The organism is Clavibacter zhangzhiyongii (assembly GCF_014775655.1).
Lineage (GTDB): Bacteria > Actinomycetota > Actinomycetes > Actinomycetales > Microbacteriaceae > Clavibacter > Clavibacter zhangzhiyongii.
Genome location: NZ_CP061274.1, coordinates 2142706 through 2255661 on the forward strand (window position 1 = coordinate 2142706; position 112956 = coordinate 2255661).

Annotated in this window: 109 protein-coding genes and 1 riboswitch (2 of these 110 cut by a window edge); of the genes, 50 read left to right on the top strand and 59 right to left on the bottom strand. The window is 73.8% G+C overall.

Annotated elements, in window-relative coordinates:
* From H9X71_RS14935 to thyX, 13 genes are all read right to left on the bottom strand, one after another.
* Nucleotides 1-216 carry the 5' portion of a regulatory protein RecX gene (locus H9X71_RS14935; protein WP_244961559.1) on the bottom strand. 837 nt of this gene lie to the left of the window's left edge, so only the first 216 of its 1053 coding nucleotides appear in the window; its start codon is at nt 214-216; the stop codon falls past the left edge of the window.
* 120 nt (nt 217-336) lie between these two features.
* Nucleotides 337-1422: a recombinase RecA gene (gene recA / locus H9X71_RS10170; RefSeq protein ID WP_191146981.1), complete on the bottom strand. Its 1086-nt coding sequence runs from the start codon at nt 1420-1422 to the stop codon at nt 337-339.
* 265 nt (nt 1423-1687) lie between these two features.
* Nucleotides 1688-1912 (bottom strand): DUF3046 domain-containing protein, encoded by a 225-nt coding sequence (locus H9X71_RS10175; RefSeq protein WP_191146982.1) that lies wholly within the window; start codon nt 1910-1912, stop codon nt 1688-1690.
* Nucleotides 1913-2028: 116 nt separating this feature from the next.
* Nucleotides 2029-2337 carry a helix-turn-helix domain-containing protein gene (locus H9X71_RS10180; RefSeq protein WP_012298599.1) on the bottom strand — a complete coding sequence of 103 codons (309 nt, stop codon included), beginning with the start codon at nt 2335-2337 and terminating at the stop codon, nt 2029-2031.
* A gap of 139 nt (nt 2338-2476) precedes the next feature.
* On the bottom strand, nt 2477-2998 hold the full coding sequence (locus H9X71_RS10185) for a CinA family protein (protein WP_191146983.1): 522 nt from the start codon (nt 2996-2998) through the stop codon (nt 2477-2479).
* Entirely contained in the window at nt 2995-3618 is a 624-nt protein-coding gene (gene pgsA, locus H9X71_RS10190; protein ID WP_191146984.1) for a CDP-diacylglycerol--glycerol-3-phosphate 3-phosphatidyltransferase, read from the bottom strand. The genes H9X71_RS10185 and pgsA overlap by 4 nt, the downstream gene beginning before the upstream one ends.
* Nucleotides 3619-3620: 2 nt before the next feature.
* Nucleotides 3621-6473, bottom strand: coding sequence for an FtsK/SpoIIIE family DNA translocase (locus H9X71_RS10195; protein ID WP_191146985.1), 2853 nt, complete (start codon nt 6471-6473; stop codon nt 3621-3623).
* A 77-nt stretch (nt 6474-6550) separates the two neighbouring features.
* On the bottom strand, nt 6551-7783 hold the full coding sequence (locus H9X71_RS10200; RefSeq protein WP_191146986.1) for an ABC transporter permease: 1233 nt from the start codon (nt 7781-7783) through the stop codon (nt 6551-6553).
* Nucleotides 7780-8487: an ABC transporter ATP-binding protein gene (locus tag H9X71_RS10205; protein ID WP_191146987.1), complete on the bottom strand. Its 708-nt coding sequence runs from the start codon at nt 8485-8487 to the stop codon at nt 7780-7782. The genes H9X71_RS10200 and H9X71_RS10205 overlap by 4 nt, the downstream gene beginning before the upstream one ends.
* Nucleotides 8484-9521, bottom strand: a complete 1038-nt coding sequence (locus H9X71_RS10210; protein WP_191146988.1) for an efflux RND transporter periplasmic adaptor subunit — start codon at nt 9519-9521, stop codon at nt 8484-8486. Before H9X71_RS10210 ends, H9X71_RS10205 begins: the two co-directional genes overlap by 4 nt.
* A 269-nt stretch (nt 9522-9790) precedes the next feature.
* Entirely contained in the window at nt 9791-11467 is a 1677-nt protein-coding gene (locus H9X71_RS10215; protein ID WP_191146989.1) for a ribonuclease J, read from the bottom strand.
* Between the two features lie 62 nt (nt 11468-11529).
* Nucleotides 11530-12513 carry a 4-hydroxy-tetrahydrodipicolinate synthase gene (gene dapA, locus H9X71_RS10220; protein WP_191146990.1) on the bottom strand — a complete coding sequence of 328 codons (984 nt, stop codon included), beginning with the start codon at nt 12511-12513 and terminating at the stop codon, nt 11530-11532.
* A gap of 33 nt (nt 12514-12546) precedes the next feature.
* Nucleotides 12547-13296 (bottom strand): FAD-dependent thymidylate synthase, encoded by a 750-nt coding sequence (gene thyX, locus H9X71_RS10225; protein ID WP_213003974.1) that lies wholly within the window; start codon nt 13294-13296, stop codon nt 12547-12549.
* A 140-nt stretch (nt 13297-13436) separates the two neighbouring features.
* On the opposite strand from thyX, the gene H9X71_RS10230 reads away from it, so the two are divergent.
* On the top strand, nt 13437-14357 hold the full coding sequence (locus H9X71_RS10230) for a TIGR01777 family oxidoreductase (RefSeq protein ID WP_191146992.1): 921 nt from the start codon (nt 13437-13439) through the stop codon (nt 14355-14357).
* Nucleotides 14358-14385: 28 nt separating this feature from the next.
* On the opposite strand, the gene H9X71_RS10235 is transcribed toward H9X71_RS10230, so the two are convergent.
* From H9X71_RS10235 to H9X71_RS10265, 7 genes are all read right to left on the bottom strand, one after another.
* Nucleotides 14386-14835, bottom strand: coding sequence for a hypothetical protein (locus tag H9X71_RS10235; protein WP_191146993.1), 450 nt, complete (start codon nt 14833-14835; stop codon nt 14386-14388).
* On the bottom strand, nt 14835-15668 hold the full coding sequence (gene dapB / locus H9X71_RS10240) for a 4-hydroxy-tetrahydrodipicolinate reductase (protein ID WP_191146994.1): 834 nt from the start codon (nt 15666-15668) through the stop codon (nt 14835-14837). Before dapB ends, H9X71_RS10235 begins: the two co-directional genes overlap by 1 nt.
* Before the next feature lie 58 nt (nt 15669-15726).
* The gene (locus H9X71_RS10245) at nt 15727-16329 is read right to left on the bottom strand and encodes a histidine phosphatase family protein (RefSeq protein WP_191146995.1); all 603 of its coding nucleotides are present in this window, start codon (nt 16327-16329) and stop codon (nt 15727-15729) included.
* 8 nt (nt 16330-16337) lie between these two features.
* Nucleotides 16338-17693 (bottom strand): M16 family metallopeptidase, encoded by a 1356-nt coding sequence (locus tag H9X71_RS10250; protein WP_191146996.1) that lies wholly within the window; start codon nt 17691-17693, stop codon nt 16338-16340.
* 61 nt (nt 17694-17754) lie between these two features.
* Nucleotides 17755-18147 (bottom strand): hypothetical protein, encoded by a 393-nt coding sequence (locus H9X71_RS14940; protein ID WP_244961562.1) that lies wholly within the window; start codon nt 18145-18147, stop codon nt 17755-17757.
* Between the two features lie 497 nt (nt 18148-18644).
* Nucleotides 18645-19154 carry a hypothetical protein gene (locus H9X71_RS10260; RefSeq protein ID WP_244961564.1) on the bottom strand — a complete coding sequence of 170 codons (510 nt, stop codon included), beginning with the start codon at nt 19152-19154 and terminating at the stop codon, nt 18645-18647.
* A gap of 209 nt (nt 19155-19363) precedes the next feature.
* Nucleotides 19364-20506, bottom strand: coding sequence for an aldo/keto reductase (locus H9X71_RS10265; protein ID WP_191146999.1), 1143 nt, complete (start codon nt 20504-20506; stop codon nt 19364-19366).
* Between the two features lie 397 nt (nt 20507-20903).
* On the opposite strand from H9X71_RS10265, the gene H9X71_RS10270 reads away from it, so the two are divergent.
* Nucleotides 20904-21434: a YbhB/YbcL family Raf kinase inhibitor-like protein gene (locus H9X71_RS10270; RefSeq protein ID WP_191147000.1), complete on the top strand. Its 531-nt coding sequence runs from the start codon at nt 20904-20906 to the stop codon at nt 21432-21434.
* 22 nt (nt 21435-21456) lie between these two features.
* Nucleotides 21457-21816, top strand: coding sequence for a hypothetical protein (locus H9X71_RS10275; RefSeq protein ID WP_191147001.1), 360 nt, complete (start codon nt 21457-21459; stop codon nt 21814-21816).
* 117 nt (nt 21817-21933) lie between these two features.
* Here the strand turns inward: H9X71_RS10275 and H9X71_RS10280 are convergent, their stop codons facing one another.
* Together H9X71_RS10280 and rpsO are read right to left on the bottom strand one after the other, a co-directional pair.
* Entirely contained in the window at nt 21934-24207 is a 2274-nt protein-coding gene (locus tag H9X71_RS10280; RefSeq protein ID WP_191147002.1) for a polyribonucleotide nucleotidyltransferase, read from the bottom strand.
* Nucleotides 24208-24682: 475 nt separating this feature from the next.
* Complete coding sequence (gene rpsO / locus H9X71_RS10285) at nt 24683-24952, bottom strand: 30S ribosomal protein S15 (RefSeq protein WP_012038735.1); 270 nt, start codon at nt 24950-24952, stop codon at nt 24683-24685.
* 207 nt (nt 24953-25159) lie between these two features.
* On the opposite strand from rpsO, the gene H9X71_RS10290 reads away from it, so the two are divergent.
* The gene (locus tag H9X71_RS10290; protein ID WP_191147003.1) at nt 25160-26512 is read left to right on the top strand and encodes an MFS transporter; all 1353 of its coding nucleotides are present in this window, start codon (nt 25160-25162) and stop codon (nt 26510-26512) included.
* A 32-nt stretch (nt 26513-26544) separates the two neighbouring features.
* Nucleotides 26545-27270, top strand: a complete 726-nt coding sequence (locus tag H9X71_RS10295) for an HNH endonuclease family protein (protein ID WP_244961565.1) — start codon at nt 26545-26547, stop codon at nt 27268-27270.
* Between the two features lie 255 nt (nt 27271-27525).
* Here H9X71_RS10295 and H9X71_RS10300 read toward each other — a convergent pair whose 3' ends face one another.
* The 3 genes from H9X71_RS10300 to H9X71_RS10310 form a co-directional block, all read right to left on the bottom strand.
* Nucleotides 27526-29091 carry a DASS family sodium-coupled anion symporter gene (locus H9X71_RS10300; RefSeq protein ID WP_191147005.1) on the bottom strand — a complete coding sequence of 522 codons (1566 nt, stop codon included), beginning with the start codon at nt 29089-29091 and terminating at the stop codon, nt 27526-27528.
* An 89-nt stretch (nt 29092-29180) separates the two neighbouring features.
* Complete coding sequence (locus H9X71_RS10305) at nt 29181-31454, bottom strand: HelD family protein (RefSeq protein ID WP_191147006.1); 2274 nt, start codon at nt 31452-31454, stop codon at nt 29181-29183.
* Between the two features lie 115 nt (nt 31455-31569).
* Nucleotides 31570-32058, bottom strand: coding sequence for a VanZ family protein (locus tag H9X71_RS10310; RefSeq protein ID WP_191147007.1), 489 nt, complete (start codon nt 32056-32058; stop codon nt 31570-31572).
* Nucleotides 32059-32299: 241 nt separating this feature from the next.
* On the opposite strand from H9X71_RS10310, the gene H9X71_RS10315 reads away from it, so the two are divergent.
* Nucleotides 32300-33559 carry a cobalamin-independent methionine synthase II family protein gene (locus tag H9X71_RS10315; RefSeq protein ID WP_191147008.1) on the top strand — a complete coding sequence of 420 codons (1260 nt, stop codon included), beginning with the start codon at nt 32300-32302 and terminating at the stop codon, nt 33557-33559.
* A gap of 61 nt (nt 33560-33620) precedes the next feature.
* Here H9X71_RS10315 and H9X71_RS10320 read toward each other — a convergent pair whose 3' ends face one another.
* Nucleotides 33621-34148, bottom strand: a complete 528-nt coding sequence (locus tag H9X71_RS10320; protein ID WP_191147009.1) for an adenine phosphoribosyltransferase — start codon at nt 34146-34148, stop codon at nt 33621-33623.
* Between the two features lie 98 nt (nt 34149-34246).
* Here H9X71_RS10320 and H9X71_RS10325 point away from each other — a divergent pair, with 98 nt between their 5' ends.
* On the top strand, nt 34247-34978 hold the full coding sequence (locus H9X71_RS10325; protein ID WP_191147010.1) for a M50 family metallopeptidase: 732 nt from the start codon (nt 34247-34249) through the stop codon (nt 34976-34978).
* A gap of 67 nt (nt 34979-35045) precedes the next feature.
* Here H9X71_RS10325 and H9X71_RS10330 read toward each other — a convergent pair whose 3' ends face one another.
* The 5 genes from H9X71_RS10330 to H9X71_RS10350 are packed head-to-tail and all read right to left on the bottom strand — an operon-like array spanning nt 35046 to nt 38599.
* Nucleotides 35046-35879: an aldo/keto reductase gene (locus tag H9X71_RS10330; protein ID WP_191147011.1), complete on the bottom strand. Its 834-nt coding sequence runs from the start codon at nt 35877-35879 to the stop codon at nt 35046-35048.
* A gap of 22 nt (nt 35880-35901) precedes the next feature.
* Nucleotides 35902-36504 (bottom strand): signal peptidase II, encoded by a 603-nt coding sequence (locus H9X71_RS10335; protein ID WP_191147012.1) that lies wholly within the window; start codon nt 36502-36504, stop codon nt 35902-35904.
* A 9-nt stretch (nt 36505-36513) separates the two neighbouring features.
* Complete coding sequence (locus H9X71_RS10340) at nt 36514-37029, bottom strand: hypothetical protein (RefSeq protein WP_191147013.1); 516 nt, start codon at nt 37027-37029, stop codon at nt 36514-36516.
* Nucleotides 37030-37076: 47 nt separating this feature from the next.
* Nucleotides 37077-37643 carry a type 1 glutamine amidotransferase domain-containing protein gene (locus tag H9X71_RS10345; protein WP_191147014.1) on the bottom strand — a complete coding sequence of 189 codons (567 nt, stop codon included), beginning with the start codon at nt 37641-37643 and terminating at the stop codon, nt 37077-37079.
* Between the two features lie 53 nt (nt 37644-37696).
* Nucleotides 37697-38599, bottom strand: a complete 903-nt coding sequence (locus tag H9X71_RS10350; RefSeq protein WP_191147015.1) for an SMP-30/gluconolactonase/LRE family protein — start codon at nt 38597-38599, stop codon at nt 37697-37699.
* 245 nt (nt 38600-38844) lie between these two features.
* Here H9X71_RS10350 and H9X71_RS10355 point away from each other — a divergent pair, with 245 nt between their 5' ends.
* The 5 genes from H9X71_RS10355 to H9X71_RS10375 all read left to right on the top strand — a co-directional run bounded on the left by H9X71_RS10355 (nt 38845) and on the right by H9X71_RS10375 (nt 42503).
* A complete protein-coding gene (locus H9X71_RS10355; protein ID WP_191147016.1) occupies nt 38845-39405 on the top strand; it encodes a Dps family protein in 561 nt (186 codons plus the stop codon).
* Between the two features lie 115 nt (nt 39406-39520).
* Nucleotides 39521-40318, top strand: a complete 798-nt coding sequence (locus H9X71_RS10360) for an SDR family NAD(P)-dependent oxidoreductase (RefSeq protein WP_191147017.1) — start codon at nt 39521-39523, stop codon at nt 40316-40318.
* Nucleotides 40318-40527 carry a hypervirulence associated TUDOR domain-containing protein gene (locus H9X71_RS10365; RefSeq protein WP_191147018.1) on the top strand — a complete coding sequence of 70 codons (210 nt, stop codon included), beginning with the start codon at nt 40318-40320 and terminating at the stop codon, nt 40525-40527. Before H9X71_RS10360 ends, H9X71_RS10365 begins: the two co-directional genes overlap by 1 nt.
* 81 nt (nt 40528-40608) lie before the next feature.
* The gene (locus tag H9X71_RS10370; RefSeq protein ID WP_191147019.1) at nt 40609-41844 is read left to right on the top strand and encodes a sensor histidine kinase; all 1236 of its coding nucleotides are present in this window, start codon (nt 40609-40611) and stop codon (nt 41842-41844) included.
* The gene (locus H9X71_RS10375) at nt 41841-42503 is read left to right on the top strand and encodes a response regulator (protein WP_191147020.1); all 663 of its coding nucleotides are present in this window, start codon (nt 41841-41843) and stop codon (nt 42501-42503) included. Before H9X71_RS10370 ends, H9X71_RS10375 begins: the two co-directional genes overlap by 4 nt.
* Nucleotides 42504-42542: 39 nt before the next feature.
* On the opposite strand, the gene H9X71_RS10380 is transcribed toward H9X71_RS10375, so the two are convergent.
* The 5 genes from H9X71_RS10380 to H9X71_RS10400 form a co-directional block, all read right to left on the bottom strand.
* Nucleotides 42543-43922, bottom strand: a complete 1380-nt coding sequence (locus H9X71_RS10380) for a D-alanyl-D-alanine carboxypeptidase/D-alanyl-D-alanine-endopeptidase (RefSeq protein ID WP_191147021.1) — start codon at nt 43920-43922, stop codon at nt 42543-42545.
* A gap of 115 nt (nt 43923-44037) precedes the next feature.
* Complete coding sequence (locus H9X71_RS10385; protein WP_191147022.1) at nt 44038-44652, bottom strand: recombinase family protein; 615 nt, start codon at nt 44650-44652, stop codon at nt 44038-44040.
* A 103-nt stretch (nt 44653-44755) separates the two neighbouring features.
* The gene (locus H9X71_RS10390; protein ID WP_043671231.1) at nt 44756-45034 is read right to left on the bottom strand and encodes a DUF3072 domain-containing protein; all 279 of its coding nucleotides are present in this window, start codon (nt 45032-45034) and stop codon (nt 44756-44758) included.
* 89 nt (nt 45035-45123) lie between these two features.
* A complete protein-coding gene (locus tag H9X71_RS10395; RefSeq protein WP_191147023.1) occupies nt 45124-46329 on the bottom strand; it encodes a PrsW family intramembrane metalloprotease in 1206 nt (401 codons plus the stop codon).
* A 103-nt stretch (nt 46330-46432) separates the two neighbouring features.
* A complete protein-coding gene (locus H9X71_RS10400; RefSeq protein WP_191147024.1) occupies nt 46433-47860 on the bottom strand; it encodes an FAD-binding oxidoreductase in 1428 nt (475 codons plus the stop codon).
* 58 nt (nt 47861-47918) lie between these two features.
* Between H9X71_RS10400 and H9X71_RS10405 the strand changes: the two genes are divergently transcribed.
* Complete coding sequence (locus tag H9X71_RS10405) at nt 47919-48893, top strand: DNA-3-methyladenine glycosylase family protein (RefSeq protein WP_191147025.1); 975 nt, start codon at nt 47919-47921, stop codon at nt 48891-48893.
* 3 nt (nt 48894-48896) lie between these two features.
* Here the strand turns inward: H9X71_RS10405 and ku are convergent, their stop codons facing one another.
* A complete protein-coding gene (gene ku, locus H9X71_RS10410) occupies nt 48897-49964 on the bottom strand; it encodes a non-homologous end joining protein Ku (RefSeq protein WP_191147026.1) in 1068 nt (355 codons plus the stop codon).
* Between the two features lie 37 nt (nt 49965-50001).
* Between ku and H9X71_RS10415 the strand changes: the two genes are divergently transcribed.
* The 4 genes from H9X71_RS10415 (at nt 50002) to H9X71_RS10430 (ending at nt 54734) form a co-directional block, all read left to right on the top strand.
* Nucleotides 50002-52509 (top strand): ATP-dependent DNA ligase, encoded by a 2508-nt coding sequence (locus H9X71_RS10415; protein ID WP_191147027.1) that lies wholly within the window; start codon nt 50002-50004, stop codon nt 52507-52509.
* 92 nt (nt 52510-52601) lie between these two features.
* Complete coding sequence (locus tag H9X71_RS10420) at nt 52602-53480, top strand: fumarylacetoacetate hydrolase family protein (protein ID WP_191147028.1); 879 nt, start codon at nt 52602-52604, stop codon at nt 53478-53480.
* A gap of 29 nt (nt 53481-53509) precedes the next feature.
* The gene (locus tag H9X71_RS10425; protein ID WP_191147029.1) at nt 53510-53647 is read left to right on the top strand and encodes a hypothetical protein; all 138 of its coding nucleotides are present in this window, start codon (nt 53510-53512) and stop codon (nt 53645-53647) included.
* Nucleotides 53648-53690: 43 nt separating this feature from the next.
* Entirely contained in the window at nt 53691-54734 is a 1044-nt protein-coding gene (locus H9X71_RS10430) for an apolipoprotein A1/A4/E family protein (protein WP_191147030.1), read from the top strand.
* Between the two features lie 72 nt (nt 54735-54806).
* Here H9X71_RS10430 and H9X71_RS10435 read toward each other — a convergent pair whose 3' ends face one another.
* Nucleotides 54807-56324 (bottom strand): aspartate ammonia-lyase, encoded by a 1518-nt coding sequence (locus H9X71_RS10435; protein ID WP_191147031.1) that lies wholly within the window; start codon nt 56322-56324, stop codon nt 54807-54809.
* Between the two features lie 104 nt (nt 56325-56428).
* Between H9X71_RS10435 and H9X71_RS10440 the strand changes: the two genes are divergently transcribed.
* Entirely contained in the window at nt 56429-57280 is an 852-nt protein-coding gene (locus H9X71_RS10440; RefSeq protein ID WP_191147032.1) for a DUF429 domain-containing protein, read from the top strand.
* A 36-nt stretch (nt 57281-57316) separates the two neighbouring features.
* Here the strand turns inward: H9X71_RS10440 and H9X71_RS10445 are convergent, their stop codons facing one another.
* Nucleotides 57317-58063, bottom strand: a complete 747-nt coding sequence (locus H9X71_RS10445) for a polyprenol monophosphomannose synthase (RefSeq protein ID WP_191147033.1) — start codon at nt 58061-58063, stop codon at nt 57317-57319.
* 197 nt (nt 58064-58260) lie between these two features.
* Between H9X71_RS10445 and H9X71_RS10450 the strand changes: the two genes are divergently transcribed.
* On the top strand, nt 58261-58770 hold the full coding sequence (locus H9X71_RS10450; RefSeq protein WP_191147034.1) for a GtrA family protein: 510 nt from the start codon (nt 58261-58263) through the stop codon (nt 58768-58770).
* A 6-nt stretch (nt 58771-58776) separates the two neighbouring features.
* Here the strand turns inward: H9X71_RS10450 and H9X71_RS10455 are convergent, their stop codons facing one another.
* The 6 genes from H9X71_RS10455 to H9X71_RS10480 form a co-directional block, all read right to left on the bottom strand.
* Nucleotides 58777-60054 (bottom strand): Nramp family divalent metal transporter, encoded by a 1278-nt coding sequence (locus H9X71_RS10455; RefSeq protein WP_191147035.1) that lies wholly within the window; start codon nt 60052-60054, stop codon nt 58777-58779.
* A gap of 95 nt (nt 60055-60149) precedes the next feature.
* Nucleotides 60150-61625, bottom strand: a complete 1476-nt coding sequence (locus H9X71_RS10460) for an NCS2 family permease (RefSeq protein WP_191147036.1) — start codon at nt 61623-61625, stop codon at nt 60150-60152.
* A gap of 170 nt (nt 61626-61795) precedes the next feature.
* Nucleotides 61796-62047 (bottom strand): hypothetical protein, encoded by a 252-nt coding sequence (locus H9X71_RS10465; RefSeq protein WP_191147037.1) that lies wholly within the window; start codon nt 62045-62047, stop codon nt 61796-61798.
* Nucleotides 62044-63225 carry an inorganic phosphate transporter gene (locus H9X71_RS10470; RefSeq protein WP_191147038.1) on the bottom strand — a complete coding sequence of 394 codons (1182 nt, stop codon included), beginning with the start codon at nt 63223-63225 and terminating at the stop codon, nt 62044-62046. The genes H9X71_RS10465 and H9X71_RS10470 overlap by 4 nt, the downstream gene beginning before the upstream one ends.
* Before the next feature lie 117 nt (nt 63226-63342).
* Nucleotides 63343-65076, bottom strand: coding sequence for a carboxylesterase/lipase family protein (locus tag H9X71_RS10475; RefSeq protein WP_191147039.1), 1734 nt, complete (start codon nt 65074-65076; stop codon nt 63343-63345).
* 22 nt (nt 65077-65098) lie between these two features.
* Complete coding sequence (locus H9X71_RS10480; protein ID WP_191147040.1) at nt 65099-66682, bottom strand: CYTH and CHAD domain-containing protein; 1584 nt, start codon at nt 66680-66682, stop codon at nt 65099-65101.
* Nucleotides 66683-66789: 107 nt separating this feature from the next.
* Between H9X71_RS10480 and H9X71_RS10485 the strand changes: the two genes are divergently transcribed.
* Nucleotides 66790-68055 (top strand): YihY/virulence factor BrkB family protein, encoded by a 1266-nt coding sequence (locus tag H9X71_RS10485; RefSeq protein ID WP_244961568.1) that lies wholly within the window; start codon nt 66790-66792, stop codon nt 68053-68055.
* Here H9X71_RS10485 and H9X71_RS10490 read toward each other — a convergent pair.
* From H9X71_RS10490 to H9X71_RS10500, 3 genes are all read right to left on the bottom strand, one after another.
* Nucleotides 68000-69019, bottom strand: a complete 1020-nt coding sequence (locus H9X71_RS10490; protein WP_191147041.1) for an NADP-dependent oxidoreductase — start codon at nt 69017-69019, stop codon at nt 68000-68002. The two genes, H9X71_RS10485 and H9X71_RS10490, sit on opposite strands and share 56 nt — an antisense overlap.
* A gap of 177 nt (nt 69020-69196) precedes the next feature.
* Entirely contained in the window at nt 69197-70150 is a 954-nt protein-coding gene (locus H9X71_RS10495; RefSeq protein ID WP_191147042.1) for an NmrA family NAD(P)-binding protein, read from the bottom strand.
* Nucleotides 70147-70782 (bottom strand): MarR family winged helix-turn-helix transcriptional regulator, encoded by a 636-nt coding sequence (locus tag H9X71_RS10500; RefSeq protein WP_191147043.1) that lies wholly within the window; start codon nt 70780-70782, stop codon nt 70147-70149. The genes H9X71_RS10495 and H9X71_RS10500 overlap by 4 nt, the downstream gene beginning before the upstream one ends.
* A gap of 92 nt (nt 70783-70874) precedes the next feature.
* On the opposite strand from H9X71_RS10500, the gene H9X71_RS10505 reads away from it, so the two are divergent.
* Entirely contained in the window at nt 70875-72044 is a 1170-nt protein-coding gene (locus tag H9X71_RS10505) for an epoxide hydrolase family protein (RefSeq protein WP_191147044.1), read from the top strand.
* Nucleotides 72045-72060: 16 nt separating this feature from the next.
* On the opposite strand, the gene H9X71_RS10510 is transcribed toward H9X71_RS10505, so the two are convergent.
* Nucleotides 72061-72753 (bottom strand): SDR family oxidoreductase, encoded by a 693-nt coding sequence (locus H9X71_RS10510; RefSeq protein ID WP_191147045.1) that lies wholly within the window; start codon nt 72751-72753, stop codon nt 72061-72063.
* A gap of 128 nt (nt 72754-72881) precedes the next feature.
* Between H9X71_RS10510 and H9X71_RS10515 the strand changes: the two genes are divergently transcribed.
* Together H9X71_RS10515 and H9X71_RS10520 are read left to right on the top strand one after the other, a co-directional pair.
* Nucleotides 72882-73232, top strand: a complete 351-nt coding sequence (locus tag H9X71_RS10515) for a hypothetical protein (protein ID WP_053774872.1) — start codon at nt 72882-72884, stop codon at nt 73230-73232.
* 122 nt (nt 73233-73354) lie between these two features.
* Nucleotides 73355-73810 (top strand): Hsp20/alpha crystallin family protein, encoded by a 456-nt coding sequence (locus H9X71_RS10520; RefSeq protein WP_191147046.1) that lies wholly within the window; start codon nt 73355-73357, stop codon nt 73808-73810.
* 105 nt (nt 73811-73915) lie between these two features.
* Here the strand turns inward: H9X71_RS10520 and H9X71_RS10525 are convergent, their stop codons facing one another.
* The 3 genes from H9X71_RS10525 to H9X71_RS10535 are packed head-to-tail and all read right to left on the bottom strand — an operon-like array spanning nt 73916 to nt 79448.
* Complete coding sequence (locus H9X71_RS10525) at nt 73916-76474, bottom strand: GNAT family N-acetyltransferase (RefSeq protein WP_244961570.1); 2559 nt, start codon at nt 76472-76474, stop codon at nt 73916-73918.
* Nucleotides 76471-77841, bottom strand: coding sequence for a lysine N(6)-hydroxylase/L-ornithine N(5)-oxygenase family protein (locus H9X71_RS10530; protein WP_191147047.1), 1371 nt, complete (start codon nt 77839-77841; stop codon nt 76471-76473). The genes H9X71_RS10525 and H9X71_RS10530 overlap by 4 nt, the downstream gene beginning before the upstream one ends.
* Nucleotides 77838-79448, bottom strand: coding sequence for a pyridoxal phosphate-dependent decarboxylase family protein (locus H9X71_RS10535; RefSeq protein ID WP_191147048.1), 1611 nt, complete (start codon nt 79446-79448; stop codon nt 77838-77840). The genes H9X71_RS10530 and H9X71_RS10535 overlap by 4 nt, the downstream gene beginning before the upstream one ends.
* Before the next feature lie 209 nt (nt 79449-79657).
* Here H9X71_RS10535 and H9X71_RS10540 point away from each other — a divergent pair, with 209 nt between their 5' ends.
* From H9X71_RS10540 to H9X71_RS10570, 8 genes are all read left to right on the top strand, one after another.
* Nucleotides 79658-79975, top strand: coding sequence for a hypothetical protein (locus H9X71_RS10540; protein ID WP_191147049.1), 318 nt, complete (start codon nt 79658-79660; stop codon nt 79973-79975).
* 1 nt (nt 79976) lies between these two features.
* Nucleotides 79977-80132 (top strand): hypothetical protein, encoded by a 156-nt coding sequence (locus H9X71_RS10545; protein WP_191147050.1) that lies wholly within the window; start codon nt 79977-79979, stop codon nt 80130-80132.
* A 102-nt stretch (nt 80133-80234) separates the two neighbouring features.
* Nucleotides 80235-80519 (top strand): hypothetical protein, encoded by a 285-nt coding sequence (locus H9X71_RS10550; protein WP_191147051.1) that lies wholly within the window; start codon nt 80235-80237, stop codon nt 80517-80519.
* Between the two features lie 4 nt (nt 80520-80523).
* Complete coding sequence (locus H9X71_RS10555) at nt 80524-80817, top strand: hypothetical protein (RefSeq protein ID WP_191147052.1); 294 nt, start codon at nt 80524-80526, stop codon at nt 80815-80817.
* Between the two features lie 56 nt (nt 80818-80873).
* Nucleotides 80874-81770 carry a glucose 1-dehydrogenase gene (locus tag H9X71_RS10560; protein ID WP_191147053.1) on the top strand — a complete coding sequence of 299 codons (897 nt, stop codon included), beginning with the start codon at nt 80874-80876 and terminating at the stop codon, nt 81768-81770.
* Nucleotides 81771-81914: 144 nt separating this feature from the next.
* On the top strand, nt 81915-82283 hold the full coding sequence (locus H9X71_RS14945) for a hypothetical protein (RefSeq protein ID WP_244961572.1): 369 nt from the start codon (nt 81915-81917) through the stop codon (nt 82281-82283).
* Nucleotides 82280-82645 (top strand): hypothetical protein, encoded by a 366-nt coding sequence (locus H9X71_RS14950; RefSeq protein WP_244961573.1) that lies wholly within the window; start codon nt 82280-82282, stop codon nt 82643-82645. Before H9X71_RS14945 ends, H9X71_RS14950 begins: the two co-directional genes overlap by 4 nt.
* A 121-nt stretch (nt 82646-82766) precedes the next feature.
* Complete coding sequence (locus tag H9X71_RS10570) at nt 82767-83648, top strand: Rieske (2Fe-2S) protein (RefSeq protein ID WP_191147054.1); 882 nt, start codon at nt 82767-82769, stop codon at nt 83646-83648.
* Here H9X71_RS10570 and H9X71_RS10575 read toward each other — a convergent pair.
* From H9X71_RS10575 to H9X71_RS10585, 3 genes are read right to left on the bottom strand one after another with little or no spacing between them, the layout of a single operon-like run.
* Complete coding sequence (locus tag H9X71_RS10575) at nt 83645-84844, bottom strand: MFS transporter (protein WP_191147055.1); 1200 nt, start codon at nt 84842-84844, stop codon at nt 83645-83647. The genes H9X71_RS10570 and H9X71_RS10575 overlap by 4 nt on opposite strands.
* Before the next feature lie 49 nt (nt 84845-84893).
* Nucleotides 84894-86354, bottom strand: a complete 1461-nt coding sequence (locus H9X71_RS10580) for an SPFH domain-containing protein (RefSeq protein ID WP_191147056.1) — start codon at nt 86352-86354, stop codon at nt 84894-84896.
* Nucleotides 86355-86385: 31 nt separating this feature from the next.
* Nucleotides 86386-86874, bottom strand: coding sequence for an NfeD family protein (locus tag H9X71_RS10585; protein ID WP_191147057.1), 489 nt, complete (start codon nt 86872-86874; stop codon nt 86386-86388).
* Between the two features lie 182 nt (nt 86875-87056).
* On the opposite strand from H9X71_RS10585, the gene H9X71_RS10590 reads away from it, so the two are divergent.
* The 12 genes from H9X71_RS10590 to H9X71_RS10645 all read left to right on the top strand — a co-directional run bounded on the left by H9X71_RS10590 (nt 87057) and on the right by H9X71_RS10645 (nt 102981).
* Nucleotides 87057-87317: a zinc ribbon domain-containing protein gene (locus tag H9X71_RS10590; RefSeq protein WP_191147058.1), complete on the top strand. Its 261-nt coding sequence runs from the start codon at nt 87057-87059 to the stop codon at nt 87315-87317.
* Nucleotides 87318-87420: 103 nt separating this feature from the next.
* A complete protein-coding gene (locus H9X71_RS10595; RefSeq protein ID WP_191147059.1) occupies nt 87421-88773 on the top strand; it encodes an ABC transporter substrate-binding protein in 1353 nt (450 codons plus the stop codon).
* Nucleotides 88770-89786: a carbohydrate ABC transporter permease gene (locus H9X71_RS10600; RefSeq protein WP_191147060.1), complete on the top strand. Its 1017-nt coding sequence runs from the start codon at nt 88770-88772 to the stop codon at nt 89784-89786. Before H9X71_RS10595 ends, H9X71_RS10600 begins: the two co-directional genes overlap by 4 nt.
* Nucleotides 89783-90754, top strand: coding sequence for a carbohydrate ABC transporter permease (locus H9X71_RS10605; RefSeq protein WP_191147061.1), 972 nt, complete (start codon nt 89783-89785; stop codon nt 90752-90754). Before H9X71_RS10600 ends, H9X71_RS10605 begins: the two co-directional genes overlap by 4 nt.
* Before the next feature lie 135 nt (nt 90755-90889).
* On the top strand, nt 90890-93958 hold the full coding sequence (locus H9X71_RS10610) for a glycoside hydrolase family 2 TIM barrel-domain containing protein (RefSeq protein ID WP_191147062.1): 3069 nt from the start codon (nt 90890-90892) through the stop codon (nt 93956-93958).
* A 134-nt stretch (nt 93959-94092) separates the two neighbouring features.
* Entirely contained in the window at nt 94093-95379 is a 1287-nt protein-coding gene (locus H9X71_RS10615; protein ID WP_191147063.1) for a D-arabinono-1,4-lactone oxidase, read from the top strand.
* Between the two features lie 112 nt (nt 95380-95491).
* Entirely contained in the window at nt 95492-95761 is a 270-nt protein-coding gene (locus tag H9X71_RS10620; RefSeq protein WP_043582728.1) for a mycoredoxin, read from the top strand.
* A 3-nt stretch (nt 95762-95764) separates the two neighbouring features.
* Nucleotides 95765-97234 (top strand): maltokinase N-terminal cap-like domain-containing protein, encoded by a 1470-nt coding sequence (locus H9X71_RS10625; protein WP_191147064.1) that lies wholly within the window; start codon nt 95765-95767, stop codon nt 97232-97234.
* Nucleotides 97235-97284: 50 nt separating this feature from the next.
* Nucleotides 97285-99450: a S9 family peptidase gene (locus tag H9X71_RS10630; RefSeq protein ID WP_191147065.1), complete on the top strand. Its 2166-nt coding sequence runs from the start codon at nt 97285-97287 to the stop codon at nt 99448-99450.
* 38 nt (nt 99451-99488) lie between these two features.
* The gene (locus tag H9X71_RS10635) at nt 99489-99776 is read left to right on the top strand and encodes a hypothetical protein (protein WP_191147066.1); all 288 of its coding nucleotides are present in this window, start codon (nt 99489-99491) and stop codon (nt 99774-99776) included.
* A 28-nt stretch (nt 99777-99804) separates the two neighbouring features.
* Nucleotides 99805-99896, top strand: a riboswitch (TPP riboswitch).
* The gene (thiM, locus tag H9X71_RS10640) at nt 99887-100714 is read left to right on the top strand and encodes a hydroxyethylthiazole kinase (RefSeq protein WP_191147067.1); all 828 of its coding nucleotides are present in this window, start codon (nt 99887-99889) and stop codon (nt 100712-100714) included. It overlaps the preceding riboswitch by 10 nt.
* Nucleotides 100711-102981, top strand: a complete 2271-nt coding sequence (locus H9X71_RS10645; RefSeq protein WP_191147068.1) for a bifunctional hydroxymethylpyrimidine kinase/phosphomethylpyrimidine kinase — start codon at nt 100711-100713, stop codon at nt 102979-102981. Before thiM ends, H9X71_RS10645 begins: the two co-directional genes overlap by 4 nt.
* A gap of 19 nt (nt 102982-103000) precedes the next feature.
* On the opposite strand, the gene H9X71_RS10650 is transcribed toward H9X71_RS10645, so the two are convergent.
* Nucleotides 103001-103345 (bottom strand): hypothetical protein, encoded by a 345-nt coding sequence (locus H9X71_RS10650; RefSeq protein WP_191147069.1) that lies wholly within the window; start codon nt 103343-103345, stop codon nt 103001-103003.
* Nucleotides 103346-103568: 223 nt separating this feature from the next.
* Here H9X71_RS10650 and H9X71_RS15075 point away from each other — a divergent pair, with 223 nt between their 5' ends.
* From H9X71_RS15075 to H9X71_RS10670, 4 genes are all read left to right on the top strand, one after another.
* Complete coding sequence (locus H9X71_RS15075; protein WP_191147070.1) at nt 103569-104459, top strand: cupin domain-containing protein; 891 nt, start codon at nt 103569-103571, stop codon at nt 104457-104459.
* Between the two features lie 113 nt (nt 104460-104572).
* Nucleotides 104573-105949 carry an MFS transporter gene (locus tag H9X71_RS10660; protein WP_191147071.1) on the top strand — a complete coding sequence of 459 codons (1377 nt, stop codon included), beginning with the start codon at nt 104573-104575 and terminating at the stop codon, nt 105947-105949.
* A 49-nt stretch (nt 105950-105998) separates the two neighbouring features.
* Nucleotides 105999-106175 carry a hypothetical protein gene (locus H9X71_RS10665; RefSeq protein WP_191147072.1) on the top strand — a complete coding sequence of 59 codons (177 nt, stop codon included), beginning with the start codon at nt 105999-106001 and terminating at the stop codon, nt 106173-106175.
* Between the two features lie 54 nt (nt 106176-106229).
* The gene (locus tag H9X71_RS10670; protein ID WP_191147073.1) at nt 106230-106442 is read left to right on the top strand and encodes a hypothetical protein; all 213 of its coding nucleotides are present in this window, start codon (nt 106230-106232) and stop codon (nt 106440-106442) included.
* 69 nt (nt 106443-106511) lie between these two features.
* On the opposite strand, the gene H9X71_RS10675 is transcribed toward H9X71_RS10670, so the two are convergent.
* Nucleotides 106512-108644 (bottom strand): DEAD/DEAH box helicase, encoded by a 2133-nt coding sequence (locus H9X71_RS10675; protein ID WP_191147074.1) that lies wholly within the window; start codon nt 108642-108644, stop codon nt 106512-106514.
* Between the two features lie 291 nt (nt 108645-108935).
* Here H9X71_RS10675 and H9X71_RS10680 point away from each other — a divergent pair, with 291 nt between their 5' ends.
* Nucleotides 108936-110084 (top strand): glutathione S-transferase family protein, encoded by a 1149-nt coding sequence (locus tag H9X71_RS10680; RefSeq protein ID WP_191147075.1) that lies wholly within the window; start codon nt 108936-108938, stop codon nt 110082-110084.
* Nucleotides 110084-110875, top strand: a complete 792-nt coding sequence (locus tag H9X71_RS10685; protein ID WP_191147076.1) for an alpha/beta hydrolase — start codon at nt 110084-110086, stop codon at nt 110873-110875. Before H9X71_RS10680 ends, H9X71_RS10685 begins: the two co-directional genes overlap by 1 nt.
* On the opposite strand, the gene H9X71_RS10690 is transcribed toward H9X71_RS10685, so the two are convergent.
* The gene (locus H9X71_RS10690; RefSeq protein ID WP_191147077.1) at nt 110838-111212 is read right to left on the bottom strand and encodes a DUF6804 family protein; all 375 of its coding nucleotides are present in this window, start codon (nt 111210-111212) and stop codon (nt 110838-110840) included. The genes H9X71_RS10685 and H9X71_RS10690 overlap by 38 nt on opposite strands.
* Before the next feature lie 117 nt (nt 111213-111329).
* Nucleotides 111330-112427, bottom strand: a complete 1098-nt coding sequence (locus tag H9X71_RS10695; protein ID WP_191147078.1) for a phosphate ABC transporter substrate-binding protein PstS — start codon at nt 112425-112427, stop codon at nt 111330-111332.
* A gap of 293 nt (nt 112428-112720) precedes the next feature.
* Here H9X71_RS10695 and H9X71_RS10700 point away from each other — a divergent pair, with 293 nt between their 5' ends.
* Nucleotides 112721-112956, top strand: the 5' portion of a protein-coding gene (locus H9X71_RS10700) for a sensor histidine kinase (protein WP_191147079.1). Its footprint extends 994 nt past the window's final position; 236 of the gene's 1230 nt are visible here — the first part of the coding sequence; it begins with the start codon at nt 112721-112723; the stop codon falls past the right edge of the window.

A 112956-nucleotide genomic window follows, 5' to 3' on the forward strand; every position in this document is an offset into this window, starting at 1 on the left:
GGTGACGATGCCGTCGACCTCGGTGACCGTGCGTCCCCGGGCCGGGTGCGTGGGTTCGGCACGCGGAGCGGCCGGCTCGTCGACCGGAGCCTGCGGCGGCTCCGACGGGCGTGAGGCGGCGCGGCGGGACCGCCGGTCGGCGAGGGACGCGACGGGCGCGACCTCGTCGGGGCCGGGGCCCGTGCCCTGCTCGTCCTCGGAGGGGAATCTGACCATGGTGCTTCCGTCCTCAGGTGGCCGACGCGGATGGCACGGTGCGTGCATCGCGGCGTCGGGCCGGTGTCGTGCGGAGGGCGGGGCGCGTCATCCGACGCGCCCCGCCGGTCGTGCGCCGGGTCAGGCGCTCTTGCGCGCGGACGCCTTGGGCGCCACGGCGGCGACGGGAGCCGGAGCCGCATCGGCCGCGACGGCCTCCGCGTTCGGGTCCTTCACGAGGCCGAGCTTGACCTTGATCTTCTGCTCGATCTCGGCGGCGATCTCCGGGTTGTTGAGGAGGTGCTTGCGCGAGTTCTCCTTGCCCTGGCCCAGCTGGTCGCCGTCGTACGTGTACCAGGCGCCGGACTTGCGGACGATCTCGTGCTCGACGCCGAAGTCGATGAGGCTGCCCTCGCGGCTGATGCCCGTGCCGTAGAGGATGTCGAACTCCGCCTGCTTGAAGGGCGGCGCCATCTTGTTCTTCACGACCTTGACGCGCGTGCGGTTGCCGACCGCATCGGTGCCGTCCTTCAGCGTCTCGATGCGACGGATGTCGAGACGGACCGACGCGTAGAACTTCAGCGCTTTGCCGCCCGCGGTGGTCTCGGGGCTGCCGAAGAAGACGCCGATCTTCTCGCGGAGCTGGTTGATGAAGATCATGGTGGTCTGCGTCTGGTTGAGCCCGCCGGTGAGCTTGCGGAGCGCCTGCGACATGAGCCGGGCCTGGAGGCCGACGTGCGAGTCGCCCATCTCGCCCTCGATCTCGGCGCGCGGCACGAGCGCCGCCACGGAGTCGATGACGACGAGGTCGATGGACCCGGAGCGCACGAGCATGTCGGCGATCTCGAGGGCCTGCTCACCCGTGTCGGGCTGGGAGACGAGGAGCGCGTCGATGTCGACGCCGAGCTTCTTCGCGTACTCCGGGTCGAGCGCGTGCTCTGCGTCGATGAACGCCGCGATGCCGCCGGCGCGCTGCGCGTTGGCGATCGCGTGCAGCGTGAGCGTGGTCTTGCCCGAGGACTCCGGGCCGTAGATCTCGACGATGCGTCCGCGCGGGAGGCCGCCGATGCCGAGCGCGACGTCCAGCGCGACGGAGCCGGTGGGGATGACGGCGACGGGGGCGCGCTCGTCGCTGCCCAGGCGCATGACCGAGCCCTTGCCGAACTGCCGGTCGATCTGTGCGAGCGCGGTCTCGAGGGACTTCTCGCGGTCTGCCGATGATGCCATGGGGTGCTCCTCGTGTCGAAGGTGGGTTGCCTGCAGGCTGTCGCTCCGCTCCCGCTGGCCGCGGGTCCGGCGCCGACAAGGCGACGGGTGATCTCCGCGAGGTGCACGTTATGCGGCGCCGCCGACATCGCTGCCGGAGGGGCCGGACCTGTGCAGTCCGCGCTTCGAATCGCTCCTGTGGGGAGACTACGCGCGTTCGAAGGGATATTCGAACGACGCGCCGCAGAGGGCGACCGGATCCGGGTCGATCAGCGGCGGCCGGGCGTCAGGGACGCGGCTCGGGCACGCCGGCGCCGTTCCAGCGCGACCGCGGCACGTCCTGCGCGCGGCACAGGGCCAGCCACACCTCGCGGGCGGGCGTGCCGTCCTTCAGCGCCTGCGCGCACGTGCGGCCGCCGAGCTCGCCGAGCACGAGGTCCGCGACGAGGACCGGCCCGTAGCCGGCGCCGAACTCGTCGGAGACGGCCCGCTGGAACTCGCTCAGTCGCATGCCCTCACGCTACCCGCTGCGCCGGACGCCTCGCCCCGAGCGCGGGCCCGTGACGACGACGCCCCGCCCGTCACGAGGACGGGCGGGGCGAGGCGGGAGGTCGTGGGCCGGGTGGCTCAGCGCGCGACGAGGTCGCTGTCGAAGCCGGCGACGAGGTCGTCCGGGATGGTGTCGGGGATGGGGTTGAGCCCCTCGATGACGGCGAGCCGGTCGCCGACCTCGCGCATGATGACCGAGATGGGCGTGTCTAGCGCATCGGCGACCGACGCGAGGATCTCGCTCGACGCCTCCTTCTGCCCCCGCTCGACCTCGCTGAGGTAGCCGAGCGCGACGCTGGCCTTGCTGGCGACCTGACGGAGCGTGCGCCCCTTCTGCAGGCGGAAGTCCCGAAGGACGTCGCCGATCTCCTGACGGACTAGAACCACGGGACCCTCCTCGTTGCGCCTGGTGCCTGATCGAACCGGAGGTCCGGGGCTGATGCGTGAGCATCTGGCCGAGGACCCAGGCTAAGCAGGGGCACTGGGCGTTGCTTGTGAACCTGATTACGACAACGCGGGATCCGCGTCAGATGTTCCCGCCGGGATCGAGCGCCTCGACGAGGGCCGCGAGGGCCTCGTGGACGACGCCCGCGCGCACCTGCTGGCGGTCGCCCTCGAGGTGCAGCGCGACCGCGCGCGAGTCGCCGTCGAGCGACAGACCGACGAACGCGGTCCCCGGCTGCTGGCCGTCCTGGGGATCCGGCCCCGCGGCGCCCGTCGTGGACACGCCGACGTCGGCGGGGCGGCCGTCGACCGCGCAGGCCTGACGCACGCCGCGCGCCATCTGCCGCGCGACGTCCGGGTGGACGGCGCCGTGGACCGCGAGGATCGAGGACTCCACTCCGAGGATCGTGCGCTTGAGCGCGGTGTCGTAGGAGACGATGCCGCCCGAGAGCGCCCGCGACGCGCCGGGCACGCCCACGAGGGCGGCCGTGAGGAGCCCGCCGGTCAGCGACTCGGCGACGGCCAGCCGGCGTCCCGTCGCGACGAGCGCCGCGATGACGCGCTCGGCGAGCTGCTCGTCCGTGGGCGCGACGGCGGCGCTCACGACGCGCGCTCCGCCCGAAGCGCCTGCCGCATGTAGTCGAGGCCGGAGAGGACCGTGAGGAGGAACGCGATCGACATGAGCACCGTGTTCACGACGTGCATGCCGTCCCCCACGACGCCCCAGAGCGGGAGCAGGGCCACGCTGATGGCCACCGCCTGCGCGACGGTCTTCGCCTTGCCGCCGCGGGACGCCGCGACGACGCGGTCGCGGAGCACGGCGAAGCGGTACGCCGTGATGCCCAGCTCGCGCACGAGGATCACGATGGTCACCCACCAGGGCAGCTCGCCGAGCACCGACAGCATCACGAGCGCCGCGCCCGTGAGCACCTTGTCGGCGATGGGGTCGAGGAGCTTGCCGAGGTCGGTGACCAGGTTGCGGCTGCGCGCGATGTGCCCGTCCACGCCGTCGGTCGCGATGGCGACGATGAAGAGCACCGCGGCGGCGTAGCGGAGCGGGCCGTCCGCGCCGTCGTCCGCGGCGAGGAGGACGACGAAGACGGGGGCCAGCAGGATCCGCACGATCGTGAGGACGTTCGCGACGTTCCAGGGGCTCGCCGGGGAGTCGCCCGCGCGCCAGACGCGCGGTGCCCCGGTGGCGCCCGATGCGGTGCGATCGGCCATGGTCAGTCCCTGCCCGTCAGGCCCCAGGCGTCGTCGTCGCCCTCGGCCTCCACCTGCTCGTACGCGTCCAGGTCCTTGTGCAGCGGATCCGACGGGTAGCGGTCGCCGTCATCCGGCTCCCCCGCGGCGACGGCGGCGGGAGCAGCGGCGGCCGGCGCAGGAGCGGCGGGCGCGGCCGGCGTCTCCCCGCGCAGCGTCGCCAGGACGCCCGGCAGCTGCTCCGCGGAGACGAGGACGTCGCGGGCCTTGGATCCCTCGGACGGGCCGACGATCTCGCGCGCCTCGAGGAGGTCCATCAGGCGACCGGCCTTAGCGAACCCGACGCGCAGCTTCCGCTGCAGCATCGACGTGGATCCGAACTGCGTGCTCACGACGAGCTCGGCGGCCGCGAGCAGCACCTCGAGGTCGTCGCCGATGTCGGCGTCGATCTCCTTCCTCTCGGCGGCGACCGCGACGTCCTGGCGGTACTCCGGCCGGGCCTGGCGGGTCACGTGCTCGACGACCTTGGCGATCTCCGCCTCCTGCACCCACGCGCCCTGCACGCGGACCGCCTTGTTGGCGCCCATGGGGAGGAAGAGGCCGTCGCCCTGGCCGATGAGCTTGTCGGCGCCGGGCTGGTCGAGGATGACGCGGGAGTCGGTCATGCTCGACACCGCGAACGCGAGTCGGGACGGGACGTTGGCCTTGATGAGGCCCGTGACGACGTCGACCGACGGGCGCTGCGTCGCGAGCACCAGGTGGATGCCGGCGGCGCGCGCGAGCTGGGTGATGCGGACGATCGAGTCCTCGACGTCGCGCGGCGCGACCATCATGAGGTCGGCGAGCTCGTCGACCACCACGAGGAGGTAGGGGTACGGGCGGAGCGTGCGCTCGCTGCCCTCGGGGAGCACGATGGACCCGCTCGTGACGGCCTTGTTGAAGTCGTCGATGTGGCGGAAGCCGAAGCTGGCGAGGTCGTCGTACCTCATGTCCATCTCCTTCACCACCCACTGCAGCGCCTCGGCCGCCTTCTTCGGGTTGGTGATGATGGGCGTGATGAGGTGCGGGACGCCCGCGTAGATGGTGAGCTCCACGCGCTTCGGGTCGATGAGGACCATGCGCACGTCGCTCGGCTTCGCGCGCATGAGGAGCGAGGTGATCATCGAGTTGACGAAGCTCGACTTGCCGGAGCCGGTGGATCCCGCGACCAGGAGGTGGGGCATCTTCGCGAGGTTGGCGATGACGTAGCCGCCCTCGACGTCCTTGCCGACGCCGATGGTCATGGGGTGCGCGCTGTTCGTCGCGGCGGACGACCGGAGCACGTCGCCGAGCGACACGATCTCGCGGTCGGTGTTGGGGATCTCGACGCCGATGGCGCTGCGGCCTGGGATGGGCGAGAGGATGCGGACCTCGTTGGAGGCGACGGCGTAGCTGATGTTCTTCGCGAGCGCGGTGACGCGCTCGACCTTCACGCCGGGCGCGAGCTCGAGCTCGTAGCGCGTGACCGTCGGGCCGCGCGAGAAGCCGGTGACCGTCGCGTCCACCTGGAAGTTGGTGAGCACCTCGGTGAGGGCGCGCACCACCTCGTCGTTGACGGACGAGCGCGACTTGGCGGGCGTGCCGGGCGACAGGGTGCTCGCGGCGGGGAGGCGGTAGGGCGCCTGCGGGGCGTCGGACTCCCCCGAGACGACGGCCGCGTCCGAGCCGTCGTCCTCGAAGCCCGGGAGGACGGCGGGCTCGTCGTCGTCGCGGATGCCCGTGGGGTGCACGGGGACGGAGGGCAGGATCGCGGTGGCCGTGGCGTCGACGGGCTCGGCGAGGTCGATGCGGCGCGTCGCCGCGTCGTCGCCCGCGAAGGCGCCGGGCTCGGGGCGGGAGGCGTCGGGATCCACCGTGCGGTCGATGACCGTGGTGGGCGCCTCGGCGGCGGACCGGGCGGGCACGTCCTCGCGGTCGTCGGATCCCGCGTGCGGGGCGAGCACCGGGCTGTCGAACGCGGGGGCGTCCTCGCGCTGGCTGCGGTTGCGGCGCCACCAGGGGAGGCTGTCGGTGTCGACCGGGCCGTCGTCGTCGAGGCCCTCGAGCTCGACCTGCTCCGTCGCCTGCGCCTTGCGGGCCGCGCGCTCGGCGGCACGCTGCTCCTCGTCCACGAGCGGGGCGCCGAAGAGGTACGAGTACAGCTCGCGCAGGCGCATGCCCACGCGGTTCGGCGGCGTGCGCGTGATGATGAACAGGGAGAGCACGAGCAGGATCCCCGCCACGATGCCCGCACCGATCGGCGTGATGAGCAGGGACAGCGGGGCGGCGAGCACCCAGCCGAGGACGCCGCCGGCGCGGGCGAGCGCGAGCATGCCGTCGCGCGGATCCGGCGCCCCGTTGAAGAGGTGGCAGAGGGCCGCGATGGAGACGAGGAGGAGGCTGACGCCGACGCCGATGCGGCCGTTGTCGCTCACCGACGAGGGGTGGCGGAAGAGCCAGAGGGCGAGCAGCACCATCACGATGGGCAGCGCGAAGGCCACGCGGCCGAAGAGGCCGCCGAACGTGTACGCGTCGAAGGCCATGGCGACGTCATTGAGCGGGTTGAACCACTCCACGACGACCCCCGTGATGGCGAGCACGACGAGCAGGAAGGGGATGCCGTCCCGGCGCTCCTCCTTCGCGAGCCTCTCCGGACCGAGGGCGCGGAACAGGGCGCCGGTGGCGTGCGCGAGGCCCATCCACGCGACGACGAGCGGGCCGCGCCGCTCCGACTGCACGGGGTAGGCGACGGTCTGCTGCTTCGTCTCGGCGGCGCGCCCCTTGCGCGGGGGCGTGGCGCGCGGCGCGGGCGAGGAGGTCTTCCCGGCGCGGCTGGTCGACCTGGTGCTCGTAGCCATGCGACCCACGTTATCCCGCGCCGCCGTCCCGAGCGGTCCGCCTGGCCGGGCGGGACGCGCGCCGCCCGGCCGCGGCATCAGTAGCGGATCGCGTCGATGACGGACACGCGCACGGCGACGAGCGCCGGGAGCAGCCCCGCGACCGCGCCGACGGCGAGCGAGGCGCCGAGCCCGAGGAGCGCCGCCGAGAGCGGGAACGGCGGGAACTCGGTGACGCCCGAGGCGACGAACGAGAGGATCCACGGGTTCTTCACGATCGCGACCGCCGCCATGACGCCGACCACACCCGCGGCGACCGTCGCGACGATGCTCTCCATCATCACGGCGAAGAACACCCGGCCCGCGCTCGCCCCGAAGGCGCGGCGCACTCCTATCTCCCGGATCCGCTGCTTCACCGTCACGAGCGAGATGTTGACGAGGCCCAGTGCGCCCAGGAGGAGCACGAGGCCGGCCACTCCCCCGACGAGGATCTTGATCGCGAGCAGCGGGTCGTAGTCGTACGTCCCCCAGTCACTGCGGGCGACGCTCACCTGCAGCCCCTCGGGCGCGGTCGCCGCCACCTGCGAGGTGATGGACGCGGTGAGCGCGTCGGCCTCGGCCTCGGGCACCCAGAACTCGGCCTGCGGCCCCATCGCGTCGAGCGCGTCGTCGGTCATGAGCCGCTCGGCGTCGGAGGCCTGCAGGTAGATCGTCGGCGGCTCCTCCGCGTACAGCGCGGGCACGGATCCCACGACGACGCCCACGAGGTCCGACCGCTCCCCGTGCAGCACGGAGGAGGGGTGCGACGCGATGTCGGGCGACCCCAGCTCCGCGAGGAACGCGGGGTTCACGACGAGCGCCGGCGCCAGGCGGTCCGCGTCCCGCTCGTCGAACCAGCGGCCGTCCGTCACGTCGACGCGACGCATCTCGCCGTATTCGCGGTCGACGACGACCGTCTGCACCTGGACCTGGCCGCGGGCGAAGTCGACCGGCACCGTCGTGGAGCCGATGATCGTCGACCAGGTGATGCCGTACCGGTCGGCGACGTCCGCGAGGAGCGTGCGCTGCTGGGCGTAGGACAGGCCCTGGCCCGTGGCGGAGTAGGCGGACACCGACAGCGCGGCGGGACGGCCGGACTGCCGCTCCATCTGCTCGGTCTGCGCCTGCTGCACGACGGCGCCGAGGCCGACGACCGACGTGATCGCCGCCACCGCGACCGCGACGCCGACGAGGGACAGCATCACGCGCGTGCGGTGGATCCGGAGCTCGGCCCACGCCTCCACGACCGCGCCCACGAGGCCGGTCGCCGTGCGCGACAGCCAGCCCGTCACGCGAGGGCCCCGCGGGTGAGCGCCTCGGCGGGTGCGAGCACGCCCATCTCGAGCCGGTGGTGCCGGTCGGCGCGTGCGGCGACGGTCGGGTCGTGCGTGATGGTGACGAGCGCCGCGCCGGACGCGTGCGCGACCTCGGCGAGGAGGCTCATCACGGTCGCGCCCGTCTCGATGTCGAGGGCGCCCGTGGGCTCGTCGGCGAGGATCAGGCGCGGTGAGCGGACGAGAGCGCGCGCGATGGCCACGCGCTGCTGCTCGCCGCCGGACATGGTCTCCGGCATGGCGTCGACGCGGTGGCCGAGGCCGACCCGCTCGAGCATGTCGGCCGCGATCGCGGCGCGGCGCCAGAAGGTGCGGCCCGTGGAATAGAGGAGCGGCGTCATCACGTTCTCCCGCGCCGTCCGTCCCTGGAGGAGGGCGAACTGCTGGAAGATGAAGCCGATGTCGCCGCCGCGGGCCCGGTCGCGCCGGGCGCCCGAGACGCGCGCCATGGGCACGTCGTCGAGGAGCACCTCGCCGGTGGTGGGGGTGTCGAGCAGGCCGAGGATGTTGAGCAGGGTCGACTTGCCGGATCCGGAGCGGCCGACGATCGAGACGTGATCGCCCACCGAGACGTCGAGGTCGACGCCGTGCAGGATCGTCAGCGGCTCGTCGTCCGGCCGCAGCACGGTGCGGGTCACCTGCTCGAGGCGGATGAGGCTCATCCGCCGTACCCGCCCTGCATCGTCATGCCCTCCTCCTCCGGGACGGGCGCGCCGGGCACGAACTCGAGCACCATGTCGCCCTCCTGGAGGCCGGAGGTGATCTGCACGACCTTCCCGTCGCTGATGCCGAGGCCGACCGCGCGCTCCTCCGGTGCGCCGGACTCGGAGGGCAGCCACACGTTGCCGGTCTCGGTGAGGCCCTCGACGGCGGTCGTGGGCAGGGTCAGCACGTCGGGCGCCTCGCCCGCGGGGACGGTGATCTCGGCGGCGAGCCCCGGGAACACGCGCGTCCCGACGGGCACGGCGCACGAGACGGTCGCGCCCGTGGACGCGGCGGCGCCGGTGGATCCCTCCCCCGGGCCGCCGGACGCACCGGCGCCCGCGCCGGCACCCGCGCCCTCGGCGGACGACGCGGCGGGCTGGCCGACGCGCAGGTCCGCGCACTCGAACGGGGCGGGACCTGAGGTGATGGCGACCGTCGCGGTCGTCGGCTGCGTCACGAGCCGGTACTGCTCCTCGGCGGTGAGGGGCGCGGTCGCGCGGAAGGTGGGCGGCGCGATGAGGCCGACCGCGTCGCCGACGGACACCTCCTGGCCGACCAGCACGCCGAGCTCGACGAGCGATCCCGCGGCCTTCGCGGTGACCGTCTCGGTGACGACCTTGGGCTTCGACGGGGTGACCGTGCCGTCCGCGGCGACCACCGGATCCACCGGCGTCTCCTGGCGGATGACGAGGATCGGGTCGCCCGCCGCGAGCGTGGCGCCCTGGCCGGCGACGAGCTTGGACACCTTCCCCTGCAGCGTCGCCTTGACGGGCACGTCGGGGTCGGGCTGGATGCTGCCCTTCACGGTCACGTCGTTGACGACGGTCGCGATGGACGCCGCCACCTGCGACTCCACCACGGACCCGGTGGGGACCTGCGCGACCTCCTCCGCCGCCTGGCCGAAGAACGCCATGCGCACGAGCGCGACGGCGATGGCGGCCAGCACGACGAGCCTCGTGATCGGGAGGATCCATCTCCGCCAGACGCCCACAGCCGCTCCTTCCCCGGCGTCCCCCAGCGGTCCGTCCGGTCGCCTCCGACGCTAGGTGCGCGGCCCGGCGCGGCGGGTCGGCCGCGGGGATGACATGCCCACCCCCGACAGGGGGCCGCCCGGAGGAGGCCACCCGGGACGACCGGACGAGCGGGACGACCGGACGAGCGGCGCGGCACCCGAGCGCGTCCGCCGGGGACGACGGAGGGGGCGGGGTCTCCCCCGCCCCCTCGGGACGTGCAGCGCGCCGCCTCCCAGCGGCGTCCGGCCTACGCCTCGATGACCACCGGGATGATCATCGGACGGCGGCGGTGCGACGAGTTGACCCAGCGGCCGACCGTCCGGCGCACGACCTGCGCGTACGCGTGCGTGTCGCGCGTGCCGTTGGCCGCGGCCTCCGCGAGCGCCTTGATGACGAGCGGCTTGACGCTGTCGAACACCTTCGGGTCCTCGGCGAAGCCGCGGGCCTCGATCTCGGGGCCGACGACGACCTTGCCGGTCTGCGCCTCGACGACCGCGATGATCGTGACGAAGCCCTCCTCCGACAGGATGCGGCGGTCCTTGAGGTCGGCCTCCGTGATCTCGCCCACGGTGGAGCCGTCGACGTACACGTAGCCGATGTCGAGCTGGCCGGTGACGCGCACCTTGCCGGCCGTCATGTCGAGGACGGTGCCGTCCTCCGCGAGGAACGTGTTGCGCTCGGGCACGCCGGTCTGGATCGCCAGCTGCTGGTTCGCGACCAGGTGGCGGTACTCGCCGTGCACCGGGAGGACGTTCCGCGGCTTGAGGATGTTGTAGCAGTACAGCAGCTCGCCGGCCGCCGCGTGACCCGAGACGTGGACCTTCGCGTTGGCCTTGTGCACCACGTTGGCGCCGAGCTTCGTGAGCCCGTTGATGATCCGGTACACCGCGTTCTCGTTGCCCGGGATGAGGCTCGACGCGAGGATGACGGTGTCGTCCTGGCCGATCTCGATCTGGTGCTCCGAGTTGACCATCCGGCTCAGCACGGCCATCGGCTCCCCCTGCGACCCCGTGCTCATGTACACGATCTGGTTGTCGGGCAGGTTGACGGCCTTCTTGGAGTCGATGAGGACCCCGTCCGGCACCTTCAGGTAGCCGAGCTCGGCCGCGATGGTCATGTTGCGGATCATCGAGCGGCCGATGAAGGCGACGCGGCGCTTGTTCGCGGCCGCGGCGTCGAGCACCTGCTGCACGCGGTGCACGTGGCTGGAGAAGCTCGCGACGATGACGCGGCGCGGCGCCTTCGAGATGACGGCCTCGAGGACCGGGCCGATGGAGCGCTCGGTGGGCGTGAAGCCGGGGACGTCCGCGTTGGTGGAGTCCGACAGGAAGAGGTCGATGCCGGCCTCGCCGAGGCGCGCGAACGCGCGGAGGTCGGTGATGCGGTCGTCGAGCGGCAGCTGGTCCATCTTGAAGTCGCCGGTGTGCAGGACGTTGCCCGCCTCGGTCTTGATGGCGACGGCCAGCGCGTCCGGGATGGAGTGGTTGACGGCCACGAACTCGAGCTCGAACGGCCCGAGGCGCTCGCGGTCGCCCTCCTTCACCTGGAACGTGTACGGCTTGATCCGGTGCTCCTTGAGCTTCGCCTCGATGAGGGCGAGCGTGAGGCCGGAGCCGATCAGCGGGATGTCCTGCTTCAGCTTGAGGAGGTAGGGCACCGCGCCGATGTGGTCCTCGTGGCCGTGCGTGAGGACGATGCCCACGACGTCGTCGAGGCGGTCCGCGATGGACGAGAAGTCGGGGAGGATCAGGTCGACGCCCGGCTGGTGCTCCTCGGGGAAGAGCACGCCGCAGTCGACGACGAGGATCTTGCCGTCGATCTCGAACGTGGTCATGTTGCGCCCGATCTCGCCCAGGCCGCCGATGGGCGTGATGCGCAGGGTGCCGGGCTTGAGAGCCGGGGGATCGTAGATGGTCTGGGGCATGGGACTCCTATGTTGACGGTGCGGCCCGATGGGGCCGGCGATGGGAAGTGCGTGGGTGCGCGTCAGCGCGTGGTGCCCGCGACCTGGGGCAGTGCTCCGCCGGCGGCGGCGTTGCGGTCGGGGCGGAAGTTGCGGAAGTCGACGCCGGGGACGTCGCGGACGAGGTCGATCTCGTCCTCGATCTGCGCGGCCTCCCACTCCTCCGGCCCCACGAGGGGCAGGCGGACGCGGGGGCTGCCGATGCGGCCGAGGCCGTGGAGGATGTACTTCGCCGCGACCGTGCCGGGCACGTGGGTCATGACCGCGCGGACGAGCGGCTCGAGCTGCTGGTGCGCGTGCGTGGCGGCGCCGAGGTCGCCCGCGTTCACGGCGTCGACCATGGTGCGGTAGGGCGTGGCCGTGATGTTGGCCGTGACCCCGATGAGCCCGGTGCCGCCGATCGCGAGGGTCGGCAGAGCGTTCGCGTCGTCGCCCGCGAAGTACATGAGCCCGGTCTGGTTGAGCACCCGGCTCGCCTGCGCGAGGTCGCCCTTGGCGTCCTTCACCGCGAGGATGTTCGGGTGCTTGGCGGCGCGCAGGATCGTCTCGTACTGGATGGGGATGCCCGTGCGGCCGGGGATGTCGTAGAGGATGACCGGCAGGTCCGTGGCGTCCGCGATCATCCGGAAGTGCGTGAGCACGCCGGCCTGCGTGGGCTTGTTGTAGTACGGCGTGACGATCATGTTGCCGTCGGCGCCGGCCTTCTCGCTCTGCCGCGCCAGCTGCATGGCGTGCGCGGTCTCGTTCGACCCGCCGCCCGTGATGATCTTCGCGCGGCCCCCGCTCACCGAGCGGCCGACCTCGACGAGCTTGATCTTCTCCGGGTCGGTGAGGGTGCTGGTCTCGCCCGTGGTGCCCGTGACGACGATGCCGTCGGCGCCCGCGACGATGACGTCGTCGATGTGCTTCTCGACGCCCGCCCAGTCCACCTCGCCGTCGGCCGTGAAGGGGGTGACGAGCGCCACCAGTACCTGGCCGAAGGGGTTCACTGTGGACACGGCTCCCATCGTATCGGTCGTCGGTCGTCGGATCCGGGCGCCCTACGGCGCGACGCGGCCGTTCGCCTGGAACGCGGCGTGCGTGAGCGGCATGAGGCGCGCGAACTCGACCTCCATGCGCTCCGCGCACATCTCGATCTCGCGCTGCGGGAAGCTCGGGAAGGTCGAGTCCTCGTGCTTGGTGCGCAGCGACAGGAAGTTCATGAGCGCACGCGCGTTGAGCGTCACGTACATCGACGAGTAGATGTTGAGCGGCAGCACGATGCGCGCGACCTCGCGGGCCACGCCCTGCGCGAGCATGCGCTGGTAGGAGGCGTACGCCTCCGCGGAGGTGCGACGGGTCTCGTCCTGCACGAGCGCGGTCTGCTCGGGGCTCCCCGCGAGGAACTCGTACGCGCCGGGCTTGCCGACCTGCACCAGGTTCCGCTCCGGGCCGGGCACGTAGAAGACGGCGTCGAGCTCCTTGTAGCGGCCCGACTCCTCGTTGTAGGAGGCCATGCGGTGGCGCATGAACTCGCGGAACACGAAGATCGGCGCCTGCACGTAGAAGGTCATCGAGTTGTGCTCGAAGGGCGACCCGTGGCGGTCGCGCATGAGGTAGTTGATGAGGCCGCGGTCGCGCTTGGCGCGCTTCTCCTCCGCCTCCGTGTCGACGTCGCCCTCGAGGACGCGGTCCTGGCCGTCGGGCTCGTCGAGCGCGCGCTCCAGGGTCTTCTCGCCGGCGGTGGAGACGCGGGCGGCGAAGATCACGTCGGAGTCGTGGGCGCTCGAGCGGACCAGCTCCACGGTCATGTCGGATCGGAAGGAGATGTTCTCGTGAGGCACGACGTCACTGTACGCGACGGCCGCGGGGCCCCGTCCGCCGGAGACCGCGCCCGGGTCGCGCCGAGGGCCGGGCCATAGGCTGAGGCGCACCGACGAAGGGCTCGACCATGTCCGACAGCACCGCATCCCCCGCCCCGCTCACCGTCCTCATCTCGGGCGCCGGGGGCACCATCGGCACCGAGCTGCAGGCGCAGCTGCGCGCGGCCGGTCACCGGGTCGAGAAGCTGGTGCGGCACGCGCCGTCGTCGCCCGACGAGCACGAGTGGTCGCCCGCGGAGGGCCGGCTGGATCCCGCGGTGCTCGACGGCGTGGACGCGGTCGTCAACCTCTCGGGCGCGTCCATCAGCCGCCTGCCCTGGACGAAGCCGTACCAGGAGGAGATCCGCACGTCGCGCGTCACCGCCACGCGGACCGTCGTGGGCGCCATGGCGACGGCCGCGCATCCGCCGCGGGTGCTGCTGAACGGATCCGCGGTCGGGTTCTACGGCGACCGGCCCGCCGAGCGCCTCACCGAGGACTCGCCGCGCGGCACGGGCTTCCTCGCCGACGTCGTGGAGGCGTGGGAGGCCGAGGCCCTCCAGGCGCCTGCGGACGTGCGGGTCGCGACGCTCCGCACGGGACTCGTGCTGGCGCAGGCCGGGGCGCTCGCTCCCCTGCGGCTGCTGACCGGCCTCGGGCTCGCCGGCAAGCTCGGCACCGGCGGGCAGGTGTGGCCCTGGATCTCGCTCCGCGACGAGGCCGCCGCGATCGTCCACCTGCTGACGTCGTCCGTCTCGGGCCCCGTGAACCTCACCGGACCCGAGCCCGTCATGGCCGACCGGCTGATGCGCCACCTCGCGAAGCGCATGCACCGCCCGTACCTCGTGCCCGCGCCCGAGTCCCTCATCCGCCTGGCGCTGCAGGAGGCCGGGCAGGAGCTGCTGCTCTCGAGCCAGCCCGCGCGTCCGGAGAAGCTCCTCGCCGACGGGTTCGCCTTCCGCGACCCCACGGTGGAGCTCGCGATCGACCGGCTGCTCGCGCGGAGCTGACGCGCCCGCGGAGCCGGGCCGTCGGGGATCAGGCGACGGGCTCGGCGCCCTGCAGCGCGATGGCCCGGCGGATGGCGCCGCGCGCACGGCGGCGGTCGCCGCTCGCGTCGTACGCGAGCCCGAGGCGGAACCACGCGCGCCAGCTGGCCGGATCCTGCTCCACCTCCGCCTGGTAGACGGGGAAGGACGCGTCCGCGGCCTCGCGGACGGGCCGCCCGCTCGCGCGGGTCGGCAGGTCGTCGACGGGCAGGCCGCCCTCCTCGTCGAGGAGGCGGGCGAGGCGCGCGCTCCGCACGCCGAAGGACAGCTCGCGGACGAGGGCCCAGACGCCGATCAGGGGCAGGATCACGAGGCCGAGCCCGAACACGACGCCGACGGGCTCGCCCGAGAGCACGAGGATCACGGCGCGCTGGCCGAGGACGACGAGGTAGAGCACCATGAGCACGGCCATCAGGCCGACGCCGATGCGCGTCGCCATCAGGCGCTCGTGACGGTGGCGGCCTGGCCGCTCGGGCCGCCGTCGTCGACGGGGCCGGCCGTCGCGTCGGACGCGGCGGCCTGGGTCTCCCGCTCGCGCGACCCGTCGAGGTCGATGAGGCGGTCGAGGCCCACGACCACGCCGCGTGCATCGCGGGTGGCGCGCAGGGCGAGCAGGATCCCGGCCTCGTAGGCGCTCGGCGCCAGCGTGTCGTGGCTGATGGTGAGGACCTCGCCGTTGCCGCCGAAGACGACGTCCTGCTTGGCGACGACGCCCTGCATCCGGAGGCTGTGCACGGGGATGCTCGCGACCTGCTGGCCGCGTGCGCGCTGGTCGACGTGCGGCGCCTGCACCGGGCCGCGGGATCCGCGTGCCTGCGCCATCAGCTCGGCCGTGCGGACGGCGGTGCCCGACGGCGAGTCGATCTTCGTCGCGCCGTGGGCCTCGACGATCTCGATGGAGTCGTAGAACCGGGCGGCCATCTGCGCGAACGACGTCGCGAGGACGCTGCCGACGGAGAAGTTCGGGATGATGACGACTCCCACGGCGAGGTTGCCGGTGATCCGCCGCTCGAGCCCCTGGATCCGCTCGCTCGTCCAGCCGCTCGTGCCCACGAGCACGTTCACGCCGTGCGCGACCGCGTACTCGACGACGCCCTGGCTGACCGCGGGCAGCGTCACGTCGACCGCGATGTCGGCGCCGAGCATGTCCGACAGCTCGTCCTTCGAGTCGAGGCTCGCGACGAGCTCGAACTCGGTGCTCGCCTCGACGATCTGCGTGATGAGCTGGCCCATGCGTCCCGTTGCGCCGACGACGGCGACCGTGGTTGTCATCCGCCCAGCGTACCGGCGCGCCCGGCCGCGACGCTGGGCGGCCGTGGCACCGCGACGGCTAGTAGGGCTGCTGCTCCGGCAGGCCGGTGCGCAGCTCGACCGGCAGGTGGCCGAGGTCGTTGTGCACCACGAGCACCGGCGGCTTCGCCGAGCGCACGCGGATGATGGTGAGGCCGCAGTTGGCCTGGTTGATCCCCATCCACCGCCACTCCGGCGCGTCGAACACGTGCCGCACGAACCACGCGATGACGAAGTTGTGGGTGATGAGGAGGTCGTGCCGGTCGCCGCGGGCGGGCGCCAGGAACTCGCTCACCGCGTCGGCCATCTGCGCGCTGCCGGCGTCGATCTCCTCCTCGGTGATGCCGCCGAAGAACGACTCGAACGCGTGCGGCATGTCCGGCACCGGGCCCGAGGGGATGCAGTCGAACAGCAGCGACGACGGCTCCGGCTCGACGGCCGGCATGCGCTGCGCCATGATCGCGGCCGTCTCCTCCGCGCGCGCGAGCGGCGAGTGGCGGACGGACGTAAAGGGCACGCCGCTCAGCCGGTCGGCGATGCAGTGCGCCTGCCGCTTGCCGCGGCCGGAGAGCGGGCCGTCGGGCAGCCCGTGCTCGGCGTCCTGCTGCTCGCCGTGGCGGACGAGGTAGATGTAGTGCGACACGGTTCCTCCTAGAGGAGCGAGGGGGTCTCGAGCAGCGGGGCGAACGCGTCAGCGCCGACGGTGCCCACAGCGGCGATCGAGAGGGGACGGGAGACGAGGTCGGCCGCGAGGGCGCGCACGTCCTCGGGGGTGACGCGGGACAGGCGGGTGAGCGTCTCGTCGAGGTCGACGTACTCCCCCGTCGTGATCTCGGACCGGCCGAGCCGCGACATGCGCGTGTCCGAGTCCTCGAGCGCGAGCGCGGACTGGCCGGAGAGCTGGCCGAACGCGCGCGACAGCTCCTCCGCGGTCACGTGCTCGTCGGCGAGCTTCCGGAACTCCTCGACCATGAGGCGGGAGACCTGCGCGGTCTTCGCGGCCGTGCATCCGGCGTAGAGGCCGAAGACGCCCGCGTCCGAGTAGGAGGCGCCGAAGGAGTAGACGGAGTAGGCGAGGCCGCGCTTCTCGCGCACCTCCTGGAACAGGCGCGACGACATGCCGCCGCCGAGCACCGAGTTGAGCACCGCGAGGGCGGGCCGGCGGTGGTCGGACGCGGCGAGGCCGGGGACGCCGAGCAGGATGTTCGTCTGCTCGATGGGGCGGTCGACCAGGATGAGGTCGCGGCCGCGCGTGATGATCGGGGCGTCGCCCGTGCGGCGCGCGACGGGGCTGGCCGGTATGGAGAGGTCCCAGCCGGCGCGCTCGAGACCCGAGGTGACGCGTGCGACGAGGGCGTCGTGGTCGACCGCGCCGGCGGCCGTGATCACGAGGTCCTGCGGGCGGTAGTTGCGGCGGTAGTGCGCGACGACGGCGTCGCGCTCCGCGGCCTCGATGTCGGTCGGGCTGCCGCCGATGGGGCGCCCGAGCGGGTGATCCCCCAGCACGGCCTCGAAGAAGCGCTCGCTCGCGACGTCGCCCGGGTCGTCGTCCGCCATGGCGAGCTCCTCGAGGATGACCCCGCGCTCGGTCTCGAACTCCTCGGCGTCGATGAGGCTCGAGGTGACCATGTCGGCCAGCACGTCGACGGCCATGCCGAGGTCGCGGTCCTGCACCTTGGCGTAGTAGCAGGTGTACTCCTTGGCCGTGACGGCGTTGTGCTCGCCGCCGACCGCGTCGAACGACACCGCGATGTCGAGGGCCGAGCGCGACGGCGTGCCCTTGAAGAGGAGGTGCTCGAGGAAGTGCGTGGAGCCGAGGTCGCCCGGCTGCTCGTCGCGCGATCCGACGGCCACCCACATGCCGATCGTCGCGCTCCTGCTGCCGGGCACGTCCTCGCTGAGGATGCGCACGCCGGACGGGAGGACCGATCGCCGGACGCGGGCGCCGCCCGCGGACTGCACGGTGAGCTCGGGGAGGTCGAGGGGGAGTTCTACGGCGCGGGACATCAGCGTCACCCTACGCCACGGGACTGACGCGTCCGCGGGTCGACGGGCGCCTCGGCCCGGGTCAGCATCCGGGTCCGGCGTCCCTCGTGCCGCACGCCCCGCCGACCAGCACCGTGGACCCCTGCAGCACGTGGATCGTCACCGGGCCGACCTGCACCGGCAGCGTCCCCGGGATCTGCTGCCACGCGCCCCCGTCGAACCGGTAGCTGGGCGAGTACGCGATCGTGAGGGTGACGTTCCGGTCGCCCATGGTCGGGTAGACGTGGCTCGTGTCCGTCGCCGTGAACTCCGGCTGGTGCAGCTCCCGCCAGGACGCCCCCGGCCCCTGGACCGTCGTCGACGTGCCATCCCCGTGATCCCACGCGAACTCGACCGGCACGAACCGGACCTGCGCCGGGCGGCCGAGCAGGACGCCGTCGGCCACCTGCGTCGTGGCGTCCGTGAGGAGATTCACGGGAGCGCCCACCAGCGCCCACCCGTTGGGCTGCGATCGGATCGATGCAGACCGCGGCACGAACTGCGCCACGTCCTCCAACGATACCCCGGGATCGGCCGGCGCCACGGGGACCGGATCCGCAGGCTTCACGGGAGTCTTCGCCGGCGGGAGGAACGCGTGCTGCCCGTCGAGGCACGCGCCCACCCCCGGAGTGCACGGCGCATCCACGTCCGCAGCGAGACGGACCTGCCGTGGCTCGGGGTGAAGGATCATGGGCGCGGAAGCGTCGTTGGGCATCGGAGGCGGACTTGAAGTCGGGGCGGCGTGTGAGCCCGCAGCTGGATCGGCATCAAGCGCCTGAGCTTGCACGGCGACCGCTCCTTCGCCGATGTGCCCAGACGTGCATGCACTGGAATCGCCGTGGGTCACCAAGCAGCCGCCGCTGGCTGCCTGTGCTGTGGAGACCGGAAGGGCGAGGACGACCAGGACGAGGACGACCGCGGGCGACGCCGCACTCATCCGCATGCGTGCACGTCCTCGTTGCGCACGATGTCGCTGATGCGCCACAGCGCATCCTGGGCTTTGACCGCCTTCACTTGGAGCGACAGCCGCGGATCCCGCTGGGGCGTGATATCGGCGCCGCCCGAGTCGGAGATGCGGGTACCGCTGACATCGAGGCACATCTGGGCCGTCATGTATCGCAAGCCCGCTGGATCAAGCCCTCGCTCTGTGACCTGAAAGCCGGATACGACGTCCTTTCCACTCTTCCGGATTCCCGTTCGACGTGCGTCTGCCAAGCCCGACTTCTCGCCGTCCAGCACTGTCCCTGTCAGCAACTCGGCAAGATCCCTCTCCGTGTCGCTGTTCGCATCCAAGTCCACGTACCGCGTCACCACGTCGTGGAACGACTCGTCGTCCTGCTGCTCCTGGGTCAGCGTCGGCGAGGGCGCCGGTGCGGGAGCTGGCTCCGAGGACGGGGGCGCCGTGCATCCCGCCAGCAGCGAGGAAACGAGGACGACGAGCACGCAACGCGCCGCGACCCGTCCTCGTCGCAGCGGCAGTTCACGCGGTCGCTCGTGCAAGGTCGTCTCCCCCGGGCCGTACGGAACCCACGCGGACGGCGGCGCATCAGCGCCGGGATCGCGGGTGCAGGAAAGCTAGCCGGGGAGGCGGGAGCCGGATCACGTCCCTCCACATCGCGGGCGGGACGATCCGCGCGCCGACCTGGGGAGGACTACTCGGACGCGCGGTCGAGCCGGGCGACGTCGTGACGCGAGAGCTGGACGTGCGCCGCCTGCACCAGGTCGTGCACCTGGTCCGGTCGGCTCGCGCTCGCGACGGGCGCGACGACGCCGGGCTTCGCGAGGAGCCACGCCAGCGCGATCGTGCCGACGCTCACCGAGTGGTGATCGGCGATGTCGTCGAGGGCGGTGAGCACGCGGAGGCCGCGCCTGTTGAGGTACTTGGCGGCCCGCTGCCCCCGGGCGCCTTCGCGGACCGAGTCGCGCGTGCGGTACTTGCCCGTGAGGAACCCGTTCGCCAGCGCGAAGTAGGGCAGCACCGCGAGCTGCTGGCCGCGCACGACGTCGAGGTAGGCCGACTCGTAGGGCGCGCGGTTCACGAGGTTGTAGTGGGTCTGCAGGGCGACGAAGCGGGGCGCGTCGTAGAGGCCGCCCATGATCCGCGCGTGCAGCAGCCGCTCGGCGGCGTAGTTCGACGCCGCCAGGTACCGGACCTTGCCCGACGCGATGAGGCGCCCGGCCGCGGCGAGGCTCTCCTCGAGCGGCACGTCGAGGTCGTCCCAGTGGAAGTAGAGGAGGTCGACGTGGTCGGTGCCGAGGCGGGACAGGCTCGCGTCGACGGCGCGCTCGATGCGGGATCCGCCGAGTCCCGGGAAGTCCTCGCTCTTGCCGATCTTGGTCGCGACGACCATGGAGTCGCGGTTGCGGCGCTCCCGCATCCACGTGCCGATCATGTGCTCGCTGCGGCCGCTGGCGTAGGAGTCCGCGGTGTCGATGAAGTTGCCGCCCGCCTCCTGGTACCGGTCGAGGATCGCGGAGGTGTCCTCGGCGCCGGCGGTCCAGCCGAAGACGTTGCCGCCGAGGGCGAGGGGGAATACCTGCAGGTCGGTGTCCGCGATGGCGCGACGGCGCGCCGGATGCGGGATGCTGCCGCCGCTGCGGAGGCCGGGGGCGATCCCCGCGGCCGCCTCGAGGACGAGCGAGCCGGCCGCCTGGACGGTGCCCTCCAGGAGCGTGGCGGGCTCGACCGCGGGCTCCGGGCGGCGCGTGCGGTGACCGCCGAGGGATCCCCCGCGCCGGCGCCGCGGCTGCGCGCCGGGCGCGGCATCCGAGGTGGTGGGAGGGGACGACGTCACGTGGATCAGCGTACCCGCCAGCACGCGAAAGGTTTGGGTACCAAGGATTGTGCGGCGTGGTCGTTCGTCCGCAGGACAGCCGGACGGACGGACGCAGCACGCGCGCATGGCGGGAGGGCGAGGCCTCGACCTCCGGCACCGTTCCCCGCCGGAAGGGGTGCCGTGGATCCCCCGACCCCGGCACCCCTCGGCGGTCTGCATCCCCCGATGCGTCCCCCGGAGGCGGGCGATCCGTCGGACCTGCCCGCAACGACCACGCTAGCGAGACGGACCCGCTCCGACCCAGCCCCTCTTCGGGGGCCGGTCCCGCGGCAGCCGCTCGTGGAGAGGACGCTCCCGGCCGGCGTCGGGGGCATCGTGCGAGGCTGGGGCGACAGCACCACCGAGAGGAATCCCCGTGCCCAACGATCCGCTGCACCGCCTGCCCGACGCCGCCCCCTTCCACCTCACGAGCCCCGACTTCGCCGACGGGGCGCCGCTGCCCCTCTCGGCGCGCGGCGCGGGGCAGGGCGGCGCCGACCGCTCCCCCGCCCTCGCCTGGACGGGTGCGCCGGCATCCACGCGCAGCTACGTGCTCACCGCGTACGACCCCGACGCCCCCACCGGCAGCGGCTACTGGCACTGGGCCGTGCGGGACATCCCGGCCTCCACGACCTCGCTGCCCGAGGGCGCGGGCGATCCCGCGGCCGGGCTCCTGCCGGAGGGCGCCGTGACCATGCACAACGAGTCTCGCGAGCAGCGCTTCGCCGGGGCGACGCCGCCCGCGGGCCACGGCACCCACCGCTACTTCTTCACCGTGACCGCGCTCGACGTCGAGTCGGTCGAGGTGCCGGAGGGCGCGACGCCCGCGGTCCTCGGCTTCCTGATGCTGCCCCACGTCGTCGGGCGCGCCCAGCTCGTCGGCACCGCCATCACCGTCGCGGACTGAGCGACCGGGCGAGGAGGACGACGTGGTCGGGCCGGGCGACGACCGCCGGAGGGCGGGATCGGGCGACGACGCCCCGGCCCGCCGTGCGCGCATCGCGCTGATCCTCGCCCTGGCGGCGGCGGCCCTCGCGGTCGCCGCCGTCGTGATCGTCGCCGTCGCGCTCTCGCGGCAGGGCGGGGACGTCGCGCCGGCGCCGACCACGAGCGCGCCGAGCGCCCCGCCCGCCGGGACCACCGCGCCGGCGCCGGCGCCGTCGACCGCGCCGGTGCCGGATCCGGCGCCCGCGCCCAGCCCCACCGACAACACGACCCCGTCGCCGTCCCTGTCCGCGCCGCCGCCGCAGGACGTGCCGTACCCCGGGGACCCGGACGACGGCAGGTAGCCCGGCCACGACGGGCCGGACGCGGCACGAGGCGCGCACCATGCGCGCCCGCAGACGACGGATGCCCGCCCCACCGAGGTGGGACGGGCATCCGGTTCGTGCGGGGTGCGTGAGGGACTAGCCCTCCGCGGGGCCCTCGGGGCCGTCGCTCGCGGCGGCGGAGCCCTCCTGATCGGCGGCCTCCTCCATCACGGGAGCGAGGGACAGCTTGCCGCGGTCGTCGATCTTAGTGATCTCCACCAGGATCTTCTGGCCGACGCCGAGCACGTCCTCGACGTTCTCGACGCGCTTGCCGCCGGCGAGCTTGCGGACCTCGCTGATGTGCAGCAGGCCGTCCTTGCCGGGGAGCAGCGAGACGAACGCGCCGAACGTCGCGATCTTGACGACGGTGCCGAGGAAGGACTCACCGACCTCGGGGTTCGTCGGGTTCGCGATGGCGTTGACCTGCGCACGCGCGGCCTCCGCCGACGGGCCGTCGACGGCGCCGATGTAGACGGTGCCGTCCTCCTCGATGGAGATGTCGGCGCCAGTCTCGTCCTGGATGGCGTTGATCGTCTTGCCCTTCGGGCCGATCAGCTCGCCGATCTTGTCGACGGGGATGTTCACCGAGATCACGCGGGGCGCGGTCGGGGCCATCTCGTCGGGGGCGTCGATGGCCTGGTTCAGCACGCCGAGGATGGCCGTGCGGGCCTCCTTCGCCTGCTTGAGCGCACCGTCGAGGACCGACGTGGGGATGCCGTCGAGCTTCGTGTCCAGCTGGATGGCCGTGACGAATTCCGACGTGCCGGCGACCTTGAAGTCCATGTCGCCGAGCGCGTCCTCCGCACCGAGGATGTCGGTGAGGGCCGCGTAGCGGACCTGGCCGTCGACGGTGTCGGAGACGAGGCCCATGGCGATGCCGGCGACGGGCGCGCGCAGCGGCACACCCGCGTTCAGCAGCGACAGGGTCGAGGCGCAGACGGAGCCCATCGACGTGGAGCCGTTGGACCCGAGGGCCTCGGACACCTGGCGGATCGCGTAGGGGAAGTCCTCGCGGCTCGGCAGGACGGGGACGAGGGCGCGCTCGGCGAGGAAGCCGTGCCCGATCTCGCGGCGCTTCGGCGACCCGACGCGACCGGTCTCACCGGTGGAGTAGGGCGGGAAGTTGTAGTGGTGCAGGTAGCGCTTCTTCGTGATGGGCGACAGCGAGTCGATCTGCTGCTCCATCTTGAGCATGTTCAGCGTGGTGACGCCCAGGATCTGGGTCTCGCCGCGCTGGAAGATGGCCGAGCCGTGGACGCGCGGGATGACCTGCACCTCGGCGTCGAGCGGGCGGATGTCGGCGAGGCCGCGCCCGTCCATGCGGATGCCGTCGCGGAGGATCCGGCCGCGGACGACGGTCTTCGTGACGGACTTGTACGCCGCGGAGAACTCGGTGAGCGCCGACTGCGGCAGCTCGCCGGCCTCGACCTTCGCGGCCACGGCCTCCTTGGTGCGGGTCTTGAGCGCGTCGTCGGCGTCCTGGCGCTCGATCTTGTCGGCGACCTGGTACACGGTGCCGAGCTCGTCGAGGGCGAGGGCGGAGACGGCGTCGTAGGTCTCCTGCGCGTACGGCAGGAAGACGGGGTAGTCGACCGTGGGCTTCGCGGCCTGCTGCGCGAGCGAGGCCTGCGCGGCGACGAGCTGCTGGATGAACGGCTTCGCGGCCTCGAGGCCCTGCGCGACGATGGCCTCGTCGGGCTTCGTGGCGCCGGCCTGGATGAGGTCCCAGGCACCCTCGGTGGCCTCGGCCTCGACCATCATGATCGCGACGTCCTCGTTGCCCTCGGAGTCGGTGACGACGCGGCCGGCGACGGTGATGTCGAAGACGGCCTCCTTGAGCTGCGAGTGCTTCGGGAAGACGACCCACTGGTCGCCGATGAGCGCGAGGCGCACACCCGCGATGGGGCCGGAGAACGGGATGCCCGAGAGCATGCTCGAGGCGCTCGCCGCGTTGATGGCGAGGCTGTCGTAGAACTCGTCCGGCGCGATGCTGAGGACGGTGATGACGACCTGGACCTCGTTGCGGAGGCCCGTGATGAACGACGGGCGCAGCGGCCGGTCGATGAGGCGGCAGACGAGGATCGCCTCGGTGGAGGGGCGGCCCTCGCGGCGGAAGAACGAGCCGGGGATCTTGCCCGCGGCGTAGCTGCGCTCCTCGACGTCGATGGTCAGGGGGAAGAAGTCGAAGTTGTCCTTCGGGTGCTTGCCCACCGAGGTGGCGGACAGCAGCATCGTGTCCTCGTCGAGGTACGCGGCGACCGCGCCCTGCGCCTGCTGCGCGAGGCGGCCGGCCTCGAACCGGACCGTGCGCGTTCCGTACTTGCCGTTGTCGAGGACTGCCTCGGCGAACTTGATCTCTGGACCTTCCATTGAGGTCTCTCTCCTTCGTGTTGCGCCTCTCGGCGACGCCCGTCGGGCGCTCGTCCTGCATCCCGTGTGGATGCGGACCTCCTGCGACAGAGGAGGAGCGGGCGAGGCGACACGTCGGATCCCGCCTGATGCGGATCCCGGGTGCACGTGCGCGGCTGGTTCCGCGCGCCGACCGGTGGCCGACGGCGGCGGGCGCATGTCTGGCCATCAGTGGGAATGCTCCGAGCGACTCGGAATACCACCACCAACGACCAGCTCCTGCCGGCCAGCTCCATCTGTCGTGATCGCATCGTGACGCTGGGCGCCCGCTGGATCACTGCCGCCATGGTAGCACCCGGCCCCTCGCGGGCCCCGGAGGACGGGCCGCCCCGGGTGTCGGGCGGGCGAGCTCCTCCTTAACGCGAGACGAGCCGCCACCCCGGAGGGTGACGGCTCGCGCGTTCGTCGTGATGCGATCAGCGACGGGTGGTGCGTGTCAGCGGCGGATGCCCAGGCGCGCGATCAGGGCGCGGTAGCGCTCGATGTCGACGTTGGACAGGTAGCCGAGGAGACGACGACGCTGGCCGACCAGGAGGAGCAGGCCACGACGCGTGTGGTGGTCGTGCTTGTGCTCCTTGAGGTGCTCGGTGAGGCCCGTGATCCGCTTGGTGAGGAGCGCGATCTGCACCTCGGGGGATCCGGTGTCACCGGGGTGGGTCGCGTACTCGTCGATGATCGCCTTCTTGACGTCTGCTTCCAGAGCCATGTGATGATCCCCTCTCGTGTTCGTTGCGCGGCGCCCGTCACAGGATGTGCGAGCTCTCTTGATCCGCGGCCGTTCAGACGGCAACCGCACGAGCATACCAGAGGGGAAGGGCGGTCCCGGCGGGCGGCAGGGCGCCTCGCGCGGGGGCGGCGTCGGTGATCTCGACTAGCGTGGAAATCCACTCTAGAGAGACGACGCAGCGAACACGTGAGCACCCCGCCCGAGACCTCCCCCATCCCCATCCCCGACGAACGGCAGGTCCGCGGCAGCCACTTCGTGGACCTGTCACCGCTGCGGGAGAGCCCGGCGTTCGCCCGGCTCTGGGCGGGCAACGCGATCGCGGGCATCGGCAGCCAGATGACGATCGTGGCGATCGGGCTGCACGTGTACGAGCTGACGGGATCCACCGGAGCCGTCGCGCTCGTGGGCGTGCTGTCACTCGTGCCGATGATCCTCGCGGGGCTCTACGGCGGGATGCTCGCGGACGCGTTCGACCGGCGGAAGGTCGCGCTCATCGCGTCGTGCGCGGCGTGGGGATCCACCATCGCGCTGGCGCTGCTCGCCTGGACGCACGCGGAGACGGTGTGGTCGCTCTACGCGCTGAGCATCCTCAACGCGGTCGCGGCGACCGTGATCGGGACCAGCCGGCAGGCGATCCTCCCCCGCATCCTCCCGCCGCACCTCCTGCCCGCGGCCAGCGCGCTCGGCGGGATCAGCCTCGGGGTCATGGTCACGGTGGGGCCGGCGCTCGCGGGCGTGCTCGTGGCGACCGTCGGGTTCCAGTGGACCTACACGGTCGACGCCGTGCTCTTCCTCGCGGCGTTCACCGGCGTGCTCGCGCTGCCGCGGATCGCGCCCGAGGGCGAGGTGCAGCGGCCGGGGCTCGCGTCGATCAGGTACGGGCTCGGGTTCCTCCGGACGGCGCCGAACATCCGGATGTCCTTCATCGTCGACATCATCGCCATGACGCTCGGGCAGCCCCGCGTGCTCTTCCCCGCGGTGGGCGCCGTGGTGCTCGGCGGCGGACCGGTGACGGTCGGGATCCTCACGGCGGCCGGCGCCGTCGGCAGCCTCGTGAGCAGCGTGCTGAGCGGATCGGTGGGCCGGGTCACGCGGCACGGGCGGGCGATCCGGCTCGCCATCGTCGCGTACGGCCTCTCGACGGCCGGCTTCGGGCTCGTGCTGCTCCTCGCCTCGGAGCCGGGCGTGCTGCACGGGATCGGCTCCCGCATCGAGGACGCGAGCGTGCCCGGCATCGTCGCCGCCTCGGTGCTGCTCGCCTGCACGGGCGCAGCCGACAACATCTCCTCGATCTTCCGGAACACCATGCTGCAGACCGCCGTGCCCGACAACATGCGCGGGCGGCTGCAGGGCATCTTCATCGTGGTCGTGACGGGCGGGCCGCGGCTCGGCGACGCGTACATCGGCATCGTCACGGCGTTCGCGGCGCTGTGGGTGCCGTCGCTCGTGGGCGGGCTGCTCATCGCGGTGGTGGTGTGGATCCTCATCCGCGCGCTGCCGTCCTTCGAGCACTACGACGCGCGGAACCCCACCCCGTGACGCGGCGGCGACGGAGGCGGACGCCCGCGCTCGTGACCCTCGCGGCGCTGGTGCTCGTGATCGTGGCGGCGCTCGTGCAGTGGCGCGGGGATCCCGGCTCCGTGGGCGGCGGCGGCCCCGCGCCCGGATCGGGGCCGGGCGCCGAGCCGGGGGCCGACGGATCCGCGCGCCTCGCCCTCGACTCGCTCGAGGTGCGCGCCGAGGAGCGCGTGCCCGGCTACGACCGGGAGTCCTTCGCGTGGCGCGAGGACGTGGACCGCAACGGCTGCGACACGCGCAACGACGTGCTGCGGCGCGACCTGGCCGACGTGGGGATCCGCGGCGGCACGGACGGCTGCGTCGTGCAGTCGGGCGTGCTGGAGGACCCGTACTCGGGCGCGCGCGTGCGCTTCGACCGGTCGCGGGATCCCGAGGCGGTGCAGATCGACCACGTGGTCTCGCTGTCGGACGCGTGGTCGTCGGGCGCCTGGCGCTGGGACGCGGACTACCGGGCGGCGTTCGCGAACGACCCGCTGGAGCTGGTGGCCGCGTCCGCCGCGGAGAACTCGGCGAAGTCGGACGCGACGGCCGACGCGTGGTTGCCCGCGGAGCCCGCCGACGCGTGCGCGCTCGTCGCCCGGCAGGTGTCGATCAAGGTGCGCACCGAGCTCAGCGTGACGCGGGACGAGCGCGACGCCATGGCGCGTGTGCTCGACGACTGCGGGGACCTCCAGCTGCTGTCGTCCGACGAGGTGCCCTGGCCGGCGCCCGCGCGCTGAGGCGCGAGGCGCGGCCGCTGCTCCGGCGCCCAGGAGGCCGTCATGTCGGCGGCCCATCCGATCGCCCGGGCGCTCCGAAGAGATCGCAATGCTCCGGACCACCAGAGACGCGATGCACCACGGGTCCGGATGTCATGGGGAGAGCGGTCGCACGGACGGCGCACGGAGAGGGGTCTCGGCGCCGGGACCACGACCGCCGGGCCGGCCCGTCATCGGGTCGGCCCATCTCCCTGCTCTCGGGCGGGCGCGCGCGGCTCAGGCCAGGAGGCCCAGGACGCCCATCCACGCCGTGCCGACGACGCCCCAGATGACGATGAGGATCACGGCCATCACGAAGCCGACGCGGAACCACTCCCTCGTCGTGACGTAGCCGGATCCGAAGACCACGCCGGACGGCCCCGACGCGTAGTGCGAGATGCCGCCGAACAGGTTGCCGACGAAGCCGAGCACGAGCGCGGCGAACAGCGGCGGCGTGCCGGTCGCGACCGCGGCGCCGAGGAAGACCGCGTACATCGCGACGATGTGGGCCGTGTTCGACGCGAACAGGTAGTGCGAGGAGAAGTACACGAGCGCGAGCACCGCGAAGGCCCACGGCCAGGGCAGGCCGCCGACGGATCCCGAGACGGCGCCGCCCACGAGGTCGATGACGCCGAGCGCGTCGAGCTGGTCGGCCATCCCGACGAGCACCGCGAAGAAGATGAGCGTCGACCACGCCGATGCGTTCGCCGCGAGGTGCGACCACTTGAGGACGCCCGTCACGAGCAGCACGGCGATGCCCCCGAAGGCCGCGGCGGTCGCGGGGATGCCGAGCAGGGATCCGCCGCACCAGAGCACGAGCAGCAGCACGAACGTGGCCGCCATGATGCGCTCGTGGCCGGACAGCGGCCCCAGGCCGCGCAGCTCCTCGCGCGCGTGGGCCGGCGCCTCCGGCGTGCGGGTGAGCGTGGGCGGGTAGACGCGCGACATCGCCCACGGCACCACCACCAGGCTGAGGAGCCCGGGCACCAGCGCCGCGAGCGCCCAGCCACCCCAGGTGATCTCGATGCCGAGGTCGGCGGCCGCCTTCTGCGCGACCGGGTTGCCGGCCATGGCGGTGACGAACATGGCCGACGTGACCGTGTTGACCTGCACGCTCGTGAGCGCGAGGTACGAGCCGAGGCGGCGGCGCGACGCGTCGGACTCCGGGGTCGACCCCTGCACCCGGCTGAGCGACGCGACGATCGGGTAGACGACCCCGCCGGCCCGCGCGGTGTTCGACGGCGTCGCGGGCGCGAGCACGAGGTCGGTGAGCGCCATGCCGTACGCGAGGCCGAGGCTGGATCCGCCGAGCCGCGCCACGAACGCCAGCGCGATGCGGCGGCCGAGCCCCGTGACGAGGAAGCCGTCCGCGATGAAGAACGACGCGACGATGAGCCAGATGGTGGGGTTCGCGAAGCCGACGAGCGCCTCGCCGTCGGTGGTCATGGTGCCCGTGAGCATCGCGACCGCGAGGCCCGTGAGCGCGACCGGCGCGGTGGGCAGCGGCTGCAGGATGAGCGCGAGGACCGTGCCGACGAAGATCCCGGCCATGTGCATGCCGCGGGGGTCGACGCCGGCGGGCGGCGGGACGAGCGCGATGCCGACCGCGACGGCGACGATGACGACCACCTGGACCAGACGCGCGCGACGCACGCGGCGGGCGGCGTCCGCGGGGTCGCCGGCGACCGTCGCGACGCCGTCGGGGGCGGGGTCGGCCCCGAGCCGGTCAGCTCCGCCGGGCGCCGGATCCGTCCCGGTGCCGGGGGCGGACGAGGGGCCGGGGGCTGCGGGAGGAGGGGTCATGACCGGCCCATCCTCCGCGCGCGCGGGCCCGGGTGCCACTTGTCTTCATAGTGTTCACGAGGTGGCCGCGGCGGGGGCGGCCGGCCGAATCAGGCCGAGAAGCCCGTGGAGGTGACGACGTGCAGGCGCTGCGTCGGACGGGTCATCGCGACGTAGAGGCCGGCGGCGCCGCGCGACGTGCTCGCGAGGATCTCGTCGGGCTCCGCGATGACGACGACGTCGAACTCGAGGCCCTTGGCCTCCTGCGAGCCGAGCACCGCGATGGGCCGGCCGAGGCCGCCCACGCCGATGCCGACCGCGGATCCGAACCGCTCCGCCAGCGCGCGGTGCAGCTCCGCGACGCGGTCGTCGCGCGCGATGACCGCGAGCGTGCCCGCGTCGCCGCCCTCGCGCTCCTCGTCGACCACGTCGACCACGGCGGACACGACCTCGTCGGCCGCGACCTCGACCGTGTCGATGGGGTGCTCGCCCTCGCGGACGGCCCGCGAACGGGTGACCGGGAGGCCGTGCGCGATGGCCATGCGCTCGGCGGCCTCGGCGATCCGCGCGGGCGTGCGGTAGTTGACGGTGAGCTCCTCGAGGCGCCACTCGCGGCCGAGCACCGGGCCGAGGGCGTCCTGCCAGCTGGTGACGCCGACCGCGGAGCTCGCCTGCGCGACGTCGCCCACGATGGTGAACGAGCGCAGCGGGCAGCGGCGGAGGAGCACGCGCCACTGCATGGGGCTGAGCTCCTGCGCCTCGTCGACCACGATGTGGCCGTAGGTCCAGGTGCGGTCCGAGGCGGCGCGCTCGGCCGTCGTGCGGCGCGCGGCCTGCTCGGCGAAGCCCTCCGCGAGGCGCTCGGCCGTGACCATGCCGCCGACGCCCATGTTCTCGATGGCCTGCTCGGCGTTCTCGATGTCGCGGAGGCGCTGCTGCTCGCGCTCGCGGGCGCTCGCGTCGGCCTGCGCGCTGAACTCGCCGAGGAGCTCCGCGGCCTCGTCGAGCAGCGGCACGTCGGCGACGGTGAACGGCGCGTCGCGGTCGCGGCGGAGGAGCGCGCGCTTCTCCGGGCTCCAGCGCGGGGTGAGCGAGGCGAGCCAGTTCGGGCGCGCGTAGAGGTCCTGGACCAGCTTCTCGGGCGTGAGCGGGAGCCAGGCGGTGTTGAGCGCGACCTTCACGTCGTAGGAGGTGCGGAGGTCCTCGCGGAGCATGGCGAGGTCGCTGTCGTCGAGGGCGCTGCCGTTGCGGCGCATCTGCGACGCGAGGACCTGCGCGAGGGATCCGAGCGCCGCCTTGTTGAAGACCACCCGGGCCTCGTTGTGCGGCTTCCTGCTGTCCTGCGCGCGCCGGAGCGCGCCGGCGACGAGCGACGGCTCGAGCACGATGCGCTCGCCGTTCACGTCGAGGGTGACGGCCTCGGTGGGGACGACCTGGCGCGAGCGGACGGCGCGCTGCAGGAGGCCGGCCATCTCGGATCCGCCCTTGACGGCGGCGACCTCGGGCTCGTCCTCCCCGGCGGCGTCGATGCCCGGGAAGAGCTGGCCGACGCTCGCGAGCACGACGCCCGTCTCGCCGAGGGACGGCAGCACGGCCTCGATGTACTGGAGGAACGAGCGGCTGGGCCCGACCACGAGCACGCCCGAGGACGCCAGGCGGTCGCGGTGCGAGTAGAGGAGGTACGCGGCGCGGTGGAGGGCGACGGCGGTCTTGCCCGTGCCCGGGCCGCCCTGCACGACGAGCACGCCGCGGAGGTCGGAGCGGATGATGCGGTCCTGCTCCGCCTGGATGGTGGCGACGATGTCGTTCATCCGGCCGGTGCGGCCCGCGGCGAGCGCGGCGAGCAGCGCGCCCTCGCCCTGGAGGCTGGTGCGGCCCTCGTCGAGGAGCGTGGGATCGAAGACCTCGTCCTCGACGTGCACGACCTCGCGGCCGCGCGTCGTGAGGTGGCGCCGGGCGCGGGCGCCGAGCGGGGTGGCGGCGGTGGCCTGGTAGAAGGCGCTCGCCTGCGGCACGCGCCAGTCGAGGAGGAGCGGCTGGAGGTCGTCGTCGCGGAGGCCGATGCGGCCGATGTAGCGGTAGACCGGATCCCCGTCGCCCGCCGTCCGCGCCGAGGCGTCCCGCGGCTCGTCCTCGGGGAGGTGCCCCGCCTCGAACTCGAGGCGGCCGAACACCAGGCGCTCGTCGACCTCGCGGAGCGCCTGCAGGCGGTCCTCGTAGATGCGGGCGAACGCGTCGCGCTCGGAGCGGTTCTGGTGCGTGCCGCCCGTGGGGCTGTCGCGCACCGCGACCAGCTGATCGCGGGTCTCGGCCCGCACCGCGTCGAGTCGTCCGTAGAGGCGCGTGACGTACGCGCGCTCGCGCTCCAGCTCCGTACCGGCCACCTGCACACCCCTTGGAATCCGGCGTCAATCCTATCGAGCCGGGGAGGCCGTCCCGGACCGCGGGCGGGCCGGCGGACGGGCGCGGGGACGGGCGCGCGGCCCCCGCCTCACGGGCTCAGCGGGAGGTGCCGACGAGGCGCCGCGGCTCGGTCGCGGCGGGCTCCCGGCGCTGGCGGAGCGCGCGGCGGCGGGCGTTCTCGGACCTGGCCGTGAGGATCAGCACGACCACCACGCCGACGAGCGCGCCGAGCCCGTTGTGCAGCAGGTCGCGCACGTCGGAGACGCGCGTCGGCAGGAACGCCTGCGCGAGCTCGATGAGGGCGGACAGCCCGACGCCGAGCGCGATCGCGAGCCACCAGCGGGAGCGGCCGAGCAGCAGCACGAGGAACATGCCGACGGGCACGAACATGGCCACGTTCGCGGCGCCCTCGACGAGGGAGTAGGTGATCCACGCGGTGCCGTCGTGCCGGTGCAGCGCGCCCAGGGCGCGGAAGAGGAAGCCGTCGATGCGGCGGTCGTAGGGCTCCGGCGACAGGGTGATCCACGCGACCAGCCCGAGGTACAGGGCCGTCGCGGTTCCGAGGAGGGGGTGGCGGAGGAGCATCCGTCCATCATCCGGGCATTCCCCTGGGTGCCGGATCCGCCGGAGGTGCCGTTCCCGTGACGCCCTGTTGCGGTCCGCCCCTCCTCGGGGATGACGCCGTGGCACCCTGTGCGTGCAGCGCATCCGCGAAGCCTCGCGTCCCGTCCGCCCCCGCGGCCGGGACACGCCTGCGATCCTCACCCGCTCGCCGCGGGCGGTCGCGTCCGGCCGCCCGACGGCACGAGAGACCCGCGGAGGTCCCATGCTCGACAGCACCGATCGCATCCAGACGTCCCACGCCGGCAGCCTGCCGCGCACGGACGCGCTCATCGCCGCCAACGCGGCCCGCGCCGACGCCCGGAAGGCGGCGCTCTCGGGCGGCGCCGCCGGATCCGCCGAGGCCGGCCGCGTCGACGACGACGGCCTCGACGCCGTCCTCGCCGACGCGGTGGACGGCCTGGTCGCCCGCCAGCGGGCCGCCGGCATCACCGTCCCGGGCGACGGCGAGTACGGCAAGGCCATGTCGAGCGCGATCGACTACGGCGCCTGGTGGTCGTACTCGTTCCAGCGCCTGAGCGGCCTCGAGCTCGTGCCCGGCGGCCCGTTCTCCTCAGAGCCCGTGCGCAGCGCGCCCGGGGACGTGCGGCTGACCACCTTCCCCGACCGCCGCGACTGGACGATCTTCGCCGACGCCTACCGGGATCCGTCGAGCGGCATCACGGTCGGCGACGCCCCCATCGAGTTCCCGAGCGCGACCGGGCCCGTCGCCTACACCGGGCACGCCGCGATCCAGGCGGACATCGCGCACCTGAAGGCCGGGCTGGAGGCGAACGGCTACGAGGAGGGCTTCCTCACCTCCCTCTCCCCCGGCAGCGCCTCGCGCATCGGCAACCTGCACTACGCGACCGAGGAGGAGTTCATCTGGGCGTGCGCCGACGCGATGCGCGAGGAGTACGTCGCGATCATCGACGCGGGGCTCGTGCTGCAGATCGACGACCCGTCCATCGCGGAGAACTGGGACCAGATCAACCCGGAGCCGAGCGTGGAGGACTACCTGGCGTTCACGCGCATCCGCGTCGAGGCGCTCAACCACGCTCTGCGGGGGCTGCCGCAGGAGCGGATCCGCTTCCACCTGTGCTGGGGCTCGTGGCACGGACCGCACACGACCGACATCGAGTTCCGGCACCTTGTGCGCACGATGCTCGAGATCGACGCGGGCGCGTACTCGTTCGAGGGCGCGAACGCGCGGCACGAGCACGAGTGGCGCGTGTGGGAGGACGTGGAGCTGCCCGACGGGAAGCTCATCGTGCCGGGCGTGGTCGGGCACGCGACCAACGTCGTCGAGCACCCCGAGCTCGTGGCCGACCGGATCGCGCGCTACGCGCGGCTCGTGGGGCGGGAGCGCGTGATCGCGTCGACGGACTGCGGGCTCGGCGGGCGGATCCACCCGCAGATCGCGTGGGCGAAGCTGGAGAGCCTGGCGCAGGGCGCGGAGATCGCGACCCGGCGGCTCCGGGGCTGAGCGGATCCGGACGACGGAGGGCCGGGCGCGTCGCGCGTCCGGCCCTCCGTCGCGGCGCGGGTCAGAGCGAGAGGATGGCGTGCACGTCGCGGCCCGCGAGGCGCTCCCGGCCGCCGAGGCCCTCGAGCTCGAGCACCACGCCGATGCCCGCGACCTCGTAGCCGGCGCGCTCCAGCAGGCGGGCGGCCGCCTCGAGGGTGCCGCCGGTCGCGAGGACGTCGTCGAGGAGGAGCACGCGGGATCCGGGCGCGAGCTGCCCCGGGTGCAGCTCGATGGCCGCCTCGCCGTACTCCAGGTCGTAGGCCTCGCGGAGCACCTCGCCCGGGAGCTTGCCGGCCTTGCGCACCGCGAGGGTGCCGACGCCGGACGCGTACGCGGCGGCCGCGGCGAGCAGGAAGCCGCGCGCCTCGACGCCCGCGACCGCGTCGACGGATCCGCCGACGCCCACGAGGTCGTCGACCACGGCGCGGAGGGCGGCGCCGTCGGCGAGCACGGGCGTGAGGTCGCGGAACAGGATCCCGGGCTGCGGGAAGTCGGGGACGGTGAGCAGGAGGGACGCGACGAGGTCGGCGACGGGGGTGTCAGGCACCCGACAACGGTAGTCGGTGCCCGGGCGGCGGTCCGTCAGGCGGATGTGGTGGGCTGGGCGCTCGCCCGCCCGACCCCGCACGCCGCCCCGAGGAGCCCATGGACCCCGTCGAGATCCTGCGCGGCATCGTCGCGCGCGCGACCGCCGTCGAGGCGCCGCTCGAGGCGGGACCCGCGCTCGTCGCCGTCGCGCTGGCCGCGGTGCTCGTCCTCGTCCCGGCGGCCTGGCGGATCACCCGGCACGCCGTGACGATCGTGCACGAGGCCGGCCACGGGCTCGCGGCGACGCTGAGCGGGCGTCGGCTCGCGGGGATCCGGCTGCACTCCGACACGTCGGGCCTCACCGTGAGCGTCGGCCGGCCGCGCGGGCCGGGCATGGTCGTGACGCTGCTCGCGGGCTACCCGGCGCCCGCGCTCGCCGGGCTCGCCGCCGCCTGGCTCGCGGGGCAGGGGCGCTCGGCCGCGGTCCTCTGGCTCTGGCTCGTGCTGCTGGCGCTCGTGGTGATCCAGGTGCGCAACTGGTTCGGGCTGTGGTCGTGCCTCGTCGCGGGCGTCGTGATCGGCGTGGTCGCGGGCGTGGCGCCCCTCGTCGTGCAGGGCGTCGCCGCCCACGCGCTCGCGCTGTTCCTCCTGCTCGGCGCGCTCCGGGCGACGCTCGAGCTGCAGCGCTCGCCGTCCCGCCGCGGCGGCGGCGCGTCCGACGCCGACCAGCTCGGGCGGCTGACGCACCTGCCCGCGGTCCTCTGGGTCGGCGTGCTCGTCCTCGTCGCGGCCGCGTGCCTCGTGGGCGGGGCGCTGCTGCTCGGGATCCCGACGCTCCTCGGCGCCTAGCCGCCGCGCACGCGACGCGGCCGCCGCGCCCCGGGTGGGACGCGACGGCCGCGAGCGGGCGGGTGGCCTACATCTCCTCGTGCGTGTCCGGGTCGCCGTCCCAGAGGCGCGACTGCGGGCCGGAGCCGATGGCGCGCACCTCCTCCTCGGAGAGCTCGAAGCCGAAGACGTCGAGGTTCCGCCGCTGGCGCTCGGGATCCGTCGACCGCGGGATGGGCAGCGCGCCCGACTGGACGTGCCAGCGCAGCACGGCCTGCGCGGGCGTCACGCCATGTGCCTCGGCGGCCCCCACCACGTGCGGGTCCTGCATCAGCTGCTCGCGCGTGCCGAACGGCGACCAGCTCTCGGTGACGATCCCCCGGCGCGCGTGCTCGGCGCGGAGGTCGGCCTGCGTGAACGACGGGTGCAGCTCGACCTGGTTGACGACGGGCAGCACGCCCGTCTCGTCCTCGAGGCGCTGCAGGTGCGCTGGCGTGAAGTTCGAGACGCCGATGGAGCGGACGAGGCCGCGCTCCTTCAGCTCGATGAACGCGCGCCAGCTGTCGACGTACTTCCCCACGCTCGGGTTGGGCCAGTGGATGAGGTAGAGGTCCACGAAGTCGACGCCGAGCGACGCGCGCGACTCCTCGAAGGACGCGAGCGTCTCGTCGTAGCCGTGGTGGCGGCCGGGCAGCTTGGTGGTGAGGAAGAGCTCCTCGCGCGGGACGCCGGAGCGGCGCATGCCCTCGCCCACCGCGGCCTCGTTGCCGTAGTTGAGGGCCGTGTCGAGCAGGCGGTAGCCGGCGCCGATCGCGCCGGACACGAGCTCGGCGCCCGCGTCGTCGTCCAGCCCGTACGTGCCGAGGCCGATGGCGGGGATGCGGTTCCCGTCGGACAGTTCCAGTGTGGGGATCGTGGTCATCCCCTCACGCTACGCCGGGGCGTCAGGCGCGGTCGGTCGGCGCGGATCCGGCGTCGGCGGGGTCCGCGACGGCCGCGTCCGCCTCGTCGTCGTCCGGGTCGGCGGTCGCGTGGTCGCGCCCGAACACGGTGGTGAGGGCCCACGCGATCATGCCGCACACGGTGAGGATGTCGGCCACGTTGAAGACCGCGAACCACTCGACGGCGATGAAGTCGACCACGTGCCCCGACAGCGGCCCGTCCTCCGCGCGCGTGATCCGGTCGAAGAGGTTGCCGAGCGCGCCCGCGAGCACGGCGGAGAGCAGCAGCACCTGGAGGAGCGACGCGCGGTGGCGGATCTGCCAGCCGACCCAGACGGCGAGGCCCAGCGCGAGCGCGATGATCCCGATGGTGAGCACCGGGCCCACCTCGGCGCCCATGCCGAAGGAGACGCCCGGGTTGTAGACGAGCGCGAACCGCACGGTGGGGAAGAGGTCGATCGGCTGGCCCCCGCCGAGGGCGTCCACGGCCCAGCGCTTGCTGAGCTGGTCGAGCACGAAGCCGACGACGACCACGACGACCGCGAGCGCCACGACGACGGGGCGGGAGGTGCGGGGACGGCGTGCGGCGGGGGGTGCGGTGGTCACGCGACGAGCCTAGGCGGTGGCCGCGGTCGGATCCTCCGGGTCGGCGGCGAGGGGCGCGGCGGCGGCGCGGTCGCGGATCCGGGTGGCGGCCTCCCGCGGGAACGTGCTGCGGACCAGGTGGCGCGTGCCGTCGGCCGACTCGATCGCGACGGCGGGACCGGCGTCGAGCAGGATCGCCGCTCCCCCGCCCGGCAGGGACCGCACGCCGATGCCGCCGACGGTCCGCGGGCGGAGGTGGTCGACGACCGTGCAGTCGGCGATGGCGGAGTACGGCACGCGGACGCGCCTCAGCGGCACGAGCGCCACCTCGACGTCGTCCGGGTCGAGGGTGATGCGGATCCGCAGCGAGCCGACGACCGCGCCCGCCACCACGAGCAGCGCCGCGACGACCACGCCGATCACGCCGCCCCCGGTGACGACCAGCACGACGAGGCCCGCCACCGCGATCGCGAGCCCGCCGAGGCGGATCGCGCGCGGGGCGGGCGTGGTCTGGCGGAAGCGCGCGTCGGGTGAGGGCGTGGTCACGCCCTCACCCTAGGTGCGCCGCCGTCCGCGCGGTCGGGCCGGACGGGTCAGGCGTGCTGCTCGTCGTGCTCGCCCTCGGCGATCTCCTCGATCAGCTTCGCGTTGAACGCGGGCAGGTCGCCGGGGTTGCGGCTCGTGACGAAGCCGCTGTCGACCACGACCTCCTCGTCGACCCAGTCGGCGCCGGCGTTGCGGAGGTCCGTCTGCAGGGTCGGGTACGAGGTCATGCGGCGGCCGTCGACCACGCCGGCCTCGATGAGGATCCACGGCGCGTGGCAGATGGACGCGACGGGCTTGCCCGCCGTGAAGAAGGCCTTGGCGAAGGCGACCGAGTCGGCGTCGACGCGGAGGTCGTCCGCGTTCACGACGCCGCCGGGCAGCACGAGGGCGTCGTAGTCGGCCGCGTCCGCGTCCTTCACCTGCACGTCCACGTCGAACGTGTCCGCCTTGTCGATGTGGTCCAGGCCCTGCACCGTGTCCGACTTCGGGGACACGAGGACGGGCTTCCCGCCCGCCTCCTGCACGGCCTTCCACGGCTCCGTCAGCTCGACCTGCTCGAAGCCGTCCGTCAGCAGGAAGGCCACCGTGCGGCCCTGGATGCTCTCTCCGGTCATGTGCGTTCCTCCTCGTGAGAGTGGTGCCGCCCGGTCGGACGGCCCCTTCGACGCTACGCGCGTGCGTCGCCGTCGACCGCCGTGCGGAAGACGTTCACAGGCCGTCCGGAGACGGCCGTGTCGATCGCGAAGACGCCGCCGGAAAGCGGGTGCTCCGCGAGCTGCTCCTCGGTCATGTTCTCCCGCGCGGTGCCGATGACGAGCGTGCGGAGGTCGGGCCCCGCGAAGGCGACGGACGTGACGTTCGGGGCCGGCACCTCGATCTCGAGGTCCTTCGAGCCGTCCGGCGCCCAGCGGACGACCTTGCCCGCGCCGTAGATCCCGTTCCACGCGTAGCCGTCGGCGTCGAGGGTGAGGCCGTCGCTCATCTCGCCGTGGATCCAGTGCTCCAGCTCCCCCAGCTCGCCGTCGGCCGAGTAGGGCGCGCGGTACACGGTCCTCTCGGACGTGTCGGTGAGGACCATGGTGCGGCCGCCGTCGGTCCACTCGAAGCCGTTGGTGATCGCGAAGCCGCCGAGGAGCGTGCGCAGGCTCCCGGTCGCGTCGACGGAGTAGACGGCCGCGTCCGGCTCGCCCTCGGTGACGTCCATGGAGCCGATCACGAAGCGGCCCTCCGGATCGCACTTGCCCTCGTTGAGGCGCATGCCGTCGTGGGCGTGCTGCACCCGGGCGAGCTCGCGGGTGATCCGGCCCGCCGCGTCGACGAGCACGATGCGGTCGCCGAGCCCCGCGACGAACCCGCCGTCGTCGGCGGGCTGGAAGGACGCGAGCGGCGGGGGCAGCTCGAGCACGGTGTCGTCGGATCCGTCGGTCGCGCCCGCCCAGGGGCTGCGGTGGAGGGTGCCCGCGGTGATGTCGTTCCACATCACGTCGCCGGCGGGATCCCACCAGAGGCTCTCGACGAGGATCGCGCGGACGTCGCGCAGTACGCGCAGGTCGGAGGTGATGGCGCTCATGGAACCAGCCAAGCACCCGGACGCCCGGCCGTCCGCGGACCGAAGGGCCGGCGCCCCTTCCTGCACGCCGACTGTGAGCGCACTCACCGTTCGTGCGACACGGAAGCGGCGGGCGTACCGTCGGAGACAGCCCGGACGACGCGCGAACGCGCGCCCGGGTCACGCGGCCACGTCCCACCGGACGCCGCGCCGCACGGATCGGGAGACCCCCGACCCCACGAGAACGAAGGAACGAGGAGTCGCACATGACCACGACCGTCGAACGCCCCACCCGCACCTCCGAGAAGGCCACGCAGCCCGAGGGCTCCAAGCCCACCAAGCGCCAGAACGCCGAGCGCGGCTTCAAGGCCTCCGAGCAGCTGCACGAGAACATGCAGAAGGTCCTCGTCGACCTCATCGAGCTCCACATCCAGGGCAAGCAGGCGCACTGGAACGTCGTCGGCAAGAACTTCCGCGACCTGCACCTCCAGCTCGACGAGATCATCGAGTCGGCGCGCGAGTTCAGCGACGACCTGGCCGAGCGCATGCGCGCCCTGCACGCCACGCCCGACGGCCGCAGCGACACCGTCGCCGAGAACACGACGCTCCCCGAGTACCCGCAGGGCGAGGTGGACACGGCCGAGACCGTGGACCTCGTGACCCAGCGCCTCGAGGCCGCCGTGCACACCATGCGCGAGGTCCACGACGACGTCGACGAGGAGGACCCGACCACCGCGGACCTCCTCCACGGCTTCATCACCGCGCTCGAGCAGTACGCGTGGATGGTCTCCGCGGAGAACCGCCGCGTCGGCTCCGCCGCCGAGTAGCGACACCGCACGAACACGAGGGCCGCGCCACCAGGTGCGGCCCTCGTCGTGTCCCCCGGGCACGACGACGCTCACGCCTCTACCGCCCCGCACGGGGCACAGGAAGGAGACCGGGATGGATCTCGGGATCACAGGGAAGACCGCGCTCGTCACGGGCGCCGACTCGGGGATCGGGTGGGAGACGGCCCGCATCCTCCTCGCGGAGGGCGCGACCGTCGTCCTCAGCGACCTCGACCAGGGGAGGCTCGACGCGGCCGCCGCCCGGCTCGACGGGGGCGACCGCGTGCACGCGTTCGCCGCCGACGTGACGAGCGTCGAGGCGCTCGCCGAGCTGCACGGGAAGGTGCAGGAGGCGGTCGGCGACATCGACATCCTCGTGCAGTCCGCGGGCATCACCGGCGCGCAGGGCCTCTTCCACGAGATCGACGACGCGGGCTGGACGAACACCATCGAGGTCGACCTCCTGGGACCCGTGCGGCTCGTGAAGCAGTTCCTCCCGTCGCTGCGGAAGGGCGGCTGGGGCCGGATCGTGTTCCTCGCCTCCGAGGACGCCGTGCAGCCGTACGACGACGAGCTCCCCTACTGCGCCGCCAAGGCCGGGATCCTCGCGCTGTCGAAGGGCCTCTCGCGCAGCTACGCGAAGGAGGGCCTGCTCGTGAACGCGGTGTCGCCCGCCTTCATCCACACGCCCATGACGGACGCGATGATGGAGAAGCGCGCCGACCAGCTGGGCACCTCGAAGGACGAGGCCATCGACTCCTTCCTCGACGAGGAGCGCCCGTACATGGAGCTCAAGCGCCGCGGCGAGCCGGCCGAGGTCGCGAACGTCGTCGCGTTCCTCTGCTCCGACCTCGCCTCGTTCGTGAACGGATCCAACTACCGCGTCGACTCCGGATCGGTGGCGACGATCTGATGGCGGGATTGAAGAAGGGCGACCACGTCACCTGGAACACGCCCCAGGGCGAGACGCACGGGAAGGTCGTGGAGGAGAAGACGAAGGACTTCCAGCACGACGGGCAGCACTTCCGCGCGTCGGAGGACGAGCCCGCGTACATCGTGCAGAGCGACAAGTCCGGCAAGACCGCGGCCCACAAGGGGTCCGCGCTGACGAAGAAGAAGTAGGGACCACCTCCCCCGCGGGTACCGGCGACCGGTACCCGCGGGGGGCGCCCCGCCCGGAGGCCCGCGCCTAGGCTGTGGCCGATGGACACCGGGACCGCCGAGACGACGCGAGCTCGCGCCCCGCGGCACCGCGACGGCGTCGAGGTCTCCGTCGACGCGGTCGTCGGGATCGTCCTCGCCGGCCTCGCCCTCGCGCCGCCGGTGGACGTGCAGGAGTCCGGCTTCCTCGTGGCGGTGCTCGCGCTCGCCGCGGTCGTCGTCCGGTCGGTGTACCCGAGCGCCGCGCTCGTCCTCGCCTGGAGCATGGCGCTGCTCCAGTGGCAGCAGGGCGGACGACCCGGCTTCGCGGACCTCGCGCTCCTGCTGGTCCTCTACTCGACCGCCCGTCGCGGGTCCCGTGCGACCGCCGTCCTCGGCGCGGCGTCCGCGGTCGTGGGCGGCTCGATGGCCACGGTCTACCTGCTGCACACGGGCGCGCGCTTCTCCCTCCTCATCCAGTCCGGCGGGCTCAGCGCCGTCGTGTTCGTCCTGGCGCCCGTCCTGCTGCTGCTCCTCGCCTGGCTGACCGGCCTCGTCGTGCGCGTGGTGCGCGCCCGCACCTCCGAGTCGCGCCTGCGCGTGCAGGCCGAGGACACGGCCGTGAAGGCCGTCGACCTCGCCCAGGCGGAGACGCTGCGGGCGAGCATGGCGCGCGACGTGCACGACATCGTGGGGCACTCCCTCGCGGTGATCATCGCGCAGGCCGACTCCGTGCAGTTCCTCGACGACGAGGAGCGGATCCGCGGCGTCTCCGCCACCATCGCCGACACCGCCCGCCGCTCGCTCGCCGAGGTGCGCGAGGTGCTGAGCGGCACCAGCCCGGTCGGCGCGGACGAGGGGCCCGAGGACCTCGACGCGGTCGTCGCGCAGGTGCGGGCCGCCGGCGTCGACCTCGCGCACGAGGTGCGCGGCGCGCGGCGGGCGGTGGATCCGGCGCGGCAGGTGGTCATCCGCCGCGTCGCCCAGGAGATGACCACCAACGCCATGCGGCACGGCGAGCCGGGCGGCCCGATCCGCCTCCGCGAGACCTGGCGCGCGGCCGACGTCGTGCTCGAGGTCGAGAACCCGATCGCCGGGCGCGGCGCCGTCCCCGACCGCACCGGCCCGCTCGGCATCGAGTCCCTCCGCGTCGGCACCGGCGTCGAGGGCATGCGCGCCCGCCTGGCCGCCGTCGGCGGCGACCTCGAGGCCGAGCCCGTCGACGACCTCTTCACCGCCCGCGCGCGCATCCCGCTGCCGGGCGCCCATCCCGTCGCCGTGCCAGGAGGCCGCCCGTGATCCGCATCGTGCTCGTCGACGACCAGGAGCTGTTCCGCGGCGGCGTGCGCGTCGCCCTCGACGCCCAGCCCGACCTCGAGGTCGTCGGCGAGGCGGGCGACGGGCGGCAGGGCCTCGCGGTGATCGACGAGGTGCGGCCCGATGTCGTGCTGCTCGACATGCGCATGCCCGTGATGGACGGCCTCGAGACCGTGCGCGCGCTCTTCGACGGGAGCCGGGCGGATCCGCCGCGCGTGATCGTGCTGACGACGTTCGCCCTCGACCGGGCCTCGGCCACCGCGATCCGCGGCGGCGCGAGCGGCTTCCTCCTCAAGGACGCGACGCCGGCGTTCCTGGCGGCGGCGATCCGCGCGGTGCACGCGGGCAGCGCCGTGCTCGCGCCGGACGAGCTCACGCAGCTGTTCACCTCGGACGCGACCGCGGCCCCCGCTCCCCCGGCGCCGCCCGAGTTCCGCTCGCTGAGCGCACGCGAGAAGGACGTCTTCGGCCACGTGGCGCGCGGGCTGTCGAACGCGGAGGTCGCGACGCTGGAGTTCGTGAGCGAGTCGACCGTGAAGACGCACGTGAGCAGCATCCTCGCGAAGCTCGCGCTCCGCGACCGCGTGCAGCTCGTCGTGTACGCGCACGACCACCGGCTCGTGGAGCGGTCGGGGGCGTAGGCGCCCTGTCGCTCCCGGCGCTGGCGCCGCTCCCGCCGCTCAGCCGCCGAGCGCGCCGCCGCAGCGGTGCAGCGCGGTCGCGAGGGCGTCGATCTCGGCGCGCGCGGACTCCGCGGGGACCGACGGGTCGACGTCGTCCGCCCAGATGGTGAAGGCGACCTCGGTGCCGTCCTCCGCGGCGGCGATGCCGGTGAGGCCGTGCATCCGCTCGAGCGTGCCCGTCTTGCCACGGATCCGTCCGGCCGCGGCCGCGGCGTCGCCCGTGAAGCGGCCGTCCTCCGCGAGCGTGCCCGTGCGGCCCGCGACGGCGAGGCCCGCGTCGACGATGGCGAGGTCGCCCGCGTGCTCGGCGACGCGCACCATGAGGCGCGTGAGGAGCGCGGCGGGCACGCGGTTCGCGTCGGCGAGGCCCGAGCCGTCGACGAGGACGATCCCGTCGGTCGGCAGGCCGAGGTCCGCCAGGGCGGCCGGCGTGCCGCGCTGGATGTCCGCGGCCGCGCTGCCCGCGCCCGTCTCGACCGCGACGAGCCGGGCGAGCGTCTCGGCGAGCGTGTCGTCGGAGTGCGTGAGCATGTGGCCGACGAGCTCGCGCACGGGGGCGGACTCGACGGCGCCGAGCACGGGGGATCCGCCCGGCGCGGTCACGAGACCGCCGTCGGCCGCCACCCCGTCGCCGAGGAGCGGCGCGAACGCCTCGGCCGCGCGGGCCACCGCGGCGTCCCCGCGGCGCGAGTACGGGACGGCCGGGTCGTCGCGGTCGCCGTCGACCATGAGCGCCGTGATGTTCGACATGGATCCGCCGCGCCTGGCCTCGAGCGGCCACTCCGGCAGCCATGCGGGCCCGGCGAAGAGGCTGCTGTCGACCTGGAGGCGGCGGATCGGCACGCCGGCGAGGTCGGGATCGAGGCGGCGGGCCGCGAGCACCTGCCGCGCGAGGTCGTCGAGGTGCGGGGCGCCCGGGTAGACGCCGTCGGTGCCGGACGGCAGGCGGCTGAGGGTGGGGTCGCCGCCGCCCACGAGGATCACCGTGTCGGCGCGCGCGCCCTGCACGACGCGCGTGGCGATGCGCCGGTCAGGACCGAGCGCCTCGACGGCGGCCGCCGCGGTGAGGACCTTCATGGTGCTGGCGGTCGCCGCGGGCACGTCGCCGCGCACGTCGACCAACGGCGCGCCCGCGCCGCCGTCGACCTCGGCCGCCGAGAGGTGCAGCGTGCCCGTGGACCAGCCGCCCGTGAGCGCGTCGACCGTGCACGACGCGGGGTCGGCCGACGCGCCGCCGACGGGCGACGGGAGCATCCCGGTGACGAGCCCGGCCGCGACGACCGCGGTCGCGACCACGGCCGCGAGCGCGGCGGACCGGCGGCGGGCGACGCGGGGGCTCGGGCGGCCCGCGATGCGCGCGCGAGGGGATCCGGTCATGTCCCCAGCGTAGGAAACGGAGGCGCCGCCCGCCTCCGCCGCGGGTGCCGGCGGCTCCCCCGCGCGGACGATCCGGCGGGGGCCGCGCCGCGCGGCGCCGGTCGGACGCCCGGGATCAGCGCAGCAGACCGCCCTGCTTCCCCGACTCCGCCCAGGCGAGGGCGCGCGTGACGACGCGCTCGCTCACGTCGAGCACGCGGGCGATCTCCGCGGTGTCGCGGCCCTTGGACCGCTCCTCGACCGCGATCATGAGCTTGCGTCGCGTGATGCCCTTGGGCAGCGACGGGGCCTCAGACGCGGCGGGCGCGGCGGCGGCCTGCGGTGCGGACGCGGACGCGCCGGCCCCGCGGCGGCGTCCCCGCTCGGCCTCGGTCGTCGCGTCGACCGTCGCGAGCGCGAGGGTGACGGCGAAGAGCCCGCGGCCGGCCTCGGTGCCCGCCTCCAGCCCCTCGCGGACGGCGCGGAACGCGATGCCGCGCGCCTCCAGCCGGTTGAGGATCCGCACCACGTCGGCGGAGCCCGGCCCGAGCCGGTCGAGGCTCACGACGAGGAGCTCGTCGTTCTCGCGGAGGTAGTCGAGCGCGTCCTGGAGGCCGGGCCGCGGGGACTTGGGGCCGCCTGCGACGTCGACGAAGATGCGCTCGCAGCCCGCGGCGTCGAGGGCGTCGACCTGGTCCTGGTACGACTCCTCGGCGCGGGCGACGCGCGCGTACCCGACGAGCGTGGTCATGCGGCCTCCCTCACGTCATCCTCCTGCCCGCGTGCGCTCCCCCGTCACGCGACGACGGGCGGGCGCCGGTGGGGCGCCCGCCCGTCCGCTGCCTCGCGGCGGATCAGCTCGCGTCGTCCGACTGCGGAGACGCGGTCTCCTTCTTCTCCTGCAGGCGCTCGATCTGCTCGCTCGCCTCGGCCTTGTTGAGGTCAGCGGGGATCTCCTCGCCGGCCTGGCTGGCCAGGGAGTCGAGGTAGCTGCGCTGCGCGCCCGTCATCGGCTCGTCGCCCGTGACCCAGGTGCTCGGGTCCTTCTCGGCGCTCTGCGGCGGCGTGGGGGTGGAGGAGCCGAGCATCTCCTTGTCGTCGCCGCCGGTGGTGTCCTGGTTCGCATCGCTCATGGTGGTGCCTCCTCGTGGTCGTGGGTCCGACGCTACTCGCGACCGGCGACACCGGACGCGGCACCGGGGGCGCCCCCGACGCTGGGCGGCTAGCGGCGACCGCCGGCCAGGAGCGCCTGGCGGTGGTCGGTGACCGCCTGCAGCAGGCGCCGCTCGTCGTCGAGGTGGCCGGCCTCGGAGCGGCCGGACGCGGCGGGGCGCTCCGAGAGCATCCGCTGCCGGGCGAAGGCGAGCCGCGTGGCGTCGCGCGTGAACAGGGCCATGGCCCGGCCCGCGTCGCCGCCGCGGGTGCGCGCCCAGAGCCGGGCGCGACGGCGGCCCTGCCACGTGCTCAGCATCTCGACCTCGGCGGGGGTGAACCAGCCGACGGCCGCGTACTCGCGGAGGCGGCGGCGCGTGAGGTGGATCTCGTAGCGGCGCAGCAGGATCACGACCACGACGAGGAACGCGAAGATCGGCACCTGGAGCAGCACGTAGAAGGTGAGGAAGTCGCCGGTGATGGTGACGCCCGTGTTCCAGAGCGCGTGCAGGACCATCGCGCCCACCAGCCCGACCGCGCCGAAGCCGAGCGCGGCGCCCGGCCCGCGGCGCGCGCCGTAGCCGATCGCGATGCCGGTGATCATGGTGAAGGTCACGTGCGCGAAGGGCGAGAAGAGCCCGCGCATCACGAACGTGCCGACGAGGGTGCCGGCCGTGCCGGAGACGAGCGGCCCGCCGAAGTAGACGATGTTCTCCGTGAAGGCGAAGCCGGCCGCGATGGTGGCGCCGTAGACGATGCCGTCGACCGGCCCGTCGAAGTGGCGACGGGCGACCCAGAAGATGAGGAGCAGGCCGATGGCCTTCGCCGACTCCTCCACCACGGGCGCCTGCACGGCGAGCTGCAGGAACTCGGTGTAGCGGGTGGGCACGCCCGTGGCGAGCCGCGCGTACTGGGCGACGAGGTCGAACAGGAGCGCGATGGCGACGGACGCGGCGGCGCCCCAGAGCAGCGCGAACAGCAGCGCGAGCCGGGGCTCGGGCTCCCAGCGGTCCACCCAGCGGATGGCGAGGAGCACGAACGCGAGCGGGATGAGGGCGAGGAGCGCGCAGATGGCGACCGCCTCGATCCCGAGGCTCAGCACGAGGTACGCGGCGACGACGAGGCCGACGAGCAGCAGCACGGCGACGCCCACGACGCCGAGCACGGCCGACGCGGTGATGCGCCGCGGCGCATGCGGCGTCGGCAGCTCCATGGCGGGCGGCGGCGAGGCCGGGGAGGGACGGTGGACGGTCACGGGGACGGACGGGTCGGTCACGACGGCCCTCTCTTCGGCGGATCGGCGTCGCCAGCCTACTGGCGGGATCGGCGGGCGTCCGGGGCCGGGTCACGCGCGGACACGGGGGCGGTCAGGCCGCGGATCAGGCCGCCTTGCCGGGGTTGAGGATGCCCTGCGGGTCGAACACGCGGCGGATCCCGGCGGCGAGCCCCATGACGTCCTCGCCGAGCTCCTCGGCGAGCCACCGCCGCTTGAGCAGGCCCACGCCGTGCTCGCCCGTGAGCGTGCCGCCGAGGTCCACGGCCGCGCGGAAGAGGAGGTCGGCCGCGCGCCACACGGCGTCGGGGATGCCGGTCGCGTCGCCGTCGGGCGTCGTCGGGTCCTCCGGGAGGCAGAAGTTCGGGTGCAGGTTGCCGTCGCCCGCGTGCGCCACGGTCGGGATATCCAGGCCCGTCTCGCGCTCGATCTCGCGGATCCGCGTGAGCATCTCCGCCAGGCGCGACCGCGGCACGGCGACGTCCTCGATGAGCACGCGGCCGCGGGCGGCGAGCGCGGGATGGAACGCGCGGCGGACCGCGAGGAGGCGCTCGCCCTCGTCGGCGTCGTCGGTGACCTCGGCCGTGCCGCCGCCGGCGACGACGACCTCGACCACGCGCGCGGCCTCCTCGGCCGCGTCCGGGCCGTCGCAGCGCACGAGGAGGTGGGCGGATCCGCGGGAGGAGTGGTCGGTGCCGAGGAACGCGTCGATGGCCTCGAGCGCGCCGGCGTCGAGGAGCTCCATGGCGGCCGGCCGGATCCGCGCGGCCGTGATCGCCGACGACGCGGCCGCCGCGGAGGCCGAGTCGGGGAAGGACGCCGCGACGGTCGACGGGGTCGCGGTCGGCAGCGGGCGGAGGCGCACGGTCGCGCCGACGATGACGCCCAGCGTGCCCTCCGAGCCGATCATGAGCGCCGTGAGGTCGTAGCCCGTGACGCCCTTCACGGTGCGGTGCCCGGTGTCGATCACGCGGCCGTCGGCGAGCACGACGCGCAGTGCGAGGACGGCCTCGCGCGTCACGCCGTACTTGGCGCACAGGAGGCCGCCCGCGTTGGTGGCGATGTTGCCGCCGATGGTCGAGATGGCCTTGCTCGCGGGGTCCGGCGAGTACCAGAGGCCGAGCGGCGCGAGCGCGGCGTTGAGGTCGTCGTTGAGGACGCCGGGCTCCACGACCGCGAGCTCGTCGGCCTCGCTCACCTCGAGGATCCGGTCCAGGCCGCGCACGGACAGCACGATCTCGCCCGCGGTCGCCGTCGCGCCGCCCGCGAGGCCCGTGCCGGCACCGCGCGTGACGACGGGCGTGCCGGTGGCGCTCGCGATGCGCAGGGTGGCGACGACGTGGGCCACCTCGGTCGCGTTGACGACGGCGATCGGATCCGCGGGGCTGCGGTACCCCGACCGGTCGCTGCGCGCGTCCTCGAGGGACGCCGGGTCGGTGGCGACGATGTCGCCGAGGGCGGCGACGAGCTCCGCGCGGACGGCGTCGGCGGAGGCGGGCGTCGGAGGGGTGCGGACCACGTCGTCGTCGATCATGCGATCCACCCTAGGTCGCGCGCCCGCCGGGGTCGGGGGCGTCGGGCAGGCTGGGCGCATGGACTCCCCCGGCGCCGCCGCGCCCGCCGACGCGCGCGGGCCCGCCGCCGCCGCGCACGTCGCCCGCACCGTGCTCGACGTGCCCGCGCCCTTCGACGGCGGCGGCGTGATCCGCTTCCTCTCCTGGCACGCGGTCGCGGGCGCTGAGGAGGGCGACGCCACGTCGTACACGCAGTCGGCGCGGCTCGCGCACGGCGCGGGGACGGTGACCGTGCGGCTGCTCGACGCGGAGGCGGCGGACGCGCACGCCGCGCCCACGCGCCTGGAGGTGACCACGCGCGTGGAGCACGCGGTCGACGCCGCCGAGCTCCTCGCCGGCACCCGCCGCCTCCTCGGCCTCGACGTGGACGCCGCCCGCATCGACTCCGACCTCGCCCGCGACTCCGCGCTCGCCGCCGTGGTGCGCGCGACGCCGGGGCTCCGCATCCCGGGCACCCTGGATCCGCGCTCCACCCTCTTCCGCACCGTCGTCGGCCAGCAGATCTCCGTCGCCTCCGCCCGCGCCACCCACGGCCGCATGACGGCCGACCTCGGCGAGGACCTGCCCGCGTCGGTGGCGCACGGATCCGTCACGCGCCTCATGCCCTCGGCCGCCCGCATCGCCCGCGACGGCGCCGAGCTCCTGCGCGGGCCGGCGCGGCGGACGGCCACGCTGATCCGCCTGGCCGAGGCCCTCGCGACCGGCGAGCTGGTGATCGAGCACGGCATGCCGCGCGCCGAGCTCCGGTCCGCGCTCGTCGCCTTCCACGGCGTGGGCCCGTGGACCGCCGACTACGTCGCGATGCGCGCCCTCGGATCCCCCGACGTCCTGCTCTCCGGAGACCTCATCGTCCGCCGCGGGGCCGGCGCGCTCGGCCTGCCGGACGAGGCGCGCGCCCTCGACGCGCGCGCGGCCGCCTGGTCGCCGTGGCGCTCGTACGCGACCCTGCACCTCTGGCGCGTGATGACCGACGGGATGCCGGCCGCGGGCTGATCCCTACGCGCTCTTCCTCCGGGCGGCGGGCTCCTTCGCGGCGCCGTCGACCTTCGCGGAGGTCGACTTCGCGGACTTCGACGCCGCCGCCTTCTTCTTCGCCGCCGGGGACTTCGACGTCGCGGACTTCGCCTTCGCCGCCGGCTCCTTCGCGGAGGACCTCGCCGGCGCCCTCTTCCGGCCGCTCGCCTTCGCCGGGGCGTCGTCCGCGTCGTCGTCGTCCGCCCCCGCCTTCCTCGACCCCGCCTTCCTCGCCGGCGCCTTCTTCCCGGATCCCCCGCCCCTGCTCCGCTCGATGCTCCGCTTCAGCGCGTCCATCAGGTCGAGCACCTCGCCGCCCGAGTCCTCCTCGTCGGATTCGCCCTCCCCGAAGGTCGCGTCGGTGTCGAGCGAGTCGCCCTGGGCGAGCTTCGCGTCGATGAGGGTCTTCAGCTGCTCCTGGTACTCGTCGCTGAACTTCGACGGGTCGAAGTCCTCCGCGAACCCCTCCACGAGCTGCGCCGACATCTTCAGCTCCCGCGGCGACACCTTGGGCGCCGCGTCGAGCGACGGGAAGTCGGCCTCGCGCACCTCGTCGTCCCAGAGGAGCGTCTGCAGCATGAGCACGTCGCCGCGCACGCGCAGCGCCGCGAGCCGGGTGCGCTGGCGGAGGGTCACGTGCACGATCGCCGTGCGGTCGGTCTCCTGCAGCGTCCGGCGGAGGAGCGCGTACGACTTGGGGCTCGACGAATCCGGCTCGAGGAAGTAGCTGCGGTCGAGCATCACCGGGTCGATCTGGTCGCTCGGCACGAACTCGACCACGTCGATCTCGCGGCTCCTCTCCTCGGGGAGGGAGGAGAGGTCCTCCTCCGTGATCACGACCGTGCGGTCGCCGTCGTCGAACGCCTTGTCGATGTGCGCGTAGTCGACGACCTTGCCGCACACCTCGCAGCGGCGCTGGTAGCGGATCCGCCCGCCGTCGGCGTCGTGCACCTGGTGCAGCGGCACGTCGTGGTCCTGCGTCGCGCTGTAGACCTTCACGGGCACGTTGACGAGGCCGAAGGTGACGGCGCCCTTCCAGATGGCTCTCATGGGTCAAGTGAACACCGGCCCGGGCCATGCTGGACCGATGGCGGGCGCGAAGCAGCAGGTGGAGGTCGAGGGGCGGCGCATCACGCTGTCGAACCTCGACAAGGTGCTCTACCCGGAGACGGGCACCACCAAGGGCGACGTCATCGCGTACTACGCCGCCATCGCGCCGCACATGATCCCGCACCTCCGCGACCGGCCCGTCACGCGCAAGCGCTGGGTCGACGGCGTCGGCACCGACGAGCACCCGGGGAAGATGTTCTTCCAGAAGGACCTCGACGCGCACACGCCCGAGTGGGTGCTGCGCCGCGCGATCCAGCACCGCGACCACGCCAACGACTACCCGCTCGCGAACGACGTGGCGACGCTCACCTGGCTCGGGCAGATCGCCGCGCTCGAGCTGCACGTGCCCCAGTGGCGCTTCGGCCGCACGGGCGACGTGCGCCGACCCGACCGGCTCGTGCTCGACCTCGACCCCGGACCGGGCGCAGGGCTCCCCGAGTGCGTCGAGGTGGCGACGGCGGCCCGCGCGATCCTCCGCGACATGGGCCTCGAGCCCCACCCCGTGACGAGCGGATCCAAGGGCGTCCACCTCTACGCCGCCCTCGACGGCAGCCACGACGCCGCCGCCATCTCCGAGGTCGCGCACGAGCTCGCCCGCGCGCTAGAGGCCGACCACCCCGACCTCGTGGTGAGCGACATGAAGAAGGCCCTCCGGCAGGGCAAGGTGCTCGTCGACTGGAGCCAGAACAACCCGAACAAGACGACCGTCGCGCCGTACTCGCTCCGCGGCCGATCCCGGCCGACCGTCGCGGTGCCGCGCACCTGGCGCGAGCTCGCGTCGCCGACGCTCCGGCACCTGGAGATGGACGAGGTCATCGCGCGGATGCGGAAGCGCGCGGATCCCCTCGCCCCCGTCGAGGAGGGCCACCGCGAGAGCCTCGAGCCGACGCCCGAGCGGCTGGCGGGCTTCGCCCGGAAGGAGCCGGACGCCGCTGACGACCGCCTCGCGACCTACCGCTCCAAGCGCGACGCGGCGAAGACGAGCGAGCCGGTGCCCGCGGAGCCGCCCGCGCCGTCCGAGGGCCGCTCCTTCGTGATCCAGGAGCACCACGCCCGCGCGCTGCACTGGGACTTCCGGCTGGAGCACGACGGCGTGCTCGTGAGCTGGGCCCTCCCCAAGGGCGTGCCCACCGAGCACGGCACGAACCACCTCGCCGTGCAGACCGAGGACCACCCGGTCGAGTACGGCTCCTTCGAGGGCACGATCCCCGCGGGTGAGTACGGCGGCGGTGAGGTCACCGTCTGGGACGCCGGCACCTACGAGCTCGAGAAGTGGCGCGACGGCAAGGAGGTCATCGCGACGCTGCACGGGCGCGGCGACGGCACCGGGATCGACGGACCGCGCCGCTACGCGCTCATCCACACGGGCGGGCACGGCAAGGCCGACGCGAACTGGCTGATCCACCTGATGGAGCCCGCCGACGCCCCCGCGACGAGCCGCGCGAAGCCGGCGCGGGCCGCGAAGCTGGAGAAGGCGACCGGCCGCACGCGCGTCGGCGCGCGGCGTAGGGGCGGCACCGCGTCCGCCCCCGCGCCCATGCTCGCGACCGCCGCGACCGGCGCCGGTCTCGACCAAGACGAGGAGTGGGCCGTCGAGATGAAGTGGGACGGCTACCGCGCGATCGCCGTCGTCGCGGACGGCCGCGCGACCATCACGAGCCGCAACGGCGTCGACCTCACGCCCGCCTTCCCGGAGCTCGCCGAGCTGCCCGACGCGCTCGACGTCGACGCCGCCGTGCTCGACGGCGAGATCGTCGTGCTGGGCGCGGGCGGCCGCCCCGACTTCGGGCTCCTGCAGACGCGCCTCGGCCTCACGGGCGAGAAGGACGTCGCACGGGCCCGGAAGGCCGCGCCCGTGCACCTCATGCTCTTCGACGCGCTCGCGGTCGGCGACCGCGTCCTCGTCGACGAGCCCTACCGGGAGCGCCGGGATGCGCTGCTCGATGCCGTCACGGCGCCGGACCGCGGCCGGATCCAGGTCCCGCCCGCCTTCGACGGCGACCTCGACGAGGCGCTGGCCACCAGCCGCGAGCTCGGCCTCGAGGGCGTCGTCGCCAAGCGCGTGGACGCGCCCTACGAGTCCGGACGTCGCTCCAGCGCGTGGGTGAAGGTCAAGCACCACCGGGCGCAGGAGGTGGTCGTCGGCGGCTGGCGCCCCGGATCCGGCAGCCGCTCCTCCGGCGTCGGCTCGCTGCTCGTCGGGGTGCCCGGCCCCGACGGCCTCGCGTACGCGGGCCGCGTCGGCACGGGCTTCACCGAGCGCGACCTCGCCGACGCCCTCCGCCGCTTCCGCCCGCTCGCCCGGAAGACGAGCCCGTTCGCGGACGTGCCGGCCGCCGACGCCCGCGACGCGCACTGGATCACCCCGCGCCTCGTCGGCGAGGTCGAGTTCGCCGAGTGGACGGCCACCGGACGCCTCCGCCAGGCGTCGTGGCGGGGCTGGCGGCACGACAAGTCGCCCGACGAGGTCGTGCGGGAGGACTGAGCCGCGGCGCCGCGCGTGCACGCCGGGTGCACGGCCCATGCACGTTATGACCGCAACCGCGCCCGGCCGCGCCCGCCCGATACGGTGGTGGCATGAAGTTCGCCCACCTGCTCGCCGACGACGGCGTGACCCCCCGACTGGCCGCCATCGTCTCCGAGGGCGAGGCGCTCTTCCTCGACGAGGTGCTGGACGACTCCCCCCGCGACCTGCAGGACCTCATCGAGCGCGGCGACGACGAGATGGCCCGCGTCCGCGCGACCGTCGAGCGCGCCGTCGCCACCCGCACCAGCACCACGCCCGTGGACGGCCTCACGCACGCCTCCGCGGTGCTCCGCCCGCCGGCCGTCTACGCCGTGGGCCTCAACTACTCCGCGCACGCCGAGGAGCTCAACATCACGAGCGCCTCCGCCCCCACCGTCTTCGCGCTCTGGCCCAACTCGCTCGCGGGCCACGAGGGCACCACGAGCTGGCCGCGCTCGCTCAGCGAGGAGGTCGACTACGAGGTCGAGCTCGGCGTCATCATCGGCCGCGCCGCGCGCGACGTGTCGGAGGCCGACGCCCTCGACCACGTCTTCGGCTACACGGTCGTCAACGACATCACGGCCCGCAACCTCCAGTTCTCGGAGCAGCAGTGGAGCCGCTGCAAGAGCTTCGACGGCTTCTCCCCCACGGGTCCCGTCGTCGTCACGCGCGACGAGGTGCCGGATCCGCAGGACCTCCGCATCACCACGGTCCTCGACGGCGAGACGGTGCAGGACGGCCGCACGAGCGGCATGGTGCGCACGGTCGCGCGCCTCGTCTCCTACCTCTCCACCTCCTCCACGCTGCAGCCGGGCACGCTCATCTCCACGGGCACGACGAGCGGCGCCGGGTACTCGCGCGACCCGCAGATCTTCCTGAAGGACGGCAGCACGGTCACCGTCACCGTCGAGGGCATCGGCGCGCTGACCACGCACACGCGCATCCTCTGAGCCGCGGACCCGCGCGTAGGCTCGACGCCATGACCGACCAGCCGCAGGACCCGATCCACGACCACTCCATCCCGGAGGACGCCGACCTCTCGGCGCCCGACGCGGCGGATCCCGAGACGGACGAGCTGCACGACGCCACCGGCCGGGAGGACGGCGAGGGCGCCTAGCCCCTCCCGGTCGCCGCACGCCCGCCGCGTCTAGGCTGGGCGGATGATCAACCGTCTCCTCTTCCTGCTCGGCATCGGCACCGGCTACGTCCTCGGCGCGCGCGCCGGACGCGCGCGCTACGAGCGCATCGCCCGCACGTCGCGCACCGTCTGGTCGAGCGAGCCCGTGCAGCGCGGCGTCCGCCAGGCGCAGACCGTGCTCGACGAGAAGGGCCCGGTCGTCGTCGAGCGCACGGTCGAGACCGCCCGCGAGGTCGCGGACTTCGTCGGTCACGCGGTCCAGGGCGCCGCGGTCGCCGTCGGCCGCACCGCCCACACCGTGGGCGAGCGCATCGGCACCACCACGAGCGACGTCGCCGGCCGCGTCGGCAGCACCACCCAGGACATCGCGGGCAAGGTCGGCAGCACCACCCAGGACATCGCGGGCCGCGTCGGCGACACCGCCAAGGACCTCGGCACGCGCACCGCGGACCAGACCAAGCACGTCGTCGACCGCGTCGGCCAGCAGGCCACCGAGATCGGGCACCGCGTCGCGGAGACCGCCGAGGACGTCCGAGGCCGCGTCGTCGAGACCGCCGAGGAGGCGCGCACGCGTGTCCAGGCCACGGCGGAGGACCTGCGCGAGCGCGGCGAGGAGGCCGGCCGTCGCGCCGTCTTCACCGCGGCCGAGGCCCGCGACGAGGCGCTCGCCTCCTTCGACGACGAGGACGAGACCGGCCCCGTCGTCATCCCGGACACCGGCGCCGCCCTCGCCGGCGAGCAGGACGCGTCCGCCGACGGCGCCGAGGACGACGCCGACGAGGACCTCGACACGCTCGGCCCCGACGACCTCGGCGAGCCGGCCGACGCGGACGAGGAGCCCGCCTCCGCGGCGCCCGCTCCCGTGCCCGCCCCGGCGAAGCCGAAGGCCGCCGCGAAGAAGTCCGCGCCGAAGCCGAAGGCGGCCCCGAAGCCGGCCGACGCCGCGCACGTCCCCACGCCGTCCGACATCGCCGGATCCGTGCACCGCGAGGAGCCCGCGCACGCCGCCCCCGCGGACGACGCGACCGGCACCACGCCGGCCCGCACCTCCGGCGACGACGCCTGACCCGCACCACCCCGCACGCGACAGCGCGCCGCAGCCCTCGGGCCGCGGCGCGCTGTCGTCGTCCGGGGCAGGTCAGTCGGCCTGACCGCCCTCCTCGGCCGCGTGCGCCGCGAGCATCTCCGGGGTGATCACGGACATGGCCGCCGTCACGGGCTCGAGCCCCGACAGCCGGTCGGGCGCGAGGATCTTCTCGACCTGCGCCCGCGTCATCAGCCCCGCCTCGACGACGAGGTCGGGGATCGACGCGCTCGTCATGAGCGCCGTCTTCGCGAGGCTGGACGACGCCGCGTAGCCGATGTACGGCGTGAGCGCCGTGACGACGCCCACCGACGACTCCACCTGCGCCGCGAGCCGCTCGGTGTTGGCGGTGATCCCGTCGATGCAGTTCACCCGCAGGGTCCTCGCCGCGTTCCGCAGCCAGCTCAGCGACTGCAGGAGCGAGTGCGCGATCACCGGCTCGAACGCGTTGAGCTGCAGCTGCCCGCCCTCGGCCGCCATGGTCACCGTCACGTCAGCGCCCGCGATGGAGAACGCGACCTGGTTCACGACCTCGGGGATCACGGGGTTCACCTTGCCGGGCATGATGCTCGAGCCGGCCTGCCGCGGCGGCAGGTTGATCTCGCCGAGCCCCGCCTGCGGACCCGACGAGAGCAGCCGCAGGTCGTTGCAGATCTTCGACAGCTTGATGGCGGCGCGCTTGAGGGTCGAGGAGAGCGTCATGAAGACGCCCGCGTCGCTCGTCGCCTCGATGAGGTCGCTCGCGGTCACGAGCGTGTAGCCCGTGATGGCGCTGAGGTGGCCGCGCACGGCCGCCGCGTAGTTCGGATCCGCCGTGATGCCCGTGCCGATCGCCGTCGCGCCGAGGTTGATCTCCGACAGCAGCGGCACGAGCTCGCCGAGCCGCGCGTGGTCCTCCTCGAGCGTGGTCGCGAAGCCGTGGAACTCCTGCCCGAGCGTCATGGGCACGGCGTCCTGGAGCTGCGTGCGGCCGACCTTCAGCACCTGCGAGAACTGCGCGCCCTTGGTGAGGAACGACAGGCGCAGCAGGTCCAGCTCGTCGAGCGTCTGCAGGAGCGAGTGGATGAGCGCGACCTTGAGCGCGGTCGGGTACGTGTCGTTCGTCGACTGGCTGCGGTTCACGTCGTCGAGCGGGTGCATGTGCCGGTAGTCGCCGAGCGCATGGCCGGCCTTCTCGAGGGCGCGGTTCGCGATGACCTCGTTGGTGTTCATGTTGGTGCTCGTGCCGGCGCCGCCCTGGATCACGCCGACCACGAACTGGTCGTGCAGCTCGCCCGCGATGATCTCGGAGCAGACCTCGTCGATCTGCTTCGCCTTCCGCGCGTCGAGCACGCCGATCTGCACGTTCGCGCGGGCCGCGGCCTGCTTCACCTGCGCGAGCGCGACCACGAACTCGGGGTAGACGCTCAACGGCCGCAGGCTGATGGGGAAGTTCTCGAGGGCGCGCGCCGTGTGGATCCCCCAGTAGGCGTCGGCGGGGACGTCGAGGCTCCCCAGGCTGTCGGTCTCGGTGCGGACGGGGTGGCCGTCCGGGTGCGGGATGCGGTCGTCGTTCGGGCTCACTGGTGTCATGGGAGGCTCCATCGTCTCGTCGCTCGTGGCAGGAGGATCCCTCGACACTACTAGCGGCCCGACGCCCGGCCGAGGGCGCCCGGGGCCGTGGATAGGCTCGTCGGATGCGCCGCTTCCTCGGGATCGACCTCGCCTGGGCGGAGGGCACGGCCACCCGTCCGGCCCGCGAGACGGGGCTCGCCTGCATCGACGACGCCGGCCGCGTGCTGGCCCTCGAGACGGCCCGTGGGATCGACGAGGTGGTCGCGTGGGTGGCCCGCTGGGGCGCACCCGGCGCGGTGGCCGCGGTCGACGGCCCGCTCCTGGTCGCGAACGCGACGGGCAGCCGGCTCGCCGAGAAGGAGGTCGCGTCGCGCTACGGGCGGCTCGGGATCTCCGCGTACCCGTCGAACGCCCGCATGCCCGCGCAGGGCGCCGTCGCGCTCCGGCGCCGGCTGGAGGACGCGGGCTGGACCTACGACGACGGATCCGGCGTCGCCCGCGACGACGACGCCCGCACCATGGTCGAGTGCTACCCCTACACGACGCTCGTGGGCGCGCCCGAGCTCGGCTTCGACGGTATGAAGCCGCGGTACAAGCGACTCGCGCCGCTGCTCCCGACCGCGGAGCGGCGACCGCACCGCGCGGCCGAGTTCCGCGTCGTGCTCGACGCCGTCGCGGGGCTCGCGCACGCGGATCCGCCGCTCGACGTCACCACGCACGCGCGCGCCGCCGCCCTCGTCGCCGACGGCCCGGCCGTCGTCGAGCGGCAGCACAAGCACCTCGAGGACCTGCTCGACGGCCTCATCTGCGCGTGGACCGCCGCGTACTGGGCTCGCCATGGCACCGCGCGCTCGCAGGTCCTCGGCGCGACCGACCCGGTGGTCGACGAGCTCGGGCGGCGCGGCACGATCATCGCCCCGGCGCGGCCGCACCAGCGCGCGCCGCACGATCCGCTGCACGCCCCGAGGGCCTGAGCGGCGACGAGGACGCCCGCGGCCGGTCCCGGCGGCTCAGTCCCGGCGGCGCCCGAAGCGCAGGCGCAGCACGAGCAGCAGGTTCGTCACGAGGGTGTCGCTCGGGATCTTCGACTCGCCCTCGGCCCGGTCCATGAACACGATGGCGACCTCGGTGGGCCGCGTCGCGTGGCGGAGCGCCCGCTGCTTCATCTCGATCTGGAAGCCGTAGCCGGTGGTCGTGATGGTCGACGGCGTGATCCGCCGCAGCAGCCCCGTCTCGTAGAGGTTGAAGCCGCCCGTGTAGTCGGTGATGCGCGAGCCGAGGAACAGCCGCGTGTAGAGGTTGCCGCCCACGCTGAGGAAGCGCCGCTTGAGGTCCCAGTCCGGCGTCGCGCCGCCGCGGATGTAGCGGGAGGCGACCACGAGGTCGGCACCGGCGCGCACCCGGCGGAGCATCTCGGTGATGTAGGCGGGGTCGTGCGAGAGGTCGGCGTCCATCTGGAGGATGTGGGTGGGCGGCTCGTCCGCGCCGAGCAGCAGCTCGAAGGCCCAGATGTACGCGGCGCCGAGGCCGGCCTTCTCCTCGCGGGTCTCGACGCGCACCGAGAAGGTGTCCGTCTCGACGGTCGGTGCGAGGGAGCGGGCGAGGTCGGCGGTGCCGTCGGGCGAGGAGTCGTCGACGATCATGGCCGTGATCCGGAAGTCGGCGTTCTCCGCCGCCATGGCCGCGAGCCGGGGCAGCAGCTCGCCGACGTTGCGCGCCTCCTCGTAGGTGGGGATCACGATCGTGAGGCTGCTCAAGCTGGCGGTTCCGTCTCCGGGTCGGGGGGCGACCCGGATGCGGGCCCTGACGAGTCTAGCCAGCGAGCGACCGCTCGACCGCCTGCCCGGGCCGCGGGCCGTTATCGGCTTGTTACACTGTCGTCGGCCCGGCGCCCTGACGCCGTGCGCACCCGCCGCACCGGACGGCGGCCGCGCCGGGTGCCGGGAGGATCAGCGTGACCAAGCTCCTCGCCGACCGCCGCGTCCGCTTCCTCATCGCCGGGCTCCTCAACACGGGCCTCGACTTCGTGCTGCTGAACCTGCTGATCCTGGGCGCCGCCATGCCGGTGATCGGGGCGAACCTCGTCTCGGTGACCGTGGGCATCACCATCTCCTACTTCCTCAACCACTTCTTCGTCTTCCGGCACGGCGAGGCCGTGACGCTCGGCCGGTTCCTCAAGTTCTTCGCGGTCACGGGCTTCAGCTCGCTGCTGCTGCAGAGCGGCGTGATCTGGCTGTTCGAGCGCGGGTTCGACACGACCTTCGGCCGGTCGCTCCTCACGTTCGGCACGAGCGCGGAGCAGGAGTTCCTGGAGATCAACATCGCGAAGGCCACGGCCGTGCTCATCGGGCTCGTGTGGAACTTCACGCTCTACCGGCTCGTGGTGTTCCGGACGCCGACGCCCGGCGACGCGGCCGCCGCCGACGGCTCCCCCGCCGTGCGCGCGGCCGCCTCCGCCGACTGAGCGCCGCTAGACGAGCTTCCCGATCTCCGTCACGAGCTGCTGCACGCCGAGCACCACGAACAGGAGCGCGGACAGGCCCATCACCGTGTTGCTGAGCGGGCGGTTCCGCCACGCGCGCGGCGTGCGGTCGGTGTTGAGGAGCACGAGCAGGGTGATGGCGAGGAACGGCATGAACAGGGCGCCGAGCACGCCGTACGCGATGATCAGGCCGATCGGCTGGTCGAGGAACAGCAGGCCGATGGGCGGGATCGTCAGCCAGAGGATGAAGCCCCGGTAGTAGCTGCCGCCGAGGCGACGTCGCGGGTCCTCGACGTCGAGGCCGCGGATCGTGCCGAGGAAGTCGGCGAACATGAGCGAGACGCCGTTCCACACGCCGAGGATCGACGAGAACGACGTGGCGAAGAAGCCGAGCAGGAAGAACCACGTCATGAACGCGCCGTAGCGCTCCCCCAGCACGTCGGCGAGCTGCACGAGGCCGCCCTCGCCGTCGGCCAGCGCGATGTCGGCGGAGTACAGGAGCTCCGCGCCGACCACGAGCATCGAGAGCACGAAGACGCCGCTCATCACGTAGGCGACGGAGTTGTCGATGCGCATGACCTTCATCCAGCCGGGCGCCACCCAGCCCTTCTCGCGCAGCCAGTACCCGTACGCCGCGAGCGTGATGGTGCCGCCGACGCCGCCCGCGATGCTGAGCGCGACGACGAGGCCGCCCTCGGGGATCGTGGGCACGAGCCCCGTGAGGAGGGCGGGCACGTTCGGGAGTGTCACGATCGCGGCGCCCACGACGGTCACGAACATGAGGCCGACGAAGACCGCGATGATCCTCTCGAAGGCGGAGTAGCGGCCGAACCACACGACGACGGCGCCCACCAGGCCGCAGGCGATCGCGAAGACCTTGAGGTCGACGCCGGGGAACAGCGCCGCGAGCGGGAGGGCCGAGGAGCTCATGGCGGCGGCGCCGTACACGAGTCCCCAGATGAGGATGTACGGGCCGAAGTACCACGTGGTCCAGCGGCCGACGCTGCGCCAGCCCTCGAAGATCGTGCGGCCGGTCGCGAGCGAGTACCGGCCCGCGCCCTCGACGAGGAAGATCTTGATGATCACGCCGAGCACGGCCGCCCAGAGCAGGGCGTAGCCGAAGCGGGAGCCGGCCACCAGGGTGGCGACGAGGTCGCCCGCCCCGATTCCTGTGGCCGCGACCACGAGGCCGGGCCCGACGATGCGCCAGCGCTTCGCGGACTCCTGGGGTTCGCGGACGTCGCCGCGCGGATCGAGGTCGGTCATGAGCGGGCTCCCGTGCGTCATCGGATGGGGGTCCCGTCCCACCTTACGCAGGGCTGGACGCGCGGCGCCCTCCGGCGGCCGCGCGACGCCCGGGATCAGACGCCGAGCAGCTGCTCGATCGGCCCGCGCGCGAAGAAGACGAGGAACCCGGCCGAGACGATCCAGAGCAGCGGCGACACCTCGCGCGCGCGACCCGAGAGCGAGCGCACGAGCACCCAGGAGAGGAAGCCGACGCCGATCCCGTTGGCGATGGAGTACGTGAGCGGCATGACCACGACGGTGAGGAACACGGGCAGCGCGACCGAGAAGTCGGTCCAGACGATGTCCTTGATCTGCGACGCCATGAGCGTGCCGACGATCACGAGCGCGGCGGCGGCGACCTCGAGCGGCACGACCTGCGTGAGCGGCGTGAAGAACATGGCGAGGAGGAAGAGCACGCCCGTGACCATCGACGCGAGGCCCGTGCGCGCGCCCTCGCCGATGCCGGAGGCCGACTCGATGAAGACCGTGTTCGACGAGCTCGACGTGGCGCCGCCCGCGACCGCACCGAAGCCCTCGACGACCAGCGCGCCCTTGAGGCGGGGGAAGTCGCCGCGCTCGTCGGAGAGGTCGGCCGCCTTCGCGAGGCCCGTCATGGTGCCCATCGCGTCGAAGAAGTTCGTGAAGACGAGCGTGAAGACGAGCATGAGGCTCGAGATGATGCCGATCCGGCCGAAGGCGCCGAAGTCGAAGGCGCCGACGAGGCCGAGGTCCGGCAGCGCGACGGGAGCGCCGGGCAGCACGGGCGCGTTGAGGTTCCAGCCGGTGGCGCCCGAGGTGTTCGACGGGCCGATGTGGAAGACCTGCTCCACGACGATGGCGATGAGGGTGGTCGCGACGATGCCGATGAGGAGCGCGCCGGGCACGCGGCGGGCCATGAGCACGCCCATGATCACGAGGCCGACGATGAAGACCACGGTCGGCAGCGACGCGATGGAGCCGTCGATCCCGAGCGCGAGCGGCGAGGCGGGCACGCCCGTGCCGCGGACGAAGCCGGAGTCGACGAAGCCGATGAACGCGATGAAGAGGCCGATGCCCACCGTGATGGCGGTCTTGAGCTCGCGGGGGACCGCCCGGAAGATCAGCGTGCGGAGGCCCGTGGTGGCGAGCAGCACGATCACGAGGCCGTTGACGACGACGAGGCCCATGGCCTCCGACCAGGTCACCTCGCCGACGACGCTGACCGCGAGGAACGAGTTGATGCCGAGGCCCGCGGCGAACGCGAACGGCAGGCGCGCGATGAGGCCGAAGAGGATGGTCATGACGCCCGCGGTGAGGGCCGTCGCGGCGCCCACCTGCGTGGCCTGCAGCCAGTTCCCCTCGACGTCGAGCGTGGCCTGGTCCGCGCTGAAGCCGCCGAGGATCAGCGGGTTGAGCACGACGATGTACGCCATCGTCACGAAGGTCAGGACGCCCCCGCGGACCTCGCGCGCGTACGTGGAGCCGCGCTTCGTGATCTCGAAGAACCGGTCGAGCGCGCCGCGCGCTCCGGAGGTCTCGGGGGCGGGGGACGACGTGCGCGCTTCGGTCATGGCTTCTTCCGCGGGGGTCGGGTCGGACGACAGGAGGAGGGAGGAGCCGACGACGTCGTCGGGACGGGATCGAGCCTAGGGCCGCCGACGGCCGGGGGCGACCGGCCGGCGCGATGCAGGTGAGCCGCGCTGCGGGTCACCCGCGCTGCACGGCTGACCCGCGCTGCGGGTCAGCCGTGCAGCGCGGGGACGATGAGGTACACGCCGTAGAGCACGGCGAGGCCGCTCAGGGCGAAGCAGACGTAGCCGCCCACGGTCGCGGCCTGCGGGCGGATGCCCGTGACGGAGACCTTGTCGCCCTCGTCGTCGTACTCGGTGCCCACGGCGAGGAGCCGGACGCCGAGCGAGAAGAGGCTGACCACCGCGACGGCTCCCACGAGGGCGGCGACGGCGACGATGAGGAACGCGCTCCAGTCGATCATGCGGCCTCCCTGGCCTTCCGGGCGGCCTTGGTGGCCTTGCGTCCGCGCACCGCGAATCCGGCGGCGTCGACCTCGACGATGGCGTTGCGGGCGTCGACCGCGTTGCGGCGGGAGCGCCAGAAGATCCAGACGATCACGGCCACGCCGACGACCGCGTCGACGACGAAGCCGACGGTGCCCGTGCTCGCGACGAGCGCGGCCAGCGCGCCCACGACGGCGGCCGACGGCAGCGTGAGCAGCCAGCCGAGCGCGATCTTGCCGACCGTGTTCCAGCGCACGGACGCGCCGCGGCGGCCGAGGCCCGAGCCGATGACGGAGCCGGAGGCGACCTGCGTGGTCGACAGCGCGAAGCCGAGGTGGCTGGACGCGAGGATCGTGGCCGCGGTCGACGCCTCGGCGCTGAAGCCCTGCGCGGGCTTGACCTCGGTGAGGCCGGATCCCATCGTGCGGATGATGCGCCAGCCGCCCATGTAGGTGCCGAGCGCGATGGCGACCGCGCACACCGCGATGACCCAGAACTCGGGGCCGGACCCCGCCGCCTGGAAGCCGCCCGCGATGAGCGTGAGCGTGATGATGCCCATGGTCTTCTGCGCGTCGTTGGTGCCGTGCGCGAGGGCCACGAGCGACGACGTGAAGATCTGGCCGTAGCGGAAGCCGCCGCGCTCGTTCGGGCCGCTCGAGCGGCGCGTGATCGAGTAGGCGAGCTTCGTGGTCGTGTACGCGATGAGGCCCGCGATGGCCGGGGCCAGCAGCGCCGGGAGGATGACCTTCGACAGCACGACGCCGAAGTCGACCGAGCCGAGCCCCGCGCCCACGACGGCCGCGCCGATGAGGCCGCCGAACAGCGCGTGGCTGGAGCTCGACGGCAGGCCGCGGAGCCAGGTGACGAGGTTCCAGACGATGGCGCCCATCAGCCCCGCGAAGATCATCACCGGGGTGATCTGCACGCCGCCGTCGCCCTCGCGGATGATGCCGCCGGAGACGGTCTTGGCGACCTCCGTGCTGAGGAACGCGCCGACGAGGTTGAGGACCGCGGCGATCGCGACCGCGACCCGGGGCTTGAGCGCCCCCGTGGCGATGGGGGTGGCCATCGCGTTGGCCGTGTCGTGGAAGCCGTTGGTGAAGTCGAAGAACAGCGCCAGGACGATGACCAGGACGACGATGAGGGTGAGATCCACTACCGGATCCCTCGAGCGGATATCACAGTCGTCGATCCTAACGGCCTGCACACGGGCGCCCGGGACGGGCGACCTCCGCATGGCGGTCGGATGAACATCCGGTGCCGCCGGCGCGGGTCAGATGTGGGGGACGAAGTCGCGCCACGCGACGCGGCGGTCGGCGTGCGGGTCGTGCTCGATGCGGTCGACCACGTCGAAGACGAGGGTGGCGCGACGGCGGGGGCCGCGGTCGCGGATGCCGCCGGGCCGCACGCGCGGCGGGCGGGGGCCGGATCCCGGGCGGGACGGGCCGCGCTCCCCCGGCGAGCCCGTGCCGGCCGTGGCGTCGTCGTCCTCGTCGAGGTCGCGCAGCGCGTCCTCGTCGTCGCCGACGTACGCGGGCCACGACTCGTCGACCGTGCCGTCCTGCGCGAAGCGGAGCCAGGCGATCCGCATCCGCTCGCCCGCCGCGACGAACGCGCGCCGGCCGCCGAGCAGCGTCATTCCGCGGCCGACCAGGGAGTCCATGCGGTCGAACAGCGCGAAGAGCTCGAGCCCGTGCGTGGCGTCGAGGCCCATGAGCCGCACGAGGCGGGGCGCGATGTCGAAGCGGTAGAAGTGCACGGGCGCGTAGCGGGCGTGGCGCTCGGCGACCTTCACGGACGGGAACCAGAAGGCGTAGTCGCCGCCGAAGTCGAGGGCGGCGCGGCGCTTGGGCAGCCCCGGGTAGAGCGCCGCCAGCTCCTCGCGGTGCTCCTCGTCGGTCTTGGCGAACACCGCCTCGATCCGCTCGGGCGTCGTGGCGAGGATGTCGAGCCGGCCCGTGAAGAGCGACCCCTCGCGCTCGTTCGTGCCGATGATGAGCGGCACGCGCGCCGCCCGCCCGTGCTTGAACGCGTCGAGCGGGCGCTCCGGCAGCACGTCGCCGTCGATCACGGGGCTGAACGTGATGGTGCCGGGCTCCTGGTCGGGCGTGCGGACCATGAGCTCGTTCGCGGCCGCGGCGAGGGTGGAGGAGCTGGCCGCCGTGAGGAGTCGCAGGGCCTCGGCGTCGCTCGGCGTGCGGCCCGCCCGGTCGGCGAGGAGCTCGACGAACTGCTCCGCCCAGCGGGCCGTCTGCTCGGCCGGGTAGATGGCGTTGGTGGGCGAGCTCTGCGCGATGGCGCGGGCGAACAGGCCGTGCGCCGCGGGCACCGCCATGAGGGTCGTGACGGCGTTGCCGCCCGCGCTCTCGCCGAAGACGGTGACGTTCGAAGGATCTCCGCCGAACGCGCGGATGTTGTCGCGCACCCACTGGAGCGCCTGCACCTGGTCGCGGAGGCCGAGGTTCGACTCGATGGGGCGCTCGGGCGTGGAGTAGCGGCTGAAGTCGAGGTAGCCGAGCGCGCCGAGCCGGTAGTTGAAGCTCACGTAGACGATGCCGCCCTGGCGCACGAGCCCCTCGCCCTGCACGGGGTTCTCCCGCGAGGATCCGACGACGTAGGCGCCGCCGTGGATGAAGACCATGACGGGACGCAGCTGCGACTCGCGGTTGACGCGCGCCGCGTCGGGGCTCAGCCCGGACGGCGCGATGACGTTGACGGTGAGGCAGTCCTCGCCCATCGGCGTGCCCTGCGGCGCGCCCATGAACGCGCCGGCGCTGACCTGCGGCGCGACCTTGCCGAAGTGCTGGGCGAAGCGCGCGCCCTCCCAGCCGACCACGGGCTGCGGCGCCCGGAAGCGGAGGTCGCCGCGGGGCGGGGCGGCGAACGGGATCCCGCGCCACGCCTCGACGCCGCGCTCGCGCACGCCGCGGACGGTGCCGCCCGTGACCCGGACGTCGAGCTCCGACGGGTCGTACGCCGGGGTGGGCGGATCGGCGTCGGGGGTCACCCGACGAGTCTACGAGCCGGTCTCACGCTCCCGGGACGGGGGTGGCGAGCAGCTGCTCGAGCGCCCGCTGCGCCCGCCACAGCGCGGACTCGGTGCGCAGCCGCTCGGCCTCGTGCAGCACGCCGAGCGCGAAGGCGCCCTCGCCGCGCGCCGTGAGCCGCTTCGCCTCCTCGCGGAGGAGCCGCTGCATGGCGAGGCCGTCGCGGTGCTCGCCGAGCTCGTCGTGCACCTCCTCGGCGGCGGTGGCGAGCCGCATCGTCTTCCGCCCGAGCACCGTGACGGTGCGGCCGCTGACCTCCTCCGCGGCGTAGCGGAGGCGCTTCGCGGCCTTGCGGACCTCGTGCAGCGCCTCCGTGCGCGCGGCCTCGCCGACCGCCTCCTGCGCGACGGCGGCCCGGCGGCCGACCCGCTCCGCGTCGCGACGGAGCGCGGCGTGCAGGGCGGGGCCGGCCGGGGCGCTCGCGTCGTGGGTGAGCGGCGGATCAGCCACCAGCCGGTCGAGCTCGTCGAGCAGGGCGACGTAGCGCGCGGAGGAGAGGGAGCGGATCACGCGCTCGCGGGCGCGGTGGTAGCGCTCGTCGAGGACGTCGTGCAGGGCGTCGCCGACGTGGTCGGGGACGGTCTCGGTGTCGTGCTCGACCACCGACCACACCACGCGGTCGCGCAGGACCTCCATGTCGCGGGCGTCGCCGAGGACGGCCCCGAGCGCGGTGAGCTCGGCGCGGACGGCCGCGGTGGCGGCGGGGTCGACCACGTCCTGGTGGGTGCGGAGGGCGCTGCGGAGGCGGCGCACGGCGACGCGCATCCGGTGCACGGCGTCGTGCTCGTCGGCGCGGACGCGCGGGTCGGCGGCGACGAGGTCGCGGACGCCGCGGGCGAGGACCGCGCGCGCCACCTCCGACGCGGGGCTGTCCTTCGTGAGCGTCGCGGGATCCGGCAGCGCGGGTCCCGCGGGCGCCTGCCGGCCGAGCGCGTCGGCGCCGAGCGCCCGCGCGAGCTTCGAGGCGCTGTCGGACGGGCGGCCGCCCGCGTCGAGGACGTGCTGCTCGATGCGGTCGAGGAGGGCCGTGCGCTGCTTCCGCTTCGCGGGCGCGTCGGGCAGCAGCTCCACCTCCCACTCGTGCCAGGCACGCACGGTGCCGCCGCGGACGTCGGATCCGGTGACCCGGTCGTCCGCGAACTCCGCGACCGCGCGGCCGTCGGCGTCGTGCAGCGTGACGATGGTGCGCACGGTCTCGAGGCGCGCGAGCGGCGTGAGCTCGCGGCCGCGCACGTGCACGGCGACCTGGTCGAGCACCGGTCCGGGGATCGCGCCGCCGTCGTCGTCGCCCTCGGCGAGCGGCCAGCCGAGCTCGGTGCGGCCCTCTCCCCCGTCGGCCGGGAGCTTCACGTGCCAGCCGGCGTCGTGCCCGCCCTCGCGGCGGCGGAGGACCATGCGGCGGTCGGCGAGCGCGTGGTCCGCGGTGTCGAGGTAGACGGCGACGAGCGTCACGGGGTCAGCGGGCCGCGCCTCGGCGATCCCCTCGATCCCCGCGAAGGCCGGGACGGGCACCCCGTCCGGGACGTCGTACTTGCGCTCGATCTCGACGGACTCCGTGTGCACCATCCCCCCTGTGTAGCGCACCCGGCCCGACCGCGGCCAGCCGCCGCGCGCCCCGGGAGCGGCGGGGCCCGGGAGCGGCGGGGCCCGGGCGGTGGGTCAGACTGGCAGGCATGCCCGTCCGCCCGACCGCCGCCGCCACCCGCGCCGCCGACCTCGCCCGCGAGCGGATCGCCGCGCTGGGCCCCGCCGCGCTCGCGGGCGACGACGCGGCCGACGCGGTCCGTCCGGGCGGCGGCGTCGACGACCGCGCGCTGCACCGCCGCCAGCGGATCGGCCGCGAGCTCGGCTGGTACGCCAGCCGCCGCGCCGTCTACGGCTTCATGAAGCACCGCGGCATCGACACGGCCGCCAGCCTCACGTTCTACTCCACGCTCTCGCTCGTCCCGGCCGCGGTCGCCGTGCTCAGCCTCATCGGCCTCGTCGGCGACACGCGCGCGGGCGTCGAGGGCGTGCTGCGCGTGCTCACGGCCGTGCTCGGCGACTCCGCGGTGGACGTGATCCGCGACCCCGTCGAGCAGCTCGCCGACGGTCCGCGCTCGGGCATCGCCTTCGCCGTCAGCTCCCTCGGCGCGGTCTGGACCTCGGCCGCCTACGTCACCGCGTTCGGCCGCGCGATGAACCGCGTGCAGGAGACCGAGGAGGGGCGCCCGCTCGTGAAGTACCGGGCGCTGATGCTGGTGGTGACGATCGTGCTGCTGGTCGTGAGCGTCGTGATGGTCGGCATGCTGCTCCTCACGGACGAGGGCGCCCGGGCGCTCGGCCAGCACCTGGGCCTCGGCGACACGACCCTCGTGGTGTGGGCGGTGCTCAAGTGGCCGCTGCTCGTGGTGCTGCTGACGGGGATCATCGGGGTGCTGTACGCGGCGACCCCGAACCTGCGCCGTCGCCGGGTGGACCTGCTCACCTGGGGCAGCCTCGTCGCCATCGTCGCGTGGGGCCTCGGCACGGCCGGCTTCGTCGCGTACGTGACGCGGATCGCGACCTACGAGTCGACCTACGGGGTGCTCGGCGCGGTGATCGTGCTGCTGCTGTGGCTCTACATCGGGAACCTGTCGCTCGTGCTGGGCGGCGAGCTCGACGTGGAGATCATCCGCGCCCGGCAGCTGCAGGCGGGGATCCCCGCGGAGCACGCGCTGCGGCTGCCCGTGCGGGACACGACGCGCGCCGAGCGCCTCGCCCGCCGCCGCGCGCTCCTCGAGGACGAGGGGCGGCGGCTGCGCGAGGCGCGGAACCCGACGGGCGCGCCCGGGGACGACGACGGGGAGCGCCGGGCGGACGCGCCGCCGACGCTCCCCGAGGACGACACCCGGGAGGTGCGGGTCAGGCGGAGACGCTGGTCCGCACGACCATCTTCCCGACGTTCTCGCCGCGCATGAGGCCGGTGAAGGCCTCGAACGCGCGGTCGATGCCGTCGACCACGGTCTCGTCGGCGGTGATCCGCCCCTCGGAGAGCCACGGGCCCATCTTCGACGCGAACTCGGGCGCGAGGTCCTGGTGGTTGCCGAGGGTGAAGCCGCGGAGCGTGAGGCCGCGCGTGACGATGCGGCCCGTGTTGCGGATCGCGACCTCCTCGCCGGTGGAGTTGTAGGTCGAGATCGACCCGCAGTTGGCGACGCGGCCGAAGTCGTTGAGGGCGCCGAGCGCGGCGGAGAGGTGGTCGCCGCCGACGTTGTCGAAGTAGAGGTCGATGCCGTCGGGCGCCGCCTCCGCGAGCTTCCCGTCGAGGTCGCCGCCGTGGTAGTCGAACGCGGCGTCGAAGCCGAGGTGCGAGGTGAGGCGCTCGACCTTCTCCGCGGATCCCGCGCTGCCCACGACGCGCGAGGCGCCGAGCAGGCGGGCGATCTGGCCGACCATCGAGCCCACCGCGCCGGCCGCGCCGGAGACGAAGACGACGTCGCCCTCCTGGATGGAGGCGATGCGGGTGAGGCCGACGTAGGCGGTGAGGCCCGTGAGGCCGAGCACGCCGAGGTGGGCGGAGGAGGCGACGCCGGGGACCTCGGGGACGGGGCGGAACGCGCCCGCCTGGCCCTGCGCGACGTCGCGCCAGCCGAGCATGTGGCTGACGAGGGCGCCGACGGCGAGTTCGTCGGAGCGGGACTCGACGACGCGGCCGACCGCGGATCCGGTCATGGCCTCGTCGAGCTGGAACGGCGGCACGTAGGAGGGGACGTCGTTCATGCGGCCGCGCATGTAGGGGTCGACGGAGACGAACTCGTTCTCGACGCGGACCTCGCCGTCCTGGAGGTCGGGGAGGTCGACCTCGACGCGGCGGACGTCGTCGGGGGTGGGCTCGCCGGTGGGGCGCTTCGCCAGCTGCCACTGGATGCTGCGTGCAGTCATGGGTCTCCTTCGTTCGGGGGTGCGGGCGGTCGGACGGCCGGCCCGCGGCGCTCGTGGCGCGGCCCCACCCAACCACCGCCTGCTGGACGCGGCACCCAGCGAGCCGTGGCCTCGTGACGGGGCGGCCGGGCGCGTCGCCGCGTCCGCCACCCCGTCGTGCACCCCGCGGGGTCGCGGCTAGGCGGCCGTCGTCGTCGCGCGGCTCGCGACGTGCGCGGCGAGCACGTCGCGCACGCCCGTCCAGGTGTGGTCGCCGAAGCGCTCGAGGTCGACGTGGCGCAGCTCCGCCTCGCCGCTGTACATGCTCACGAGGTACTGCATCCCCTGCCAGGCGGGGAACGTCTCCTGCTCGTCGCGCCCGACCCGGCGCATGGCCCTGCTCGCCGCGCCGAGGACGCCCGTGGTGCCGGCCCACTGCAGCGCGAAGGGGGTGCCCGTGATCTCCGTCATGATGCGCGCGAGGTCCCGGGCGGTGACCCGGTCGCCCGCGACCTCGACCACGCGCGGCGCGTCGTCGTCGAGCGCGACGAGCGCCGTCACGCGGGCCGTGTCGTCCTTGGTCGTGAAGTCGAGCACCTGGTCGGCGGAGGACCAGTAGAGGACGCGGCGGCGGTCGAACAGCACGATGGGCGCCTGCCCGGTGAGCATGTCGGCGAAGGCGCCGTTGAGCACGGAGGTGGCGCGCACGGGGGCCGCGTCGAGGTCGGCCGCGAACTCGCGGCGCAGCTCGAAGTTGCGGTTGCTGCCCGGCGTGACGCGGCGGTAGTCGGAGGAGTAGTCCGAGGGGACGAAGCGCGGGACGCCGGCGGCGACGGTGGCCGCGAGGAGCGCGCGCTGCGCCCCCACGATCACGGAGCGCGCCCCGCTCACGGCGGAGACGACGACGCGCGCGCCGGCCACCGCGCGGATCAGCGCGGCCCGGTCGGTGTACGCGGCCTCGACGACCTCGACGCGGGGGTCGTCGCCCCACGCCTCGGCGGCCGCGGTGCTGCCGGGGCGGGTAAGGACGCGGACGCGCGCCCCGGCCGCGAGCAGCTCGCGGACGATGCGGCGGCCGAGGTCGCCGGTCGCGCCGGCGACGACGACGGGGGCGGATCCGGATGCGGGGGAAGCGGGGATCGGGGTGCTCATGCGGGTTCTCCATCTCGGGTGGTGCGGCGCGCCGAGCGGCGCGAGCGGTGGGGGGCGGCGACGGGCTGCTCGAGGCGCGCGGCGTCGGGCTCGTCGGCGGCGGAGGTCGCGGCGGCGGACGCCGCGTCGGGGGCCTCGCCGATGCCGAGCGCGACGCGGGCGAGGAGGCGCCGGAGGGCGGTGCGCTCGTCGGGCGCGAGGTCGCGCATCAGGGCGTCCTCCACCTCGCCGAGCGCGACGCGGGCCGTGGCCAGGAGGGCGCGCCCGGCATCGGTCGGGAGGACCTGGCGGATCCGCCGGTCGCGCGGGTGCGGCTGCCGCTCGACGTGCCCGCCCTCGGCGAGCGCGTCGATCACGTAGGTCATCTGCGTCTTGTCGATGCCGAGGCGCTGCGCCAGCGCGAGCTGCGACGACGGCTCCTCCGTGGTGATCGCGACGAGCACCTGGTACCCGCGCGGGCCGCCCGGCACGTCGGCCACGGCGGTCTGCGCGGTGCGCGCGAAGCCCTGGTAGACGGCCTGGATGGACCAGCCGAACTGCGTCTCGATGCCGCCGGAGCCCCAGTCGATGCCGGAGGCGTCCTCGTCGGGGTCGACGCGGTCGTGGGCGCGGGTCACGGCGGAGGAGGTCATGCCGAGATCGTATCCGACTTTTATCGTCTTGTGCGAAGATCATCTCTTAGCGCAGGCATCGGCTGCGCCCCACGACCCGATCGGAGCCGCGCATGCCCGCCATCACCCCCTTCCGCCTCGACGTCCCCGAGGCCGACCTCGACGACCTCCGCCGCCGCCTCCTCGCCACGCGCTGGCCCGAGCCCGAGACCGTCGACGACACCTCGCAGGGACCGCAGCTCGCGCGCATGCGGCGGCTCGTCGACCGCTGGGTCGACGGATACGACTGGCGCCGCACCGAGGAGCTCCTCAACGGGTGGGGGCAGCACACGACCGAGATCGACGGGCTGGGGATCCACTTCCTGCACGTCCGCTCCCCCGAGCCGGGCGCGCGCCCGCTGATCCTCACGCACGGCTGGCCGGGCTCGGTGCTGGAGTTCCGGCACGCGGTCGGGCCCCTCACCGATCCGGTCGCGCACGGCGGATCCGCGGAGGACGCCTTCCACGTCGTCCTCCCGAGCCTCCCCGGCTTCGGCTTCTCCGGGAAGCCGACCGGCACCGGCTGGGGCGCGCGCCGCACCGCCCGCGCGTGGGCCGAGCTCATGCGCCGGCTCGGCTACGAGGCCTGGTACGCGCAGGGCGGCGACCTCGGCGCGACCGTCACGTCCGAGCTCGCGGCGCTCGAGGCCCGGGAGGGCATCGGGCTCCGCGGGATCCACCTCAACATGGCGACCTTCATGCCGACGGACGACGAGATGCGCGACGCCACCGACGAGGAGCGGCGGATGATGGCGGAGACCGGGCACTACCGGCAGCAGCTGTCCGGCTACTCGCAGATGATGTCGACCCGGCCGCAGACCGTCGGCTACGCGCTCCAGGACTCCCCCGCGGGACTCGCCGCGTGGATCCACGCCATGTTCCAGGACGTCGGCGGATCCCACGACGAGCACGGCGACGCCGAGGCGCTCTTCCCGCTCGACGAGATCCTCGACGACGTGATGCTGTACTGGCTGCCCGGCACGGCGGCCTCCGCGGCGCGCTTCTACTGGGAGTCGGCGCAGGTCGGCTGGGCGACGCCCGGCACGGTCGACGAGCCGATCACGGTGCCGACGGGCCTCAGCATCATGCCGGGCGAGTACGTGCGCCGCTCGCGCCGCTGGGCGGAGCGCCGGTACGCGGACCTCGTGCTCTTCCACGAGGTCGAGCGCGGCGGGCACTTCGCGCTGCTCGAGCAGCCGGGGCCGCTGGTGGACGACATCCGGGCGACGTTCCGCGGGCGCTGAGCCGCGACCCGACGGCTCAGCCCCCGAACGGCCGCAGCGACACCGACTCGACCGTGCCGTCGCGCGTCTGGTCGACGACGAGCCGCACGGCGCGCGCGACGGACGCCGGCTCGAGGTACCGCGTCTCGTCGTACTCGCCGCCCTCCTTGGCGCGGAGCTCGCGCTGCATGTCGGTCGCGACGCGGCCCGGGTGCACGCTCGAGACGCGCACGCCGTGCGGGCGCTCCTCCTCGCGGAGGGCGTCGCCGAGGGCGCGCAGGGCGAACTTGGATCCCGCGTAGACGCCGCCCGTGGGGTTCGCCGTGAAGCCGGATCCGGAGTTGACGAGCACGACCTGCCCGCCGGCTGCCCGGAGCGCGGGCAGGAGCGCGCGGGTGACATCGGCGACCGCGAAGACGTTGACCTCGAACACGCGGCGCCACTCCTCGACGGGCGTCCGGTCGACGGCGTCGCCGCCGATCACGCCGGCCGAGTGCACGAGCACGTCGAGGCGGTCGAGGTCGGGCACGAGGTCGGCGAGGCCGCCCGCGGCGAGGTCGGCGGCCCAGCCGACGGCGTCCGGCAGCGCGGCGGCGAGGGCGTCCACGGCGTCGCGGTCACGGCCGTGCACGATGACGCGATGGGTGCGGCCGAGGTCCTGGGCGACGGCGCGGCCGATGCCGCGGGTGGCCCCCGTGACGAGGGCGACGGGGCGGGCGGTGTCGGACATGGATCCTCCTGGGTCGCGGTCCTCCAGGCTACCGACGGCATCCTGCCACCCGTCCGGCGCTGCCGGGGGCATGACGTAGCGTGAAGGGGTCCGCCGCCGAGCGGCCCGCCGCCCGAGAGGATCCGCCCGTGCACGCCCGCTTCCCCGCCAGCCTCGAGGTGCTGCGCCAGGAGGCCCGCGACGAGCTGGACGCCGTGATCGAGCACCGCTGCCGGAACGGCGACGACCCATGGGAGGTCATCCCGCAGCTGCCGACCGTGGACGAGCACGTGGTGGCGACCCTCCGCCAGGACGCGCTCGAGGCCGACGGGATGGCGGAGGAGCTCGCCCGCGTGCGGCACCCGTCGACCGCGCCGGGAGTCGTCGCGCGCTTCGAGTACCGGCTGCTGCGCGGGATCGCGCTGGAGCACCCGGACCTCTCGCGCGCCGTCTGGACCCTCATCGGCCGCATGGAGCGCGACCTCCGCCGACGCGCTTGAAGAGGTGGTCAGGCCGACATTCGCCCTCGGCGAACGGCTTGGCACTCGCCTGCCCCGAGTGCTAATCTCGACGTAGTTGAGCCGAGGGGGCTCAACCCCACAGATCATCAGAGGAGTCGAGCATGAACATGACCTTCGATCCGTTCCGCGAGCTGGACCGCGCCATGGGCGCCCTGGCCGAGACCCGCCAGGCGAACCGGCCGATGCCCATCGACCTGCACCGCGAGGGCGACACCTACGTGCTGGCCGCCGACCTCCCGGGCATCGACCCGGGCTCGGTCGACATCGACGTGGACGGCCAGCTGCTGACCATCCGCGCCGAGCGCACCCTCGCCGGCGATCAGAACGTCCGCTGGCTCACGCGCGAGCGCGTCGCCGGCACGTTCCTCCGCCAGCTGACGCTCGGCCAGGGCATCGACACCGAGCGCATCTCGGCGCACTACGCCAACGGCGTGCTGAGCGTCACCATCCCGGTGAGCGAGCGGGCGAAGCCGCGCAAGATCGCGGTCACGTCCGACGAGCCGCAGGGCCAGGAGGGCCGCACGCTGACGGTGGAGCAGGGCGCGAGCGCGAGCTGATCCACCGGGCGCCCGCGCGGCGCCGCCACGACGAGGAGCCGTCGTCCGCACCAGCGGGCGGCGGCTCCTCGCACGTCCGGGCGCGCACCCGGCCGGCCCGTCGCGTCAGCCGATGCGCGGCCGCAGACCCCGGTGGATCGCGAGCGGGTTGCGCAGCGACCCGTGGACCTGCATCACCGGCGCCTGCAGGTCGACCATGCGCCGGTTGTCGCGCAGCTGCAGCCGGTTGAGGCACGAGCGGTCGAACGACGGCGTGAACAGGTCGAAGCGGGCGATGGCCTCGGCGAGCTCCGGGTGGGCGCGCTCGTGGTCGGCGAGCGCCTCCGCCGCCACGCGCCACAGGCCGTCGGGGCGGAGGTCGTCGCGGTCCTCGACGAGCGCCGCGGCGAAGCGGAGGAAGCCGTCCATCACGTCGGTGAAGACCGTGAGGGTGCGCTCGTCCTCGGGGAAGTCGAGACGGATCCGCCGCACGTCATCCGGCAGCTCGCGCTCCATGTCGAAGAGGGCGACCTCCTCGGCGATGTCCTTCATCAGCACGCGGACGACGACGTGGTCGCGCAGGACGAGGATCACGTTCTCGCCGTGCGGCATGAACGCGAGGTCGTGCGCGAGGAGCGCGTGCGCGAGGGGCACGAGGTACGCGTCGAGCCAGCGGCGGATCCACGCGGCCGCGCCGATCCCGGACGCGTCGATGAGCGCGCCCAGCACGCTCGCCCCCTGCGCGTCGACGTGGAGCAGGCTCGTCATGCTCATCAGCCGCTCGCCCTCCGCGAGGCCCGGCACGGGCGACTCCCGCCAGAGCGCGGACAGCATCTTCCCGTGGGGGTGCCCGGGCGGCAGGGCGGAGTCGACGCGGGCGTCCCGGACGCCGACGGACGCGACCTCGCGGAGGATCCCGAACCCGAGCCGCGCGAACTCCGCGTCGCCCTCGACGAGCGCGTGCACCCAGTCGTTGATGGCCGGGGTCACGGCCATGTAGGCCGGGGACAGCCCGCGCGTGAACCCCATGTTGAGGATCGAGAGCGAGGTCTTCACGTAGCACCGCTCCGGGCTCGTGCGGTTGGCCCAGGTGCGGATGGACTGCTGGGCGCCGTACTCGTCGTCGCCCGTGCCGAGGAGCACGATGTCGCGGGTGGCGACGAGACCGGCGAAGGTCACCGTCACGACGTTCTCCCACTGCCAGGGGTGCACCGGCACGAGCACGCGATCCGCCGGGTCGACGCCGAGATCGGCCATGCGGGCGCGGAACCGGTCGCGGACGATGAGGCCGAGCTCCGCGTCGAGGAACGCCTCCCGGTCGAGGCCCTCGACGCCGGCGAAGTGCGCGAGGCGCTCGTGCACGGCGAGCCACAGGATCCGCACGTCCTCCCCCGCCTCGGGCGCGTACCGGTCGTGGTCGTCGAGGTCGAAGCCGATGCGGCCGTTGGTCGCGACGAAGCAGGGGTGGCCCTCGTCCATCGTCGACTCCACCTCGGCGTAGGACGCGGTGAGGAGGCCGCGCGCGTCGGGCACGTCGCGCAGGCGCGAGAACGCGGCGGCGGAGAGCGTGCTCTGGATCTCGTCGAGGTAGACGGGCAGGACCTCGTCGGTGATGCCGAGCCGGTCGCGGAGGTCGAGCACGAGGTCGACGGCGTCGAGCGCCGCGGGCTCCCCGTCGACCGTGCGGCGGATGCTCGCCTCGTCGACGTCCCAGTGGTCGAGCTCGAGGATGCGGGCGCGGTAGGCGTACGCACTCCGGCCGTCGGCGCTGGCGACGCGGAACCGGGCCCAGCTCCGCGGGTCGTGCGGGATCCGGGGCTCGCCGGGCGCCCGCGGCGGATCCACGCGCTCGGGCTCGATGAGCAGCTCGTGCGCGAACTCGGCGAGCGCCTTCCGCACGAGGTGGCGGGTGGCGGCGGCCCAGGCGTCGGGCCGGAGGTGGTCGGCACGGTGGACCCGGGGGTCGGGCTCGGCGGCGGCGGATGCGGCGACCGCGGGCGTGGCGGCCGTGGCGTGCTCGGCGCCGGCGGGGCGGAGCCGGTCGGCGAGACGATCGCGGTCGCGGTCGTGGTCGGTCGCGGGGTCGTGGGTCAGGGTCATCGGATGTCCGTCCGTCGGAGGGGTGTGCGGGAGGAGGGCGTCGTCGCGGTCGACGACGCTGAGGAGCGCCTGCTTGGTGCCGAGGTCGACGACGCGGAGCGGACGGAAGCCGAGGCGCGCGTTGAGGCGCTGGATCGCCGCGTTGCGGACGTCCGGCTCGACGACCAGGCGACGCACGCCGGGATCACGCAGCAGGTGCGCGACGACGTGCCGCATGACCGCCGTCGTGAACCCGGGCAGCGGGTCGCCGGCCGGCGGGGCGACGAGCAGGTGCATGCCACGGTCGCCGGGGAGCGGGTCGAGGTGCGCGCCGACGGGATCGTCGGCCGGGTCGTAGGCCTCGACGAGGAACGCGGGGGCGCCGTCGTGCAGGCCGATCCACGCCGCGCGGGAGGGATCCGCGGCGAGGCCCGCGTACTCGGCGCGCACGTCGTCGAGGGTCGCGTGCTCCATCTGCCAGAAGCGGGCGCGCGGCGCGGCGACCCAGGCGTGCACGAGCGCCGCGTCGCCGTCGGGGTCGAGCGGGCGCATCGCGAGCGGGTAGCGGGGCGCGACCACGGCATCGGCCGGCGCGGGCGCGCTCACGCGAGCACCCCGGATCCGGCGGCGGGCACGTCGTCCGGCAGCCCGAACTCCTGGAACGCGATCCGCGCCTCCACCGGGTACGGCTCCCGCCCCGTGATCGCGCGGAGGATCCGCGAGTTGCGATGCGCGGTCATGCCGAGGTCGGGCGCGACGAAGCCGTGCGTGTGCACCTCGGCGTTCTGCACGAAGAGCGTCCCGGCGTCGTCGACCGTGTGCTCGCGCGCCACGTCGAGCCGACCCCGCGCGTCGCGGTGCACGCGGTCGCCGAGCCCGTCGAGGATCCCGGGGGCCTGCGCGTCGTACCCGCTCGCCATGATCACCGCGCCCGTGGGCCACTCCCGCTCCGCACCCGTCTCCGCGTGCCGCAGCCCGAGCACCGCGCCGCCGTCGGGGGTCGCGTGCGACGACACGACCTCGGCGTTGGTGAGGAGCCGCGTCGGCACGCCGGATCCCGCGTCGCCCCCGGGCGCAAGCCGCCCCTCCGCCCGGAGCGCGTCGAAGGCCAGCCGCTTCCGGTAGAGCGTCGCGAACACGTCGTCGATGAGCTCCGAGTCGATCCCCTTGTAGAGGTTCCGCTGCTCGCGCAGCAGCACGTCGCGCGCGTCGGCGGGCAGGCCGAAGAAGTGGTCGCTGTACTCGGGGCTCGTCATCTCCAGCGTGAGGCGCGTGTACTCGAGCGGGAAGAACCTGGGCGACCGCGTGATCCAGTCGAGCCGGTAGCCGCGCGCGTCCACGTCCTCGAGCAGGTCGCGGTAGATCTCCGCCGCGCTCTGCCCGCTGCCGACGACCGTGATCGCGTCCCGCTCCTGCAGCGCGTCCTTGGCGCCGAGGTAGCCGGAGCTGTGCACGACCCCCGGCAGGTCGCGCACGGCCTCGGGCAGCCACGGCGGCGTGCCCACGCCGACGACGAGGTTCCGGCCCCGGTGCACGTGCCGGCCGCCCGCGGCGTCGACCGACTCGACGACGTACGCGCCGTCGGCCTCGTCGAACCGGATGGCCCGCACGTCGCGGTCGAGCTCGATCCCCCGCGCGCGCTCGGCCGCCCACCGGCAGTACGCGACGTACTCGCTGCGCAGCACGAAGAAGTCCTCGCGGATGTAGAAGGAGTAGAGCCGCCCGGTGTCCTTGAGGTACGCGAGGAACGAGAAGCGCGAGGTGGGATCCGCGAGCGTCACGAGGTCGGCGAGGAACGGCGTCTGCAGGTGCGCGGTGGGCAGCATCATGCCGGGGTGCCAGTCGAAGCGGGGCTTCCGCTCGAGCACCGCGAGGTCGAGGTCGAGCGGGTCCGCGAGGCACGCGAGCCCCAGGTTCGCGGGGCCGAGGCCCACGGCGACGACGTCGCGGATCCGGTCGGGTGCGGCGCTCATCGGCCCGCCTCCGCGACGGCGTCGACCGCGAGGCCGGCGGCGTCGGCGCCGGCGTCGCCCAGCCCGGCGTCGATCGCGTCCCCCGCCGCGACCACCATCCGCAGCACCTCGGCGATGTGCGCGTCGGTCGTCGCCGGGTTCAGCAGCGTGAGCTTCAGGTGCGCGCGCCCGCCGACGCGCGTGGCGGCGACCATGGCGCGGCCCGAGTCCTGGATCGCCTGGCGGATCCCGCGGTTCACGGCGCCCGAGCGGGCCGCCGCGCCGGGCCCCGCGGATCCGTCGCGCTCCCCCGCCGGCACGTACCGGAAGACGAGCGCGCTGATCTCCGGCCGCACCACCACCTCGAGCGCCGCGTCCCGCCGCATCGCGCTCCACGTGCGGTCGGCCAGCGCGATCACATCGTCGAGCATCCGCCCCACCCCGTCGGCGCCCACCGTCCGCAGCGTGAGCCACAGCTTGAGCGCGTCGAAGCGCCGTGTGGTCTGCAGCGACTTGTCGACCTGGTTCGGGATCTCCTCGTGCGCCCGGTCGGCGGGGTTCAGGTAGTCGGCGTGCAGGGTCGCGTGCCGGAGGGTGCGGCCGTCGCGCACGATCAGCGCGCTCGAGCTCACCGGCTGGAAGAAGGTCTTGTGGTAGTCGACGGTCACCGAGTCGGCGCGGTCGATGCCCGTCAGCAGGTCGCGGTGCCGGAGCGACGCGAGGAGGCCGCCGCCGTACGCCGCGTCGACGTGCAGCCAGATCCCCTCGCGCCGGCACACGTTCCCGATCGCGGGCAGCGGGTCGACGCTGCCGAAGTCGGTGGTGCCCGCGGTCGCGACCACGGCGATGGGGAGGAGGCCCGCCGCGTAGCAGCGCGCGAGCTCCTGCTCGAGGGCGTCGACGCGCATCCGCATGGCGTCGTCGGCGGGCACGCGCACCACCGCGTCGGGGGCGAGGCCGAGGATCCGGGCGCTCTTCTCGACGCTGAAGTGCCCGACCTCGCTCACGAGGATCCGCAGCCGCGGCAGGTGCGTGCGGTCCAGCCCGTGCACGGCGAGCGCCTCGTCGCGGGCGAGCAGCAGCGCCTCCAGGTTCGACTGGCTGCCGCCGCTCGTGAAGACGCCGTCCGCGTCGTCGCCCAGCCCGATCCGACCCGCGGTCCAGTCGACGAGCGCGCGCTCGATGAGGGTCGCGCCCGCGCTCTGGTCCCAGGTGTCCATCGACGTGTTGACGCTGGAGAGGATGAGCTCGCCCGCGAGCGCCGGGATGAGGATCGGGCAGTTGAGGTGCGCGACGTACGACGGGTCGTGGAACCAGACGGCGTCGCGGAGGTACAGGTCGTCGAGCTCGGCGAGGGCGGCGTCGAGGCCGCCCAGCGGGCGGTCGAGGTCGAGCCCGGCGAAGGAGCCGCGGAGGCGGTCCGGCGTGATCCCGGTGAAGGGCCCGTCGGCACGGCCGGCGGCGGCGCGCACCCGCGCGGCGGCGGCGCGGAGGGCGGCGTCCCAGCCCGGGAGCGAGCGGTCGGAGAACAGCTCGGCGGCGGGATCCGTGCCCACCGCGAGCGGGTCGGCGCGGGCGCCGACGAGGGTGGGGTCGGACGGGAGGGAGACGTGCGGGGAGAGGGTCATGGTTCCTTCGTCGGTTCGATGGGGAGCCGTGTCCGGGTCACGAGCATCGGTTTGGTTAGGCAAGCCTCACCTAATATGGGGGCGCTCGGACGGGAGCGCAACCCGGCCGACGACGACTCGCGGGGACCCTCCGCGAGGCGCTGCCGCGACCCCGATTCGGGGGCGCCGTCCCGCGGGTCGCGCCGCGGGGGCGCTCGTAGGGTGGGGGCATGAGCGACCGAGACGACCAGGCAGACGGCATCCGCACCGGACGCGGCCCCGGCGACCCCGACGGGCTGGTGACCGTCGACGACGTGGTCTCCCCCGCCGGCGACGACGCGCCCGCGGGCGTCGGCGACGCCGTCCGCGACCCCGACGGCACGACCTACGGGCACGCGGAGGAGGACACCCTCGAGGCGGAGGACGCGGATCCCGCGAGCGCCGAGTACCCGGAGGTGCCCGACAACCGATCCGTGACCGCGGCCGACTCGCACATGTCGGCGCCGGCCGACGATGCCGCCGGGCACGTCGACCCCGAGGGCCGCTGACGTGACGGATCCCGACCGCTCCGACGCCCCGCGGCACCCGCTCGCCGCACCCGCGCCCCTCGACGCCGACTCGATCGCCGAGCGCGACGAGGCCGCCGAGGAGGACAGCCGGGAGGACGTGCCCGACCCCTTCGGCGAGGGGCCCGACGACCAGTGATCCGCCCCCGGGCAGGTCGCCCTGACCGCCCCCGGACGCCGCACATGGGCGTTGCCTGAGCGCCGCCACACAGCGCTGGGGGCCGAGCGTAGCGTCGGACGCATGGACACCGACGACCCGCGCCTCCAGCCCGCGGACACCTCAGACACACGGCAGGACAAGGACTTCATCTCGCCCAGCGAGGACGACACGCAGGTCAAGCAGGAGCAGCAGATCGTCGAGAGCGAGGGCGTCTCCGACGACGTCCCCGCCGCCGCGGACGACGTGCAGGTGCTCCCCGGATCCGGCGGTCCCGACGACGTCGGCGAGATCGACGTCGACCCCGAGGAGCTCAACCTCAGCGGCGACTCGATCCCCGGCCACCCCAAGCCCGAGGCCGGTGAGTGACCCGATGAGCGACGCCACCTCCACCACCCCCGGTGACGACTCGACCGGCGACGACACCGCGCTCGACGCCGTCGGCATGGACAAGGAGACGGTCGTCAACGACGCCGTCGCCGGCGAGACCGTCCTTCCCGACACCGACGAGCCCGTCGAGCGGATCGACGAGGACGACGCCGTCGCCGCGGCCGACGCCGAGCCCGAGGCCGACGCCCTGGGCGTCGACGGCGAGGCCGAGCCCGCGCTCGCCCCCAACGACCTCGCCGGCCAGGACATCGACCTGGACGACGCCCCGCCGAGCTGACGCCGGCCCGCATCGCCCCCGCACCCACGCACGCAGATCCAGCACGAGGAGAACCCATGAGCCAGGACCAGTACACCTTCCAGGACCCCGCCGCGATGTACAGCGGCATCGACACCACCGCGCAGCAGCAGGACGGACCCGGCCTCGACGCCGACCTCCAGGAGACCGCGGACCGCGGCGAGAGGAGCTACCGCGGATCCGGCCGCCTCGAGGGACGCAAGGCCCTCATCACGGGCGCCGACTCCGGCATCGGCGCGGCCGTCGCGATCGCCTACGCCCGCGAGGGCGCGGACATCGCCCTCTCCTACCTCCCCGAGGAGGAGGAGGACGCGAAGAAGGTCGTCGCCCTCATCGAGGAGGCCGGCCGGAAGGCCGTCGCCGTCCCCGGCGACATCTCCACGGCCGAGTTCAGCCGCGAGCTCGTCGCGAAGGCCGTCGAGGGCCTCGGCGGCCTCGACATCCTCGTGAACAACGCGGGCAAGCAGCAGAACTTCGACACGCTCGAGGAGATCTCGGACGAGGAGTTCGACGTCACCTTCAAGACCAACGTCTACGCGATGTTCTGGATCACGAAGGCCGCGCTCGCGCACCTGGAGCCCGGCTCGACCATCATCAACACGTCGTCCATCCAGGCGTACCAGCCGTCGCCGAACCTCATCCACTACGCGACCACGAAGGCGTCGATCAACGCGTTCTCGAAGGGCCTCGCGCAGCAGCTCGCGCCCAAGGGCATCCGCGTGAACGTCGTCGCGCCCGGCCCGGTGTGGACCCCGCTGCAGACCGCCGGCGGCCAGCCCGCCGAGGCGCTGCCCGAGTTCGGCGAGGACACGCCCCTCGGCCGTCCCGGCCAGCCCGCCGAGCTCGCCCCGGCGTTCGTGTTCCTCGCGTCGCCCGAGTCGAGCTACGTGATCGGCGAGACGCTGCACGTCAACGGCGGCATGCCGACGCCGTAGCGGACCGCGCCTCCCGGCGCCGCACGCCCCGCACGCCCGACGCCCGGGCCGACCATCCGGTCGGCCCGGGCGTCGTCGCGTCCGCCGCCGCCGTCTCCCCATCGCGGCCGGGACGACGGACGCGCACCGGAATAGGGTCGAGCGATGACCGACATCCCGGCCCGCGTCGGCGGGAACGTCCTCGCCGCCCTGATCCGCGCCGTGCGGCTGGTCCGCCGCCCGCGTCCGATCCACCCGGCCGGGGTCGCCCTCGCCGGCACGCTGACTCCCGTCGCCGGTCGCGCCGCCTCCGGGCTCGCGTGGCTCGACGGGCTCGACGCGCCGCTGGAGATCACCGCCCGCTTCTCGCGCGGAGCCGGGACCCCCGCCGCGCTCCCCGACGTGCTCGGGCTCGCGCTGCGGATCCCCGACGGCGGCGACACGACCGTCGACGTGCTCGTCTCGACGACGGGCATCGGGTTCCCCGGCCGCTTCCTGCTCCAGCCCAGGCGTCCCTCTCCGGCGCCCGCATGACGACGCTGATGCCGTACCGCGGATCCACCGGGCCAGTGCTCCTCGGCGTGCTGGCGGACCGGGATCCGCCGCTGCCCGCCGGCGCCGAGGACCTCGGCCGCGCCCTCGCCACCCGGCCGCTCCGGCTGCGTCTCGTCCACGCGACGCCGCGCGGGCTCTGGCACGTGGCCGCGGGCATCGAGCTGACCCACGACGCCGCCGGCCCGCTCGACCCCGCCACGCGCGTCGACCCGGTGCTCGCGGCGCCGCCCGGCGACACCACCTACCCCTGGGCGCGCCGCCTCCGCGCCCCCGCCTACCGGGACGCGCGGCACGGCGCACCCGTCTCCTCGCGGCACCCGGCGCGCGATCCCGACGCCTGATCCGGGGCCTCCCGGTTACGCGGCGCTGGCCATCGTGCGGCCCGGCCTTGTCGTCGCGCCGCGAGGGGCGTTGCCTGGGAGGAGCGCGTCGACGCCGGCGCCGATGAAGAACGGAGATCCCATGAGGGAGCTGAAGCTCGTCTCGGCCATCACGAAGATCGAGGACGCCGAGGCGCTCGACCCGATCGTCGCGAAGGTGCGCGGCACCGTGGTCGCCCTGCTCAAGCCGCGCGCGCTGGCCGACCTGCTGCACGGCGTGCCCTTTGGGCACCCGCTGCACCCCGTCGCCGTGCTGATCCCCTCGGGCGCGTGGATCTCGTCCGCGGTCCTCGACTTCCTGCCCGGCAACGAGAAGGCCAGCCAGGCGCTCGTGGGCGTCGGGGTCCTCAGCGCCGCGCCCTCCATCGTCTCCGGCTACGCCGACTGGTCGCAGCTGCACGAGCAGCAGCTCCGGGTCGGCATCGTGCACTCCGCCGCCAACGCGCTCGCCACCGGCCTCTACGGGCTGTCGTGGGTCCAGCGGGCCCGCGGCAAGCAGACGAGCGGCCGGCTCCTCGGGCTTGCGGGCCTCGGCCTCGTCTCCGCCGGCGGCTTCCTCGGCGGGCACCTCGCGTACCGCCAGGCCGCGGGCGCCAACCACGCCGAGGACGTGCCGCACCGCTTCCCCGCGGGCTGGCAGGAGCTCGGCCAGCTCGACGACCTGCCCGACGGCCGCCTCGCGAAGCGCGACGTGGCGGGCCTCCCCGTGCTCGTGCGGCGCCACGGCATGACCGTGGACGCGCTCAGCAACACCTGCAGCCACCTCTCCGCGCCGCTCGACGAGGGCGAGTTCGGCACGGACCCGAAGACCGGCGAGGCGTGCGTCACCTGCCCGTGGCACGACAGCGTCTTCAGCCTGAGGACGGGCGACGTGATCCACGGCCCCGCGACCGCGCCCCAGCCGCGCTTCGAGACCCGCGTGACGGCCGGCCTCGTGGAGGTGCGGCTGCCGAACGCCGGCTAGCCCGCGGCGACGTCGGGTCCGCGGAGGCTGAGGGCCGCCAGCAGCGCGCACCCCGCTAACACGGCCGCGCCCGCGACCGTCGGCACCGCGATGCCGACGGTCGCGAGCGAGCCGCCGAGCGCCGAGCCGAGCGCGAGGCCCAGCAGGCTGAGCACCCGGCCGGCGGCGCCCACGCGGCCGAGCAGCGGATCCGGCACCAGGCGCTGGCGCAGCGAGGTCGCGCAGATGCCCCAGACGGCCGCGTGCAGGATGTAGAGCGCGAGCAGGACCCCGGCCACGACCGGGTCCCGGGTGACGGCCAGCCCCGCGAGGCTCGCGGCGCCCAGCGCGAGGGCGGCGGTGATGGTCCAGCGCGAGCCGAGACGGGCGCGGAGGGGTGCGGCGATCGCGGATCCGGCGAGCCCGCCCAGCGCGGACGCCGCGAGGAGCACGCCGTAGCCCGCCGCGTCGAGGCCGAGCCGGTCGCGCGCGAAGAGCACGAGCACCGAGAACGGCAGCATGTAGCCGACGCTCGCGAGGCCGCCGAGGAGGGCGAGCGCTCCGACCACGCGGTGACCCGCGAGCCAGCGCACGCCCTCCGCGGCCTCCCGCATGACGGAGGCGCGCGGCGCGGGGACGGTGTCCATGGCCGGCCGCCGCCGCGGCAGCGCGAGGGCCACGGCACCGGCCGCGACCCAGAGCCCGCCCGTCGCGTACAGGGGCACGGCGGCGGCGAGCGCGAAGAGGATCCCGCCGAGCGGCGGGCCGACGAACTCGTCGGCCACGAGCTGCGTGCCGGTGATCCGCGCGTTCGCCCGGTCGAGCCGGTCGTGCGGCACGAGCGACGGCAGCACGGCCACCGCGGCCCCGTCGGCCGCGCTCTCGAGCACGCCGACCACGGCCATCACCGCGTAGAGGAGGACGAGCGAGGCGACGCCCGAGTGGATCGCCGCGGCCAGCGCCACGAGCGCGACACCGCGGAGGAGGTCCGCGACCACCAGCAGCGTGCGCCGGTCGAGACGGTCGACGTGCACGCCCACGGGCAGCGCGACCAGGAGCCGCACGAGCGCGTACGTCGTCGCCAGTCCCGCCACCGCGCGCGGGTCGTCGGTGAGGTCGGCCGCGACGAGCGGCACGGCCACGAAGACGAGCCCGTCCGCGAGGTTGGAGAGCGCGTTCGCGCCCCACAACGCCGCGAACGGGCTCGGCCGTCTCACGCCGGGATCCCCGGGGCGGCGTGCGCCCCGAGGAGCCCGGCCACCCGGATCAGATCCCGGCGCCCTCGGACGCGGCCGACGCGGGGCCCACGTCCGTGGCGGTCGCACCGGACGCGGATCCGCCGGCCGACGCACCCGCGGCCGTCGAGCCGAGGAACGAGCTCAGCGCCGTGGCGACGTCGATGCCCGTGGTGTCCTTCAGCAGCTTCGGCAGGGTCGCCATGTTCTCGGCCACCGAGCGGTTGAGCGCGTTCGCGCCGTCCGCCGAGATGATCGTCATGTTGTCGACGTTCGCGAGCGGCGCCGCCATCTCGCGGGCGATCTCCGGCATGGACGCGATGATGCGCGCCTGCAGGGCCTCGCGCGACAGCTTGTTCTGCGCCTCGGCGAGCGCGGCGGCCGCCTCGGCCTCGGCCTGACCACGCGCCTGGATGGCGTCGGCGTTGGCCTTCCCGAGCGCGGTGATCGATGCGGCCTCGTTCACGGCCGCGGTCTTCGCCGCCTCGGCGTTCTGCGTGCGCTGGTAGACCTCCACGTCGACCTTCGCCTTCTCGGCGTCGCGGGCGGCCTGCGCGTCCTGGACGGTCGCGTACTTGCGCGCCTCAGCGGGGAGCTCGACGTCGATGCGCAGGCGCTCCTTCGACACCTCGGCCTGGGCGGCGACGGCGGTGCGCTCCTGGTCGGCGACCAGGCGGTCCTGCTCGGCCTTCGCCAGCTCGCCGGCCGCGAGCGCGGTGGCGTTGGCGCGGTCGGTGTCGGCCTTGATGGCGGCTCGGCGCAGGTCGAGCTCGAGCTGGCGCTCGGCGGTCTGCTGGTCGTTCTCGATCGCGGCGAGCGCGGAGATCCGCTTGTTCTCGGCCTCCGCGACCTCGGCGATCTGGCGGGCGCGCGCGGCGTTCGAGCGAGCCCGGTCGTCGAGGTAGGTGCTGCCCGGCGTCGTGATCTCGCGGACGTTGAGCGTCTCGATCTGGAGGCCCAGCTCCGCGAGGTCGTTCTTCGTCTGGTTGACGGCCTCCTGCGCCACGACGGAGAAGCTCTTCACGAGCTCGTCCACGGGACGGTCGCCGATGAGTCCGCGGATCGCGCCCTCGAGCGACTGCCGCACGATCTCCGGCAGGGCGTCCTGCTGGAGGAGGTAGCGCTGCACGGCGCGGCGCACGCCGTCCTCGGTGCCCGTCACCTTGAAGTTGACGGTCGCGACGACGGCGGTGTTGATGAAGTTCGCGTCGCGCGCCTCGGCCGTGACGCTCGTCTGGTACTGCTCCAGGGAGAGCGTGAAGCCCTCCTGGAAGATCGGCCAGATGAAGGTCCGGCCACCGATGATGACCTTCTGGGGGCTGGAGAAGCCGGCCCCGCCCTCGCTCCGCTCGGCGTTGCGGCCGACGATGACGAGCGCCTGGTTCGGCGGCACGCGCCGGACGCGGGAGGCGATGAAGCCGACCAGCGCCACCAGGATGACGATGACGACGATGACGGCGATGGCGGTGGTGCCGCCGGATGCCAGGTCCACGGGATGGTTCCTCTCGTTGGGACGGGTGCTGCTAGGTGGTGGGGTCGGCGGCGACGTCGGGTTCGACGCGCACGCGGAAGCCGTCCTCGGACACGACGCGGATGCGCGTGCCGACGGCGAGGGGCGCGTCGCTCCGGGCGAGCCGGCGCTCGAGCTCGCGGATGTGCTCGAGCCGCACCTCGCCGCCCGAGGGCGAGGTGGGCGACGTGACGACGCCGACCATCCCGACGGGCGAGTACGAGCCGCCGCTCTCCTGCTTCGCGACGAAGCGGACGGTGAGCTGGACGACCACGAGCGCGACGATCGCGAGGGCCACGGCGATCGCGATGGCGCCGCCGGATCCGATGCCCGCCTGGTCGGCGAGCACGCCGCCGACGCCGTAGATGGCGAGGGCCGCGCCGAGCGCGACGCCCGAGACGAGGCCGTCCCCGCCGCCGATGGCGTCGAGGAGGTCGCCGAGCACGATGCTGGAGAGGAGGAGCAGGAGGCCGACCGCGCCCACGATCAGGAAGACGATCACGCGGCGGCTCCCGGGCAGGCGGCCGCGGGCGAGACGTGCGCGCCGTCGTGGTGCGTGGTCATGCGGGGCCGATCTGCGAGGTGTGTCCTTCGAAGGTATCGGGTGATCCGCTCCGCGTCGCCTCCTCGTCCGGGGGCCGTCCGATCCCCTAGGCTCCGCGCCGGCGAGCGTAGGTTCGGGAGGTGATCCTCCTCTTCGGCACGCGCGCCCGCGACGCCCTCATCGTCATCGTGACCTTCGCCTGCCTCGTCTGCGGCGTGAACGCGCCCCAGCGGGTCCTGCACCGCACGCTCCGCTTCACCCTCTTCTTCGTCCCGCTCATCCCCCTGCGCTCGACCTACCGCGTGGCGTGCTCGAACTGCGGCGCCGAGACGCGCCTCACGAAGGACCAGGCGATGCACGGCCTCGAGTGGGCCGTGCGCAACCGGGGCGCGCGCCGCTGATCCTGAGATCCCGACCAGAGGTTGGGATAACTTTCGCTCCCCGCCTAGAGTGGCAGCGGCGCCACGCGCCGATTCCATCGACGACGACGGAGGGGATGCGACGATGCATTCGATCAGCAGGAGACAGGCTCTGGGGGTGGGGGCCGCCGCCGCGGGCACGCTGGCCCTCGCGTCCTGCTCGGCACCGGGCGGGAGGCTGGTCAACTCCGACCCGCCGATCCCCGCGGCCGCGCCGGGCGAGAAGGTCACGCTCACGTACTGGGCGTGGCTGAAGGACCTGCAGGAGGTCGCGGACGTCTGGAACGCGCAGAACCCCGACATCCAGGTCGAGGCAGTCTGGATCCCCGGCGGCAACCAGGGCGGCTACAACAAGATGTACTCGGCCATCACCGCGGGCGGCGGCCCCGACATCGGGCAGGTCGAGCTCCGCCAGCTCCCCGAGTTCCTGCTCGCCAACGGCCTGGTCGACCTCACCCGCTACGGCGTCGAGCAGTACCGCGACCGCTACGACGAGGCGCTGTGGAAGCAGGTCAGCTTCCAGGACGGCGTCTTCGGGATCCCGCAGGACTCCGGCCCCATGGCCTTCTACTACCAGCCGGAGCTCCTCGACCAGGTGGGCGGCCAGCCGCCCGCGACCTGGGAGGACTGGGCCGCGCTCAGCGCCGAGGTGCGGAAGACCGGCGCCGGCAACTACCTCGACTGCTTCCCCGTCTCCGACGCCTCCGTGTTCACCTCGTACGCCACGCAGGCCGGGGCGAACTGGTTCCGGATCGACGGCGAGCGCTGGGTCGTCGACATGCTCGACGAGCGCACCATGGAGGTCGCCGCGTTCTTCGACACAGCCATCGACGACGACGTGGTCAACACGAGCTTCACGGCCTACTCGCCGCCCTGGTACGCGGCCGCGGCCGACGGGAAGATCTTCGGCGCCACGAGCGCGAGCTGGGGCGACGCCCTCATCCAGTCGGTCTCCGGCGGCGAGGGCAAGTGGCGCGTGGCGCCCATGCAGACGTGGTCCTTCGACGGGGCGTACGGGTCGAGCTACCTCGGCGGATCCACCGCGGCCGTGCTCGCGAACAGCAAGCACCCCGTGGAGGCGCTCAAGTTCATGACCTGGATGACGACCTCCCCCGAGGGCATCGACGCGATGATCGCGAACTCCGGCATCGGCTGGTCGCCCTCGCCGGACTACATCGGCGCCGACCGGCAGCAGCCGAGCGCGTTCTTCGGCGGCCAGGCCTACAACGAGGAGGTCTTCGTCCCCGCGGCGAAGGACCAGAACCTCGACTGGACCTGGTGCCCGCTCACGCAGTACACCCTCAACACGCTGCAGGACGAGTTCCGCCGCAAGCTCACGAGCGGCCAGACCCTCGTCGAGTCGCTGCCCCTCGCGCAGGAGGCCGTGATCGAGGCCTTCCGCGACAAGGGCCTCACGGTCGAGGCGGCGTCCGCATGAGCGTCGAGACGCGGCCGTCCGCCGGCGAGCGCTCCGGCGCCCGCCCGGCCCGCGCACCCCGCACGGGTGCCGCCTCGGGCCAGCTCAAGCGGTCGCAGACCATCGCGCCGTGGGTGCTGCTCGCCCCGTTCCTCGCGGTCTTCCTGCTGACGTTCCTGCTGCCGATCGTCTACGCGGTGTTCCAGTCGTTCACCACCGTCGAGCGCGAGGGGCTGTTCGGGGAGAAGGGCGTGACCACCGCGTTCGCCGGCTTCGAGAACTACGCGCTCGCGCTCGGGAACAGCGCCTTCACGGCGTCCATCGGCCGGGTGCTGCTGTTCGGCATCGTGCAGGTGCCCGTGATGATCATCCTCTGCACGATCCTCGCGCTCCTGCTCGAGTCGGCGTCGGCGAAGTGGCCCCAGTTCTTCCGCGCGGCGTACTTCATGCCGTACGGCGTGCCGGGCGTCATCGCGACGATCCTCTGGGGCTTCCTCTACATCCCCGGCCTGTCGCCGATCATCGACATCGGCGAGATGCTCGGCGTCCAGCTCGACTTCCTCGGCGCAGGCACCGTGCTGTGGTCCATCGCGAACATCGTGACCTGGACCTACACGGGCTACAACATGCTCATCATCATCGCCCAGCTGAAGTCGATCCCCGGCGACGTGTACGAGGCCGCGCGCATCGACGGCGCGGGCGCGTGGCGCACCGCCATGTCGATCCAGCTGCCGCTCATCCGGCCGGCGCTCGTGCTCGCGAGCGTGTTCTCGATCATCGGCACGCTCCAGCTCTTCGCGGAGCCGCAGGTGCTCGCCGTCTCGGCGCCGGCGATCGACTCGCAGTACACGCCGAACCTGTCGGCCTACACCACGGCGTTCGCGTACAACGACTACGGCGTGGCCGCGGCGCAGGCGGTCATCATCGCCCTCGCCGCGTTCGTGCTGTCGTTCGCGTTCCTGGGGCTCACCAACCGCAAGCCCAAGGAGGAGCGGGAAGCCGCCGCCCGGAAGAAGAAGGAGGCGCGCGCATGACCGCCACGGAGATCCGACCGACCACGGGCGACGCCGCCGGGGAGAAGGCGGAGCGGAAGCGCCTCGCGCAGGCCGCCGAGGCGAAGGTGAGCCGCCCCTCCAAGGCCGGGCGGACGACGGCGGGGGCGGGCGCGAAGCCGGCGACCCGGATCCTCGTCACGGCGATCCTCGCGCTCGTCGCGCTGTACTTCCTCGTCCCCGTCTACTACATCGTGGTCGCGGCCACGAAGACGACGGCCGACCTGTTCAGCACCAACGGGTTCCTGTTCGCGAACATGAACCTCTGGCAGAACCTCACGATGGTGTTCACGTACGACGACGGCATCTTCGTGCGCTGGTTCCTGAACTCGGTGCTCTACGCGGGGGTGGGCGCGCTCATCGCGACGTACTTCGCGGCCGCCGGCGGGTACGCGCTCGCGAAGTACCGGTTCCGGGGGTCGAACATCGTGTTCGGCACCATCCTCGGCGGCGTGCTCGTGCCCGGCACCGCCACCGCGCTGCCGCTGTTCCTCCTGTTCAGCAGCATGGGGATCGCGAACACGTACTGGTCGGTGCTCATCCCGTCGCTCGTGTCGCCGTTCGGCCTGTTCCTCTGCCGGATCTACGCGCAGGCGTCGGTGGAGGACGCGGTGATCGAGTCGGGGCGGATCGACGGGGCGAGCGAGCTGCGGATCTTCCACACGCTCGCGCTGCGCTCCATGACGCCCGCGCTCGTGACGGTGTTCCTCTTCCAGCTCGTCGGCATCTGGAACAACTACTTCCTGCCGCTGATCATGCTGGCCGACGACAAGCTCTACCCGATCACGCTCGGCCTCAACAACTGGCGGAGCCAGGTCGACCGGCTGCCGGAGTTCTACCAGCTCACCACCGGAGGGGTGCTCGTCTCGATCATCCCGCTCATCGCCGCGATGATCGTGCTGCAGCGGTTCTGGCGGGGCGGCCTGACGGACGGGGCGGTCAAGGGCTGATCCGCCCGCGCACGGATCCCGGACGGCCGGGCAGGGCGACCTGCCCGGCCGTCCGCGCATTCGGCGCGGCGCCCCCCGACCCACGATGATGGATGCGCGGCACGTCGCCGCCCCCGCCCACGCGCAAGGAAGCCCATGACGCACGCCCTCCCCTACTTCGAGGACTTCGCCCCCACGACGGGCCCGGCCCGCCGTCCCCGTTCCTGCCTGCACTCCGACGCCCCGCGCATCGTGCTGAACGGCGACTGGCGTTTCCGCCTCACCCCCACGCCCCGCGGCCTCTCCGACGAGATGGCCGACCCGGCGTTCGACGACTCCGGCTGGGACGAGATCCCCGTGCCGAGCCACTGGGTGCTCGGCCAGGACGGCCGGTTCGGCCTCCCCGCCTACACGAACGTGCAGTACCCGTTCCCCGTCGAGCCGCCCTTCGTGCCGGACGAGAACCCCACGGGCGACTACCGCGTCGAGATCGACGTGCCCACCGACTGGCAGTCGCTCGAGCGCGTCGTGCTCCGCTTCGAGGGCGTCGAGTCCGCCTTCAAGGTGTGGCTGAACGGCCACGCGGTCGGCACCGCGATGGGCTCGCGCCTCTCGCACGAGTTCGACGTGACGCCGTGGCTCGAGCCCGGCACCAACGTGCTCGCCGTGCGCGTGCACCAGTGGTCGATCGGCAGCTACCTCGAGGACCAGGACCAGTGGTGGATGCCCGGCATCTTCCGCGACGTCACCCTCCTCGGCCGCCCCGAGGGCGGCATCGACGACGCGTGGACCCGCGCCGAGTACGACCACGAGACGGGCGCGGGCACCGTGCACGTCGAGGTCGACGCGGAGCCCGCCGCCTTCCCCGTCACGTTCGAGGTGGAGGACCTCGGGATCCACGTCACCTGGGACACGCCCGCCGACGTCGCACCCGTCCACGTCGCGCACGTCGAGCCGTGGAGCGCCGAGAGCCCCACGCAGTACCAGGGCTTCCTCCGCACCAACGTCGAGGCGCTGTCCGTCCGGCTCGGCTTCCGCACCGTGCGCATCGAGGGCGACCGGTTCCTCGTCAACGGCCGCCGCGTCGTCTTCCACGGCGTCAACCGCCACGAGGCCCACCCCGAGCGCGGCCGCGTCTTCGACGAGGAGCACGCGCGCGCCGACATGCTGCTGATGAAGCAGCACAACGTCAACGCGATCCGCACCAGCCACTACCCGCCGCACCCCCGCGTCCTCGACCTCGCTGACGAGCTCGGCTTCTGGGTCATCGACGAGTGCGACCTCGAGACGCACGGCTTCGAGTTCGGCGGCTGGGTCGGCAACCCCAGCGACGACCCGCGCTTCGCCGACCACTACCTCGACCGCATCGAGCGCACCGTCGAGCGCGACAAGAACCACCCCTCGATCGTCATGTGGTCCCTCGGCAACGAGGCGGGCACGGGCCGCAACCTCGCCGCCATGTCGGCGTGGGTGCACCGCCGCGACCCGGGCCGCCCCGTGCACTACGAGGGCGACTACACGGGCGAGTACACCGACGTCTACTCGCGCATGTACTCGAACCTGCAGGAGACCGAGTCCATCGGCAGCGACGTGATCCCGGGCGACCTGCTCGGCTGCTCGCCCGCCGAGGGCATGCGCCAGCGCACCAAGCCCTTCATCCTGTGCGAGTACGTGCACGCGATGGGCAACGGCCCCGGCCAGATCGGCGAGTACGAGGACCTCGTGCTGCGGTACCCGCGCCTCCACGGCGGCTTCGTGTGGGAGTGGCGCGACCACGGCATCCTCACCGAGACCGCGGACGGCGAGGCGTTCTACGCCTACGGCGGCGACTTCGGCGAGGTCGTGCACGACGGCAACTTCGTGATGGACGGCATGGTCCTCCCCGACGACACCCCCACGCCCGGCCTCGCCGAGTACAAGGCCGTCGTGCAGCCGATCGCGTTCCGGCTCGAGCGCGACGGCGGATCCGCGTCCCTCGTCGTCGAGAGCCGCTACCACTCGGTCTCCACCGCGCACGCGAGCCTCGTCTGGGTGCTCGCGGTCGACGGCGACGACATCGCGACCGGCGTCCTCGACGCCGAGCCCGTCGCGGCCGGCGCCACCGTGCGGATCCCGCTGCCCGCCGATGCGCTCGACGCGGGCGACCTCGCGGGCGACGGCACCGCGGGCCCCGCGCCCGAGGTGTGGCTCACGGTGCAGGCCATCCTCCGCGACGACGAGCCGTGGGCCGAAGCCGGCCACGTGGTCGCCGTCGAGCAGTTCGACCTGACGCCCGCGGCCCGTCCCGCCGTGCCGGCCCGCTGGGTCGACGCCGACGAGGACGTGCTGCCCGACGCCGGTGCCACGCGCCTCACCCTCGGCGACGGCGAGTTCAACCTCGCCACCGGCCGCCTCGTGCGGCTCGGCGGCCTCGAGGTCGACGGCCCGCGCCTCGAGCTCTGGCGCGCCCCCACCGACAACGACCGCAGCGACAGCAGCGGCTCCTACGAGCTGGCGGATCCGCGCCTCACCTTCGGGAAGGGCGTCCCCGGCCCGTCGAGCGAGGCGCGGTGGCGCGGCGCGGGCCTCGACCGGCTGACCCACCGGGTCCGCTCGGTGCAGGTCGGCTCCGGCACGCTCACGGTCGTCGTGCGCACGAGCGCGGCGCAGTCCTTCGACTCGGTCGACACGACGTACTGCTGGACCGAGGGCGCCGACGGCGACCTGGACCTGCGCGTCGACATCGTGCCGAGCGCCGGCTGGGCGATCACGTGGCCGCGCGTCGGGATCCGCATCGACCTCCCCGCGAGCGTCACCAACGCGGAGTGGTTCGGCACCGGGCCCTTCGAGTCGTACCCCGACTCGCGCCGCGCCGCGCTCGTCGGACGGTTCTCCTCGCTCGTCGACGACCTGGGCGCCGTGTACTCGCGGCCGCAGGAGACGGGCCACCGGAGCGACCTGCGCGAGCTCGAGCTCGGCACCTTCGACGGCGAGCAGGGCATCGTGATCGCGGCCCGCCCCGACACCGCGGGCCGCCGCCCCGGCTTCACGGCCTCGCGGCACACGCCGCAGGAGCTCGACCGCGCGGCGCACCCGCACGAGCTGCCCGCGAGCGAGGCGGTGCACCTCTACATCGACGCCGCGCAGCACGGGCTCGGCTCGCGCGCGTGCGGCCTCGACGTGCTGCCCGAGCACCAGCTCTGGCCGTCCGCGAGGACGCTCGAGCTCACCATCCGCAGCCGCTGACGACCGCGGCGGCGGACCTCCCGGGGTCCGCCGCCGCATCCGACGCGGCCCGGCCGCACGACACGCTCGCCCTCCGGCCGGAGGGCGGGCAAGCTGGAGACGACGGCGTCCGACGGCGGGCGCGAGGAGGACCAATGACCGACACCATCGAGCAGGGCACCGCGGGCACCAACTGGGCCGGCAACTACGCGTACACGGCCCGGACGGTCCACGCGCCGACGACCGTCGAGGAGCTGCGCGCCATCGTGCGCGACGCGCCCCGCATCCGCGTGCTCGGATCGCGCCACTCGTTCAACGACATCGCCGACTCGGACGTGCTGGTCTCGCTCGCCGAGCTGCCCGCCGACCTCGTGGTCGACCGCGACGCGAGCACCGTCACGTTCTCGGCCGGCCTCGCCTACGGGAAGCTCGCGGAGCTGCTCGGCGAGGAGGGCCTCGCGATCCACAACCTCGCGTCGCTGCCGCACATCTCGGTCGCGGGCGCGATCGCCACGGCGACCCACGGATCCGGCATCGGCAACGGCAACCTCGGCACCGCCGTCGCGGCCCTCGAGCTGATCACGGCCGACGGCGAGACCGTCACGTACCGCCGCGGCGACGACGACTTCGACGGCGTCGTGGTGGGCCTCGGCGCGCTCGGCGTGGTCACGCGCGTGACCCTCGACGTCGAGCCCTCGTACCTCGTGCGCCAGCGCGTCTTCGAGGGCCTCAGCTGGGACGCGTTCGACGCGAACCTCGAGGACGTCTTCGGCGGCGCCTACAGCGTCAGCGTCTTCACGCGCTTCGGCGAGACCACCGACCAGGTGTGGCTGAAGAGCCGCGTGCAGCTCGACGTCGACGGCCAGCCCGAGGACGAGGTCGTCATGGAGGACTACTTCGGCGCTCCCGCCGCCACCGAGGAGCGCCACCCGATCCTCGGCATCGATCCGGTGAACAGCACCTCGCAGCTCGGGGTCGTCGGCCTCTGGTCCGACCGCCTCTCGCACTTCAAGATGGGCTTCACGCCGAGCGACGGCGAGGAGATCCAGTCGGAGTTCCACGTCCCGCTCGACCGCGCCGTCGAGGCCGTGCAGGCGCTGCGCGCGATGGGCGACCGGATCCGCCCGATCCTCCTCGTCTGCGAGCTGCGCGCCGTCGCCGAGGACCGGCTGTGGCTGAGCCCGCAGCACGGCCAGGCGACCATCGGCCTGCACTTCACGTGGAAGCGCGACCAGGCGGCCGTCGAGGCGCTGCTCGTGGAGCTGGAGGCGGCCATCCGCCCGTTCGGCGCGCGACCGCACTGGGGCAAGGTCTTCACCGCGACCGCGGCCGACATCGCGCCGCTCTACCCGCGCTCGGGTGACTTCCTCGCCCTGGCGGAGCGCCTGGACCCGACGCACAAGTTCCGGAACGCGTGGTTCGAGCGCTCGCTCCTCGGCTGATCGCCATCCCGCTCTGATCGGCACCTGGCCCGGGATCCCCGCGGCCGGAGGCATGTCCTCCGGCCGGGGGGATCCCGGGTCGGCGTCGTGTTCGGCGCGTAGGGTGAGCAGCATGGCGCCCGAGACCTCCTCCTACGTACCTGCCCCCGGGCGGATCACGATGTTCTCCACCACCTGGTGCGGCTACTGCCGCCGGCTGAAGTCGCAGCTCGATCGGGCCGGCATCGGCTACGACGAGGTGGACATCGAGCAGGTGCCCGGCACCGCCGAGCTGGTCGAGGCCATCAACGGCGGCAACCAGACCGTCCCCACGGTCCTCTTCCCCGACGGCTCGTCCGCCACCAACCCGTCGCTCGCCGACGTGACCGCGAAGGTGGCCTGAGCCATGCAGCACCACGACCTCAGCGAGATCCCCGACTTCCTCGCCGCCTGGATGCGCGAGCAGCGCTGGTTCGCCTCGAAGGGCACCGAGCCCCGCCTCGAGCGCATCGGCGGCTGGAGCTTCAGCGACGAGGGCTGGTTCGCCCGCATCGAGACGCACCTGATCATCGACCACGGCAGCGCGAAGCCCGTCCTGTACCAGGTGCCGCTCACCTATCGGCAGGCGCCGCTGGAGGAGCTGAAGCCCTTCCACATCGGCACCACGGTCGAGGACGACGGCGTCGAGCTGCACGTCTACGACGGCCCGCACGACCCCGCGTACGCGTGGGCGCTCATCCGCACGATCCTCGACGACCGCGAGGCCGACGTCGACGAGACCTCGCTCGGCGCGACCGCCCGCGGCCAGCGCCAGCCGGGCGTGGAGATCGCGACCGTCGTCGGATCCCACGTGCTCTCGGGCGAGCAGTCGAACACGTCGATCATCTACGACATGGTCTCGGCCGACGGCCAGGCCATCAACCCGATGATCGTCAAGGTCTTCCGCGCGCTGCACCACGGCGAGAACCCCGACGTCGTGCTCCAGTCCGCCATCGCGGGCGCCGGATCCCGGCTCGTGCCGCAGACCATGGGCAGCGTGCTGGCCCAGTGGAGCGACTCCGGCCGCGAGGAGGGACGCGCCGTCGGGCACGTCGCCTTCGCGCAGGAGTTCCTGCCCGGCGTCACCGACGCGTGGCGCGTCGCGCTCCGCGCCGCCGAGGCCGACGAGGACTTCCAGGCGCAGGCTCGCGCGCTCGGCGAGGCGACCGCCGACGTGCACGCCACGCTCGCCGCCGCGCTGCCCACCGTCGAGGCGACCCCCGAGGTCATCGAGGGCATCATGGTCAGCTTCCGCCGCCGACACGCGACGGCCGAGCGCGAGGTCCCCGAGATCGCCGCCTTCCACGACGCCATCGCGAGCGTGTACGACGCCGCCGAGAAGGGCGAGTGGCCGAAGCTGCAGCGCATCCACGGCGACTACCACCTCGGCCAGGTGCTCTCGGTGCCGAACCGCGGCTGGGTCCTCCTCGACTTCGAGGGCGAGCCGCTCCGGCCCATGCACGAGCGCTCGCTGCCCGACGTCACGCTCCGCGACGTCGCGGGCATGCTCCGCTCGTTCGACTACGTCGCCGGCTCCTACGCGCTCGCGCACCCCGGCAAGTCCGCCGCCGCGTGGGCGTCCGCCGCCCGCCGCGCGTTCGTCGACGGCTACATCGCCCGCTCCGGCACCGACCTCCGCGCGAACCGGGCCCTGCTCGACGCGTTCGAGATCGACAAGGCCGTGTACGAGGCGATCTACGAGGTCCGCAACCGTCCCGGCTGGCTGTCGATCCCGCTGCAGGCCGTCGCGCGCCTCGCGACCCGCTCGAGCACGCTCGGCGCGGCGACCACGCCGGGCGCGACGGGACCGCGCGAGGCGGGGCCGATCAGCTCCTGATCCGCGAGGACGGCCGGGGGCCGGTCGTCGCCCGTCGGTAGGCTGGCGGGATGACCGACCCCGCCATCCCGGCCGTCTCCTCCCCCGCATCCGAGTCCTCCTCCACCCCGCCCGTCGCGGATCAGCGCCCCGTCGAGCGCACGTTCCACGGCGACACGTTCGTCGACCGGTACGAGTGGCTGCGCGACAAGGACGACGCCGACGTCATCGCGTACCTCGAGGCCGAGAACGCGTACACGGACGGCAGGACCGCGCACCTGGAGCCGCTGCGCGAGGCGATCTTCACGGAGATCAAGGACCGCACGCAGGAGACCGACCTCTCGGTCCCCGTCCGCGAGGGCGACTGGTGGTACTACGCCCGCACGGTCGAGGGGTCGCAGTACGCGATCCGCTGCCGCCGTCCCGTCGCCGGCCCCGACGACTGGACCCCGCCCGCGATCGAGCCCGCGGCCGACGGCGCCGCCGTCCCCGGCGAGCAGGTGCTCCTCGACTCCAACGTCGAGGCCGACGGCCACGAGTTCTTCTCGCTCGGCGCGTTCGAGGTCAGCCCCGACGGATCGCTCCTCGCGTACTCGACCGACGTCGAGGGCGACGAGCGCTTCACGCTGCGGATCCGCGACCTCGCCACGGGCGAGGACCTCGCCGACGAGATCCCCGGCACGAGCCACGGCGCCACCTTCTCGGCGCACGGCGACCACCTCTTCTACGTGACGGTCGACGACGCCTGGCGCCCCGACACCGTGTGGCGCCACCGCGTCGGCACGCCCGCCGCGCAGGACGTCAAGGTGTTCACCGAGCCCGACGAGAGCTACTTCGTGGGCTTCGGCATGACCCGCAGCCGCCAGTACCTCGTGATCGAGGTGGGCTCGAAGATCACGACCGAGGTGCTCCTGCTCGACGCCGGCGATGCCACGGGCGCGTTCCGCCCCGTCTGGCCGCGCCGCCACGGCGTGGAGTACGACGTCGACCACGCGGTCATCGACGGCAGCGACCGGCTCCTCATCCTGCACAACGACGGCGCCACCAACTTCGAGCTCATCGACGTGCCCGCCGACGACCCCACTTCCACCACCGACCGCCAGGTCGTCATCCCCCACGACGACGAGGTGCGCCTCGAGGACGCCAGCGCGTTCGCCGACCACCTCGTCATCTCCTACCGCCGCGAGGGCCTCACCCGGGTCGGCGTGATCCCCTTCGACCGCGTCCTCGACGGCGGGCAGCTGCACGAGATCGCGTTCGACGAGCCGATCTACACGGTCGGCACGGCGGGCAACCCCGAGTTCGCGCAGCCCACCGTGCGCCTCGGGTACACGAGCCTCGCGACACCGGCCACCACCTACGACTACGTGCTCGCCACCCGCGAGCTCCGCCTCCTCAAGCAGCAGCCCGTGCGCGGCGGCTACGACCCGGACGACTACGTGCAGACCCGCGAGTGGGCGACCGCGGAGGACGGCACCGAGATCCCGCTGTCGGTGGTCTACAAGCGCGGCCTCGTGCACCCCGGCACGCCCGCACCGCTCCTGCTGTACGGCTACGGCTCGTACGAGGCGAGCATCGACCCGTCGTTCTCCATCGCGCGGCTGTCGCTGCTCGACCGGGGCATGGCGTTCGTCATCGCGCACGTGCGCGGCGGCGGCGAGATGGGCCGCCGCTGGTACGACGAGGGCAAGACGCTCACGAAGCGCAACACCTTCACCGACTTCGTGGCGGCGGCCGACCACCTCATCGCGCGCGGGTGGACGAGCCCCGACCGCCTCGTCGCCGAGGGCCGGAGCGCCGGCGGGCTGCTGATGGGCGCGGTCGCGAACATCGCGCCCGACCGCTTCGCGGGGATCCTCGCGGGCGTGCCGTTCGTGGACGCGCTCACGAGCATCCTCGACCCGTCGCTGCCGCTCACCGTGATCGAGTGGGACGAGTGGGGCGACCCGCTGCACGACGCCGAGGTCTACGCGTACATGAAGTCGTACACGCCGTACGAGAACGTGCGCGAGGGCGTGGAGTACCCGCGGATCCTCGCGGTCACGAGCCTCAACGACACCCGCGTCCTCTACGTCGAGCCCGCCAAGTGGACCGCCCGCCTCCGCGAGGTCGGCGCCCCCGTGCTGCTGCGCACCGAGATGCAGGCCGGCCACGGCGGCAAGTCGGGCCGCTACGACGCGTGGCGCGAGCGCGCCTCCGACTACGCGTGGGTGCTCGACGTGGCGGGGCTCGCCTGAGGCGGGTCTCCGCGATGCCGTCATCGCGATCCTCGGGTGTGACCTCCGCCGTGATCCCCGCCGTGCTCATCGCCGCCGGCATGACGGCAGCGGTGACGGCGGGCCTCGGCTACCTCACCCGCTTCTCGATGTTCGACGCCCTCTACGGGGAGATCGACACGTCGCTGTACCTGCGGATCACGGCCATGACGTCGGTGGAGATGACGGCGATCCTGCTCGGCCTCGCCTCCGCCCTGATCGGCCTCGTCGTCGCGGTCACGCGGGCCGTCGGCCTACGCCGTCCGCGAGCGCGTCAGGCCAGACGCGGAGGCGACCGCCGGGAGTAGGTGCGCTCGCCCGCTGCCCCTAGGGTGGATCCCTGACACGGGGTGCCCACGAGGGCTGAGATGAGACCCGTCGCACCTGATCCGGTTAGCACCGGCGGAGGGATGTCATCATGAGCGCTGCGCGCCCGTCCATCGACGAGATCACGGGGACGGGGAACGCCTCGGCGGACCTCCTCCACCGGCTGCGGGAGCGCACGCCGCTCGTGCAGTGCATCACCAACGCGGTCGTCACCGGCTTCACCGCGAACGTCCTCCTCGCGCTGGGCGCCGCGCCCGCGATGACGGACGTGCCGACCGAGGCGGGGCCGTTCGCGCGCATCGCGTCGGGCGTGCTCCTGAACCTCGGCACGCCGCACGCCGAGCAGCGCGAGGCCGCCGTCGAGGCCGCCCACGCGGCGCGCGAGGCGGGGACGCCGTGGGTGCTGGATCCGGTCGCCGTCGGCGCCCTGCCGGTGCGGACCCGGCTCGCGCACGAGCTCGTGGCGCTGTCGCCGACGATCGTGCGCGGCAACGCGTCGGAGATCATCGCGCTCGCGACCGGCGGGGCGGGCGGCCGCGGGGTCGACGCGACCGACGAGGTGGAGGCGGCGCTCGACGCAGCCAAGCTCCTCGCGCGCACCTACGGCACGGTCGTCGCGGTGTCGGGACCGGTCGACCACATCACGGACGGGACGCGGACGGTGCGCGTGCACACGGGCGACGCGCTCCTCACCAAGGTCACGGGCGGCGGCTGCGCGCTCGGCGCCGTGATGGCGGCGTTCGCCTCGACGGACCCGGATCCGCTGCGGGCCGCCGTCGCCGCGACGAGCGTCTACACGATCGCCGCGGAGATCGCCGCCGAGGGCGCCCGCGGGCCGGGGTCCTTCGCCGTCGCGCTGCTCGACGCGCTCGACGCCGTCATGCCCGAGCTCGTCGCCCGGCGCGAGCGCCTCTCGTGACCGCGCTGGACCTCTCCGTCTACCTCGTCACCGACCCGGCCCTGTGCGGCGAGCGCGGCGTGCCCGCGGTCGTCGCGGCGGCGGTCGCGGGCGGGGCGACGGCCGTGCAGATCCGCGACAAGCACGCGAGCGCGGCCGACCTGCTGGCGACCGTGACGGCCGCCGCCGACGCCATCGACGCGCACGCGTCCGCGCACCCGGACGCGGCCCGCCCGCTGCTCGTCGTCGACGACCGCGTGGACGTCGTCCTCGCGGCCCTCGCCCGCGGTGCCCGCGTCGACGGCGTGCACGTCGGCCAGTCCGACGTGCCGGCCGCCCTCGTCCGCGGGATGCTCGACGCCGCGAGCCCCGACCGCCGCCTCGTCGTGGGCCTCACCGCGAACACGCCCGCGCACGTCGAGGCCGTGCGCGCGCTGCCCGCGGGCACGGTCGACTACCTCGGCGTCGGCGTGATCCGCCCCACCAGCACCAAGCCCGACCACCCGGCGCCGCTCGGGCACGACGGCTTCGGGATCATCGCGGGCCTCTCCCCCGTGCCGTGCGTCGCGATCGGCGGCGTGGACGTGGACGACGTGGACGCCGTCGCGGCGGCCGGCGGCGCGGGCACGGCCGTCGTGTCGGCGATCTGCGCGGCGGAGGACCCGGAGGCGGCGGCGCGCGAGCTCGCGGCGGCGTGGGCGCGGGTGCGCGCGGCCGGGGCGACGGGCACGCGCTCGGGCGCCGCGGATGCGGTCGACGCGAACGCCCGTGAGGAGAGCACGCCACCCGCGGCCGCGGACCCCACGCGCGTCCCCCGCGTCCTCAGCATCGCGGGCACGGATCCGACCGGAGGCGCGGGCATCCAGGCCGACCTCAAGTCCATCGCGGCGAACGGCGGCTACGGCATGGCCGTGGTCACGGCGCTCGTGGCGCAGAACACGATGGGCGTGCGGGAGATCCACGTGCCGCCCGTCGCGTTCCTGCGCGCGCAGCTCGACGCGGTCTCGGACGACGTCGCGATCGACGCGGTGAAGATCGGCATGCTCGGATCCGCCGCCGTGGTCGACGAGGTGGCCGACTGGCTGCGCGCGACGCGGCCGCCGGTCGTGGTGCTGGATCCCGTCATGGTCGCGCAGTCGGGCGACGCCCTCCTCGACGACGACGCGACCGACGCGCTCCGCCGCCTGCTGCCGCTCGCCGACGTGGTCACCCCGAACCTGCCGGAGCTCGCCGCGCTCCTCGGCGAGCCCGAGGCCGAGGGCTGGGACCGGGCGCTCGGGCAGGGGCGCGCGCTCGCGGACCGCCACGGCGTGCGCGTGATCGTCAAGGGCGGGCACCTGCGCGAGGAGGACTGCCCGGACGCGCTCGTGACCCCGGGCGCGGACGGCTCGCGGACGGCGGTGGACGTCGTCGACGGCCCGCGCATCGCGACGACCAGCACGCACGGCACCGGCTGCTCCCTCTCCAGCGCCCTCGCGACGCTGCACCCGCGCCGCGGCGACTGGCTCGTCGCCCTCACGGAGGCGAAGGGCTGGCTCACGGGATCGCTCGTGCACGCGGACGGCCTCGACGTGGGCCGCGGCGCCGGCCCGCTCGACCACCTGCGCGCCCTGTGGGACGCGGCCGGCACCCACGCCGGGCCCGTCTCGCGGGAGATGTGGGCGGGATCCGCGGACCTCCGCCGGGAGATCGACGACCTCGCGTTCGTCCGCCGCCTCGGCGACGGCACGCTGCCCGAGGCGTGGTTCTCGCACTACCTCGCGCAGGACGCGATCTACCTCCGCGCCTACTCGCGCATGCTCGCCCGCGCGAGCCAGCTCGCGCCCACACCGGACGCGCAGGTGACCTGGGCGCGCGCGGCCGCCGACGCCATCGCCGCCGAGTCGGCCCTGCACGAGGAGTGGCTCGCCCGGCACCCCGCGCCCGCGGTGGCCGGGCCCGTGACGCGCGCCTACGTCGACCACCTCCTCGCCCACGCCGCGACGAGCGACTACGCGGTGCTCGTCGCCGCGCTGCTGCCCTGCTACACGATCTACGCCGACGTGGGCACGCGCCTCCGGGCGGCCGGCGCGGCGGCGACGGCGTCGGGCGACGCGCACCCGTACGGCGGGTGGCTCGCGACGTACGGGGATCCGGCGTTCGCGGCCGCCACGCGTCGGGCCGTCGAGCTGGTGGACGAGGCGGCGGCGCTCGCCGGCCCGCTCCGGCGCCCGGCCATGCTCGAGGCGTCGCGGCTCTCCTCCGCGTACGAGCGCGACTTCTTCCTTGCTCCGGAGGCGCTCGGCTGATCCGCGCGGAGGACCTGCGTCAGCGGAGCTGCGCGAGTCGCTGCAGCAGCACGTCGCTCGTCGCCGCGAGCGTGCTCGACGCCCAGAGCAGGACGCAGATCGTGAGCGCGACCATGGTGCCGGCGGGGGCGCGCTTCACCAGACGGTCGACCAGCAGCACCAGCACCGACGCGACGGCGACGACCACGCCCGCGACCGTGGCGAACGCCATCCGCACGTAGGCGGGCGCGTCCGGCGTCGACCAGCTGTTCGCCGCGAGGGCGATGGCCGCGGGCACCACGACCAGGCCGCACAGGAGGATCAGGGGCGCCGGCAGCAGGCGCGCGCGCACGGGCGGTGGGGCGTCGACCTGGGGCGCGGGCATGACGCCGAGCGTAGGGACATCGTCGCGGGCGCGCCAGCGGTCGCGACGACGGGGGCGCGTGCTCCGGCCTCGTCCACCGCACCGGGCCCGACGCCCTGGGGACGCCCCGGCCCGCTCCCAGCCGCCCCCGCGGGAGGATGCCCGTGCCCCGACGCGATCACCGCGCCGGGGCTCCCCGTTCCACGACCCGGGCATCCCGCGTGCCCGACAGAGAGGACCCCGCATGCGCGTCCAGGCCGAGACCCCCGCCGTCACGATGCCCGCCCACCAGTTCACGGGCGAGGTCCGCCTCCGCTGGATCTCCACCCCGCAGACCCCCGCACAGCGCGCGGTCGTCGCGGCCGTCACCTTCGCGCCGGGCGCCCGCACGGTCTGGCACTCGCACGTCCTCGGGCAGACCCTGCACGTGACCTCGGGCATCGCCCGGGTGGGCACGCGCGACGGCGGGGTGGTCGAGGTCGGTCCCGGCGGATCCGCGTACATCGAGGCGGGCGAGGAGCACTGGCACGGCGCCACCGCGCACGCGCCCATGGAGCACATCGCGGTGCTGGAGGACGGCGACGACCCCATCGCCGCGACCGGCTGGGGCGCGCACGTCACCGACGAGGAGTTCCTGCAGCCGGCCGTGCCCGCGTCCGTCGCGACGCCGACCGCCACGCCGGCGGCCGCGCACCACGTGCCGCTCGGCGCGCCCGTGCTCGTGCACGCCCTCCGCTACACGGCGATGTACGGCGAGAAGCCCTTCGACGAGGCGCTGCTCGTGTACCTCGACAACGGCGCGTACAAGATCCTCTCGCCCGGCGAGGAGCACTACGGCAGCTACGTCTCGGCGGCCGGGAAGGGCGTCGCGCCTCGGCACGTCGCGTTCCTCTCCTGGCCGTCGGACGACTGGAACCGCGACGTCGCCAGCCACACGCTCACCTTCTCGGACGACACGGGCGCGTTCATCCAGTCGCTCGTGCTCCCCGGCGACGCGGTGCCGCGCGCGCAGCACGGCTTCGCGCAGGTGGTCGCGGATCCCGAGCACGTCGACATGACGGCGTCGTGGGAGCAGCTCCGGGTCACGCACGCGGCCGTCTTCGAGGAGCTCGCGGAGCGCGTCCGGCAGCGCTGACGTCACGGGGCGGGCCGCGGCCCGCCCCGGCGCTACGCTCGATCCACCGCGAGCGCCTCCTCCTCCCCGCGAGGGGCGCGATCCACCTGAGCGCCCTCCCGGAGGCCACGACCATGACCACGACCACCTCGCGGCCCACCCGCGCCCAGCGCCTCGACGGGCTCCCGTGGACCCGCCCGCACTCCCGCATCCTCGGCGGCAGCGGCGTCGGCTGGGCGCTCGACGCGATGGACGTCGGGCTCATCTCGTTCGTGATCGCGCAGCTCGCGGTCGTGTGGGAGGCGGACGCGGGCCAGCTCGGCCTCGTCGCGTCCGCCGGGTTCCTCGGCATGGCGATCGGCGCGAGCGTCGGCGGGCTCCTCGCCGACCGGCTCGGCCGACGGCAGGTCTTCGCGCTCACGCTGCTCGTCTACGGGCTGGCCACGGGCGTCTCCGCGCTCGCGATGTCGGTGGGCGCGCTCATCGCGCTGCGCTTCGTGGTGGGCCTCGGGCTCGGCGCCGAGCTGCCCGTCGCGTCGACGCTCGTGAGCGAGTTCGCGCCGGCGCGGATCCGCGGCCGCGTCATCGTGATCCTCGAGTCCTCCTGGGCCGTCGGCTGGACGGCCGCCGCGCTCATCGGCTACCTCGTGATCCCCGCGAGCGACGACGGCTGGCGGTGGGCGCTCGCGCTCGGCGCCGTGCCCGCGGTGTGGGCGATCGTCGTGCGGCTGCGCCTGCCGGAGTCGGTGCGGTTCCTCGAGGGGAAGGGCCGGCACGCGGAGGCGGAGCGGGTCGTGCGCGCGCTGGAGTCCGCAGCCGGACGGGCTCCGGCCCCGAGCCCGGGCCACGACGACGCGGCGACCCTCGATCCGGATCCGGCCGACGGCGCCGAGGCCGCCGACGCCGCAGCCGACGCCGCGCCCCGCGAGCGCCTCTTCGGCGCCCGCCTCCGCCGCCGCACGCTCTCGCTCTGGGTCGTGTGGTTCTGCGTCAACTTCGCCTACTACGGCGCCTTCATCTGGCTGCCGACGCTGCTCGTGGCGCAGGGCTTCTCGCTCGTGCGCTCGTTCGGGTACACGCTGCTCATCACGCTCGCGCAGCTGCCGGGCTACGCCGTCTCCGCCTGGCTCGTGGAGAGGTGGGGGCGCCGCGTGACGCTCGCGGTCTTCCTCGCCGGATCCGCCGTGGCCGCCGGCCTCTTCGGCACGGCCGACGACGTCACCTCGATCCTCGTGTTCGGCGCCCTCATGTCGTTCTCGAACCTCGGCGCGTGGGGCGCGCTCTACGCCGTGACCCCGGAGCTCTACCCGACCCGCGTGCGCGCGACGGGCGCCGGCAGCGCGGCGGGCTTCGGCCGTCTCGCCTCGATCGTCGCGCCCTTGTGCGTGCCGCCGCTCCTCGCGCTCGGCGGCGTCGCCCTGCCGTTCGGCGTGTTCGCCGCGGTCTTCGCGCTGGCGGCCGTCGCGGCGCTCACCCTGCCGGACCTCCGCGGCGCGGCCCTCGAGGACTGAGCGCGGGTATCCGGTCGGTACGCTCGGAGTCCCGACCCGAGGAGCGCGCGTGGAGCTGTCGAACCTGATCTACCTCGCGATCATCCCGGTCGTGATCCTCATCGTCTTCGCCGTCATCGGCACCTCCCGCTCGAATCCCACGCAGGACGCCCAGGACGCCGTCGCCCGCGAGCGCCGCGCGGCCCGCAAGGCCGAGCGGGAGCGGAAGAGGGCCGAGCGCGGCTGATCGGCGCTGGGGAGCATCCGCACGCCGCGCCCGTCCGCTGCGCATCCTGGGCGGATGCCTCCCGCCACCGCCCGTCGTCGCGCCCTCCGCGACGCGGCCGTCCTCACGGCCTTCGTCCTCATGTCGCAGCTGGTCGTGGTGCCGCTGGTCCGCGGAGACCCGGCGACGGAGCACCTCGGGCCCGCGCTCGTCGCCGGCGTCCTCGTCTTCGCCGCCGCCTACCTGATCCGCCGGGCAGCGGACAGGGCACGCGGCGACCGCGGCTAGCGGCCACCTCACGCACGACGCCCCCGCGACCAGCAGGTCGCGGGGGCGTCGTCGTGCGGGGCGCGCCGGCTACGCGGCCAGCGCCTCCTCGAGCAGGTGCGAGAGCGCGTCGAGCTGGACCGACGTGGATCCGGCCTCGTCGAAGTCCTCGCCGTCGAGCGCGCGCGCCGCGAGGCCCGCCTTGCTGTCGATGAGCTCCGCGATCTTCGCGTCGATCGTCTGCGCCGCGATGATCCGCCACGCGGTGACGGGCTCCTCCTGGCCGATGCGGTGGACGCGGTCGATGGCCTGCGTCTGCTCCGCGCTCGTCCAGCTGAGCTCGGCGAGCACGACGTTGGACGCCGCCTGCAGGTTGAGGCCGACGCCCGCCGCGGTGAGCGAGCAGACCACGACCTGCACCTCGGGGTCGTTCTGGAAGGAGTCGATCGCGTTCTGGCGCGCCGCCGGCGACTGGTCGCCGCGGATGGAGACCGAGCGGATGTCGCGCTTCGCGAACGTGGCCTCGGCCTGGTCCATCACGTCGACGTGCTTCGCGAAGAACACGACCTTGCCCACCGAACGGGCGAGCTGCGCGGCGTAGTCGGCCGCGAGCACGGCCTTCGCCTGGCCGATGCGGCGGACCATGGTGAAGACGTTCTCGCCGGTCTTCTGCGCCTTGGCCTCGTCGAGCTCGGACTGCGCGACGAGCCGGATGAGGTGCGCGCGTTCCGTGGCGGGCCCGTCCATGACGTCGGGCACGGTCGTGCCGCGGGCCCCGACGAGGGCCGTGAAGCGCTTGACGAGGCGCGCCGCGAGCTCGCGCTCGGCCTGGCGGATGGAGCGGCCCAGGTCGTCGTCGAGCTCGACGGGCAGGTCGGCGATGCGCTTGGAGGGCAGGTCGGTCGCCACGTCGATCTTGCGGCGGCGGACGATGCCGAGGTCGATGACCGCGCGCCGCGCCTCGGCGAAGAAGCCGGGGTCGGCCGGCGTGAGGCCCGCCTCCTCCAGCTCGCCCATGAGGACCGAGGTGGGCTTGTCGCCGTCGATCCAGCCGAGGAACTGCCAGATGGCGCGGAAGTCGTCGATGTCGTTGATGAGCGGCGTGCCGGTGAGCGCCATGAGCAGCGGCGCCGACTGGCGCTGGCGGATGCTCTCGGCGAGCGCGAGCACGAACTTCGAGCGCTGCGACTGCAGGTTCTTGATGAAGTGCGCCTCGTCGACGACCATGCCGCGGAAGCCGAGCGTGCGCAGCCAGCCGATGTGCCGGTCGAGCACCTCGTAGTTGACGATGACCACGTCGGCGAACGCGTCGAGGCCGAGGCCGTCGCCGTGGATCACGGTGGCGCGGCGGTGCGGCGTCCAGCGCTCCACCTCCCGCTTCCAGTTCATCTTCACGACGTTCGGGACGACGACGAGCAGCGGGTACGCGTCGGCGACCGACGCGGCCAGCAGCGCCTGCGCGGTCTTGCCGAGGCCGGGCTCGTCGGCGAGGAGGAACTCGCGGTGGCCGAGGCGGACGCTCTCGAGGAAGCGGGCCTGGTGGCGCATGAGCTCGAGGCCGTGCGGCGACAGGCGGTCGATGCGCGGGCTCTCGGGCAGGTCCATGCTCGCGATGCCGCCGCCGGCGCCGTACTCGAACGACTTGAACAGCGGGCCGAGCAGCTCCCAGTTCGCCAGCAGGCGCGTGGGCGGGGCGGCGGGCGCGGGCCGGTCGAGGTCGGGCTCGAGGAACGGGTTCGCGAGCACGCGGGCCTTGACCGACGGCGGGACGACCTGGCGCTCGTGCAGCTTGGCGAGCGCGGGATCCTCGGGCTCGGGCTCGGGCTCGTCCTCGACGACCATCTCGACGCCGCCGTCGAACAGCATGTGCTTGCGCATGGCGCGGGCGGTCTCGGAGAGCTTGGCGTCGGGATCCAGCAGCGGCAGCACCGAGGTGTCGCGCGCGGCCGTGCGGGCCAGGATGCTCGCGATGCCGTCGAGGCGCTTCAGCGTCTCGGCGCGCTCGGAGTCGCTGAGCGGCGTGGCCGGGTCCTTCGCGTGCGTGCGCTCCTCGCGCATCAGCACCGCGATGACCTGGAACTTCGTGCGGTTGACGGGCTTGAGCTTGCCGCGCTGGGCGGCCTGCTCGATCTCGCGCACGGCGCGCGCGAGGACCGGGATCAGTCCCTCGTTGTCGATCGTGCGCGTGCGGGCGGAGGACCGCCGCTGGCCGGTGCGAGCCATGCAACTCCTTGTTCACTGCCGGTGCCAGGCCGCGCCTGCGCTCCCGGATCGGAAGGACTTCGCGTCCGTCGCGCACGGTGACGCGTGCGGTCGGACGGTGGCGAGGGGACCTTCCTCGAGCAACCGGGGGCTCCGGGTCGGGGGTGGGATGCGGGTCCGCCGCCTGCGCCCGGCCGCCTCGGGGAGGACGGGCACATGAGGAGTTTAGGGCACGGCGGGGCCCCGGTGCGCCGTGGTGCGCGGCGCGGCTCGGCCCGGTCGCCGGGAGCGGCCCCGGCCTAGGGTGGATGCATGACGGATCAGGCGACACCCACCGGTACCAACGAGGCGGGCGCCCCCGGCCGCTACGTCGAGGAGGGTGAGTTCACCCGCGACACGAACTACATCGAGGACCGCATCCTGCGGGACGGATCCCAGGGCTGGCCCGTCGAGGCCGGCCGCTACCGCCTCGTCGCGGCGCGGGCGTGCCCGTGGGCGAACCGCTCGGTCATCGTCCGCCGCCTGCTCGGGCTCGAGGACGCCATCTCGCTCGGCCTGCCCGGCCCCACGCACGACGCCCGCAGCTGGACCTTCGACCTCGACCCCGACGGCCGCGACCCGGTGCTCGGCACGGAGCGCCTGCAGGAGTCGTTCCTCGCGCGCTTCCCCGACTACCCGCGCGGGATCACGGTGCCCGCCCTCGTCGACGTCCCCTCCGGCCAGGTCGTCACCAACGACTACCCCCAGATCACGCTCGACCTCTCCACCGAGTGGACCGAGCACCACCGCGAGGGCGCGCCCGACCTCTACCCCGAGCACCTGCGCGCGGAGATCGACGAGGTCGCCGACCTCGTCTTCCGCGACGTGAACAACGGCGTGTACCGCTGCGGCTTCGCCGGATCGCAGGAGGCGTACGAGAAGGCCTACGACCGCCTCTTCTCCCGGCTCGACTGGCTGAGCGAGCGCCTCGCGGGCCAGCGCTACCTCGTGGGCGACACGATCACCGAGGCCGACGTGCGCCTCTTCACCACGCTCGCCCGCTTCGACGCCGTGTACCACGGGCACTTCAAGTGCAACCGGCAGAAGCTCGACGAGATGCCCGTGCTGTGGGCGTACGCGCGCGACCTGTTCCAGACGCCCGGCTTCGGCGACACCATCGACTTCGTGCAGATCAAGCAGCACTACTACCTGACGCACACCGACATCAACCCGACCCGCGTCGTGCCCGTCGGCCCCGAGACCTGGGGCTGGCTCGAGCCGCACGGGCGCGAGGAGCTGGGCGGCCGCCCGTTCGGCGACGGGACCCCTCCGGGCCCGGTGCGCGAGGACGAGCGCGTGCCCGAGGGCCACGGCGCCGTGCCGCGCGGCGGACGCGCGACCCGGCCGTCCGAGGCGCGTGCCGCCGTCTCCGGGACGCCCGTGCCCGGGTCGGCCGGTGCGGACTCCGCGGGTCGCGCCTGATGGCGAAGCGCACCGCCGCCGCCACGCTCACGCCGAGGCGTCGGATCCTCGGCGTCGCCATCCGCCGCATCCCCGCCGTCGCCCGCTCCCTCCGGGGCACGGCCGCCGCGGGCACGCGCGTCGTCCGCCATCGGGCGGGCACCCAGGGCCTCCCCCTCGACATCTCCGTCTGGATGCCGCCCGGCCACGACGACGCGAAGACGGGCGCGCCCGTGCTCGTCGTCCTCGCCCGGCACGACGGGGACTGGCTCCCGTCCACGCTCGCGCGCGACCTCGGGGCCGTCGTCGTCGCGATGCCCGCGGACGACGACGCGACCGCGCTCGCGGGCCTGTCCTGGATCGCGTCGCACGCGGCCGGCTGGTACGGCACCCCCGAGCGCCTCGGGATCCTGGGCGACGGCCCCGGCGCCGACCGGGCCCTGCGGATCACCGCGCTCGCCCGGGACGCCGACGGCCCGGCGGTGCTCCGCCTCGTGCTCGTGAGCCCGTCCGGCGAGGTGCCGACGGCCGCGGCCTCCGACCGCCAGGGCCACGGCCGCGACCGGCTCCCGGACACGCTCGTTCACGTGGGCGCCGCGGATCCGCGGATCGACGACGTCGCCGCGGGCGTCGCGGCGCTCAAGGCGGCGGGGACGAAGACGCGGCTCGTGCGGATCCCCCGCGCCGACCGAGGCTGGTTCGCCTACCCGGCGGCCGACCCGGCGCTCGCCCGCCGCTCGCTCGACGAGGTCGTCGCCTACCTCCGTCGCGGCCTCACCGAGGAGCGCGCGTTCGGGGTCGGCCCGGCGTAGGGTCCGCCTCCACGGGCACCTTCACGAGGATGCCCGCCGCGATGAACACGATCGCGGCGACGTACTGCAGCGACTGCCACGTGACGGCCTCGACGGGGATCACGGCGACGGGGTTCCACATCACGGCCACCGCGGCGAGCAGCGCGGCGCTCCACCAGCTGCGGGCGCGCACCGAGAACACGATCATGATGAGCGCGAGGATCGCGACCGCGAACCGGACGACCGTGAAGAGGTCGCCGTCGATCACCGCGAAGCCGGCGAGCAGCACGATGGCGCCGAGGAGCCCGGGCGCGAGCGACGGACGGGTGAACGCGGGGGCGGCGGGGGTGCGGGTCACCCGTCCAGTCTGCCAGCGGGCGCCGGGCGCGAGCCGCGCGCGCCTCCCCCGACGCAGCAGGACGCCCCGCCTCGATCCGCGGGGATCGAGGCGGGGCGTCCGTCGTGCGGGTCCTGCCTACTTGATGGACTCGACCGCGGTCTTCACCTGCGCGGCGACCGTCTCGGAGAGCGGCGCGGCGCCGGCCTCGTCCGCGGCGACCTGCTGGCCCTCGGTGCTGGTCACGTAGCCGAGGTACGCCTTGACGAGCTCGCCCACGGCGGGGTCCGCGTACTCCTGGCACGCGATGAGGTAGCTCACGAGGACGATCGGGTACACGCCCGGGGCCTCGGTCGTGTAGTCGAGGTCGAAGGCGATGTCGTTCTCCTCGCGGCCCTCGGACTCGGGGGACGCCTCGACGACGGCCGCGGCCGCCTCCGGGGAGAAGCCGACGAACTCGTCGCCGACCTTGATCTTCGCGACGCCGAGGTCGCCGGCCTTGGACGCGTCCGCGTAGCCGATGACGTTCGCACCGCCCCGGACCGCGTCGACGACGCCGGGCGTGCCCTGGGCCGCCTCGCCGTCCTGGTAGGGCCAGACGCCGTCCGGCTCCGCGTCCCACACGTCCGGCGCGGCGGTGTTGAGGTAGGTGGCGAAGTTCTCGGTGGTGCCCGAGTCGTCCGAGCGGTGGACCGCGGTGATGGGGGCGTCGGGCATCGTGGCGTCCGGGTTGAGCGCGACGATGGCCGGGTCGTCCCACTTCGCGATGGTGCCCTTGAAGATGCCGGCCGCGGTCGCGGGGTCGAGGTTGAGCTCGTCGACGCCGTCGATCTGGAAGATCATCGCGATGGGCGAGATGTAGGCGGGGACGTCGATGGGCTTGGTGCCGTCGACGCACTGGCCGAAGGCGCCCTCGAGCTCGTCGGTCTTCAGCGCGCGGTCGGATCCCGCGAACATGGCGTTCTGGCCGCCGGCCATGAAGGCCTCGCGTCCGGCGCCGGATCCGTCGGGCGAGTAGTTGACGGTGACGCCGGCGTTCGCGGTCTGGAAGCCCTTCGTCCAGGCCTCCTGCGCGGAGCCCTGCGACGAGGCGCCGATGCCGTTGAGCGTGCCCTCGAGCGTGGACGCGGAGGCGTCGCCGCTGTCGGCGGGCGGCTCGTTGGCGGCGCAGGAGGACAGGGCGAGGGCGACGGCGGCGGCGAGGGCCGCGGCGCCGGTGAGGCGGGTGCTGTTCACGTGGGGGAGCCTTCCAGGGGTGGTCGGATGGGGTCACTCGGCCGGTGCAGGGCCGCGGGCGACGCTATGCAGGCGGATCCCCTGCGCGGGATACGGGAGGTGGACGCGGGGTTGCCGGGCGGGATCCCTCAGGTGCGGGAATGCGGATCCTCCGCGGGAACACGGGGCATGGCCCTCGGACTGGGGGCGTCGGCGGCGGCCGTCGCGCGGGGATCCGGCGCGCGTCTCCGTCGCGAGGATGAAGTCCGCGGCCCAGACGGCCCGCGGGCTCGGCGCGCTCCTAGCCTGGGCCCATGTCGCCTCCCCGTCTCCTCGCCGCCGTCGCCGCGCCGCTCGTCGGCGCCGCCTCCGCCGCCTTCTGGATCGCCGCCGAGTCGCAGCGCTCGGGGCTCGCCGGCGTCGCCACGCTGGCCGTCGCGTACGGCGCGGCCGTCGCCCTCGCGGTGTGGATGCCCGCCGCGTCGCTCGCGATCGTCGTGGTCCTCCCCGCGCTGCAGGTCGCCGGGTACGCACCGCCCGTGGACGGCAC

Bases quoted from the DNA above. Each gene is read 5' to 3' on its own strand.
- H9X71_RS10595 (WP_191147059.1), top strand. From the start codon at position 87,421: ATGCATTCGATCAGCAGGAGACAGGCTCTGGGGGTGGGGGCCGCCGCC.
- H9X71_RS14950 (WP_244961573.1), top strand. From the start codon at position 82,280: ATGACGACGCTGATGCCGTACCGCGGATCCACCGGGCCAGTGCTCCTC.
- recA (WP_191146981.1), bottom strand. From the start codon at position 1,422: ATGGCATCATCGGCAGACCGCGAGAAGTCCCTCGAGACCGCGCTCGCA.
- H9X71_RS10360 (WP_191147017.1), top strand. From the start codon at position 39,521: ATGGATCTCGGGATCACAGGGAAGACCGCGCTCGTCACGGGCGCCGAC.
- H9X71_RS10505 (WP_191147044.1), top strand. From the start codon at position 70,875: ATGCCCGCCATCACCCCCTTCCGCCTCGACGTCCCCGAGGCCGACCTC.
- H9X71_RS14945 (WP_244961572.1), top strand. From the start codon at position 81,915: ATGACCGACATCCCGGCCCGCGTCGGCGGGAACGTCCTCGCCGCCCTG.
- H9X71_RS10345 (WP_191147014.1), bottom strand. From the start codon at position 37,643: ATGACCGGAGAGAGCATCCAGGGCCGCACGGTGGCCTTCCTGCTGACG.
- H9X71_RS10205 (WP_191146987.1), bottom strand. From the start codon at position 8,487: ATGAGCCTCATCCGCCTCGAGCAGGTGACCCGCACCGTGCTGCGGCCG.
- rpsO (WP_012038735.1), bottom strand. From the start codon at position 24,952: ATGGCTCTGGAAGCAGACGTCAAGAAGGCGATCATCGACGAGTACGCG.
- H9X71_RS10660 (WP_191147071.1), top strand. From the start codon at position 104,573: ATGACCACGACCACCTCGCGGCCCACCCGCGCCCAGCGCCTCGACGGG.
- H9X71_RS10420 (WP_191147028.1), top strand. From the start codon at position 52,602: ATGAAGTTCGCCCACCTGCTCGCCGACGACGGCGTGACCCCCCGACTG.
- H9X71_RS10560 (WP_191147053.1), top strand. From the start codon at position 80,874: ATGAGCCAGGACCAGTACACCTTCCAGGACCCCGCCGCGATGTACAGC.
- H9X71_RS10510 (WP_191147045.1), bottom strand. From the start codon at position 72,753: ATGTCCGACACCGCCCGCCCCGTCGCCCTCGTCACGGGGGCCACCCGC.
- H9X71_RS10430 (WP_191147030.1), top strand. From the start codon at position 53,691: ATGATCAACCGTCTCCTCTTCCTGCTCGGCATCGGCACCGGCTACGTC.
- H9X71_RS10535 (WP_191147048.1), bottom strand. From the start codon at position 79,448: ATGACCCTCTCCCCGCACGTCTCCCTCCCGTCCGACCCCACCCTCGTC.
- H9X71_RS10455 (WP_191147035.1), bottom strand. From the start codon at position 60,054: ATGACCGACCTCGATCCGCGCGGCGACGTCCGCGAACCCCAGGAGTCC.
- H9X71_RS10620 (WP_043582728.1), top strand. From the start codon at position 95,492: ATGGCGCCCGAGACCTCCTCCTACGTACCTGCCCCCGGGCGGATCACG.
- H9X71_RS10355 (WP_191147016.1), top strand. From the start codon at position 38,845: ATGACCACGACCGTCGAACGCCCCACCCGCACCTCCGAGAAGGCCACG.
- H9X71_RS10600 (WP_191147060.1), top strand. From the start codon at position 88,770: ATGAGCGTCGAGACGCGGCCGTCCGCCGGCGAGCGCTCCGGCGCCCGC.
- H9X71_RS10370 (WP_191147019.1), top strand. From the start codon at position 40,609: ATGGACACCGGGACCGCCGAGACGACGCGAGCTCGCGCCCCGCGGCAC.
- ku (WP_191147026.1), bottom strand. From the start codon at position 49,964: ATGAGAGCCATCTGGAAGGGCGCCGTCACCTTCGGCCTCGTCAACGTG.
- H9X71_RS10310 (WP_191147007.1), bottom strand. From the start codon at position 32,058: ATGCTCCTCCGCCACCCCCTCCTCGGAACCGCGACGGCCCTGTACCTC.
- H9X71_RS10405 (WP_191147025.1), top strand. From the start codon at position 47,919: ATGGACTCCCCCGGCGCCGCCGCGCCCGCCGACGCGCGCGGGCCCGCC.
- dapB (WP_191146994.1), bottom strand. From the start codon at position 15,668: ATGACAACCACGGTCGCCGTCGTCGGCGCAACGGGACGCATGGGCCAG.
- H9X71_RS10330 (WP_191147011.1), bottom strand. From the start codon at position 35,879: ATGACCACGATCCCCACACTGGAACTGTCCGACGGGAACCGCATCCCC.
- H9X71_RS10235 (WP_191146993.1), bottom strand. From the start codon at position 14,835: ATGGCGACGCGCATCGGCGTCGGCCTGATGGCCGTGCTCATGGTGCTC.
- H9X71_RS10480 (WP_191147040.1), bottom strand. From the start codon at position 66,682: ATGGTGCACACGGAGTCCGTCGAGATCGAGCGCAAGTACGACGTCCCG.
- H9X71_RS15075 (WP_191147070.1), top strand. From the start codon at position 103,569: ATGCGCGTCCAGGCCGAGACCCCCGCCGTCACGATGCCCGCCCACCAG.
- H9X71_RS10485 (WP_244961568.1), top strand. From the start codon at position 66,790: ATGCCCGTCCGCCCGACCGCCGCCGCCACCCGCGCCGCCGACCTCGCC.
- H9X71_RS10630 (WP_191147065.1), top strand. From the start codon at position 97,285: ATGACCGACCCCGCCATCCCGGCCGTCTCCTCCCCCGCATCCGAGTCC.
- H9X71_RS10440 (WP_191147032.1), top strand. From the start codon at position 56,429: ATGCGCCGCTTCCTCGGGATCGACCTCGCCTGGGCGGAGGGCACGGCC.
- H9X71_RS10500 (WP_191147043.1), bottom strand. From the start codon at position 70,782: ATGACCTCCTCCGCCGTGACCCGCGCCCACGACCGCGTCGACCCCGAC.
- H9X71_RS10610 (WP_191147062.1), top strand. From the start codon at position 90,890: ATGACGCACGCCCTCCCCTACTTCGAGGACTTCGCCCCCACGACGGGC.
- H9X71_RS10250 (WP_191146996.1), bottom strand. From the start codon at position 17,693: ATGTCCCGCGCCGTAGAACTCCCCCTCGACCTCCCCGAGCTCACCGTG.
- H9X71_RS10380 (WP_191147021.1), bottom strand. From the start codon at position 43,922: ATGACCGGATCCCCTCGCGCGCGCATCGCGGGCCGCCCGAGCCCCCGC.
- H9X71_RS10540 (WP_191147049.1), top strand. From the start codon at position 79,658: ATGAGCGACCGAGACGACCAGGCAGACGGCATCCGCACCGGACGCGGC.
- H9X71_RS10685 (WP_191147076.1), top strand. From the start codon at position 110,084: ATGGCGAAGCGCACCGCCGCCGCCACGCTCACGCCGAGGCGTCGGATC.
- H9X71_RS10230 (WP_191146992.1), top strand. From the start codon at position 13,437: ATGTCCGACAGCACCGCATCCCCCGCCCCGCTCACCGTCCTCATCTCG.
- H9X71_RS10325 (WP_191147010.1), top strand. From the start codon at position 34,247: ATGGACCCCGTCGAGATCCTGCGCGGCATCGTCGCGCGCGCGACCGCC.
- thiM (WP_191147067.1), top strand. From the start codon at position 99,887: ATGAGCGCTGCGCGCCCGTCCATCGACGAGATCACGGGGACGGGGAAC.
- H9X71_RS10520 (WP_191147046.1), top strand. From the start codon at position 73,355: ATGAACATGACCTTCGATCCGTTCCGCGAGCTGGACCGCGCCATGGGC.
- H9X71_RS10215 (WP_191146989.1), bottom strand. From the start codon at position 11,467: ATGCCCCAGACCATCTACGATCCCCCGGCTCTCAAGCCCGGCACCCTG.
- H9X71_RS10300 (WP_191147005.1), bottom strand. From the start codon at position 29,091: ATGACCCCTCCTCCCGCAGCCCCCGGCCCCTCGTCCGCCCCCGGCACC.
- H9X71_RS10400 (WP_191147024.1), bottom strand. From the start codon at position 47,860: ATGATCGACGACGACGTGGTCCGCACCCCTCCGACGCCCGCCTCCGCC.
- H9X71_RS10175 (WP_191146982.1), bottom strand. From the start codon at position 1,912: ATGCGACTGAGCGAGTTCCAGCGGGCCGTCTCCGACGAGTTCGGCGCC.
- H9X71_RS10530 (WP_191147047.1), bottom strand. From the start codon at position 77,841: ATGAGCGCCGCACCCGACCGGATCCGCGACGTCGTCGCCGTGGGCCTC.
- H9X71_RS10605 (WP_191147061.1), top strand. From the start codon at position 89,783: ATGACCGCCACGGAGATCCGACCGACCACGGGCGACGCCGCCGGGGAG.
- H9X71_RS10570 (WP_191147054.1), top strand. From the start codon at position 82,767: ATGAGGGAGCTGAAGCTCGTCTCGGCCATCACGAAGATCGAGGACGCC.
- H9X71_RS10495 (WP_191147042.1), bottom strand. From the start codon at position 70,150: ATGAGCACCCCGATCCCCGCTTCCCCCGCATCCGGATCCGCCCCCGTC.
- H9X71_RS10650 (WP_191147069.1), bottom strand. From the start codon at position 103,345: ATGCCCGCGCCCCAGGTCGACGCCCCACCGCCCGTGCGCGCGCGCCTG.
- thyX (WP_213003974.1), bottom strand. From the start codon at position 13,296: ATGACCGTGGAGCTGGTCCGCTCGAGCGCCCACGACTCCGACGTGATC.
- pgsA (WP_191146984.1), bottom strand. From the start codon at position 3,618: ATGGCCGATCGCACCGCATCGGGCGCCACCGGGGCACCGCGCGTCTGG.
- H9X71_RS10615 (WP_191147063.1), top strand. From the start codon at position 94,093: ATGACCGACACCATCGAGCAGGGCACCGCGGGCACCAACTGGGCCGGC.
- H9X71_RS10675 (WP_191147074.1), bottom strand. From the start codon at position 108,644: ATGGCTCGCACCGGCCAGCGGCGGTCCTCCGCCCGCACGCGCACGATC.
- H9X71_RS10680 (WP_191147075.1), top strand. From the start codon at position 108,936: ATGACGGATCAGGCGACACCCACCGGTACCAACGAGGCGGGCGCCCCC.
- H9X71_RS10390 (WP_043671231.1), bottom strand. From the start codon at position 45,034: ATGAGCGATGCGAACCAGGACACCACCGGCGGCGACGACAAGGAGATG.
- H9X71_RS10425 (WP_191147029.1), top strand. From the start codon at position 53,510: ATGACCGACCAGCCGCAGGACCCGATCCACGACCACTCCATCCCGGAG.
- H9X71_RS10195 (WP_191146985.1), bottom strand. From the start codon at position 6,473: ATGGCTACGAGCACCAGGTCGACCAGCCGCGCCGGGAAGACCTCCTCG.
- H9X71_RS10555 (WP_191147052.1), top strand. From the start codon at position 80,524: ATGAGCGACGCCACCTCCACCACCCCCGGTGACGACTCGACCGGCGAC.
- H9X71_RS10350 (WP_191147015.1), bottom strand. From the start codon at position 38,599: ATGAGCGCCATCACCTCCGACCTGCGCGTACTGCGCGACGTCCGCGCG.
- H9X71_RS10385 (WP_191147022.1), bottom strand. From the start codon at position 44,652: ATGACCACGCTCGTCGGGTACGCGCGCGTCGCCCGCGCCGAGGAGTCG.
- H9X71_RS10415 (WP_191147027.1), top strand. From the start codon at position 50,002: ATGGCGGGCGCGAAGCAGCAGGTGGAGGTCGAGGGGCGGCGCATCACG.
- H9X71_RS10280 (WP_191147002.1), bottom strand. From the start codon at position 24,207: ATGGAAGGTCCAGAGATCAAGTTCGCCGAGGCAGTCCTCGACAACGGC.
- H9X71_RS10460 (WP_191147036.1), bottom strand. From the start codon at position 61,625: ATGACCGAAGCGCGCACGTCGTCCCCCGCCCCCGAGACCTCCGGAGCG.
- H9X71_RS10625 (WP_191147064.1), top strand. From the start codon at position 95,765: ATGCAGCACCACGACCTCAGCGAGATCCCCGACTTCCTCGCCGCCTGG.
- H9X71_RS10490 (WP_191147041.1), bottom strand. From the start codon at position 69,019: ATGACTGCACGCAGCATCCAGTGGCAGCTGGCGAAGCGCCCCACCGGC.
- H9X71_RS10670 (WP_191147073.1), top strand. From the start codon at position 106,230: ATGCCTCCCGCCACCGCCCGTCGTCGCGCCCTCCGCGACGCGGCCGTC.
- H9X71_RS10465 (WP_191147037.1), bottom strand. From the start codon at position 62,047: ATGATCGACTGGAGCGCGTTCCTCATCGTCGCCGTCGCCGCCCTCGTG.
- H9X71_RS10365 (WP_191147018.1), top strand. From the start codon at position 40,318: ATGGCGGGATTGAAGAAGGGCGACCACGTCACCTGGAACACGCCCCAG.
- dapA (WP_191146990.1), bottom strand. From the start codon at position 12,513: ATGGGAGCCGTGTCCACAGTGAACCCCTTCGGCCAGGTACTGGTGGCG.
- H9X71_RS10435 (WP_191147031.1), bottom strand. From the start codon at position 56,324: ATGACACCAGTGAGCCCGAACGACGACCGCATCCCGCACCCGGACGGC.
- H9X71_RS10315 (WP_191147008.1), top strand. From the start codon at position 32,300: ATGCTCGACAGCACCGATCGCATCCAGACGTCCCACGCCGGCAGCCTG.
- H9X71_RS10550 (WP_191147051.1), top strand. From the start codon at position 80,235: ATGGACACCGACGACCCGCGCCTCCAGCCCGCGGACACCTCAGACACA.